The organism is Bifidobacterium catenulatum subsp. kashiwanohense JCM 15439 = DSM 21854 (assembly GCF_001042615.1).
Taxonomy (GTDB): domain Bacteria; phylum Actinomycetota; class Actinomycetes; order Actinomycetales; family Bifidobacteriaceae; genus Bifidobacterium; species Bifidobacterium catenulatum.
Genome location: NZ_AP012327.1, coordinates 1,441,784 through 1,557,126, shown reverse-complemented (window position 1 = coordinate 1,557,126; position 115,343 = coordinate 1,441,784). Strand labels below are relative to the sequence as shown.

Genomic DNA, 115,343 nt, shown 5'->3' with positions numbered 1-115,343 from the left:
GCTTGCCACCCAGCGTCCGTCGGTTGATGTGGTCACCGGTCTGATCAAGGCGAATATTCCTTCACGACTTGCTTTTGCGACCTCGTCCGCCACGGATTCTCGAGTCATCCTCGATTCCACCGGAGCGGAAACCCTGATCGGGCAGGGCGATGCGCTGTTCCTGCCGATGGGACAGGCCAAACCGTTGCGTGTGCAGGGTGCATGGGTCGACGAATCGGAAATCCGTCGTGCGGTGGAGTTCGTGCGCACCCAACGTAAGCCGCATTACCGCGAGGATATCGAGGAAATGGCTAAGGAAGCCGACAAGAAGGCCATCGAACCGGATGAAGATATCGGCGGCGATATGGACGTGCTGTTGCAGGCGGCGGAACTGGTGGTCACATCGCAGTTCGGCTCGACGTCCATGTTGCAGCGCAAGCTGCGCGTCGGGTTCGCCAAGGCGGGACGTCTCATGGATCTGCTGGAGTCGCGTGGCGTCGTGGGGCCGTCCGAAGGGTCCAAGGCGCGCGAGGTGTTGGTGCAGCCCCAGGACCTGCCGCAGGTGCTCGCCTTCATCAAGGGCGAGACTTCGTCGCTGAATTCGGGAGCTTCTTCGACAGCGGATTCCGAAGTGGCGATGTGACTGGGGAACGCTCCGTATGAAACGCAAATTTGTAAGCAAGTAGAAGTGTCAGGGTAACGTGAACGGTATGGAAAAGCAAGAAGAACGCAAATCATCGTTGCTTGACGGTTGGAACGCGCCGCCGAACCTTGTCACCTTCTCTCGTATCATCTTGGTCATCGTGTTTTTGGCGCTGTACGCCAAAGCCGGCGCGTGGGGCGTGGACAACGTCACCATGCGTTGGGTTGCCGCGGTCATTTTCATCGTCGCGGCCTGCACCGATAAGCTTGACGGTTGGATGGCCCGCAAATACAACCAGGTCACTGAACTTGGCAAGCTGATGGACCCGATTGCCGACAAACTGCTCACCTGCGGCACACTGATTGTTGCCGCCATCTTCAACGAATTCGTCAATCCAGTGCTGGGCTGGGTCGTGACCGCCCTGTTCCTGATTCGTGAGATCGGCATCACCGTCATGCGCTTCTTTGTGATCGACACGGGCGGCAAGGTCATCGCCGCGTCCCAGGCAGGCAAGTACAAGACGCTCTGCCAGTGCATCGGTCTGGCCATGTTGATGCTGCCTATGTGGAGCTTGGCTCCGAAAGGGTTAGGCGACACCCCGATGTGGATGACCGTCTACTACATCATCACGTATGCGCTGATTTATCTTGCGCTGATTCTCTGCCTGTATTCCGGCGGCGAGTATCTGGTTAATACTTTCGGCGGTCGTAAAAAGCCCGCAGGCAAGACCGGAAAAGAAACCAAGTAGGGTATTCATGATTGAATCCTTGAACCAGACGGCTGCCGCCAACCAATCGCAATGCGATGAATTGGCTGCGGCCGTTCTTGCATATTGCGAGACCAATCGTTTCAAAATCGCGGCAGCCGAGTCGTTGACGGGAGGCTTGCTGGCCGATGCTTTCGTGCGTGTGCCGGGGGCGTCGAAAGTGTTTCTTGGCTCCGCTGTGACATACGACATTCGTGCCAAGGCGTCGATTCTTGGTGTGGATGCCGAGTTGTTGCGCCGAGAGGGGGCCGTTCATCCCGAAGTGGCGCGCCAGATGGCTTTCGGAACGGCGAGGCTGTACCGGCAGCAGGAGGACGGCGATCGTGTCGTCGGATTGTCGACCACCGGTGTGGCGGGTCCTGGACCTGACGGAGACAAGTCTGCGGGACTTGCCTACGTCGGCTGTTCCCTGCCGGGCGGGTTTGGATCTGTTCGCTCTAGGCGAACGGAGGCTTTCGAACTTCGCCTGCAGGGAGATAGGGAAGGCGTACGGCGTGGCGTCGTGTATTGCATTCTGCAAAAACTGAGGGAGCTTTCAGTGGATTCACAGGAATAATCCACAAAGATGAGTGTTGACCATAGTGGACAGACGTACGCACGAAAAAGGGGCTGATGAATGGAAATGATGACACTCACCAAAGAACAGCGGGAACTCAAGGCTATGGCCCCTGCGACCGCGCAGGCTGCCGGGGCTCGTGTCAGGGAGCTCACGCCGGCTCAGAGGCGCGCGGTGATGTTCGCGCAGCAGCAGGTGCTCCGTGCGCGTGCGGCCAAGAAAGCCAAGGACGAGCGTCAGGCCGCGTTGACGCGAATGTGGCAGGAAGAGGACTCCGAGCGTGTGCGCGCGCATGCCGTGCAGCATGCTTCAGAGCAGTCTGATGAGGCTAAGGAGGTTTCGTTGCGCGAAGCCATCGGCCATGTGCTGCGTGACCTGCGAACGCGAGACCACAAGACGCTTCGCGAGGTCAGCGAAAAGGCCGGTGTGTCGCTGGGATACCTTTCCGAAGTGGAACGCGGGCAGAAGGAGGCCAGTTCCGAGCTGCTGTCGTCCATCGCGCAGTCTTTGGGGCTGTCCACAGCCCAGATGCTTCGCATGGTGGCTGACTATCTTGATTCCGTGACTGCCTGATTCGTGAAATATGGCATGATGACGCCCGGCGATTGTTCGCCGGGCGTTTCTCTTTTCTCATATAAATCAAGTCTGTGTACACTGGGGCGCGTGCAGGAACGTGAATTTTGGCAGTTGCTTGAGGAAGTGCTCGGACGCAGCTACGGTCGATCGTTGGCGCGTGATCAGGTGCTTGATCGCCTTGGCGGTATGACGGTGGTCGACGCGCTCAGTGCAGGTGAGGAGCCTCGAGTGGTGTGGAATGTGCTCTGCGACCAGATGGGTATCCCGGATTCCCAACGTTGGGGCAAAGATCATAACGCGCCTCCCATGCCGGTTCGTTGAGCCTTTTTCGAACACAACACACCTCTTCGAACAGATGTTCGCATATTGGGATATAGTTATCCACAGACAACAACCTAAACGGGCTGTTTCCAAATTCTTCAGGTCGCGTGAGAACGTTGATTTTTCAAGGAATGTTGGTTTATGACTCGTTGGATCGCATGTCTTCCGACCACAGCGGTCGTTGGATTTGCAAGAACGAATACTGTGGCCTTACGGTGAAGCCACCATTCGTCATAGTCGGCAAAAGGAGTAGTCATGGCACAGACGAGCACGGCAAAGGGAGCCGCACAGAACAAGTCCGCGAACGGCATCGACCCGCGTCGTCAGGCCGCGCTCGATACGGCGCTTGCGCAGGTCGAGAAGAGTTTCGGCAAAGGGTCGGCCATGCGATTAGGCGATCGTCCTGAGCAGGATGTTGAGGTGATTCCAACCGGATCGCTAGCGTTGGATATGGCATTGGGCATCGGAGGTTTGCCGAAGGGCCGTATTGTGGAGATCTATGGCCCGGAATCCTCCGGCAAGACCACGCTGGCGCTGCATGTGGTGGCCAATGCCCAGAAAAGCGGTGGGGTCGCCGCGTTCATCGATGCGGAGCATGCGCTTGATCCTGTCTATGCGCGCAAGCTTGGCGTCGACACGGATTCGCTGATCGTCTCCCAGCCCGATAACGGCGAACAGGCGCTGGAGATCGCGGATATGCTGATTCGTTCCGGTGCGCTTGACGTGATTGTCATCGATTCCGTGGCGGCATTGGTGCCGAAGGCCGAAATCGAAGGTGAAATGGGCGACAGTCACGTCGGTTTGCAGGCGCGACTGATGAGCCAGGCATTGCGTAAGATGACTGGCGCTTTGGCTCAGGCAGGTACCACGGCCATCTTCATCAATCAGCTCCGTGAGAAGATCGGCGTGTTCTTTGGCAATCCGGAAACGACCACCGGTGGCAAGGCGTTGAAGTTCTACTCGTCCGTCCGCATGGATATTCGTCGCATCCAGACCATCAAGAACGGCGACGAGGCTGTGGGCAACCGTACCAAGGTCAAGGTCGTCAAGAACAAGATGGCTCCACCGTTCAAGACTGCTGAGTTCGACGTGCTGTACGGCGAGGGGATTTCCAAAGAAGGATCTGTGCTTGACATGGCGTTGCAGGTCAATGTCGTGAAGAAGTCCGGATCGTGGTTCACGTATGATGGCGACCAACTGGGGCAGGGGCGTGAGAACGTGCGTCAGTTCCTCAAAGACAACCCGGAGCTTACTGCAGAGATTGAGAATAAGGTGAAAGCCGAATTCGGACTCATTGAGCCTACTGACCAATTCGCCGAGGATGGTGACGATGTGTCGGCGAAGGATGTGAAAGGCGAGGAAAAGGCGAAAGCTGATGCTGCCAAGCCGGAAACGGCTAAGGGCGCGGCAAAGTCTTCCAAGCCTGCCGACAAGGCATGACATATGATCAGTGCCGAGCGATTTCTTGAACAGCAGGACCTCCAGCCGGTATTGTCCGAGGCTGGGGGCTCTGCCCTTTCCCATGGCGGGCGACTGCAGGACGGCCGAATCAAATCCGGCTGCGGACAGGTTTTGTGCAATGATGAAGAAAACACGCCGAAGCGTTCGCGACACGCGCGACACGCAGGGCGTGTCGTGGCCGGCGTGTCGCGAACGCCTGACGATCCGAATGATCTGGATGCGTGCAGGGAGGCCGCCCTCCGGTTGCTTGATGCGGCACCGCGTCCGTCAGGTGCGATGAGAGAGCGACTTGTTGGCAAAGGGTACGTTCCTGAAGTAGTGGACGATGTGATTGCCAGACTGATTAGGGTTCGTCTCATCGACGACGAGGCGTACGCTCAGTCCGCGGTGCGGTACTGCGCATCACGACTGATGGGTCATAGGGGAGCGGTTATGGAGCTCAAACGAAAAGGTGTGGACCGTCAGCTTGCGCAACGTGTGTGCGATGAAGCCGAATCCCAAGGCGTGTTCGTCGAGGCTGCATGGGAGCTAGGACGTCGGACAGCAAGAAAAACTGCTGGGTTGGATGTCGAAGTGCGTAAAAGACGGTTCTGGAGTGCTGGTGGGCGGAAAGGCCATGATCCTGAAGTTTTGCGAGAAATCGCACAGGAATTGTTCGCCTGAAACGGCTGATTCGCGTAGTGGCTATGCGGTTTTCAGACACTGTTTCACCACAGGGGCCGGTCGGGGTGGTAAGAGAGTGAGACCTCTTATACCCCGGGTTCTGTCGTGCCTCAGGCACGGATGGCCATCCATCTCGACCTGACGTTGCCGCCAGGCTCTAGCAGCCTACCCGAAGGCTTCGGGCGAGCAGCCCTCAAACGCCTTCTGCTTGGCCTTGCTCCCGATGAGGCTTGCCATGCGGCCGACTGTTACCAGCGGCCCGGTGGTCTCTTACACCGCCGTTTCACCCTTACCTATCGGTCGAAACCGATAGGCGGTCTGTTCTCTGCTGCGCTATCTCTCAGGTCGCCCTGGGCGGACGTTATCCGCCATCGTGCTCTATGGAGCCCGGAAGTTCCTCAACCGACGAATCGGTCGCGGCCATCAAGAGGTCTCAAACTCACTATGATAGCAAGAAAACGGACGAAAGGAAAATCAAAAAACTTTATTTTTCTTGCATCAACTTTTCAGTGAAATCACAATGTTGCGGCTACAATGATGACTACCGAACAGCGAAGCAGCTGTTTGGTCCGTATATAGCGGGTAACACCGCTTGAGTCTAGGGAGGTCCACATGGAAATCGTCGTTACCGGACGTCATACGCAGATCAAGCAAAGGTTCCGTGACGTTGTCGAAAGCAAGATGAATCGTGTGACCGCTATCGCCCCGGATGCGCAGCGTGTTCAGATTGTGCTGTCGCATGAGGGCAATCCGCGTCAGGCCGATACTGCCAAGCGCGTTGAGATCACTGTCATCGCAGGTCGTACCGTGGTGCGTGCCGAGGCTTCAAGCGCCGACGAGTTCAGCGCTTTGGACATGGCTCTCGACAAGCTGACTCTCCGTCTGCGTCGCACCCGTGATCGTCGCAAGGATCATCGTCGTGGCTACAGCGATCCGGTTCCGGTCGATCTTGGCGTCGTCGAGCCGACTCCGGAAGTCGAGGAGCCGGTCGAAGAGCCGAATAACAGTCCGGCCGACGCTGTCGCCGCTGAGCTGGGTCCGGGTGAGTCCGTCGAGGTCCAGGTAGGCGACACTCCGATTGTCATCCGTCGCAAGCTGCATATCGCGGAGCCGATGACCATCGATGAGGCGCTGTATGAGATGGAGCTGATCGGACATGACTTCTTCCTGTTCGTGAACAAGGAGACCGGTCGTCCGTCCGTCGTCTACCATCGTCACGGTTGGAGCTATGGCGTCTTCGAGATCGACACCCCGGAGAATGTGGCGAAGTAAGACATGCAACGTGGTTGGATAGGGAGATAATCTGACCGAATGGGGCCCGCACAGTGTATGTGTGGGCCTCTTTTCATGACTGCAGACGGTATGTCGAATGGTAGAAAGCTGCAACACGCTGAAAGTTACGTAAAATGGACGGTGTTTTTCAGAAATCGTTAAACAGCGACTAATCTCGGACGAGGTAACTCGCATACACAAAGGGAGTGATTGTGGTAGATATCGTTGATAAAGCTCTGCGAATGGGCGAAGGCCGACAGATCAAGAAGCTTGAGCTTGTCGCTCAGGCAACCAATGCGCTGGAAGACGAGATTGCAGCGCTCAATGACGAGGAGCTCAAGGGCCAGACCGCCAAGTTCAAGCAGCGTCTCGACAATGGCGAGTCCCTCGACAAGCTGATGCCGGAAGCCTTCGCCACCGTGCGTGAGGCCTCCAAGCGCACGCTGGGCCTGCGTCACTTCGACGTGCAGCTCATGGGCGGTGCGGCGCTGCACTGGGGCAACATCGCCGAAATGAAGACCGGTGAAGGCAAGACCCTCGTGGCGACTCTGCCGGCATACCTGAACGCGCTCGATGGCCAAGGCGTGCACGTCGTCACCGTCAACGACTATCTGGCAAGCTATCAGGCCGAACTCATGGGTCGTGTTTACCGCTTCCTCGGCATGAGCACCGGCTGCATCATCACCAACCAGAAGCCGCCGGAGCGTCGTAAGCAGTATAACGCCGATATCACCTATGGCACCAATAACGAGTTCGGTTTCGACTACCTGCGCGACAATATGGCGTGGGAGAAGTCCGATCTGGTACAGCGTGGCCACCACTTCGCCATCGTCGATGAGGTCGACTCCATCCTCATCGACGAGGCCCGTACCCCGTTGATCATCTCCGGTCCGGCCGAAGGCGACGTGACCCGTTGGTACCGCCAGTTCGCTCGTTTGGTGCTCAAGCTCACCCGTGACGAGGACTATGAGGTCGATGAGAAGAAGAAGGTCGTCGGCATTCTCGATCCAGGCATCAACAAGATCGAGGATTATCTCGGCATCGACAACCTGTACGAGCCGAACAACACTGCACTGATCGGCTACCTGAACAACGCCATCAAGGCCAAGGAACTGTTCCTGCGCGACCGCGACTACGTGGTGACCGGCGGCGAGGTGCTCATCGTCGACGAACACACCGGTCGTATTCTGCCGGGTCGTCGTTACAACGAAGGTCTGCACCAAGCAATCGAAGCCAAGGAAAACGTGGAAGTCAAGGCTGAGAATCAGACCTTCGCCACCATCACCTTGCAGAACTACTTCCGCATGTATGACAAGCTGTCGGGCATGACCGGTACCGCAGAAACCGAGGCCGCGGAGTTCATGGGCACCTACAAGCTGGGCGTGCTCCCGATTCCGACCAACAAGCCGATGATTCGTGAAGACAAGGACGATCTGATTTTCCGTACCAAGAAGGAGAAGCTTGCCGCCATCGTGCGCGATGTTGCCAAGCGCCACAAGAAGGGCCAGCCGGTGCTGCTGGGTACCGCTTCGGTGGAATCCTCCGAAATCGTGTCGTCCCTGCTTGACGTTGCCAACATTCCCCACCAGGTGCTGAACGCGAAGCAGCATGATAAGGAGGCCGCTGTCGTGGCCGTCGCAGGCCGTAAGGGCGCCGTCACCGTGGCTACCAACATGGCAGGCCGTGGTACCGATATCATGCTCGGCGGCAACGTCGAATTCCTCGCCGATGCGAAGCTTAAGTCCGAAGGCTACTCTCCGGATGACACTCCGGACGAGTACGAAAAGCGTTGGCCGGGCACCTTGGCCGAAATCAAGGAGCAGGTCAAGGACGAGCATGAAGAGGTCGTCGAGCTTGGTGGTCTGTACGTGCTTGGTACCGAGCGTCACGAGTCCCGCCGTATCGATAATCAGCTGCGTGGACGTTCCGGACGTCAAGGCGATCCGGGCGAGTCCCGTTTCTACCTGTCGCTCGAAGACGATCTGATGCGTCTGTTCAACACCCAGCTCGTGGCCCGCGTTATGGCCAAGGGTATGCCGGAAGGCGAGCCGATCGAGGCGAAGAGCGTTTCCAAGGGCGTGCGCACCGCGCAGAAGGCTGTGGAGTCACGCAACTTCGAAATCCGTAAGAACGTGCTCAAATACGACGATGTGATGAACAAGCAGCGCACCGTCATTTATGCCGAGCGTCAGGCCGTACTGAAGGGCGAGGACATCCACAAGGATATCCTCAAGTTCATCGACGAGACGGTACTGAGCTACATCAAGGGCGCCAACAAGGGCTCTGACAAGTCGAAGGATTGGGATTGGAAGGGCCTGTTCAAGGCTCTGAACGCCGTGTACCCGATTGCCGTTGATTCGGAAGCAGCCAAGGATGCTGTCTCCAAGCTCAAGGGAGACAAGGCCGTCGTGGCTCTGCAGGAGCTTATCGTTTCCGACGCCAAGGACCAGTATGCCGACTTCGAAGGCAAGCTTGGTGAAGAGGGTCTGCGTCAGCTGGAACGTCGTGTCGTACTCGCGGTTCTTGACCGCAAGTGGCGCGAACACCTGTATGAGATGGACTATCTCAAGGACGGCATCGGGCTGCGTGGCATGGGTCAGCGTGATCCGTTGGTCGAATACCAGCGCGAAGGCTACCAGATGTACAACTCCATGATCGAAGCGATCAAGGAGGAGACCATCCAGTTGCTGTTCCATGTCGATATCGATCGTGTCGCCACCACCGAAGACACCGACACTGAATCTGACGAGGATGAGGCCGTGAATGCGGCTGAAGCGGTGATGGGACTGGGAGGCGAAACTGAGCCTACCGGCGAAACCGCTCCTGCCGAGCCGGAAACCGATGATGAGTCCGAAAAGACCGTCATCGACGAACTGGCTGACGAGCAGAAGAACGAATCTGGAATCGTTGGCATGCAGCCGATCAGCCACGCCGAAGGCAAAGTTCCGGCCAACAAGCGTCCGAAGAGCGAGGAATTGCACTCCTCGTGGGCGGATGGCCGTACCTTCCCGGGAACTGGCAAGAACGCCCAGTGCCCGTGTGGTTCCGGTCGCAAGTACAAGATGTGCCACGGACAGAACGAGCAGTGACGCGTGAGATAGTGCGTTGATGATTCGCGCATGGTGAAGGCGGTTTGCGGATTTTTCGCAGACCGCCTTTTTAATCCGTTCTTTTGCTATCTGATATACGTGAGATCGATATCGGAATCGTCTGTGCATTTTATAAGTGGGACGGTTCGTGTAATTATCTGTTCGTGATATGGACGTTGGAAAACCAAGAAACGTAGACCCGATACAATAATCGGCATCATACAACGATATGACGTGCCGAAGCGTCAAGGAGGGCATCATGGCCGGAATCACATGGAAGTCGATCCTCACCAAGTTGGTCGGAGGGGACCATCTGAGCGCCGAGGAATCCGAGTGGTTCGTCGATGACCTTATGAGCGGCAACGCCAATCCGGCGGCCGTTGGCGCGGTTCTGGCAACCCAGCAGCAGCTCGGTCTGACCTCGGGCGAGGTTCGCGGAGCGGCCAAAGCCATGATAGGCCACGCCATCAAGCTCGACGTTGAGGGGGAGACCACTGACATTGTCGGCACTGGCGGTGACGGCGCTGCGACGGTGAACCTGTCTTCTATGGGTGCGGTGGTGGCTGCCGCCTCCGGAGTGAAAGTCGTGAAGCATGGCAATCGCGCAGCTTCTTCCAAGTGCGGCACCGCCGATTGCTTCGAGGCATTGGGACTGCCTCTTGATCTAGAGCCGGAGCAGGTTGCCCAAGTCGGCAATGAGTGCGGCATCGCTTTCGCTTTCGCACGTACCTTCCATCCGGCGATGCGTTTCGTTGGTCCGATTCGTGCCGCGCTGGGAGTGCCCTGCGTGTTCAACGTGCTGGGCCCGCTGACCAATCCTGCCGCTCCGAAGCATATGGCGGTCGGTTGCGCCAATCGCAAGATGAGTCCGATTATGGCCGAAGTATATGCGGCGAACGGTCAGACCGGTATGGTCTACACCTCCAACGAAGGCTTGGATGAGATGGCCCCGACTGGCCCGGTATCCATCTGGGAGTTTAAGGACGGCAAGGTCACGGAAAACGAGTTTGATCCAACCGTTGAACTCGGTCTCGCCAAAGTGACCGTCGCCGACCTCAAGGGTGGTGAACCGGAGCTTAATGCCCAACTATTCCGTGACTTCCTCGCAGGCAAGGACGTGCCGTTCCGTACCACCGCTCTGCTCAATGCGGCATCCGCGATTGTCGCCGATGGACATTTGGTGCCGACGGAAGCCAGCCTCGCCGATCGTTTCAAAGCGGCCTACGCCATCGCCGAAGAGACCGTCGACTCCGGTAAAGCATCCGCGTTGCTTGATCAGTGGATCGCTACCGCTCAGTCGAAGAAAAATGCCTGATTCAAGACTTTCTGATCGATATTTGCCAATAACTGAATAATTATGCGTGTGCGGCATCGAAATATCTGGTGCTGCACACGCATTTTTTGATGCGAGGCTTTCGATATGGAAATCTCGCTGCCAGGATTCTTATGATGTTCTGAAAATATGCTCGATGAAGAAAAGGTCGAAATCAGACCCTCGCGCCATCATCAAACTCATCAAAGCGAGTCTGCGAGTGTCCCTTGTGCTGCACAATAAGCCCTGCGGCGCCAACCAATGCACACAAGCCGAAAATCGATCCCAGAATCGCCGCCAACGCAGGCATGAATACGGAAGCGATGATGCCGATAACTCCGGCGACCAGCAACGCCCAGAACACGAGTTTCGAAAGCTTGACATGTCCGATTTCGGGACTCGGAGGCACGAAATCATCTCCATAACGGTCCATCACGCTATCAGTGTCCAACCAGCTGGAACCCGTGAAATCGCGTGGTCCACGACCTTGCGGCATATCGTCGGTGAATGTACCCTGATCCAGATCCTGAATCGATAGCAGCGCCTCTTTTTCACGTCGCTGCGCATGCTTCTCGAAACGCCTCGCATTCCTTGAGTGTTCCACGGCCTTCAAATCGTCGGCATGGGAATTGGCGAACTCGGCCCAAGCGGCATCCAGATCGTTCGCATCAGAGGAGGGACCATTCCCTCCACCATGCGACTCGGCATTTGGGTGTTCTTCATTGGCATTGCTATTGTTGAGGTCAGTCATACTGATAACTTTAATCAAGCGGATGCCCATCCGCTGGGAGGACCGTGAAGAATGCTCTATTGGTTTTTCGTTAAAGGCCTAGGACCGATCGCCATCCACCGTTTGGGACCGACCGCAAAAGGGCTTGAAAACATTCCTCGCGAAGGCGGTGCCATTATTGCGGCCAACCATCTTGCCGTCATCGACGACGCGCTGTTGCCGCTGACCAGCCCACGCATGATTCACTTCATGGGCAAGGCCGAATATTTCGAAGGTAAAGGCATCAAAGGCAAGTTCAAGAAATGGTGGTTCACATCCGTTGGAGTGTTCCCCGTGGATCGTTCCGGTGGTTCCAAGTCGTTGGGCGCGCTGAACCATGCCCGCGAAATCATTGAGGACGGCCACCTGTTCGGCATCCACATCGAAGGCACCCGCAGTCCTGACGGACGTCTCTATAAAGGCCACACCGGTGCGGCGCGTCTGGCATTCGAAACCGGATGTCCGATTGTTCCGGCCGCCATCATCGGCTCCCGAGAATTGCAGAAGCCAGGGCAGGTCATTCCCGACAAAGGTAAGACCACGGTGATTTACGGCAAGCCGATCGAAGTCGGAAAAAAACCGTTGGACCAGATCACGCATGACGACCTGCGTTCGCTTACCGACCGTGTGACCATGGAGATTCAGAAGATGAGTGGTCAGGAATATGTGAATGAATACGCACAAAAAGTCAAGGAACAGCTTAAGGCGGCCAAGGAAGCAGAAAAGCAGCTGAAACAGGACTGAATTTCGTCGCTGTCACGCAGTCGCAAAGATGGTTTGAAAGCGGAGACGGAATGTCATCAGTGAGCCCATCCGGGAAATCGGACGGGCTCACTCTGTTGTAGGGAAGCACATTGTCGGGTCTGGCGACTCCCTCACGTTTTAGAACAGTGAAGAATACATTTTCAATGTAATAGTGGTCGGGGTTCCATTTTCGTCTCGGATACGTACTTCGGTGCCACCTACCGGATCCTGCGAAGCGACCTTCTTATCTTGGCTGGCGTCCAATGTGAGCTGCGAACTCACTTTGACCGTGAATCCAAGCTTCTCCAACGCAGCTTTGGCGTCGGAGGCTTTTTGACCCACATAATTCGGTAAGGTTATGGTTTCCGGTCCCTTGGAGACCACTACATCGACGCTATCTCCCCAATGCAGCGTATTGCCGTTGTTGACGGAAGTGGAAATCACCTGACCTTGCGGAATCTTATCGTCGAAGGATTCCGTCCAATTGGCGGTGAGCTTGAGATCGTCCATCGCCTGCTTCGCCTCATCCTTCGTCTTGCCGACGATATCAGGCATGGTTACTGGTTTTGGTCCCTGCGACACGGTGACGGTGATCGTCGTATTATGTGGCAATGTAGCACCGGGATCCACGCTTAACGACAGCAGTGCCCCCTGCGGCACCTCCATGGAATACGTGTCATCGGAGGCAGCGGTCTGTTCGATACTATCGAATCCGGCCTTCTTCAACGCATTGATCGGATCCTTACCGGATGCGCTGGTTGCGTCGAGAATGTCGGCGGGAACCGTCGCCTGCCTGACTCCCTTGGACACCACGACCCTGACTTTCTGGCCGCGACGCTTGCTGCCACGATCGCCGACATTCGCCGGATCGGTGGAGATGATATCGCCTTCCGCCACGGAATCGCTATACTCTTCCGACACTTCGTATTCGACATCGGAAACCTTCAGCAGACTTTCATAGTCGCTCCATTTCACGCCGGTGATGGGGCAGGCTACGGAATCGCTGCACGACATGCCATCAGGCTGAGGCATGGTCCAATAACTGCCAGGCCCCTGGTAATACCACCATGCCCAGCCGCCTGCGCCACACGCCAGAAGAAGCGTAGCCACGCCTGCGACGATAAGCGGCGTACGATGCTTTTTCGAAGATTTGTTCTTTCCAGCATTGCCGTAATCGCCGTTCTGCATGGCAGGGGATTGCGGCAATGTACCGCCGTCTGCGGTATTGACGGCTCCGTCCGGCGGCAGAGAGAAGCGCGTTGTCGCCTCGGGATCAACGTTCTGCTGTTGCACCGGCATGACGGTCGTCATGTTCGGTTTGACCCTGTCCAGTTTGCGTGTGCGATCGTCGAATTGTTGCGTCGATGGGGTCGGGGGAGCGGGTGGGGCCGGATTAACCTCATTCATCGGGACGGCGACATCTTCCGCTTGTGTGGTATTGGGCGATATATTGACGTTTGCCGCGGGAAGCTGATACTGCCAATCGCTGACCGCGAGCATGGATTGCAGTTGCTGCAACTCGGCCAATGCGGCGGAAGCGTCTGCGGGTCGTGCTTCGACTGCGCGCGCCGTGAGGTGAGCGATGAATGCAGCCACATTGGCATTGATGCCCTCACAGACGGTAACGATGCTTGGCACATCCTCGTGAACATGCTTGAATACCAACGTCACCGGATTGTCCGAAGTGAACGGCACTTTGCCTGCGAGCATTTCCCAAGCCATGATGCCTACGGAGTACAAGTCGCCTTGAGGCGTGGCTTGGTTCTCCTCAATCATTTCCGGCGCCAGATATGCGGCCGTTCCAAGCAGGATGCCAGTGGAGGAAAGCGTTGCTTGTGAAACCGTTTTGGCCAAACCGAAATCGGTGATCTGCACATGGCCGCGGTCGTTGAGCAGAATGTTCTCCGGCTTGATGTCGCGGTGTACCACGCCCGCACGGTGTGCGGAAGCAAGTCCATCCAACGTTTCGCCGATGATACGCAACGTTTCACGAACGCTGAACGTGCCTTGCTGATTCATTTCGTAGCGTAGATTCACGCCGTGAACATACTCCATGACGAGGTAGTCAAGACCGTCGAATTCCCCGGTGTCATACACTTGCACGATATGCGGGTTGGCGATGGCGGCCGCGGAGCGTGCCTCGCGGTGGAAGCGCTCCACGAATTGGTCACGGTGCGGCCCCTGAGCCAGCTGCGTATGCATGATTTTGATGGCGACCGTGCGCCCCAAGCGCTCGTCTACCGCCTGGTACACCGTGGCCATGCCGCCATCGGCGATTCTGCTGACGACCCGATACCGGCCTTCGATGACCTGACCTTCGGGGGCGTGTGGAGCTTCACTCATGGTTGATTGCTGCGGTTCCTTCTTCAAAACGCTTCACGCTGAACGTGTTCTCATTTGTAGTCTACAAGCAGAGGTTTGCGGATTGTGCAACGAACGCGCGTCCTGTCCGGATACCAGTCAGAAGACACGCGGATCTTGTCACGCATTTGCACGTACGTCAGGTACGAAACGTGCGCAGGCCTCGATGAGCGGCGATTTGCGACACTCAGAAAGATCAAGCGCATTGATAGCCGATTTCGACGCATGCCACAGATCTGCGATTCTGTTGCGGGATTGCGCGATGGCTCCCGTCTGTCCGAACAGTTCAATGGCGCGTTGCACTTGAGTCTCGGAACGCGAATCGGCTTCCCACATGTCGATAAGCTCACGTCGCTGCCCATCATCCGCAGCGTTGATGGCATCGGCGAGAAGCACGGTACGCTTGCCTTCGCGAATATCTCCGCCAACAGGTTTTCCGGTATTCCTGCTTGATCCGACAACGTCCAAAAGGTCATCCGCAAGCTGGAACGCCAAACCGAGCGGCAACCCGACCGCCAATGCGCGCCTTCGAGCATCATCCTTGCTTAAACCAGCGGCAAGCATGCCGAATTCCAGAGGGGCAATGGTGGTGTAGCTGGCGGTCTTCCAACGGAATACGTTCAACGAAGCTTCCACCAGCTCGTTCGGATCGTTCAACGGGTTGAGCTCCACCGCCAAATCAAGTATTTGGCCAACCTCGACTTCGCGATGCATATTGAGCAACGCCGCAACCACATCGGAACCATAAGTAAGCTTGGACGCGGCCTTATCCGCGATAGCCACGCTCGCCGTGGCCAACATGTCGCCAAGCATGATGCCCAAACCATGACCGATAGTCTCACTATGCGTATCGGTGGAAAACGCACGATGCGCGGATGGCTTGCCGCGACGCAGATCGGAATCATCGATGATGTCATCATGCACCAGGGCGCCGGTCTGAAAAACCTCTACGGCACACGCCAAATCAAGTAGTGCATCGAAATCGCGTTCCAGCACATCCTCCGAAGCGAACGCGCGGAACGAATCCAACGTCAGCAAGGCGCGAAGTCGCTTGCCGCCCTCACTTGAAGTGACCGCTTGCGTGGCGACCATGTCTGCGATGGGCTTGCAGGAAGAGGCAACCGAATCGTCCACATGAAGGAACGCAAAATCCTTCACTAACGAAACAATGCGCGATTCAATCTGTTCCAAATCGGAAGAGCTAGTCATACCAACAGTTATCCACAGGCGTTCGACAAGACCAAATCTCAATGATTGCAATAGTTGCGGTACCGAAACCATTTTGCGAAACGCCGAAAGACCCATCCTCCGACCACAAGCCCCGAAAAACAGCGCATCGCCTCAGCGCATCAGACATAGTGCCATACAAGCGGCGCGCAGAGAAGCCGATCAACCATGTCAAGGAGGGCAGAACAATGACAGTCAACAGGACCGTACGCATCACCGGAACGGAAATGAAAGAAACCATCAACCAATTCGAACAAGAGCTCCGATCGAATGGCACGCGCAAAGCGGTGCGCTCCCTCATATCAGAGGCGTTTCTCATATGGATGGACGCGCTCGAACAGGCGTCGACGGAAAATGACGAGCCATGCCGAGTAAGCGTGACACGTACCGAATGCAGCCTCGATAGGGACACGGTCATACGAATTACGGTGGGCATGGGCGAAATGCTGTCCATACGCGATGCGTTCCTCATCTCCGCCATAGTCGATGAGCAACGCGCCAGTCGGGAGTTTCTTATGGATTTTGCCGAACGGCCCAAGCATCCCGGCAATGCGCAACGTTTGGAACAGCTGCTCAGCGATGCATTCCGCGACCCATCAGCCAGACCCGATCTGAAACGTTGCGACCAAGCGGTCAACATGCTGTTTGACGTCATCGATATGATTCCCAAACCATATCGGGCGCAGCCGTTCGCCGTAATCAGCTACATCATGTGGTGGATGGGTCAGGAAGGCGCCATAGCGGCCGCCATCAGCGCGCTCGCGATAGATGATCAATGTTCACTGGCGGCGATCGTATGTTCGGCGGTCGAACGGCATATCGGGCCTGCCTGGACATCGGAAACCTAAGGCAACACGCCGTAAAGTGGCGTGACTTGCGCGTGCAGGCCTCATTATGCGGGAATAATCGTCCTTGCAAGATGGTTTACTCACATAGTTGACGATTTGCCCTTGCCAGAAGTGGGTCCTTGTGGTATACGCTTCTGGCAGGATCAATAGGAGGATAAGTTTGGCCACCAAGGAAACGACGGCAAGCATGGAACAGGCTGATCTGACCGAAAAGACCACCTCCACGAAGAAAGCCGCCACGCGTAAAGCCTCCACCAAGAAAAGCGCAGCGAAGAAAACTCCTGCCACGAAGACCCCTCGCAAGACCACCGCCAAGAAGAGCGCCCCTGCCAAGAAGGAAGAGGAGCAGATTGAGGATGACGCCCTTGACGATGAGGACGCTCAGGTGGATGACCCCGATCTCGATGATTTCGATGACGATCTCGATGACGTCGATTCGGATGATAACGACGATCTCGATGATGACGAGGAATCCGAGCCGGATGATGACGACGAGGAAGAGGAAGAACGCAAGAAGCCGGAAGAGCCCAAAGAAAAGGGTGCTTTCGTGGTGCGAGACGATGACGATGATGAGAATCTGACTCCGTCCGGCAACCCGAAGCGTCGTGTGATCGCAGCAGGAGCGACCGCCGATCCTGTCAAGGATTACCTGAAGCAGATCGGTCGAGTGAGCCTGCTGAACGCGGAGCAGGAAGTCGACCTGTCCGAGCGTATTGAGGCTGGTCTGTATGCCCAGCACCTGCTGGACACCGAATCCGACCAGATGGACTTCAAGCGCAAGCGCGAGCTTAAGTGGGCCGCAAACGATGGCAGGCGTGCCAAGGACCATCTGTTGGAGGCTAACCTGCGACTCGTGGTGTCGCTGGCCAAGCGCTACACCGGACGCGGCATGCTGTTCTTGGATTTGATTCAGGAAGGCAACCTTGGTTTGATTCGCGCTGTTGAGAAGTTCGATTGGAAGAAGGGCTTCAAGTTCTCCACCTATGCCACGTGGTGGATTCGTCAGGCCATTACCCGAGCCATGGCCGATCAGGCGCGTACCATTCGCGTGCCTGTGCACATGGTCGAAGTGATCAACAAGCTATCCCGTGTGCAGCGCCAGATGCTTCAGGATCTTGGCCGCGAACCTACACCGGATGAGCTTGCGCGCGAGCTTGACATGCCAGTCGAGAAGGTGCAGGAAGTGCAGAAGTACGGTCGTGAGCCTATCTCCCTGCATACCCCGCTGGGCGAGGACGGCGATTCCGAGTTTGGTGATCTGATCGAAGACACCGACGCCATCGCACCGTCCGATGCGGTTGCTTTCTCGCTGTTGCAGGAACAGTTCAGGCAGGTGCTTGAGACGCTGTCTCCGCGCGAGGCCGGTGTGATCAAGATGCGCTATGGCTTGGAAGATGGTCAGCCGAAAACGCTCGACGACATTGGCCGCGTGTATGGCGTAACCCGTGAACGTATTCGCCAGATTGAGTCGAAGACCATGTCGAAGCTGCGTCACCCGTCTCGTTCGCAGACGTTGCGTGACTTCCTTGATCAGTGATCAGACGATACGTGTGTGAATGAAGTCGAGAAATCCGGCGGGAATGTCGAATTTCTCGACTTCTTACATCTACAAGATGTTTTTATGTTTTTGAAAGACCGAAGCGAATAAGCAAGTCGGAATGAGGGAAATGGCGAAGGACAAGGACAACTACGGCGCAGGCAGTCTTACTGTGCTCGAAGGTCTTGACGCGGTGCGCAAGCGCCCAGGCATGTATATCGGCACCACCGATAGCCAAGGTTTGATGCACTGTTTATGGGAGATCATCGATAATTCCGTCGATGAGGCCCTTGCTGGTGTCTGCAACCATATCATCGTGACGCTGCATTCTGACGGTTCCGTGGAAGTCGCCGACAACGGACGAGGTATTCCTGTCGACATTGAGCCGAAGACCAAGCTTACCGGCGTGGAAGTGGTGCTGACCAAGCTGCACGCCGGTGCGAAGTTCGGCAACTCTTCGTACGGCGCCTCTGGCGGCCTGCATGGTGTAGGCTCGTCCGTGGTGAACGCGTTGAGCTCTAGGCTTGATGTGGAAGTGGATCGTGATGGCAAAACCCATCACATGTCATTCCATCAGGGTCATCCGGGTGTATATACCGACGTCGATCCGGAGCATCCGTCGCCGGACGCGCCGTTCAAGCGCACGCGCAAGAACCGTCCGACCGAACTCGAGATCATTGGCAAGGTCAGTCCGAAGACCACCGGTACCCGCATCCGTTACTGGGCTGATCCGGAGATTTTCAACGATACCGCAGAATTCAGCTACGAACAGCTAATCGACCGTGTCAGGCAAACCAGTTTCCTGGTGCCGGGATTGAAAATCACCGTCATCGACGAGAATATTCCGGAAACCGGCGATGAATCCATCGATGAAATGCTGGAAGTCGACAATATTACGAATACTGCGGACGACAAATCTCAGGATTTTGAAGGAACGCAGGAAGTTGCGCAATCTCAGGAACCGGTAGCGGATAACGATGCGCAAACGCAGAAAAGCGACGAAAGCGGCGATGCTGAAAATGCCGTCGCAGGTCAGACGGTGGAAACCGATGCCGTGGCACAACCTCAGGAATCGAAATACACGCATGCCCGTATCGAGGAATTCTGCCATACCGGTGGCGTGAGGGATTTCGTGGACTACCTGTCCAAGGGTGAAGCCGTTTCCGACATTTGGCGCGTTACTGGCGAAGACACGTACGTTGAAGAAACCCAGGCCGTTGGCGACGGCGGCGAGTTGCATGCGCAGAAGGTTACAAGAAAGTGCGCCGTTGACATCGCCATGCGGTGGACCAACGGTTACGACACCACCATGCGCAGTTTCGTCAATGTGGTGGAGACCCCCGGCGGCGGCACGCATGTGGACGGCTACTTGTTGGGAATGACCAAGCAGATTCGTAAGGCCATTGAAGACAATGCGCGCAAGCTCAAGGTGAATCTCAAAGATTCCAACATGAAGGTCGAACGTGATGATATCCTGTCCGGTCTTGTGGCCGTCATCACCGTGCGTATCGCCGAACCGCAGTTCCAAGGCCAGACCAAGGATGTGCTTGGCACCGCGCAGGTCAAGCCGATCGTCAGCAAAATGACCGACAAGCAGTTCGGCGAGATGATCACCGGATCCAAGCGCGGCTATAAGGAACAGTCCGGCCGCGTGCTTGAGAAGATCGTAGGCGAAATGCATGCCCGCATTCAGGCACGTAAGACCAAAGAGGTGACCCGTCGCAAGAACGCGCTCGAATCGGCGTCCATGCCTCCGAAGCTGTCTGACTGCCAGCCGGGTAATGACGATGTAGCCGAACTGTTCATCGTGGAGGGTGATTCCGCACTCGGTACTGCCAAGGCCGCACGTAACTCCGGCTTCCAAGCGTTGTTGCCGATTCGCGGCAAAATCCTTAACGTGCAGAAGGCGTCGCTGTCGCAGATGTTGTCGAACAAGGAATGCGCGGCGATTATTCAGGTGGTCGGTGCTGGCTCCGGTGCAAGCTTCGACATTGAGCAGGCAAGATATAACAAAGTCATTATGATGACCGATGCAGATGTTGACGGTGCGCATATCCGCATTCTGCTGCTCACCTTGTTCTACCGTTACATGCGGCCGCTCATCGAGCATGGCCATGTGTATGCGGCTGTGCCTCCGTTGCACCGCATCGCCTTGACCGGAGCTCACAAGGGGGAGTACATCTACACGTATTCCGACGATGAGCTTGCCGGAAAATTGGCGGAGCTTGACAAGAAGCGCATCGGCTATAACGAAGACATCCAGCGTTACAAGGGTCTTGGTGAGATGGATGCCGATCAGTTGGCTGACACCACCATGGATCCACGCACGCGCATGCTGCGCCGTATTCGTATGGAAGATGCCGAACAGGCCAGTCGGATCTTCAGCCTGCTGATGGGTGACGATGTGCCTCCTCGAAAGGCATTCATTGTTGAGAATGCCGATGACTTCGACCGTTCCAAGATCGATACCTGATCGGTGTTTTCGATGGTTCGCCTTCCGTTGCGTCAAAGACGTTGCGGAGGGCGTTTTCTTAGCGAAGACGGTATATGGTTTCGCGAGATAGGGATTGAAGATTCTGCGGTAAATGGTGCAATTGAGCAGTTACCGATCGGTAGATAGATATGTTTACAATGACGACTGATATTGTCTTCTGCAGCTATCAGTCAAGAGGGAGTGGGGCGTGGTCAATCTTTTGCTTGCCGTAATCTATGTGGCGTTCATCAGTCTTGGTTTGCCGGATGCTGTGTTGGGTGCCGCATGGCCGACGATGAGTGTCGATTTGGGTGCACCCATCTCTTGGGCTGGCGGCATTTCCATGACGATTTCTGCTGGAACCATTGTCTCTGCGCTGCTTTCCGACCGTATGACCTTGCATTTTGGAGCGGGCAAAGTCACCGTGGTTTCCGTGGCATTGACGGCGTTGGCGTTGTTTGGCTTTTCGGTGGCTCCGAACTATTGGGTGCTGATTCTGCTTGCCATCCCGTACGGCTTGGGAGCGGGCGGAGTTGACGCGGCCCTCAACAATTATGTGGCCATTTACTACGAGAGCCGTCATATGAGCTGGCTGCACGCCATGTGGGGCATCGGCGCATTGACCGGCCCATACGTCATGGGATTCGCCTTGGGGGCGGGTCAAGGCTGGCCGTGGGGCTACCGTTACATCTCCATACTGCAGGTTGCGCTCACCGCCGTTCTTATTTTCAGCCTGCCGCTGTGGAAGAAGCGCTCCGAGGCAAAGACGGGCGAAGTTTCCGGCGAATCCGATGGAACGGCCAATGATGAAACTCACAAACCGCTTGGTGTACGAGGCGTGCTTGCCATTCGCGGTGCCAAAGAAATCCTGGTGATGTTCTTCTGCTACTGTGCGTTGGAATCCACGGCCATGCTGTGGGGTAGTAGCTACATGGTGCTCGGCAAAGGCATTGACAAGACCACAGCCGCCATGTGGGCCAGTCTGTTCTGCATCGGCATCACCATAGGCCGCTTGGCGAGTGGCTTTCTGACCATGAAGTTCAACGATCCGACTATGATTCGCCTAGGCCAAGCGCTCGTGCTGACCGGTATCGTTAGCATGTTGTTGCCGCTGCCGTACAATATCGGCACTATTGTGGGGCTGATGATCATCGGTCTCGGCTGCGCTCCGATTTATCCGTGCGTCATTCATTCCACGCCGGCATATTTCGGCGAAGACAAATCGCAGGCGATCGTCGGCATGCAGATGGCATGCGCATACGTCGGCTCGATGTGCATGCCGCCGGTATTCGGCCTGATCGCACAGCATATCAGCGTGCTGTGGTTCCCTCTGTACATGTTGGTTTTTCTGGTGCTTATGGTGATCATGCACGAGAGCCTGCGTAAAAAGTGCGGTGGTCAGACCATCGGCTGGTAGGGCGTTGCCGCCACTGCGTCTGCGATGCCATGAGCAGCATTGTAGATTTCGCATATACGGTTAGGGTTACTAAAACCGAGTGCAACATACCATACGATAAGCAGTACGGCCACGGTCACGGCCAATGGCAGTCGTTGTGTTTTCAAACGAATAAGACATAGCAGGATCACAGTGGCAAGCAAGGCGATGAATGATGCCGAAAGGTAGCGTAGCCAAGTCAAACCGTATGCGTTGATGTACAGCCCCAGTCGAAGTGCCGCTGAAGCCAGAATAACGGCGGTTAACGCCAGCAATGCGGCCAATGTGATATTGATCGTGCGTGTGCGTGGCGCGAGAGCGATCGCCAAGCCGAACAGGGTCACATTAATGGCCGTGATTGCCAGCAGTTGAAAGAATCCGCTGCGTGCGTATTCGCTATAGGTCAATCCGTCTGGCAGTGCGATTGAACCGTCAGTGAGCAATCCCGCGAATAGGAACCGGACTTGCACGGTGCAGAACAGTGCGTACACCATCAGGGTCACGGCCAGTACCACGAACGCTGTTACTGAACTGAGGGAGAAGCGTTGCTCCGGCGGCGTGGAAGCGGGCTCGGTGTCGAGACTGATAAGCAAGGAGAACAGCAATGGCCATGGCAATACGATGAACATGATGTGAAGAGTGAGCGCCATCGGATTGAAATTACGAAAAACGTTCAACACCTCATATTGGACTATTTGATCGGCGCCAACAAGCAACGGTATGATCGTCAAAAGCAATGGAATGGAAATCAGCAGCGCGATGCCGATTTCGCGCACTTTTGAACGTTGTTTCGACGCGACTGCGAATCTTGCGAATATGACGGAAAATGGTTCCGCAAAATCGCGAATGTGAATAAACGGCTGCTGCAACCAGCCGGTAAACCAATTCCAAACAACTTGAAGTGGACGGCGAACATCGTAACGCCCGTTGACCAGCTGACAGTGCAGCATAAGCAACGCCGGTTGAACGAATTGCGTGGTGAGCGCGTATTCGTCGTTTCTCGAATAGCACGAGGTCGAGCGAGCGAGCATATTCCACACACCAATGGCGACGATGCTTCCCAAAACAAGCCAAACAAGAACTTGTTTTCGTGCGGTTTTCCAGTGCAGCGCGGTTACGGTAAGCGCACAGATGATCCAGAAAACCGGCAGCTCATATCCGATAAGCCATGTCGGAGGCATGCTGCAGATCAGCCGGTCGAATGCGAAAGTGATGAGAAATGCAGCGCTAATGGTGATGACCGCGCGTTTGTCGAGGGGATGTTTCGCTATTTCTTCCCGCGTGATTTTAGGTTTTGCCAAAGGCTGTTCCTCCTGATGTGCGGATGGTTCTTGTGTTGGTTGGTTTTCTTGTGCGCTTGGTGTTTCTTGGGTCTCTCGCATTTCTCGCAATGGCGATGATTGTTGAGCTTGTTGAGCGTGTGATGGGGAAGTGCTGGCTGATTCCGTCATAACAAATTCCTTCCTTGAGTGTGTTGGACGTCATCGTACATATCGAAAAACGATAGAAAGATATCGACTAACATACTTTCACAAGATTTGCATATCGAATATCGATAGAATATTATCGATATTCAGGTTTATTGGATTGAAGGAGACGAATATCATGTCGAATTCCGCTGCGAAACGTTCCATGGTGATTGGTGTATTGCGTGTGCTGATTGTGATAATTGCAATATGTTGCCTCGGACTGCAGGTCAGTGCGATTGCGGCATCCGCTGGCGTTGCTTCCAGGTATGCCGGCGCTGACTCGATGCATTGGCTGTATGCGGTTGCCGCAGTGCTGATTGTTGCCTGCTTCGAGTTCGCGTTGATACCGTTGTGGAGATTGCTGACCTTGGTTGAAAGACGTGATGTCTTTTCCGGCAAAGCCATGTGTTGGGTGAATCACATTCTCATATATGCGGGGATTGAAGGCATGCTGGTGCTCGCTGTGATGATTGGCCAAATCTGGTTGTCACCTTCGCGCTTTCTGATGGCCGCGATAGGGGTCGACGAGCAAATATTTCCATACATCGTGCTGGCGGTTGGTGTGGCAACGCTTCTGCTGATCGCGGCGTTCGAACTGTTGATGGTGGTGATGCGCTCGCTGTTGATGCAGGCCATCGAACAGCGTGACGAACTGGCGGTGGTGATTTGATATGGCAATTCGTGTGAATCTTGACGTGATGCTCGCCAAAAGAAAAATGAGCGTCAGTGAACTGGCGGAGGCTATAGGCATAACGCCGGTCAATGTTTCGGTGTTGAAGAACGGACGGGCCAAGGCGATACGGTTTTCCACGCTTGATGCCATATGCGAGACATTGCATTGTCAGCCGGGAGAAGTGCTCGAATGGGTTGACGGCGAAGACGAGTGACGTCTTACGGTAATGCGATAATCGAACGTATGTACGAATGTTTGAACTTGTTCTCGGAACCGACCAAAGCATGGTTCAAACATGCGTTCAACCGGCCCACCGAAGCCCAGCAGCAGGCGTGGCCGGCCATCCATTCCGGCGAGAACGTGCTCGTTGTGGCGCCCACTGGGTCGGGTAAAACCCTCTGTGCGTTCCTTTCGGCTCTTGACCGGCTTATGGCGGGCGGAGCGCGTTCCGCAGGAGTGGACCTTCATGGCGAAACCGCGGCAACCGAGAGCCATGCGGAACGAAGAACTGTGAAGAAAGGTTCCCACAAGAAAACGAAGCGTAACGTCAAAGTGCTGTATATTTCGCCATTGAAGGCGCTCGGCGTCGATGTGACGAAGAATCTTGAATTGCCATTGCGGGGAATTGCTCAACAGTGCGAGGCGATGGGACTGCCCGTCCCCGATGTTGAAGTGGCTATGCGCAGCGGTGATTCTACGCCTGAACAACGTCGAAAAATCGTCAGCCATCCGCCGGATATTCTCGTCACCACGCCGGAATCATTATTCCTGCTGCTTACTTCCAAAGCGAGCAGCATATTGACGGATGTGGAGACGGTGATCGTCGATGAGGTGCATGCGGTCGCGGGTTCGAAGCGAGGCGCGCATCTCGCATTAAGTCTTGAACGCCTTGACGATATGATCGGACATCCAGTGCAGCGCATAGGGTTATCGGCAACCGTTAATCCCGTTGAGGAAGTAGCGCGGTTCCTTGGAGGTTCGCAACTGGTAACGGTGGTGAACCCCGGCGCTGTTCCGGCTATGGACTTGAGAGCCGCGGAACCATTGCGCAATATGCTTGACACCAGCGCTACAGGTGGTTCGGTATGGCCGGCTCTTGAACGGTCCATTCTCGATGAGGTGTTGCGGCACCGAACCACATTGGTGTTCGTCAACTCGCGTGGATTGGCAGAGAAGCTTACTGCACGGCTCAACGACATGTATGCGGAGTCGAAACAGGGCGCGGAGGCGACCGATTTGAGTGAGCACCGTGATTTGGGCTCACCGGAAGGCCACGAGCAATTTGCCAGGCATTACGATTCGGTGGTGGGGTCCACCACCATGCTGGTTGAATCGCATGACGATGTTGATGTGATTGCCATGGCGCATCACGGGTCCGTGTCAAAAGATCGGCGCAAACGGATCGAAGAGCAGTTGAAACGCGGCCAGTTGCGTTGTGTGGTGGCCACCTCCAGCTTGGAACTCGGCATCGATATGGGCTCTGTGGATCTAGTGATTCAGGTGGCCGCCCCATTGTCGATCGCATCGGGATTGCAGCGAGTGGGCCGTGCCGACCACAATGTCGGGGGAGTCTCTCATGCGTTGTTCTTCCCCATAACCCGACAGCAGATCATTGGCATAACAGCCAGCATGGAATGTATGCGGGAAGGGGCTATAGAACCATTGCGAATGCCCCGCAATCCTCTGGATGTGCTCGCACAGCAGACTGTTGCGGCCTCGGCCATGGAAGATCTTTCTACGAATGATTGGTACGACCGCGTGCGTCGTTCCGCGCCTTTCCGAGATCTCGATCGGTCCATGTTCGATGCGGTTATCGGCATGATGACAGGCGCATACAACAGTGAGGACTTTTCCGCATTCCGCCCGCCGCTGCAATATAACGAAGAAGCGGGGCTGATTTCCGCACGTCCAGGAGCGCAACGTTTGGCAGTGACCAGCGGCGGTACCATACCTGACCGTGGCATGTACACGGTGGTGCTTCCGGAGGAAGGCTCCGGTCCGGGCCCTCGGCGGGTAGGTGAGCTGGATGAGGAAATGGTATACGAATCCCGTGTGGGAGACATCATCACCTTGGGGACTTCGACTTGGCAGATCCAAGAGATCACACGGGACAGGGTAGTGGTGGTTCCCGCGCCAGGCCGTACTGCACGCCTGCCATTCTGGCATGGGGACCAGGACGGACGCGATTATGGTTTCGGATTGGCACAAGGACGTTTGACACGCGAACTCAGCCAAAGATTGCACAGACATGAACCAGCAAAGAATGGTGATCAGAATACGGTCCAAACTGTATCGGAAGTGCGATTCGACCGTGAGGCCACACAACGTTTGAAGCGGGATGGTCTTGACCGCAATGCCATAAGCAATCTTGCCAAACTGCTTGACGAACAACGTGAGGCGACTGGTGTGATTCCTTCGGATCGTGATTTCGTGGTGGAACGTTGTCAGGATGAAGGTGGGGATTGGCGCATTATCATCCACTCGCCATACGGTAGGCGCGTGCATGAGCCTTGGGCGTTGGCTATTACCACTCGAATCAAACAGCGGTTTGGTTTCGATGGTCAAGTGTATGCGGCCGACGACGGCATTGTTCTGCGATTGCCGGACGGTTACGGCGGTTTGCCGATGCATGAGCTGCTGCTGTTCGACGTGGACGAATTGCAGCGCATCGTTGAGACACAGGTTGGCGAAAGCGTGCTCTACATGGCCCGATTCCGCGAATGCGCGTCCAGATCACTTTTTCTGCCGCGCACTCGTCCAGGTAAGCGTGTGCCGCTATGGCAGCAGAGGTTGAAGGCCGCACAACTGTTGAATGCGGCCCGTACCCGTAAGAATTTCCCCCTACTGCTGGAAACCGCACGCGAATGTCTGCAGGATGTGTACGATCTTCCCGCATTGCGCACGATTATGAACGGGTTGAATACTGGGACGATACTGTTGTCGGAAGTGGTTACCGAAACGCCGTCTCCGTTCGCGGAGAATATGCTGTTTGGTTTCGTTGGCTCGGTGATGTACCAGTATGACGTGCCGCAGGCCGAACGAAGCACACAATTGCTGTCCATGGATCCGGAAGTACTGGAACGGCTCTTAGGGAGCACGGATATGGCATCATTGTTGGATGCCGAAGCCGTTACACAGGTGGAAGACGAGCTTGCCGAACGAACATTCTGGAATGATCTTGCCGAAGAAGATATCAACGGGCGCGTAACAAGATACGCCAAGACGCATGGCCCATTCACCTCTGACAAGATGATTGCCGAACTTGATATTGACGCGGCTCAAGCGGTGCATGCGCTTGATGAGCTGGATGCTCGAGGCGAACTCATCAAAGGAAGGTTCACTGATTTAGGTGAGACTTCCGAAAAGAGCGCTATTCAGCAATGGCTTCACAAAGATGTTTTCCGGCGCATTCGATCGTTGTCTCTTGCCAGGGCCCGAAAGGCCATTAAACCGGTCGATCCGAGCGTCTATCAGGCTTTTCTGCTTGATCGTCAAGGAGTCGGTCCTGTTGGAGGTGAACGCTACGAAGGTGTCGATGGTCTGATGCGTGTCATCGAACAGTTGGAAGGCGTGTTCCTGAACGCTTCGGTATGGGAATCCATGGTATTCCCGGCGCGTGTGCGTGACTATCAGCCCAGCATGCTCGACGAGCTCATTTCATCATCGGATGTGGTGTGGGTCGGCTCGAAAGCGAGTGGATCCAGTGCCAAAGAAGCTGGTGATATCGCCTTCTATCCAGCGGGTTCTTTGCTGCTCAACCCATCTGAACCGATATTGGAAGAACTGAAAAATAATGAAACATTGACTATGCCGGAAGCCGTGCTAGCAGCATTGAGCGGTGGTGGAGCGTTCCCCATTCAACAGCTTTCAGCCGCAGCCAAAACCATCTGGCAGCAGCATGCCGAAGTGCAGGTGAACCCTGAAACAGGTGAAATCATATTCCCCGCATGGGGTGAGCAACAGTTCGAGGAAGCCCTATGGTCACTGGTATGGCAAGGAAAAGTGACGAACGGCTCGTTCACGCCAGTACGAACGCTCCTATACGGAGGCAAAACTGTTCGCACACCTCGTCGTGTCGCACGTAGGCGCGTCACCATGCGTCCTCCAACACCATTGAGCTTGAGTGGATTATGGTCCGCTGTATCTTGTGGTGATGGGCGAACCGTTCTATCAAATAAAACGCTAGACAGTGTCATCGAGCCTGCCATGTCTAAAAACAGAGATACCGGCATTGATGATGCGGCGCATGCAGCAAGTGTGGAGGAGCGTAAGTTGGCGCTCATCGACTCGCTGCTGGATCGATATGGGGTGATTGCCGCTCCTTTGGTTGATAAGGAACGGATTGCCGGAGGATTTTCATCACTCTATCCAGTACTCAAACGAATGGAAGAACATGGCACACTGGTCCGAGGCATGTTCGTGAAAGGTTTCGGCGCGGCACAATTCGCGGAGCGAGAAACTATCGACGCGCTTCGTAGCGATACGCAATGGCATAGTCAGTCCTGCGCGGCGCTCGATGTGACTGATCCCGCCAATCTTATTGGCTCCGCAATCGTCTGGCCAGAACAGGATTACCTCAAACCGGCACGTAGATCTGGCTCCATCATCGTACTCAGACAAGGCGAACCCGTGTTGTTTGCCGTGCCAAAGAGTCATAAAATCGTCAGCTTCGTAACTGACGAGACAATATTGAAACCAGCTTGCGCCGAATTTGCCTACGCATTGCAACGACAGCCCAGTGGCAGCATCAGTTTCAGCGAAATGAACGGCATGTCATTAAAGGAACGGAATGCGCATCGGCAGATCCTTCATGCGGCCGGCTTCGTCGACAGCCCGCAAGGCATGAAGCTCTACTGCTAGCTTGGCGTTACATCGCCTGAGCCAAAGCGAACGAAACGAACGCACTGGCAGAACCGTGCCGACAACAACAATGCCCGCATCTTGCAAGCACAGGCGAAACCAAAACGATCCCAGCCATCGCAAGATACGGGCATTGTCAATGAAAAACAAGTTAGCCGATGATGGCGATTGGTGCGGAAAGCTCCGTGCCAGAGCCATCTCGACGCATATCCGGCTTCGGCAATTCCACGCCGGTACCGCCCTGCGTGGAGGCGTGTACTGGGTACGTGCCCACAAATGCGAGAACCAACGTATCCTGTCCCTTGAGGAATCGCTGCGAACGAACACCACCGGTACCACGGCCCTTCGTCGGATACATTTCCAACGGGGTTACCTTCGCAGAACCATTCTCCGTACCCGGCAACGCTTCGGAATCGCCCGCAACCGTCAACACCACAGCTCCAGACGCGGAGAACAGGCCATTCTCGCCTTCTTCATAATTCCATGCCACCTTGCTGGCGGGAACCACCGCGAATGCAGCCGCTGAGCAGCCTTCAGCCAGGCGAATGCCTGCCATTCCTCCGGCGGTGCGTCCCTGCGGGCGTACGTTCTTCGCCTCGAACGTCAGCAGGGAGGAGTCGGTGGATACAAACACCAGCCGATCCTCGTCACGTGCTTCAGCGGCAGCCAGAACTTCATCATCATCCTTCAAATCGATGACACTCCATGAATCCATGGTGGTGGGCGATTCGCGATTCCAACGCTTGACTACACCATTGCGCGTACCCAACGCAAGAGGAGTGGGCTCTACGGCATTATCACCGGAATCGTCGGCGGATGGCATGGCGATCGCGGCGATCACACGTTCACCACGAATTGGATCGGTGTTTTCCGTCATGCCGATTAACTCTTCGGCGCGAACGCCGCCAGTCACGTGGAGCGGCCCATCCGTAGACACAACCGGCAATTCCACGACATGCGCCACAATCAGACGACCGGCAGATGTGATCAAACCATATGAGGAACGCGTGGTCGTGCGGAAGATCGAAATAATCTGATCATCCTTTACACGCTGGTCGGCAGAAGAGAGATTCTCCCAACGCTCCAACGCGTTTTCGGAGGTGCGTGCGATCAGACCAGTGGCCGACAACATCACCGCGCAGGGTTCATCGTCGATCTGCAAAGCTATGGCTGCGGCATTGTCTTCGCCGGCTTTTTTCGCGGCCTTCGCGGCGGCGGCGACATCGGCGGCGGCGGACGACACCGTGGCTGCAGCGCGTGCCGCAGCCACGGCGGAGGCGGATACGCCATCATCGCCATGCGCTGCAACAGGCACAAGCCTGCCGTCAGCGTCTTCATCCAACAGCACAGTGCGACGTGGCGTGCCATACGTGGCAACAGCCTCGTCCATTTCGGCGATCACCACGCCGTCAAGCGCCTCAGTGGAGGCGAGAATGCGATCCAGTTCCTCGATACGTTGCTTCAAATCGTCGCGTTCCGCTTCAAGCTCGATGCGGCTCATTTTCGTCAGACGACGCAAGCGCAGGTCAAGAATGTACTGTGCCTGAATCTCATCCAGATCAAACACCTTGATGAGCTTCGTCTTTGCGGCTTCGGCATCGTCAGACGAGCGAATCACCTGAATCACTTCGTCAATGTCGACCATCGCAAGCAGAAGGCCTTCCACCAAATGCAGACGTTCCAGCGCCTTCTTCTTGCGGAATTCGCTACGACGGCGAATCACCACACGGCGATGATTTACCCACACCTGAAGCATTTCCTTCAAGCCCATGGTGTGTGGGCGGCCGTTGACCAACGCCACGTTATTGATGGTGAAATTGTCTTGCAGCGGTGTGTGCTTGAACAGTTGCGCCAGTATGGCGTTCGGGTCGAAGCCGGTTTTGATTTCAATGACAAGGCGAGTGCCGTTATGGCGGTCCGTCAGGTCGATCGCGCCGGAAATACCCTCCAGCTTGCGATTTTTCACACCCTCGGAAATACGTTCCAACACACGTTCCGGGCCGACCATGAACGGCAGTTCCGTTACGACAATTGCCTTCTTACGAGCGGTTACGTTTTCAATATGCGTTACTGAACGCGTGGTCAACGCGCCACGACCGGTTTCGTAGGCCTCGCGAATGCCCTTGCGTCCCACAATCACGCCACCGCTCGGCCAATCAGGGCCGGGAACATAGCGCATAAGCTCTTCCAATGTGGCATCAGGATGATGCATCAAATGTTTGGCTGCGGCAACCACTTCGCCCAGATTGTGCGTCGCCATATTCGTGGCCATGCCGACGGCGATGCCGGAACCGCCATTGACGAGCAGATTCGGAATCGCGGCAGGCAAAACGGTTGGCTCCTGCAGCTTGTTGTCGTAGTTCGGTGTGAAATCCACTGTATCTTCGGCGATATTCGCGTTCATACCAAGCGCAGCCTGGGCCATGCGAGCCTCGGTGTAACGCGATGCTGCCGGACCATCATCAAGGGATCCGAAATTACCGTGGCCGTCTACCAGGGGCAGACGCATGGCAAACGGTTGCGCAAGACGGACCATCGCCTCATAAATCGCGGAATCGCCATGCGGGTGAAGCTTACCCATCACCTCGCCGACCACACGGGCCGACTTCATGTACGGACGATCCGGATTGAGGTTCATTTGACCCATCTGGTAGATGATGCGGCGCTGCACCGGCTTCAAACCGTCTCTGGCATCGGGCAACGCGCGGGCATAGATCACCGAATACGCGTATTCGAGGAAGGACTTGCTCATCTCCTCGTTCAACGGTGTTTCGATGATGTTCTCTTTGACCGTACGCGGGTCAAAGGCTGGTTTTGCCGATTTGCGGTGCGACACCATGCGGTGAATCTCCTCACGGAAAAGTAATGGTAATCAACCTAGCAATGTTACCAGCCGGTACCACCGCGGTGCTTGAATAGGAGTCATGAGTGTTGAAGTGCCAAGCGACGAAGAGCTGCTTACCATGACCGAACCGGCATGCTACGGAGATGGCATGCCATCTGAAGGGATCCGTGGGGGAGCGTTGCACCTGTCGTCGGTACTTCCTGCGGTTTCCAACGCCATTGGCTGCCCCATGCCAACGGACATTCATTCTGACCCGAAAGGTCTGCAGGAAGCGCTTGGGCTGCCGGACGCGGCGTCCGCGGTCGTAGTGCTCGTGGACGGTCTCGGCTACTGGAACCTCAACATGAGACTGGGGCATGCGCCCTACTTGCGGTTTCTCATGAACGAGTCAGCTAATCAACGTCCCATCGCCACATGCATGCCGAGCACTACCGTCGCAGCCATGTCTACATTCGGTACGGGAACATGCCCCGGTATGACGGGTATGACCGGCTATACGCAGCTCAATCCGAAAACCGGCGAAATATGTCAGCTGATTTCCTTCAGAAATGCGGTTCCTCCGCTTGAGTTGCAGCAGCAGCCGACCATGTTTGAACGGCTAAGCGCACAAGGCGTTCGTGTGACCAGTTCTGGATTGCCGAAATTCGCGTTTTCCGCGTTGACGCAGGCTGCCTTGCGTGGCAGTGAGTACATTTCCAACGATGATCTGCGCAAGCGTGTCGCAGTCGCGGCCCAAGCGGCGAAAAATCCCGGACTGACATACCTGTATTTGCGTGATACCGATAAGGTCGGGCATAACTACGGTTGGGATTCCGATAAATGGATTGGCACGTACGAGCGTGTTGACGGTCAGCTTGGCCTTCTTCGCCGCAGCGTGCCCAAAGGCACATTGATTGTGATTGTAGCGGATCACGGTATGATCACCGCTGATCCTGAATCCGTGATTGATGTTGCGCAGGATCAGCGGCTCATGCAGGGTGTCGTCCATGTCGGCGGTGAACCGCGTTGCGTCATGCTCTATGCGGAACAGGGCGAGGCCCCGGAAAACATCGCTGCGCGGTGGCGTGATGTGCTGGGAGATCGGGCACAAGTGCGTACGCGATCGCAGGCGATTGCGGAGGGTGTGTACGGACCTGTGGTCTCGCGCGTCGAACCGATGATTGGTGATGTGATCGTATCGGCCACGAAAGCCGTCACCATCGTGGATTCCCACACTCAGGCGGAAAAGGCGATGCATCTGCCGAGTGTGCATGGCTCGCTCACCATGCTCGAGTCCGATATCCCTTGTCTGATCGACGTGGCCTAACATGCAGGGTTTGGCTCAGTCGCCGAACAGAATCTCATCCCAACTTGGCACGGCGGAACGTCCGGCGCGCCGCTTCGATTTGGTGGTGTTTTGGCTGTGCGGATCAGGTGTTTGATTCGTGTTTGCGGTGTTCGATGCGGTATCCGATGCGGACGCGATGGTGTTCTGAGCATCGCCTGTTGCACTGACGTCGGTTTTCGTCACGGCGTCTTCCGATCGGTTTGGCAGAGAGATGTCGGCGGCCATACTCGATGTGTTCGGTGTGCCGAATTCGTTAGACACGCCGATTGGCGCGATTGGAACGGAAGGTGCCGTTGAGGGGCGCGCCACCGGCATGGACGGTTCAGGCGTGTTCCATGCCGATACGGTCTGTTCGATTCGCGCCGATCGGGCGGAATTTCCCGGAAGATTCAGTGAAGCGAGGAAATTCTCGTCGGCGTGTTTCTCGGCGTGTCCTTCCTTTGGTGTGTCTTGCTCCCCGATGAGCTTGCGTGCAGCGGAATTCAAACAGCTTGCGGCATTGTCATGCATGTTCCACGACCATTCCGCGCAGATGGTATGGCCGGAGGAAACGAACTGAGCGCTGATTTTCCAAGGTTCCAAGCCAAGCCTGGTGGCCTTCCAAGTCACGTCTTCCAAACGTACTCGTGCCGCCGCGAATGTACGTTCAATCAGTTCGGAAAGCGTACGTACACGGCTTTCTTTCGGTGCCGGAACGGCGAGGAACTGCTCAATCGCATATTGCTTCTCCGTTTCGACCGACGCCGAGAAACGCCGAACGAGCGCTTCGCTCAACGAATATCTTTCCGCAACACGCGCGGGATCGGCGCCGGCGCGAATCAATGACTGAATCTGCGAAATCGGCAGGGTGATCGGAGCGTGCGTCTGCTGTTTTTCCTGCACTTCGGAACGAATCTGCTTGGCCTCCAAAATGGCTCTTTCAAGCGCTTCATCGACCTTTACAGAGAACTTTCCGGCACCTGAAACAAAGACGAGTTCACCGGCATCACTGACATGATCGAACCGCGCTTCCTCGAGTGAATTCTCAGGCACAACACACCACTTTCCTTCAAGAATTACTGTTTATTCTATTGTGCCCCACGTGTCGGATTTTACGAGTATTTCGAATCGTGTATCCTATGCGGGGTAAAAGTCATGTATCCTATGGCGCATAAGCACCATAGATGACGAAAGGAATCTCGATGGCACAGGATTATGATTCCCCGCGCAACAAGGACGAGGACGAGGAGTCGCTCCAGGCTTTGGGCAAGAGCTCCCAGAACACTTCCAACGACATGGACGATGACGAGAATGCCATCGCCGAGGATTATGAGCTGCCGGGCGCGGATCTCAGCAACGAGGACGCTTCGGTGACTGTCATTCCTATGCAGGGGGACGAGTTCATCTGTTCTGAATGCTTCTTGGTGAAGCATCGCAGCCAGCTCGCTTACACTACTGACGATGGTCAGCCGGTGTGTCAGGAGTGCGCTGCCTGATGGCGTTCGACGAAACATACAACGAGCCGGAAAACGTCGAGATTCTAGTAAAGTCGCTGCATCCCGACCAGCCGGCGGAACTGTACTATGCCCATGCCGGGGATGCGGGCGCCGATTTGCGCACCACCGAGGAAGTCACGTTGAAGCCGTTCCAGAGGGCGCTGGTGCCTACGGGAGTAGCGATCGCGCTTCCAGCGGGTTATGTGGCCTTGGTACATCCACGGTCTGGTCTTGCCGTCAAACAGGGCGTTACCGTGTTGAACGCGCCTGGAACCATTGACGCGGGCTACCGTGGCGAAATCAAAGTGCCGCTGATCAATCTTGATTCGGAACACACCGTGACGTTCCACCCGGGAGACCGCATCGCGCAGCTGGTCATCCAGCGTTATGTCGAGGCGAAGTTCATCGAAGCGGAGACACTGCCCGGATCTGACCGTGCTGAGCGTGGCTTCGGATCCACCGGTGTGGCCTCCTGAACTGAGCGTGCGGAGACATAAGCGCCAAGAATCAGCAAACGTTGGCGGCACAATGTCTTTCGGGGGTATCTGGCCGTGCAACACGCGGTCGGATACCCCGAACATACCGTGATGCGCGGGTAGTATAGGGAGCATTGCGAGCGAGGAGGTGGACGATGGGAGACGTTGAGAACGGGGTTCATTCTGCCCGAATGTTGGGCTGTGAGATCAGCACGAATCCGCTTGATCCGCTTGAGCCGATTCTGAAGATGTGCGAATACCATCATCCTGATGAGGATATGAGCATTCTTGAACGTGCTTATGAGCGTGCGGTCAAGCAGCATTCTTCACAACGGCGCAAATCGGGTGAGCCGTACATCATCCATCCGCTGGCTGTGGCGCAGATTCTTGCGGACCTTGGCATGGGGCCGTTGGTCGTGGCCGCCGGCTTGCTGCACGATACAGTTGAAGACACCGACTACACGCTTGACGAGTGTCGTTCTGAATTCGGAGACACCGTGACCGGTCTGGTTGATGGTGTTACCAAGCTTTCCAAGATGGAATATGGTGATTCCGCACAAGCCGAAACCATTCGCAAGATGGTGGTCGCGATGAGTCGTGACGTGCGCGTGCTGGTCGTCAAACTTGCCGATCGCGTGCATAATGCGCGTACGTGGCGTTACGTCAAAACACCGAGCGCACAGAAGAAAGCGCATGAAACGCTCGACGTGTATGCGCCGCTTGCCAATCGTCTTGGCATGAACGCCATCAAAACCGAATTGGAAGAGCTCAGCTTCAAAGTGCTCTATCCGAAGATCTATAACGAAATCGTGGTGCTTGTCGCACGTCGTGCGGGCCAGCGAGACGTGTATTTGAAGCAGATTCTTGCTGAGATCAACGAAGATCTTGACGAGCAGAACATTTCGGCGTATGTGACGGGGCGTCCAAAGGATTATTTCTCGATTTATCAGAAGATGATCGTACGCGGACATGATTTTGCGAATATCTACGATTTGGTGGGTGTGCGCATTATCGTCGATACGATTCAGGATTGTTATGCTGCGTTGGGCGCGGTGCATGCGCGTTGGAACCCTGTTCCAGGTCGTTTCAAAGATTACATTGCCATGCCGAAGCTCAACATGTATCAGAGCCTGCACACCACGGTGGTTGGGCCTGGCGGCAAGCCTGTCGAGATTCAGATTCGTACGTGGGACATGCACCGTCGTGCTGAGTTTGGCATCGCCGCGCATTGGAAGTACAAGGAGAATGGTCAGGCCGGTCGCGCGTTGAGCTCGCCTGATAAGTCTGATCGCAAGCGTGGCGAGAATCAGGAGTTGAGCGAGGCCGATAATCTCAAGTGGATTCAGCAGCTTGCCGACTGGACGAGTGAAACTCCGGATTCCAACGAATTCCTGGGCTCTCTGAAGGAAGACTTGGGCGCCGCCGAAGTCTACGTGTTCACGCCGAAAGGCAAGATTGTGTCGCTTCCCGCCGAGGCGACGCCGATTGATTTCGCCTATGCGGTGCATACCGAGGTCGGTCATCGCACTATGGGCGCTCGTGTGAACGGCCGTCTGGTACCGCTCGACACCAAGCTTGTAAACGGCGATACCGTTGAAGTGCTTACATCGAAGTCCGAATCTGCTGGTCCGTCTCGTGACTGGCTGAGCTTTGCGAAAAGCCCGAAAGCCCGTAACAAGATTCGCCAATGGTTCAGCAAGGAACGCCGAACCGAAGCCATTGAAGAAGGTCGCGATGAGCTGACGCGAGCCATGCGCAAGCGCAACCTTCCGATCGCAACATTGTTGACTCCCGAAGCGTTGGTCGGCATTGCTGACGAGTTGAATCTCGCCAATGCCGAGGCTGTGTTCGTGGCAATCGGTGAGGGTCAGATTTCCACGCAGAACGTCATCTCGCATCTGGTTCGAGATGCGGGCAGTGACGAAGTGAACGAAGAAGTGGAACAGGAGGCGTTGCCGCTCAAGCAGGTGGAACGCACCAAGAAGACCACTAGTTCGCTGGGCATTTCCGTCAAAGGCGTGGGAGACATTTGGGTCAAGCTTGCCCGATGCTGCATGCCGGTGCCGGGAGACCAGATTATTGGCTTCATCACCCGCAATCAGGGCGTGTCCGTGCATCGTGTTGACTGCCAGAACATGCTGGACTTGCAGAAACGCCAGCCGGAACGTGTGGTCGACGTGCAGTGGACCAGCACCAAGGGCGTGTTCATGGTCAAGATTCAGGTGGAGGCGCTCGATCGCCCGCACTTGTTGAGTGATGTGACTCGCGTGCTTTCCGACCATGGTGTGAATATCATCTCCGGTTCCATTTCCACGGGAACCGATCGTGTGGCCACTAGCCAGTTCAGCTTCGAAATGGCCGACCCCCAGCATTTGAACACTTTGCTTGCCGCAGTGCGCAAGATTGAAGGCGTGTTCGATGTGTACCGTATCACCGGTGCCAAGGATTCCGCCGAACCTCGCTTACGTAAAATCTGACACGATCAGTGAGGCCGTGAGACTCATCTGAACTGCTGCAGATTCTCTCGGAGATGATGAAAAGCCCCTCGATTGAACTGCGCCCCGTTTGTTGGACGTTGTTAATTAGGATACAGCCCTAGACCGCGAGGGACATGCTCCGGAACTCCTCCGGGGTGTGTCCCTCGAGTCGTATCTGGCGCCGTCTGGTGTTCCAATGGATGATGTAGGCGTCCAGTTCGCGTTTGAACTGTTCGTACGAGTCGAACTCCCGGCCTCGGTAGAACTCGTCCTTCAAGTGGCCGAAGACCTGCTCGGTGGCGGCGTTGTCCAGGCAGTTGCCCTTGCGGCTCATGGACTGGCGGATGCCGAGGCGTTCGAGCTCGTCCCTCCACCATTGGTGCTGGTACTGCCATCCCATGTCCGAGTGCAGGATCGGCTCCGCGCCGGCGGGCAGGCGCTCCGCGAGCATGGCGAGCAGGCGCCTCTGCTGCCCGAGGTCCGGACTGCGGCTCACGTCCCAGGCCACGATCTCCTTGCTGGCCATGTCGTACACGGGCGCGAGGTACGCCTTGGAGCCGGCGACCTTGAACTCGGTGACGTCGGTTCCGAGCTTGGAGAACGGACGGGCCGCGTCGAAGTCGCGTTCGGGCAGGTTATGCACGTGATCGCCCGTCTCGCCCCTGTACGAGCTGTACCTCCTCCACGGGTTCCTGGAGCGGATGGCGCATCTCAGTCCCATGCGCCGCATGACCCCGAGCACGGTTTTGGCGGATATGCGCGTGCCGAACTCGTGGACCAGGCACATGCGCACCTGCCGGTGGCCGCACCCGTTCGGGGTGCGCTCCCATATCTCCCGTACCATCGGCTCCACGTCCGGCCTGGACACGTGCGCCGGGCGCGACAGGTGATGGTAGTACGTGGATCGCGGCAGCCCGGCTATCTCGAGGAGGTGGTCGAGCCGGTGTCCCCGCCCTGCGAGCAGTCGGACGACGGCGCTTCTCTCGCGTCTCGTGACTTCTGCGCCCGCAGGCCCGGAGTTTTTCCAGGTACGCGACCTTCGCCTTCAGATAGGCGACCTGTTCGGCGAGCTCCTGCTCGCGCGTGGGTTCGGGTTTCGGTTTGGATTTCGAGCCTCTGGGCCTGCCCTTGAGCTTCGGCCTGAGCGCCTCCGGGCCTCCCGCCCGGTACTCGCGGCACCAGCGTTCCAACGGCGCGATGCTCGCGATCGCGTACTTCGCCATGACCTCCGTCTTGGTCATGCCGTTCTCGACGTGGTCGCGCGCCGCGGCGACCTTCGTCTCCCAGTCGTAGCGTCTGCTGCCGTTGCCTCCCATGACCGCCTCCTCGCCGCCGGACCTGTACAACCTGATCCAGTTTCTCGCGGTATACACCGGTATGGCAAGCCGTCTGGCGAGCGTGTTCCCGCCGGCTCCGGCCTTGATGAGTTCCAGCGCCTCGCGCCGGAACCCGTCGTCGTAACGTCTCCTTCGATCCTCACGCATACGAAAGAACCGCACCTCCGATCATCGAATCTGAATTTCTTCAGTCCAACAATCGGGGTGCGGTTCAGATTGAGGGGCTTTTCATTGTTGTGCCATGAAGCTTGTTGATGCGGAACTTACTTCAGCACTTCGATGGAAGTGATACCGACCGGCTCGAGCGGAGCATCGGAACGGTCGGTTGCCACGGAGTCGAGCTTGTCGACGACGGCCTTGGACTCGTCATCCGCAACTTCGCCGAAGATGGTGTGATGGCCGTTGAGCCATTCGGTCGGCACGGTGGTGATGAAGAACTGGGAGCCGTTGGTGCCGTGGACCTTGCCGTCCATGCCGCGGCGCAGGCCGGCGTTTGCCATGGCCAGCAGGTACGGGCGATCGAAGGTCAGGCCTGGAACGATTTCATCATCGAAGTTGTAGCCCGGGCCGCCGGTGCCGGTGCCCAGCGGGCATCCGCCCTGGATCATGAAGTCCTTGATGATGCGGTGGAAGGTCAGACCATCGTAGAACGGTTCATGGGAAGGCTGGCCGGTGAACGGGTCAGCCCATTCCTTCTCGCCAGTGGCGAGGCCAAGAAAGTTGGCCACGGTCTCTGGGGTCTTGTCGTCGAACAGGTTGATCTTGATGTCGCCTTCAGTGGTGCGCATGATAACTGTAGTCATGGTTCCTAGTGTCTCATGGGCTTGAGACCGGCCGGGAACCCCAATCCCGTCATGCTTTGAGGGCATGGACGGGGATCCCGAACCGGACAGGACTCCGGATGGCACGAAACCAGCCAAGGCACCTTTAGCCGCACCCGAGATTCCGCCCTCGGCCGGAGCGTCGGGGTTGAAGGGACTGACAAGGAACCTGGGCGCACCGGCACCTACCAAAGCACCTGGCTTCTCGGCATCAGTCGTCGGTTTCAGCTTTTTCATAAACTCTTCATCTTGGCAATAATAAGTATCATCGATGAGATCTTCGACTGTCACGCCAAGAGCTTTGGCAATAAGGAACACTTGCCGCAAATTAAGTTTTGTTTCTCCTTTAAGCATCAGGGTGATAGTGGGCCTCGAAACTCCTAAGGCGTGGGCTAAGTCTTTCTGAATCTTGCCGGTCAATCGCATATAGCGGCGAATGTTGTAACGCGCTACGTCTTCAAAACGTTGCGCTTCTATCTTCACCTGTTCTGAAGTTTCCGTGACTTCCATCGGTTAATCCTTTCCAAATAAAGATAACTATATCAAACAATGTTTAATATTGCTAACCTATTGGGCATGTTTGCATTTACGGGGCGAAAAAATGTCTGCATGGGCGAACTCATGTTGTCGAATGTTTTTCTTCCTGCTGCTCAAAAAACGTTGCATCGCTTGGGGGAGGTCGTAGATATAGGGATATATGGCATTGATCGATCCTGTTGGAGATGTGGACGGACCTCTGTGGCAATTACTAATCTTTGTCCCCTTGACTGCGAAAGTGGTATTTCCTTGGTGGAAGCTTGGGAAAGCATAGATATGTGTTATGCTAAGGAGTTTTTGGAAATTGCTGGGCATCCCGCCGCGAAGCAAATTAAATATCGATCTTCGCGTAGGGCGGGGCGTTATATGTCAAATGGTTGCGCATATTGTGATGCGTTATTCGGAAACTTTTGTATAGATGAGGATATTCTGGATGGACAAAAGCCTCGTCTGATTGCTTCTGTGAAAAGACCTTTGCAGGAATGGGCCGTCATGGTGGCTCAATTTTATCTTTGATTTAAAAGTTTCCTTTCTCTAGTGCTGAAACCGCATTGTGGAGATGCGGTTTTTAAATTTCGACACGCTGTAAATTAACCTAACTTGAGGTTAAAAAAACCAACCCATATACTGAGGTTAGAAATTTTAACTTAGCTGAAATGGGGTTAACGATGTCGAATATGAAGAGGTGGATGGCGGAGGTGGGATTAACTCATCGCCAGCTTGCTGTTCAGCTCCATCAGTCGCCGGCCAGCGTGACTCAGAAAGTCAATCTGCATACACATTGGCAGCGCAGAGACTGTGCCGTTCTCCGCGAACAGTATGGTCTCTCAGCCGATTTCGTTCAGGATCTCATTCCATATGAGACAGCTTTCCCCAATGGTGTACAGGAGGTTATGTGATGGCTGGTGGAATTTTCGAGCAGTATAGCTGGCCGGAGGGCCGGAGCGATTATGTGGAGGTGTGCGACGGATGCCACACAGCAATCTGGTCGACCCGCTGGAACGAGGAGACGTCTGACGGCTTCGACGCGTTTCTCGCCGAAAACGGCTGGCGCGACTACATCGACCAGCTCGATTCCCGGATTCTGAACCTCTGCCCGGCCTGCGCCTTGCTCGCGCTGCGCCTTGGCGAGACCTGCGGGCTGGCCGACACCTGGCTCCGCCCCACGCATGCCTACACGCATGCCTTCCGGGAGGTCGATGCACAGCTCTCCACCCGCGAACGGGTGGTGGCGAACCTGCTGTTGACCGAGGGGAGGGCGGCATGAAGTTATTCAATGGCTATGTACTCGGCACGTCCGGCGGTGGCAAGTCCTTCGATGTGAAGGTGAGGAAGGCGGACGACTTCGCCTTTGACGAGCCGATTGTCATCGACCCGGAGAAGCTAGGCGTTGATGTCGCTGCCAAATGCATCAACGGCAAGGATCCATTGCACGCCGTTGTCTTGGGAGGTGTTTTTACTCCGTATGGCCCGTTGCTCACCGACGACTATGGTCGGTCCATACGTTTTGCCGAGTACGGAGACGGACCATGCCGCTTCGGGGATCGTCCCATCCAGGTCATGAAGCCATATGAGTGGCTTGCCGACCGTGTCTACGTATTTGATGACGAGGCCGTCGCATCGTCTAAACACGATGTGTTTCGTTTTGTTGTTGAGGCCTGCCGCTGCTTCGTTGGTGGTGACGGAGACCATGATCGCAGCGTGGTGCTGTGCCGCGAAGGAGTCGCAGAACAGCTTGATCTTTCGTCCGATGCCTTCGCGCCGATGGTCGGGGCTGACGGCAATGCCGTCCGTTTCAGCTACCAGCCGTGTGACCGCCTGCGCTGCGTCTGCTCGACCAATCCCCAAAAAGGCCTTGGTGTGTTCCATGTATGGACTGAGCGAGGCACCACCTACCAAGCGGTTCTGGGACCATGCGCCTATGAGTGTCGGCCTGAGAAAGCCTTGACCCTGCCAGACGAACTCTGGTCCAGGAATGAATCCTGGATGCGCGATTTCTTCGAGCAGGAGACTTCCGATTTCCTCTGCCTCGGCGTGGTTTCTCGCCGGACGAATATCAGGTTCGTTGAGGGAGGTGGTGCGATGGTCTGATCTCATTTGGAATTCTCTCTTTCTCTGCAATCGATAAAAGAAAAATGCCCGTTCCCGATGTTGGAGCGTCGGGGACGGGCGGTGCAACCAATATTCCGAGCGGCCGCGGATCCCGTATCTTGCCGGATCCCGGTCCGTGGCCGCTCAATGCATTGTCTTGGAGTAGTGATCACACATGAACGACTTTACTAAAGCATTCCGCATGTCTTGCTCTGTGTTTCCCGAGTGTAACCGGGATTTTCAGGCGCCGGTCTGGACTTTCCCGGTTGTGGCGGCATTCGCCCGCCATAATGGTCCGGTTTCCACCGATTCCCGTCGTCTGGCGTCGATGATGGCGCACCCGTCCATGGAAGGGAGACTCGCGTGAACTGGCTTGCAATCGTATTGATCGTGTTCGTCGCGTTCTCATGGCTGATGACGCTGTCCCTGTGCCGGGCGGCACGTCTCGGCGACGAGCAGGCCGCCAGACTGGACACCGAACGCCGTGCCGCCCAGCAGCGTGAGGAGGAGCGGCCGTGAGCAACATCGCACTGTCATGGGCCTTCAGATGCCATGTGGGCAATGCCAGCGCGAAGGCCGTGCTCGTCTACTTGGCGGACCGCGCGGACGACGACGGCACCGCAGCCTATCCGAAGATCGCGACCATCGTCAACGTCACCGAACTGAGCGAACGCACCGTGCGCGCCGCGTTGAAGACTCTCTAGGAGCGGGGGTTCATCCGCCGCGGCGACCAACGTTATGCGCGCCTCGGCAAGGGCGGCAGGAACCGTCTGCCACAGTACTGCCAGGTCGTGTGGGACCTCGCGGTCGAATCCGACCCGTCGACCCTCACGTGGATCAGGGAGACGCACACGGCGGAACAGGATCCCGCGACCATGGGCGGGACCGTGGACCCCATGGCGTCGACCATAGTGGAAAACGGCGAATCCAAGGACGTGCTGCCGGAAAACGTTGGAACGAAGCCGATTTCCAGCACTGCAAATCTCGCAGGGCTGGAAAACGATTCGGAAACGGCACTGCAAATCCCGCAGGGCCAGCACTGCGAGAGCTGCACCCCCAGCACTGCAAATCTCGCAGGGCTGGAAAACGATTCGGAAACGGCACTGCAAATCCCGCAGGGCCAGCACTGCGAGAGCTGCACCCCCAGCACTGCAAATCTCGCAGGGCTGGAAAACGATTCGGAAACGGCACTGCAAATCCCGCAGGGCCAGCACTGCGAGAGCTGCACCCCCAGCACTGCAAATGCCGCACCTCCAGCACTGCAAATCTCGCAGGGCTGTATATATAAGGATAAAACCCTCCAGGTAAACCCTCCAGGTAAACCCTCCGAGTAAACCCTCCTTCCCCTCTGCCCCTACGGGGCATCTCCCCGCAAGCGGGGCGACCGCCGCCGAAAAAAATAGAACCGAACAATCCGACGAGGACGACACCGAGATCGCCGAAGCGGCCGGACGGGTCCTCGCCTCGCTCGGCGAGCAGCGCTCGATGCTCGGCCTGGCCACGCCCTCACCGACCAAAGCCGACCGCAAGGCCATCATCGGCCTGTACCGCAGGCTCGTCGACCAGGGAGCGCAATGGCCCACCCTCGTGATGGTCGACGCGATCGGCTTCGCCATGAACGGCGATTGGTGGCCCAAACGCATCCGCACCGGCCGGGCCCTCGCCAGACACTGGGACGAACTCAACGACGACATGATCCTCGCAGCCGGCCGCACAGACGGCGACGCACACGCACAGACGGTTCCGGCGGCCGTGCCGGAACCGGAGGCTGCGCCATGGCTGCCCGACTGGGCCGTGGAGACGCTGGCCGAATTGGACGGCCAGGACGCGACGGCCGGAGGGGAGGCGACGGCATGACCACGCGCATCGACTGTTCCGAGGCGGGCTTCGGCGAATTCCTCCTCGCCAACCCGCAGCTCGACGGGCACGCGGACCTGATCTGGCAGCTGCACGCCGTCTACTGGCGCAACAAGCGCCTCGGCCATCCCAAGGCCGTCGGCCTGCTGATCCAATACGCCCGGGCATGGGCCGCCCGCAATCCCGGCGAAACCGCCATAGGACGCCTCCAGGCCCGCAAGACGCCGATGACGCAAGGACGGCGGCCATGAACGGGCGGGACATGATGCCGGCCTGCGCGAGAATCGCCGCGGTCGACCCGGCCATGGCGGATCGCATGTGGAACACGACGACCGACGACGATGGCCGGGACCTGGTCGACGAACGGATGCGCGGCAAGGGCCGCATGCTGTGTGCCGCGTGCCCCATGCGCCTCGACTGCATCAGCCGCGCTCTCGTCAACGGCTGGAAGGACAAGGCCGTGTACGGCGGGCTCGACTATGCGAGCCGCTGGATCCTCGCCCGACTGATCGCCCGCGACCTCCACATCGCCGACGGCGGCCTGCACCGGATCCCACAGAGTCGGGTCCGTGACTGGCTGGCCGACCACCCGGACTGGGCCGCACGCATGCGCCGTGATGGCCGCGACTACTGGCGACGGACCAAACGCCGCCAACGCTCGCGCCGCGAATGCACGCACGACGATCCGCTGTTCCTCCCGACCGAGCCCGTGCCGAAGGGCCTGGTCCAGGGCAGCCTCTTCTGACCGCTTCCCGTCGCGATCCGCGTGGGACGCGGCATAAACCGCAATGCCGAAAAACCAACTAACCGGAATGCCGAAAAACCGGATACCGACATACTGAAATAAGGAGAAACCGATGAACGACAAGAAGACCCGCGAGCCGATGGTGATCGCATTGGCGACCGGCAAGGGCGGCAGCATGAAGACCACGAGCGCCGTGTTTCTGGCCTGCGCCCTCGTGGACCAGTCCCGGGGCGAGCAGCGTGTGCTCGTCGCCGACGCGGACGTGCAGGGCGACGCGAAGGACTGGTGGTACCTGGCCGCCGAGATCGGAGACCCGCTGCCGTTCGACGTGATGTCCGCCGCGCCGGCCGACATCAAGCACCTGCACGGGATCAACGACCGGCTCGACGACCCCGTCGACTGGGTGCTGATCGATTCCGCCCCGTACGGGCGCGCGTTGGACGAATCGGTGAACAACGCGGACCTCGTGGTCATTCCCTCGAGCCCCAGCCGCATCGACCTCGACCAGGCCGCCGGCGTGAAGAGCCTGTGCGAGAATCGTGGCATCCCCGCCGCGATCCTCCTGTGCCGCACCGAGGCCAACACGACCGCTCTGCGTGATGCGCTGGCGTGGATCGACGACTCGGACATCGCGTGCTTCGAGACGCTGATCCCGAAGCGCCAGGACATCCTCAACGCGAAATCCACCCGCCCCCGCGGGTCCCGCCTGCACGAGTACCGCGACCTGGCCGCCGAACTCAAGCAGACCATGCGACAGCTCAAGGACAAGGAGGAGGACCTGTGAGGAACATGAACCTGACGCCCCGTCCGCGCGACCTGACCGCGCTGCTCAACAGCGACCGGACGGAACCGGCGGATACCGGAAGACCGGAATCGGTGGAAACCGGAATACCGAAAAACCGGAGGACCGTGAAACCGAACGACGCGGAGGGCTGGGTGAAGACCAGCGTGAGCCTGCGCGCCTCGACCCGACGCAGGCTCAAGACCTACGCCGCCGAACACGACATGCGCATCCAGGAGGTGGTCGATTCCGCCCTCGAGATGTACTTGGGCTTGAATGGAGGGGAATGATGGACCGCATCATGATTCTTGATGCGGATGGCCCCGCCGATCCGATAAGCTGTGAGCCTAAGAAACAAGGAGGACAAATGACAGAGAAAGAGGAGACCTTCGAACTTTCGTCCGAGCCTATGGAAGAGAAGACGAAGAAACCGCATCGCGGACGGGCCGTCGCCATTATCGCCGTTGCCGTCATTGCGCTGCTCGCGGCGGGTGGCATCGTGTGGAAGACCCACACGGATCGTCTCATGGCCGAAGCCAAGGCGGACTGCGCGGCAGCGAGCGAACGTCTCCACGTCGCGACGACCGCGTACAACGCGCTATTGAACGGCAAGGCCGCCAGTATGGCGAAGACCGACGTGAAAAGCGTGAAGGACGCGAAGACCCTTGACGTCCTATCCAAGGCCATGAAGGCATCCACGCCGAAGACCGTGTCCTGCAAAGCGGATTCAAGGGACGCCGTGGTCACGGCCACGAAGGCCATCACCGCGAACACGGCATGGTACTGGACGCACGGGAAGTCCCTGAACAGGCTGGTGAACGCGGTCGAAACGTCCAAACTCGACAAGACCGTGGACGACGCGAACGCGCTGTACAAGCAGACCGACGGCAAGGTGGCGGACGACAAGACCCGCGCAAGCCTGCTGGACGCCATCAAAAAACGCGACGCGGACGCCATCGCAAAAGCCGTGAAAGAGGTCAACGAATCGAAGACGGCGAGGGAGAAGGCGGACGCGGAGGCCGCCGCGAAGGCGAAAGCCGAACAGGAGGCCGCGGCTCAGGCCGCCGCCGCTGCGGCCGCACAGTCGCAACGGCAGGCCCAGTCGTACACGCCGTCCTATACGAACGCCGGCACGAGTTCGGGCCGCTCCTACACAAACGCCGGTTCGGCGGGCGCATCCTCGGATTCGACGGGCGGCTCGTCGTCCGGTGGGTCAGGCTGGTCGGGGCCGACCAGCGGCGGACACGGTGATCCAGGTGCCTGTAGTTTGGAGGATTGCTCCATCCCAATCCAACATTAAGCCGGTCGACTCCGTTTCTCTTTCAGGGCCGTTCCACGAACATCCGTGGGACGGCCCTTTCCTGTCTCCTGCGCGAATGTCCAAACCGGAGTCAGTGAAACCGGGTTGCAATGGTATCGGTCGGGGATCGCGATTCCCGACCCGACATAGTCAAGTGCAGAATCTCTGAAAGGAGAGGAACATTGGTTTCCACCAATAATAAACGGAAGGCGTTGGCGTTGCTGACGGCCGTGGTCACCCTGGCTGGCGGCCTGACCGCGGGCACCGCCTACGCCGGCGGCGAGGCCGGCAACAGGCCCGGCACCGGCGGCAGCGGCGCGGCAACGCAGTTCTGGCAGTACAAGGACGACGCGTCCGGCTCATGGGGTCCGGCGACCGACATCAACAGCGTGAGCAGCGCCATGGCCAACGCGGGCGTGAGGATGGACGACTCAGCCGGCAAGGCCGCAGCCGCGTTGAAGGATGCGAACGACCGTTGCGTGGACGGTTTCCACCAGCGCCATCCAGGCGAGGGCGACGGCGACTGCCGTGTCGTCGCGGTCGGCGCGGTCTCGGGCAACGGCACGACCACCAGCGTATGGAACGGGTCCGGCATCTACGACCAGAGCGTGTGGAAGGACAACTGGAACAAGTACATCGCACCAGGCGATTACAACTATGCTGGGACTCGTCACTATAAGACCTCTACCGCGTTTGATGATGATCCGTCCACGAGCGTGGACAAGCTCATGGAACGGTACGTGTCCAGCACGGCCAGCATCGTCATCATCGCGCTTGACAAGTACCAGCCCGTCCCGCCGAACTATACGCTGAGCGTCTCCACCACGCACGGGCAGAGGACCGATCTGAAGGTCGGCTCCACCGACCCGATCAGCGACATCCTGCACGCGAGCAACAACGGCAGCAGCATCAAGGAAAGCCTGAACGGCACCGCCATCATCCACTACGAGGGCCAGAAGAACGGCTACGTCGCCGCCAAGACGGTCAGCAAGCCGATCACCTTCGCCAACAACGGCGACACCCGGCTCGACAACCTCGCCACGCCCGCCGACTTCGGCATGAACCACTGGCAGGAAGGACAATACTGGATCGACATCCAGATCGCCAAGCAGGGCAGGATGAACGCGGCCGTCGACACGGCCGACAAGGATCCGGCCGAGACCTGGAGCGTGAGCGCCGAACCGCCATCCCCGCCGGTCAAGACCATCGACGAGGGCGTGAGCGCGGACGGCATGACCAACCGCACCGTCATCACCTACGGCACCGGCAAGGGCGGCTACGAGATGGCGTTCAAGGACGAGATCACCGCCGACGGCGTCGACTGCACCGTCGACAACTACCGTCTCGTCGACAAGAGCGACAACGACCGCGACGTGAGCGGCGAGTTCCAGATCGGATGGGACAAGGCCGCGAACACCGTGACCGCCGTGCGCACGGCCGACAAGGGCGAGATGCCATTGGACCACGAGATCGAGTTCAGCTTTGACATCACCGTCAGCAAGCCGAAGGACTTCAGGAAGGTCAAGGACCACGCGACCGGCAAGTGGAACCAGGAGCCCGAGGCCGACGCCGGCAGCAAGGAGTTCGACACCTGGCAGCCGAACCCGGACAAGTCCTGGATCTTCGAGCAGAACGGCAGATGGCAGGCCGTCATCGACCCGCAGGAGACCAACAAGACCGGCGGCGACTCGCACACCTACCTCGACGGTAGCCGTCTCGGCAGCGTCGTCAACGGCACCATCGGCAAGAATCTGATCCAAGCGCCCAAGAAGCTCGTCCTCACGGACGACTGGACTGCCGCCGACTACATCTTCGACGCCGACACGAAGAACATCCGCGTCTACGAGGCCGAAGCGGGCACCGACCGCGAAAGCAGCGTGAGCGACATCGTCAACACTGGCAAGGACGTGACCGACCAGTTCGACATCACAGTCCAAGGCACCAAGGCCACCGCCGCCGCCAAGACCTCCTACCTCAAAGGGCTCAAGGGACTGAAGAACCCGAAGCAGGTCACGCTCCTGATCCCCGGCAAGATCAACTTCGCCGACGGCAAGGGCGCGGAACAGGTCCGCAAGGACTACGGCAAGGCCGCGGGCGACGAGCTCACCTTCTGCGCCGCACCGACCGGCAAGAACCTGACCAACAGCGGCTCCGAGACCGTGAACAACCACACCGAACCGACCAACGAACCGCAGATCTGCGGCTACATCCCACCGGTCAAGAAGGACGTCGTGTCCGAGGCGAGCCAGGGCGGCGACCAGGAGAGCGTGGACGGCAAAGTCGTCCAGCCCGGCCAGAAGGTCGAATACCAGCTCAACACCCAGCCGCAACTGCCGGCCGACCTCGCCTACGAGGTCAAGTCCGTGAGCTTCACCGACTCCTACGACGCCTATCTGAAACCGGACAAGCAGACCCTGGAGATGATGGACCTGGACACCGGCAAGCCGGTGTCCAAGAAGAAGTACACGACCACGTGGGATGATTCCAAGCACATGTTCACCCTGACCGTCACCGACCAGGAGACGATCAGCCAGTGGCGCGCCGGCACCAGCCCCCGCCTCCAGGTCCGCTTCGAGGGAACCGTCGCCGACGACGCCCCCACCGACCACAAGGTCGGCAACAAGTGGGTGCTGACCCTCAACAACTCGATCACCCCGAGCAACGAGGTGTTCAACATCCCGCCGAAGCTCGACCCCGTCAAGAAGGACACGCAGAAGGACCCGACGATCAGCATCGACGGCAAGACCGCCCTGCTGGGAGACGAGATCTACTACCGCGTCGACATCGACGCCAGGCAGGACAACCAGGCCTACAAGGTCTGGAGGCTCGGCATGACCGACGACTACGACGACGAGTACCTGAAACTCGACGCCACCAACGTGGAGATCACCGACGAGACCGGCAAGGACGTCACTTCCAAGTTCAACATCCAGGACAAGGACGGCGTGCTCTACGCCTACGCCAAGCTGGTCGACACCGAGATCCCCGCGACGGGCGAGACCGTCAAGGGCGACCCGCAGCCGGAAGACCTCAAGGCCTACAGCGAGTCCGACGAGCATGACCCGCTCACTCAGCCCGCCATCGACCAGACGCTTCTCGGCCACACGTACACCGTGACCATGCCGATGACCGTCATCAAGGTCACCGACGGCTACACCGTGAAGAACAAGGCCACGCAGGTGCTCAACAAGATCCGCAAGGACACCAACGAGGTCACGAACCCCCTGAAGCCCATCAACCCGGCCAAGGACGTCACCGTGAAGGTCGGCGGCGCATCCGCCAACGGCAAGAGCATCTACAAGGGCCGCAGCTTCCTCTACCAGCTCGACAGCTCCATCCTGCCGGCCAACCGCGCCTACCCGCAGGTCGACAAGTGGGACATCGTCGACTCCCTCGACCCGGCCTTCGACGAATACACCGGCCAGTGGGCCGTGTACGCGACCCGCGACCTGCTTTCAGGCGGCGAGGTCCTCGCGTCCAAGGGCGACAGGATCGCCGGCTCCGGTTTCGACAGCTCGAAGCTCGGCGGCGACCTCTTCACCCTCTCCGCGGCCACCGTCGACGGCCGCAACGTCGTCACCATCGAAGCGACCGACCGCTACAGGGCCCTCGTGTCCGACGACTCCCATGAGGCCGGCTGGCGCGCCTACATCCAGTGCAAGCGCCTCGCCGTGACCGACCGCCACGAGAATCAGTTCACGGAGCACTACAACGACAAGACTCTCGAATCCAACGTCGTGTGGACCCGCACCCCGGACATGACCCCGAGCATCGACGTCCAGAAGTGGGACCGCAAGTCCGGCTGGCCGAACGGCGACCGCGACAATTCGAAGGACGCTTTGACCGTCTCCGGCGACACGGAGATCGTGTTCACCATCACGAACACGAGCAAGACCGACCCCGACACGAAGCAGGGCGCGGTGTTCCGCACCAAGGACATCAAGCTCGAGGACTCCACCATCGTCGGCGACGGCGAGGTCGTGGACCTCAAGTACCCGGCCGACTGGGACACCAAGGTGCTCAAGCCCGGCGAAAGCGTCGAGGTCACCGGCACGCTCAAGGGCGTCACCAAGACCCACACCGACCGAGCCAAGGTCACCGGCACCCCGTTGACCGAATGTCCGGTCGACACGTCGGCCCCGTTCGGTGACGGCACCTCGGACGACGAGTACGGCTCCAAGCCCGAGGCCGAGACCGAGAGCAAGTCCGATGACGTCGTGACCATCGACGGCAAGGACTACTGCGCGGACACCAAGGTGGAGTCCGCCACCGACGACTGGAACGGCTACCGCAAGAGCCTCGCCCAGACCGGCGCGGGCATCGCGCTGATCGCGCTGGCCGCGGTCGTCGTGCTCAGCGGAGGCGCGGCCCTGCTGATCGCGTCCCGCCGACGCGAGGCGAAGGCCCCGGCCGACACCGAGGGCTCGGAGGAGTGATCCGACGAACCTGACCCCGGGCCCGTGCGGCGGACCGTTCCCCATGATCCGCCGTACAGGCCCACGGGCGCGCCCGGATCCTTTCCCTTCCCGGACGCGCCCAAGGCCCCCACCGGTACCGTCTTTGTTTTCTCCTTTGTGACGGCGCCGGGTTCGACTCCCGGCGGGGGCACGCCGCGGGAACCCCTTCCCGCGCACCATGGAAACCAGAACGGGGTGGCAGACCGGATCCCAATGAGGTCGGATCCGGCCTGCCACCCCTTTCCCTTGCGCACCGAACCGTCGGACACCGGACACCGGCGAACCCCGACGAAACGCGCGTCACACGCCAAGGAGAGGATCAAGAGAAATCAGCTGGGGATATGCGTCCAGTATCAGCTGATGGAGATTCCCGATCTTTGGGGCGGAAATCGTAATCGCAAGCGCGTATTCCAACTTGTCCGTTACGCTGAGCGATGCGCCACCCTCTTCACGGGCGTTATAGTGGATGTCAAACACCGGCTTGGCGAGTCTCGCTGCCTTGAATTGCCTCTCGGAGTGCAGTACCGTCTCCCACTTCCCCTGATCCGATCTTCTCTCGGCCTCTACGGGATATAGACTGGACGTTCCCATGCGGTTGCGGCTGAAGAAGGAATCGGTCCTTGCCGTTTTCTTTCCCTCATCAATTCGGTTCGCGTCAGGCCTGAACGTGACCTCAAGCGTAGAACGCGTATATGAATCCGGGGATTGGGGATCCACCCGGCAGGTAAAAGAAAACGTCGCTCTAATCTTTACGTCACCATGATCAAGCCGTGGCGGCACGGGTATGGTCGCCCGCACTATCTTCCCCGGCCTGATGCTGCCCTTGTAGATGACAAGAGCACGCCCGTCCTCAGTCGTGACGATTTCGGTGGCGTCGGATGGAACCTTCCCCCATCCGATTTCGCTCATATTGTCTTCCCTTCTGCGTTCCGCTGCATGAATCAGCAGCGTTTTCGCCACCAGCGGAGTTATTTCCGGGCCGCAGATCTCGCGTATACGCACAGCCTGCCGTAGCGCGTTGGGCGCGGCAAAACTCGTTCCCATAACCGGTACCGCTGCAGGTGACGTTCCAGGGCCAAGCACCATGAATTCATTGCCCTCCGTTCCGCCGAACGCCACCAAATCGGGCTTGACGATCCCGGGACTTCGCCCCGGGCCGACAGCAGAATACGGGGCTCTCATCCAATACACATCCTCAGAATCACACGCCCCGACTCCGAGGGCGTTGACTGCGTCACCCGGTGATTCGATGCGGTTGTTCCCGCTTTCGGCATCCCCTTCACCGTTGTTACCGACCGCCACGCTGAGCAGCATGTCCTTGGAAGAAAGAATCTGGTCAAGAACCGACGTCCATGCGCTCACATCGTCATCCTCAATCGGCAAATCTGGACCGAGGCTGAGATTGACGTAGTGGAAGGGGTACGATTCCAACACATTCTCGATGTTATTGAGCACTTTATACATCGCGATCGGATCATCGGACCTCGTTTCTGAATCAAGCACCCTCACCGCCGTTATCCGCGTGCGCAGCGGCTGCTGGCCGGACTTAAGGCTGCCGAACAGTAGCGCCGAGCATACCCCCAACCCGTGTTCCAAAAACCGCTCGTCATCATCGGCATCGGGATTCGCCTTGATATAGTCCACCCATGACGATATCGGGTTATCCGGCGGCAGCCCTCCGTCAAGCACCGCAACCCCCAGCTGAGACGCCGTACTCGGAGGTTCGGGAAGCGTAACGGGTTCCCGAATGCTCCTCACGGAGCTGATTGGGCTCAGCCCCAACCTCGGCATTGGGCGCAGAGCGCGGACGCTGGAGTATTCAGCAAGCCGTTTGACGGCTTCTTCCGGTCCCCGAATCGGAAGATACAACAGATTATTGGCCTTGAAGTTCATTCGCTCTTCGACGTTTACTCCGAGCCTTTCCGCGAGCTCCAAGAACTTCTGGGTATTATCTGGCGCCAAATCCTCGTCCAGCTCATGGAGAACCAGTTCGTACCATGCGTCATTGGAAGGCGCGGGATGATACTTGTCATCGAATGCGTAGTTGTCGATACGCTCGATTCTGACGATGTCCTTGATACCTGCGTACTCTTCACATCGAACGTCGGGGTCCTGCAGCAGGGAATCGAAATGCTCCAGCGATTGCCTGTGTCCCGCCACCAGCAACGTCCTAGACAGACGTGCACCTTTGTCTGGATCGTCGGCCGTTGTGATTCGTACCGGCTTGCTGCCCACCAAGGACAGGCCGGCCGCCCTGAGCAGCCCGGATGGATGATAAGACTTTGCCAGATACTTCGGATGCAACACCATCTGCAAGACGTGCACATCATTCGGCGCGAGGGCCGGATCGTCCGGCAGATTTGCAATCGCACTGTGCAGTTCCGGCTGCAACCGCGCACGCGATTCCTCGTATGTGTAGATATCTTTCGGCGTCGCCCCGCCGCGGGGAAGAACAATCGGTTCAGACAGCCGTTCGCCGTGTCCTATCAGATAATGCCGTCCCATGAATCATCCTTTCGAATTCGTTTTCTCAGTTCTGCGTCGTATAGTCTGGCGCGACACCCCGGTCATCTCGGAGGCGAGCCGTTGCGTCACCGCGCCGGTCTCCACGAGCGCGACCGCAAGGCTAATCCTCTGCGCGTGGGTCAGCCCTTCCGTGTTCTCCCTTATGTATTCGGTTATGGCATCCTCCGCCGGACACCGCCTCAGCACACACCGTTTCCTTATGCGCATCGCGACGGATCTCACCTCGCTGAAAGGCGCCCCCTTCATCACGATGCCCAGGGCTTCAATCCACGGGGCCGAAACCCCTCCAAGACTGTCCGATGCGCTGAAATCGCTTTCAAGCGCATTCATGATCTGCTTCTCGTCCGGCATAGGGAAATCTATTCGTAACTCGAACCGACGCCATACGGCGGGATCGATGAGTGACATGTTGTTCGTTGCCGCGAGTATGAGGCTCGCCGGGTTCCTGTCATCAAGCTCCTGCAGGAGAACAGTCACTACGCGCTTCATCTCGCCAATGTCCGAGTCGTCCGACCTGGTCTTCGCGATGGCGTCGATCTCATCGAGGAAGAGAATTCCCGGAGTGACACGAACCTTCGAAAATGCTGCTTTGATGTTGTTGCCCGACTCCCCGAGATGCCTGCCGATCGTCTCGGCCAGATCAAGCCGGTACATAGGCATTCCGAGCTGGGAGGCTATCCACCGTGCGGTCATGGTTTTCCCCACTCCGGGAGGACCGGTAAAAATCGCCGTCGAGGTCGGGGAAAGACCGTTAAGGGCGAGGACCGACGCGTTCTCGCGCTCCTCGAGCAGTCCCTCTACCTGTTTGACAATCCGCTCAGGCAGGAATGGCTTCTCCACATCGGAGCGTTGGCCCACGGGAAGGATCGGCGCCTCCCCAGTCCGACGTGACGCATGGCCTAATTCCCTTATCGGTGTCATATCGGGCACATCGCTGGACTGAAGTAACGATTCCAACGCCTTTGAGAACGACGCATCACCGACCCTGTATTTGCGTATCAATCTAGACACGTACATACGAAAGTCATTCAACTGCCCACCAAGTCCAAATTTAACAAGCTGGACAATTTCATCTTTAATATCTGAATCCTGTTCCACGTTTGCCAAGTATAGTCTATTGACATTCTGCAACATGCTGAAGCTCGCGGGACATTCTGATTCAATTGAGATAAAAGTGTTCCAACTGCTCCATATCCAACGGAAGATGCGGCGTCCCCCCGCGAAGGTGTCCGACCCGGCCCCGTCGCGCGCGCCTTACCTTTGACCTGTCAAACAAGCCAAGCCAAGGAAAGAAGGCAGGGACGAATGAACGGACATGACAGCATCATCCTCGCGGCGGGATCCAACGTGGTGACCAGCGCGCTCGACCTCTTCAGCCAGTTCGCGATCATCGGAGGCGGCCTGTGGGCCGTGTACGCGGCGCGCGACCTGCACAAGGATGGCGCCGTGATCACGGCCAAGGGCGACAAGCTCGCCGGCAGCGGCTTCGATTCCGAGAAGTTCGGCGGTGACCTGTTCACCCTCGACTACAAGGACGGCACCGCCGTCATCACCGCCACGGACGCGTACCGCGCGCTCGTGTCCGCCGACGTGGAGCACGAGAACGACTGGACCGCGTATATCCAGTGCAAGCGCATCAAGACCGCCGGCCGCGTCGAGAACCGGTTCACCGAGCACTTCAACGACAAGGGCCTCGAATCCAACGTCGTGTGGACCCGCACGCCGGACATGACCCCGGGCCTGCACCTGGAGAAGTACGACGTGAAATCCGGCGAGAGGCTCGGCGACCGCGACGACGTCAAGCAGGCGCTCAAGATGGACGGCGACTCGCTGGAGATCGCGTTCAAGATCACCAACACCAGCAAGGTCGATTCCAGCACGGGTGAGGGCGCGTGGTTCCGGGCCAGGGACCTCAAGCTCACCGACGGCCCCACCGGCGAACGGTCGGCGGGGCCTTTTCCATACCATCGTCCGAGCCTCTTCGGGTTCGTCGGGAACGTCCAAACCGGAGCCTTCTCGACGGCCATACCGTGGTCATGTCATCCAAAACAAGTCGAAAGGAAAACATCATGTACGGAATCACCATCGCGGCAGACAGCGGCAGCGTCGTCACCAGTGCGTTGCAGCTTTTCAGCCAGTTCGCCATCATCGGCGGTGGCCTGTGGGCCGTGTGGGGCGTGATCACCCTGGCCGGAGGACTGAAGGACCAGAACGGCCCCGCCACCCAGTCGGGCGTCTGGCAGGTCGTCGGCGGCGGTCTGATCATCGCGGCCGCGGCCCTGTTCTCCAACATCGCCCTGTAGACGGGAGGCCGCGCATGGTCGATTTCATCGTCGGCATCCTCAACTCGATAGGGTCCGGCGTCGGCGACGACCTTGTGGCCGACCTGCTGAAGACCCCCGCCGAATACAACGCGGGCATGTACCAGCTGAGCCTGACCGTCGCCCGCTCGGCGGTCAAACCCATAGCCAGCACGATACTGGCGATCATGTGCGTCCTGGAACTCGCCAGGGTCAGCACCCGGGCGGACGGCGACCGAGAGCTGGGCGTCAAGCTCGTCGCCATGGCGATGTTCAAGCTCACGCTCGTGTTCACCGCGGCCCAGCACAGCGAGCTCATGCTCCAGGCCATCGACGAGGTCGGCGACGGCGTGCTCGGCGGCATCCATTCGGCGGCGCTCACCACCGGCGCGTCGTCGGGCCTCGGCCTTGGCGACAGCATGCGCGACGCCATAGACTCCGCCGGCTGGATGGGCCAGATACCGTGCCTGATCCTGCTGCTCATCCCGTTCCTCGTCTCCAAGGGCGCGACCATCGTCGTCACCGTCGTCATCCTCCTGCGTTTCGTGCAGATATACATGCTCACCGCGTTCAACCCGCTGCCGATCGCTTTCATCGCCCAGGAGGAGACCCGCCAGTGGGGCATCAACTACTTCAAGCAGTACGCGTCTCTGGTGTTCCAGTGCGCGACCCTGTATCTGGCGATCCTCATGTACCGCACGCTCGTGGGCGGCACGCTCAACCCGAGCAAGTTCAAGGATGGCGACAGCCTCTCCGGCTGGGTGATGGACAACTTCATCGGCCTGCTCTTGGCGAGCGTCATGCTCATCGGCATCGTCATGGCGGCCAACTCCGTCGCCAAGAAGCTCTTCGGCGGCGAATGAAACACAACGCAATCCACGAAAGGAAGCAATCATCATGGCGTTGCAGATGCCCGTCTACAGGGAACTGACCACCATCGAGTCGAAGGTGTTCATGGGGATGAGCTGGCGGCAGTGCCTCGCCGCCGTCATCCTCGCCGTCGTGTGCGGGGGAGGGTACATCGGCCTGTGGTTCGGCCTGGGCATGGACCCCAACCTCGCCATGTACCTGATCTTCCCGCCCGGCCTGCCCGTGGCCATATGGGGATGGGTGAGGCCAAAGGGCCTCATGCCCGAGAAATACCTGAAATACATCCTGCGCCACTACACGCAGCGCGAGGTCTACCTGCTCGACGGTCCGGGCAGACCATACCGCACCGGCGCGAAACCGACGATCAAGGAAAGGTGAGGAATGTTCGGAAAGAAGAAACCCCAGGCCGCGCCGGCTGAAGGCGGTGCCGAAGCCAGGGCGAAGGCGCGGAGAAAGAAGGCGACGCGTCTGCCGAAGGGCGTCAAGCAGCTCATCGGCTACGACGCGATGCTGCGCAACGGGATCGCCAGCCTGGGCGACGGACGGTGGAGCGCCACCATCCTCTTCCAGGACATCAACTACCAGCTGAGCCCGGAATCCCATCAGATGGAGATCATCGACCGGTGGGCCAAGCTCATCAACAGCTTCGAGGCCGGGCAAAGCGTGCAGATCGCCTCCTACACGCGCTCACGCGGCGTGCGAGAGATCCTCGCCGACGTGATGATGGACGAGACCGGTGACAGCCTCGACCACTACCGGCTCGACTACAACCGTCTCGCCCAAGGCAAACTCGAATCCGTCAGCCGCAACACCAGCACCGTCAAGACCCTGACCGTCACCGTCCGCGAAAGCGACGAGCAGGCCGCCGTCGCGACCCTGAACGCCCTGTGCAACAACCTCGTCAGCCAGATGCGCTCCATCGACGCATGCAAGGCCACCCGGCTCGACCGCGAGCACCGGCTGCGCCTCATGGCCGAGGTGCTCCGGCCCGGCGAGGAGTTCCGGTTCGACGAACGCCGGTTCGAGCATCAGCCCGGCAAGCCCGACACCAAGGACCTCGTGTGCCCGTGGAGCATCGACGCGCGCAACCCCATCCAGCTGGACATCGAATCCCTGGACTCGAAATACCTGCATCGCACCATGTGGGTGTCCAGCCTGCCGCCGGAACTGTCCGACCAGCTGGTCAACGACCTGACCGGACTGCGCGCCCGCGTCGACGTGAGCATCCACCTCGCCCCCATGGACCGCGGCGAAAGCATGACGCTCGTGCGCCGCAAGAACGCCGAGGTCAAGATGCAGGTCATGGACCAGCGGCGCAAGAACCGCAAACAGGGCCTCGACCCCGACGACCTTCCCGACGACCTCGCCGACCAGCAGGAACAGCTCGGCCAACTGCGCGACGAGCTGCGCTCCACCAACCAGAGGCTCGTGGACTCGATCATCGTGATCGGAGTGTCCGCGGCAAGCCAGGAGGAGCTGGAAGTCGCGTGCAGGAACGTGAAGGCCAAGGTCAACGCGCAGTCCTGCACGGCCGAGAGCCTCAAGTTCATGCAGATGGAAGGACTGACCGCCGAACTGCCGCTGGGCAACAACCCTCTACCCATGAAACGCACCCTGACCACGAACAGCGCGGCCATCCTCATCCCGTTCACCACGCAGGAGGTGTTCGAGCCGCACGGACTGTTCTACGGAAGCAACGCGAGGAGCGGCAACCCGATCCTCGCGGACCGGCGCAGCCACATGAACTCCAACGGATTCGTGCTCGGCACGTCCGGCGGCGGCAAATCCTTCACCGTCAAACAGGAGATCGCCGGCATGTTCCTCAACCGTGACGACGAGGTGATCGTCATCGACCCGGAACGCGAATACCTCGCCCTCGCGGCCGCGTTCGGCGGACAGATCATCCAGATCAGCGCCGGCACCGGCACGCGCGTCAACCCGATGGACATCGTCCTGGAGGACGATTCGGCCTCCGACCCCGTCAAGGACAAGACCAACAACGTGGTCTCCATGATCGGCGCGCTCATCGGCGGCATCGACGGCCTCGACCCGCTCCAGAAGGGACTCGTCGACCAGTGCGTCAGCAACCTGTACACGCGTTACCGCAACCAGGGCGGGGGAGTGGTCCAGCCCACATTGCAGGACCTGCACGACGAATTGCAGGCGGGCGGCGACCAGGTGAGCCGGTACCTCGCCGACGCGCTCAACCCGTACATCACCGGCTCCATGAGCGGCTTCAACGGCCAGACCAACGTGGACCTGTCCAACCGGTTCACCGTGTTCGACGTGTCCGGCCTGTCCGGCGAGCTGCGCACGTTCGGCATGATGGTCGTCATCGACCAGGTGTGGAACCGCGTCATCCGCAACAAGGCCAACGGGCGGCGCACCTGGCTGTACGTCGACGAGTTCCACCGCTTCTTCTCCAACCAGTACGCCGCCGCCCAGTTCAAGGACATCTACAAGCGCGCCCGCAAATACGGGCTCGGCGTGACCGGCATCACGCAGAACGTCGAGGAGATCCTCGACCTCCAGGACGCGCGAGAGATGCTGTCCAACAGCGATTTCCTCATGCTCCTGAGCCAGAACAGCACCGACGCGGACGCGTTGTGCGAGCTGCTGACCCTGAGCGAGGAGCAGCGCCAGTACTTCACCGGCGTGCTGCCCGGCCAGGGACTCATGAAGATCGGCAGCGCCTACGTGCCGTTCGACGGGCGCATCCCCGCGGGCGGCGACCTCTACCGGCTGTACTCCACGACCTTCCAGGAAGGAAAGTAAACGCATGAGCGGAACCCAAGCCCACCACGCCGGAGGCACACGCGCCCGCATCGGACGCGCGGCCACCGGCGTGGTGTCCAGCGCCGCGCAATTCGGCTCGGACCGGGCCGACATCGCCGATTCCATGGGCCACACCGCCGCCGAGATGGCGGGACGCGCCGGCATGTACGGCATGTCCTCCACCATGCACGGCGTGGGCTGGACGGCCGGCAAGGCGCGGCGCATCATGAACCGTGGCAAACGCGCCCTGCGGTCGGGCAAGGGAATGCGCAAGACGGCCGGCAAACCCAAGGCGCTGTCCGAGGCGAAGCCCAGCGAGAAGATCGGCAAGTTCGCCGCGAAAGGCAAAGCGAGCAAGCGGATCGGCAAGCACATAGGCGCGGGCCTTGGGAACGCCGGCCGTAGCGTCAAACGGATGGGATCCACCGGCATGGGCTGGATGGACGAAGCCGGCGCGAGGCTCACCGTGGCTGACGACGATTTCGCGTCCAAGCTGGGAAGCGCCACACGCGACCTGACCTTCAAAGCGGCACGCGCTGGCGTGAAAGGTGTCAACTCGTCGGCCAAATTCATCTGGCGGCACCGCCGCGCGCCCGTCAAGGCGGCGCGCGACGTTCAAGCCGCCGGACAGGCCGCCGTGCGTGCCGCCCGCGTCGCCGCGAACTTCGTGCGCATGGCCGCGTCCCGCGTCATCGCGGGAGCCGCCTCCATCAGCCTTCCCATCCTGCCCGTCATCGCGGCCATGCTCGCGGTGCTCGGCGTGCTCCTGGCCGTCATGGGCGCGTTCCTCGGATCCAACGCCAGCGAATCCACGGTCTCGGGCGTTCCCGCGGAATACGAGGCCGACGTGATCCGCGCCGGATCCATCTGCCAGGTCGTCACGCCGAGCATCATCGCCGCCCAGATCGACCAGGAGTCCAATTGGAATCCGAAGGCCGGCAGCTCCGCCGGAGCGCAGGGCATCGCACAGTTCATGCCGTCCACCTGGGCGTCCGCGGGCAAGGACGGCGACGGAGACGGCAAGGCCGACATCTGGAACCCGCACGACGCGATCTGGAGCCAGGGCAACTACATGTGCAATCTCGCCTCGCAGGTCGAGACGGCCAAGAAGTCCGGGAAACTGACCGGCGACACGCTCCAGCTGACCCTCGCCGCCTACAACGCCGGCCTCGGCAGCGTGCTCAGATACGGCATGGTGCCGCCCTTCGAGGAAACCATCAACTATGTGCGGCGGATCAAGGAACTCGCAGCGACCAAATACACCGCAACGGGGACCGCCGAGGGTGGCACGGTCGGCTCCCTCGAACCGAAACTGACGGTCTCCGGCGGCATCGTGTCCACGGCCGGCATCACGCCGGACACGAGATACCCATGGGGGCAGTGCACCTGGTGGGCCGCGACCAGAAGAGCCGACATAGGAAAACCGATACCAGGGTGGGGCAACGCCGCCACATGGGCAGGTTCCGCGGCGTCGGCCGGCTACACGGTGGACGGCTCCCCATCCGCCGGCAGCGTCATCGTGTTCCAACCGGGAGTATTGGGCGCGTCCGCCGACTACGGGCATGTCGCCATGGTCGAGGAGGTCCGCGGGGACGGGTCGATCCTGATCAGCGAGTCCAACGCGCTTGGCCTCGGCGTCGTATCCACACGCGAAATCAGCGCCTCCCAACTGGCCGCAGCCGGAAATGGCGTCCGCTACATCCACTGAAAGGAAAACCAAGCATGGAACCAAAGAGGAACAGGATCATCGCCGCGACGGGATTTGCGGTCGCGCTCCTCATCCTGGGAGGAAACGTCGCGGTGATATGCGCCGGCAACGGAACCGCGGAGGACACGCAAAGCACCGTCGCCCGGCCGCGAACGAAAACCGAACCCGGACAAAAAACGGCTGGAGACGAAGAGACCGAGCCGGCGACGCCGACGGAGGATGATCCGTGCGCCGACCTCGCGCCGAAAGCGCTCGGCGTCTACATGGGCGGCGAACGAGGCCAACTCGAAGGCGAATACTTCACGCCGGATGCCGCCGGCCTCGACATACCGGCATCATCCATAGCCCCGCAGCCATTGCCCGAGACCGAGTTCACCGGCTTCCCCGTGTCCACGGGGCGGCGGGTGGCGACATGCGCCGTATCCACCGGGCTGGAGGCATCCTGGGTGCTTGACTACACGCTCACTGACGACGGCTGGCGATGCGCGGCGGTCAAGGGCCCATTGGAAGGCGGATACCGGGTGCATGAAGGCAAACCAGAGGAACAAAAGTGATGAAGGCAAACGAACAGGATCAGCCAGTCCTCATCAAAGACGAGGGCGGAGAGGAATGACCAGGATCGACAGGAAGACGGGTGAGCCGATTCTCAGCCCCAAGCTTACGGTCGACCAGCTGTACGCCATGGCCAACGAGCCCGGTTGGCGTCCATGGATGCGCCTAATCGCCGAACATCCACACGCGTGGCCGGAGCTCGCCGAATGGTGGCATACCGCGCAGGAGCAAGGCTTTGACACGGCCGGTGCCGCGCCGCTGCCGCCCGCGTCCATGCGCGGCCGCCGTCGCGTCGCCATACCATCCGCGCCGCTGCCGCCGGAAGACGAGCCGGGGCAGGAACCCGTGTCTGCGCCGGCGGAGCAGTCTCCTCCCGACGATTCCGCGGAGAAGGCCCTGAAGGACGCCGACGACGATTTTGCCGCACTCGAACGAATCGCCGACTTGGAATCGGATACGGCGGACATCCCTCCAATACCGGAAGCAGAATCGTCGGGGTCGGCCGTCACCTACTCGGCCGACCCCGACGATCTGAAGGTGCGCCGCGTCTTCCCGGTCGGGAAAGCGCTCGTCGCGATCGTCATGACCGCGAGCCTCATCGCCGTGTCCTGGATGGGACTGCAAATCAAAAACCGCCACACCGCCGCCATGCGGCAAGAGGCGCATGAGACCGCAATCAGCGCATGCGACTCGGCCGAAGCGACACGCAGGACCATCCAGTCCGACCTGGACAGGACCACGGCCAAAGCCTCCAAACTATTGAAGGACACCAGTCGCGGCCAGGTCGCGGATCCCAAGACCCTTGATGCGTTGAATCGGCTCCTGGGTGCAAAGACGACCACCATCAGCGGCTCCTGCGCGTCCGACGCCGCCACATCCGACCTGGACAGGACCACGGCGTCGCTGCACAGAACGACCAAAGAGCTCAAGAACCGTCTCACCGACCTCAAGGCCGCAACCAAGGCCGTCACCGACAGCAAGCTCGACAAGACCGTGGACGACGCGAACGCGCTGTACAAGGAGACCGACGGCAGGGTGGCGGACGGCAAGACCCGGGAGACCCTGCTGAAGGCGGTCAAGACCCGTGACGTGGACGCGATCGCGAAAGCCGTGAAAGAGGTCAACGAATCGAAGACGGCGAAGGAAAAGGCCGACGCGGAGGCGAAGGCCAAGGCAGAACAGGAAGCAGCCGCGGCTGCCGCCGCCGCGCAGCAGCAGGCCCAGGCATCGCAATCCCAATCAGCTCCACAGCGGCAAACGCCCTCATATTCCCAAGGAAGTTCCGGTTCCGGTTCCGGATCCGGACGACGCCCGTCTTCGGGAGGCTCGTCGTCCTCCACCAATACGGGCGGAGCCTCGCCGGGATGGTCCGTGCCCACGCCATCAGACGGGGGCACCGGCTTGCCCGGCAGCGATCCGGGGCTCTGATTCGTGAACGGTGATGGGTGACGGGAGCTTCGCGGAAACCGATTCTGGAACGCGCTCTTTCATGAGCGTCAGCCAATGCGAGGCCGTCCGCAGGGAAAGCCAAAGACTTCATGCTCCCTCCGGCAGACGGACAACGCGAGGTTACACACCCAGTCGGTGACCTCCTCGCATGTTGGCTGCACTGACTCATGCATGGGTGCTCTCAACCGCCGGCACAGCTCCTCCAAGCGTGCGCGGTGTTCGGGATCATCAAGCTGAATCTAACGGGTGTGTTGTACTTTCAATTAGATAACGGGGAGAGGATAACACTGAGGTCTGGGGATATCATTGGACATAGGATAAGGTAATGAATTGAGTTTGTTTCGGTGGAGCGGAGGAACTATTTATGGAACGTATAAATGTCAATGTATCGGATTTATGTCTCTGGGAGACGAACCCGAGAGTTGAACCATCAATCGACCAGATGGATGAACTCAATAAAATCTATAACTTCAGTGCACAGTCTCAATCGACATCAAAGCGGCAATTGATGAATCTTGCATCGTCAATAGCGGAGAATGGCTATCAGAACGATGTTGAGCCGATCCTTGCGACAAGGGCCGGCGACAAGTATGTGATTCACGATGCGAATAGGAGATTGTCTGCAATCAAATTGCTGCAAAACCCAGATTGTTACCGTGAACTTCTTGATGACCGAGATTACAAGAGATTGAAGAACCTTGTTGCGGAATATCCGCAGAACATTCCGAGCAGTCTGGACATCGTTGTTTTCGGTGACAATGAACAGGATAAGCTGAGGGAAATCCTCAATCGAAAGCACAACGGCCCTCAGGACGGTGCCGGCACGATTCCATGGAGCACTGAGGCCAAAGCCCGCTTCTCAGGAAGGCAGACGTTTTCGGACAAGCTTGAAACGCCGTTCCAGAATCAGTTTGGAGATTCCTTGACAAGCTATCTCGGAGGGTCGAACGCTACGACCAGCACGAGAAGGGTTTTCAACTCGGCTCCGGTCAAGGAATATCTTGATATCAAGAATCCGGATATAATAACCCCCGAGCAACTGGACAAAGTCAAAGAACTGGCTGATGAGGTTAAGGGATATTGTCAAGAGAACGGCACCCTTATTTCACGCCTCAATAACGATGTCATCAAGCAGGACATAATCATTCCTCTTCAGGAAAAAGGACAAGGAACGGTCAGGTCGCCAAGACTTGCCGCGAAACGCCTCAATCATGATTTCGCCAGCAAGTTCGCCACAAATCGAGACCGGCACCTTGGTGCGATGTACAACAATCCGGAATGGATGACCGACGCGCCGGAATTCGAAGACACGAACTTTATGCTTTCCGCTTTGAACGCATATGGAGTACTGGAGGACGACAGCACCAAAAGATGGGCGAAAGCATTCTTGATTGCGCCGGCGATACGTGTGATCTTCGAACTGTCCCTTCTTGCATTGGACAAATCCTGCAATGAGATTCATCTTCCCAACATAGGGGTCAGCGCAAAGCATAAAGAGAACGTCTCATATGTCCATAGCCTGTTTAAAAACAACAAATTCCAAGACTATCTGCAGGCCGGGAGGATTGTATTCGACACCTACCAAGAGGCTCATAATGTAATCGAAAATACCGATTTCGGCGAGTCCGTTGAATACTCATCGCTTGGGTCGCACAAGTCTATGAAGGATTACGACATAGATACCATCATGAGGCTGTCGAATGATGCGGTATTGTTTGCTATGCTCTGTCAGCAATATGTGCAGTTCAAAAAACAGGGTGTATGACTCGAACGAACTGGCCAAAATGGGAATCTTCTAATATCATTCATGTTTATGGCGCAAAGTAAGCTGACAAACGGTTCCAATACCCCGTTGCGATACCCCGGCGGGAAAGGCAAAATCACACGTTTCGTGGCAAACGTGTTGGAGACTAACCATATAACCGGAACCTATATCGAGCCTTTTGCAGGCGGAGCAGGCGTTGCTATCAATCTTTTGTTGTCGGGTCGTGTAGATGCAGTTATTATCAACGACCTTGATGACGGCGTATATTCGTTTTGGTATTCTCTTGTCAACGAACCCGAATATCTGCTACGTGAAATCGACCGCGTCCCCTTTGACTATTCGGATGAAAAGCCCACGTCTCAATCTTCGAAGTACTCGGAATACTGGAAGGCTATCAGGAAAAGATACGATTTCAACCATTATTCGGATATTCGACGGAAAGGATTCGACTTCTTCATGCTTAATCGCATGAACGTAAGTGGCGTCATCAAAGGTGGGCCGATAGGAGGTGCCGCCCAAGACGGGAAATACAACATTTCTTCTCGATTTAACAAAAGCACACTCAAAAAGAGGATAGAGCGAATAGCAGCGGAAAAAGAGAGAATCACTGTTAGCAACCTAGAGGCCAGCCATTTCTTCAAATTGCTTTCTGATGGCAAATTCTGCGATATGAAGAACAGTCTCATATTTGCGGATCCTCCTTACTATGTGCAGGGACGGAATCTTTATAATTCATATGCAACCGAAACCATCCACTCTCTGGTTGCGAAGCGCCTCGTCGCTGAGCCGGATTGGAACTGGATACTCACTTATGACAAAGCGCCTCAAATATGCAGGTTGTATTCCGATAAGAACGTTAAACAATATGAATATCAGATAGCTTATTCAGCGAATAAAAGAGGCTACTATTCTGAATATATGTTTGCATCGAGAAAGATGACCATGCAATCATATGCCAACGTGACTCTTAGTCAAATAAGTGACGAGGGTAACAACACCTTGTCATAATTATGTGGATGCTTCGGATTTGTCCATTGTCGGCATCTAACTCGTATCCGTCGCATGATATGAGAGAAACATATAAATGATTAACTTGTTTTGAGCGCTATCGTGCCTGTGCCGTGTTCAGAGCGTCTTTTTTTGATTGCCTCGCTCATCGACCTTTCCCAAGTCCGCAGCTTCTTCCGTTGTGCATCGGCATATTCTTTGGTGATTTCTTCTTTTTCTGTTTCTTCTGTGAGCGACTTTTCGGCGACTTCCAGAGCTCCGAGATAAACGTTCCAGGCGTCTTCTACCTTGGTGGCGCATCGGCCGCAGCGTTGCATGGAATAGTCAGCTGGGGACGGCGGCTCACCAAAGATCAGCATGAGGTCTTTTTCGGGGTCATATCCAAGGCAGATGAGAAGATCAAATGCTTCTGATGCCAGTAGGCGGCGGGTGTTGTGCTCGATGTTGAACAATGTGGTTTTGCTCCAGCTGTGTCCGAGTTCCCTCATGCCGTTCACAGCCTCTTGCATTGATATGCGCCGTGCGATCCTTATGCCGTGGACGTTGTTCCCTATGGTTTCGTCGGTGTCGGGTTTCCTCATGCTGCTTTCCTCCATCCTTTGGAGTGCTTGAGTTTTGATTTGGGTTTGGGGATGCTGGTGTTGGGCCATGCTTTGCGGCTGAGGAACGGGTGGAGTCCTCGCAGGTTGTAGATGCATTTGTCGTTGTCCAGTTGCGCGAGCTCGTCGGGCGTGAGGAGTTCGCGTCCGGTGCGCTGGTAGTTGGTGGTGTGGCTGCTGGACACGCCCTTGGAGTCGCTGGTGGTGCGGATGTCGATGGTCTCCTTGCCGAGCAGCTTGCTGAGCCATTCGGTGGTGGACTGCTCGTTGCCGCCGAGGAACAGCACTGAGTCGCAGTTGCCTACGATGGTCTCCCACGAGTCCTTGTACATGGTCTTCAATTGGGCGATGGTCTGGAGGATGATGCTGACGCTGACCTTGCGCGAGCGGATCGTGGCGATGAGCTTGTCGAAGTTGGGGATGCGTCCCACGTTGGCGAACTCGTCGAGGAAGCAGTGCAATGGCGTGGCGAGGCATTCGCCGGGGTAGGTGCGGCAGCGGCGGATGATGCTGTCGAACAGGCATTGGTAGAAGATCGCGGCCAAAAAGTTGAATGTCGGGTCCTCGTCGGGCAGGGCGAGGAAGATGGCCGTCTTCCCGTTGGGATGCTTGTATCCGCCCTTGTGCTCGTCCGCGTATCCGCCGATCCGGTCGATGCCGAGGTTGTCGTCGGAGAGGATCTCGCGGACCGGGCCGACTGTCAATGGGGCGAGGCGCACGCCGAGGCTGATGATGATGCCCTTCTTGGTCTCTCCCGCGCCCTGGGCGAAGGGCCGGTACTGGCGGGCCGCGAACTTCAGGCCCTGGGCGAGACGCCATGCCTCGCGCAGGTCCGGGTCGTCGTGGTCCGCGTCCTCGCGTTCCCATTCTGCGCGGGTCTCCTCGTAGATCTCCGTGGCGGTCCGGGCGACGGCGTCGACCTGGCTTTCCTTGGTCTCGTCCTGTTCGCTGGCTTCGAGCAGGTCGCGCATGTCGGCGACCGCGTTGAGGGTCTGGCCGGCGTCGATGCGCAGGCAGTCCTTGAGGATGTCGTCGGGCAGGTAGTAGACGAACGCGGTGAGCGCGGTCAGCAGGCTGCGTTCGGATTTGGTCCAGAAGTCGTCGGTCTGGTGCTCCTTGGGTGCGGAGCCGTTGGTGTTGTCCATGATGTTGGTGACCAGGCGCATGATCGCCACGTCGGGCTTGTCGGGGTCGATGTAGCGCATGGGGTTGAATTTCGTCTCGCTGGTCAGGTCCACCAGGTCGAGCTGTTTGACCGTGTAGCCCATTTTCTCCAAGTCTCCGCCGGTCTTCGCGTAGAGCTCGCCCTTCGGGTCGGTGCAGGCGTAGTTCATGCTGCCCTTGAGTATGTTGGGGATGACGTGCGTGGCGGTCTTGCCTGAACCGGATCCGCCGATCACGGTGGTGTTGAGGTTGCGTCTCGTGGCCTGGGCGTCGAGGCTCAGGCCCTCGGTGGCCGTCATCTGGAGGTTCTGACGGGTGTCGTTGTCGGTGTATGGGGCCATCTCCCGGCTGGTGGACCAGCGTGCGGAGCCGTATTCCTCGCCGTCGCGCCAGTTGCGTTTCATGCTCCACCGGTAGAGGTGGAACAGGGCGACGGCGCACGCGCCGCCCAGTCCGCATAGGAGGCTGGTCCGGTCGAATCCCAGGGCGAGCGGATGCTGGAGCATGGTCGTCATGCCGTCCATGATCCGTTCGATGCTTTCGCCGGCGGCGAGGCCGGCCTGGACGCGGGCGGCCGCGAGGTCGGCGATCCAGAATCCCGCGAGGATGGTCAGTGTCTTGACGATGATTCCTCTTGCTTGTTCCATGATTGTTCCTTTCTATTGTTTTCTTTCGGCGAGGTTCTCCTTGAGCCTGGCGCGGAACCGGTCGTACAGCGTCTTCCTGCTGGTGATCCTCCCGTCGGCCGGCTCCGTTTCGGCCTGGGCGTCGCCGCCGGCCGCTTCCGCGTCCTTCGGGGGTGGGAGGGGCGTGACGGTGGTCATGCCGCCCGGCGTGACGTCGATGCTGAATGGCCGGCCGTCTGCCATGAGCGTGGACATGAGTCGGCCGACGTGGCCGTTGATGTCGATCCATTCGCCGTCGCCGGCCTTGTCCGGTCTGATGCCGCTGACGGTGGTGGTCCGTGTCATCGATTCCCGTCCGGTTCGTCATGGCTGGGATCGAACGCGAGGCTTGTGGCTTCGATGTCGATGCCTGATCCTTCGTCGCCCGCGGTGCCTTTGACCATGAGGCGGGATCCCTTGCGCGCGTGGTCGCGGATGTTCTCCGAATGCTCCCTGCCGCTGGCGTGGATGGTGATTTTCCTCGTGGCTGTTCCCATGGCCATGGTTTCAAGCAGCCAGTCTTCCGCGCTTCTGTTTTGCCGTGGGCTGCTGATGAGTGTGCCCTCGAACCAGATGATGGGTTCCGGCTGGTCGTTTGTTTCTGTTGTCATGCGTGTCTTCTGCTCCTTCGTATGGAATGAATGCGGGGTGGCGCGGAAAGCGCGCCACCCCGTGGCTGGAGAGGACTACAGTCTTGGCCCGTGACGCTTCGTCGTGGAATCGGCCTGTGCGGGCGCCTTGTGATCCGGTTCCGGCCGGTCACGGTCCAGGCTTTGGGCCGGCTGGGGCTCCTTCAACTGGTCAAGCTGGTGGAGCGTCCACGTGGACAGTTCACTGTCGTATGACGCGCGGGTGAGGATCTCATCGCGGTTGTCCCAGACGATCTGGTCGGCCTGTTGTTGGGTGATGCCCGTCCAGTCGCCCTGCGCGTTGATGCGCATGAGCGGGTCCTTTCGCGGGTCCCATCCGCCCATCTCGCGTTTCTCCGCGATGTCCGCGGAGGTGAGGCCGTCTCCGGCGATCTGGACCGCCTTGTCGGATGGGTAGGCGAGGTAGGTGGCGATGTCGTTCTCGGGGTCGTGCGCGTTGACCTCGCCCACGATGCCGTGGAGGATTCTGACTGCGTCCTGGTCGGGGGATTCGTATCGTTCCAGGATGTGGCTCGCGCGCATGCAGGACGCCTTGCGGTGCTGCTCGTAGAGCACGGCCGGATCCTCATCGACCTTCGTCACGACGTATCCGGCGTTCTCCCTCGCCTTCATCGCCTGGTCGCGGTCGAAGGCGGTGCTCAGGTATGCGATGTGCCTGTCGGGGTCCCCGGGCTTCCGCCACCGGTAGGCGTATTCCTCCGGCGGCTGGTTCGCGGCCAGATGGCTCGTCCCGGCTGCGCGGGCCGTGTGTAGGCCGCCCGCGCGTTCCCAGCCCTCCACCGCCTTGGCGAGTGTTTTCCCGGCGGCTGGGTCGGCCGGGTCGATGACGGTGTGTTCGCGGTCGGCCATGTCGTTGTCGTCGTATTGCCATTCCGCCTGTGGCCGGTTGGCATAGGACACCTCGATCCGGCCGGCCAGACGGTCCGTGTCTTTCCATGCGGGGTTGTCGTGGAAGTCGATCTGCACGGCGCGTCCGTCCGTGAGCCTCGCTTCGAGGTAGTGGCCCATGGCGTTGCCGCCCTGGGTGACTTCGGTGACGTCGTGGTCCTGTTCGAGCAGTCGTCTGGCGTTTTCCGTTGTCAATGGCATTCCTGCGCTCCTTTCCTTGGTTTCCTGGTCTCTACTTTCCGTCTCCCGGGGTTCGTCGGGTTTGGACGTCAGCCGTTCGAGTTCTGCCTGTTTTTGCCGGTACTCGTCCTCGTGGGCGAATGGTTCGGCCAGCGTCTCCTGCGCGGCGGCGAGTTCCCTTTCGGCGTCCGCCAGCCGTTCCGTGAGCTTGCCGGGGTCGGTGGCCATGTTCTTGACGATCCGGTCGAGCTGGCTGACGATGCTGGAAGGTCCGGTCAGGTAGGGTCCGGGCATCTCGGTACCGGATTCGTGCTCGTGGACGGCCTTGACGGCCAGGGTGATCCGTCCAGTGGTGGCCGCCCTGCGTGCGATGACGGGCAGTCCGTCGTATTCGGCGATCGTGTCCCCGTCGTGCGCCTGGTGGGCGGCCTGGTGGAGGAGCCTGCATGCGGTCTGCCGGTCGCCGACCGGCCGGCCGTTGATGGTCATGCCCTCCCACTTGCCGTTCATGCGTGCGGTCTGGTGGATGTTCAGGGCCTTGGACGCGAGCGGCTTGTCGTCGGTCTTCTCGCGGATCGCCTGGCGGATCCCCTCGATGCGTGGCTGGAGCTGCTGGTTGATGTCCCTGCGGGTGTCGGCCTTCTGCTGCGCCCATGAGGCGCGCAGGAGCTTCAGCTGGTTGATCTCGTTCTCCAATGTCATGCGGCGTTGGATGTCGGGGTCGCCGGTGGCCAGCGCCTTGATGTTGGCGAGGGCCACCACGTCGGCGTCGAGGTCCGCGGCCTCGCGGGCGGGGCTCTTCGAGCTCATGAGCTGGCTGATGAAGCGCTGCTTGCGTTCCACGGTCTGGTAGCTGTACGCGTCGAACGTGCCCTCGGTCACGTACCGGTAGTCGCGCACGTGGTCGTACGTGTTGCCCTGGCGTTGGATTCGGCCGAGGCGCTGTTCCAGGTCGGCGGGCCTCCATGGGCAGTCGAGGTCGTGGATCGCGGCGAGGCGTTCCTGCACGTTGGTGCCGGTGCCGAGCTTCTGGGTGCTTCCCATCAGCACGCGGATCTCGCCGGATCTGACTTTGGCGAACAGTTGCTCGCGTCTGGCGGGGTTGTCGCCGGCGTCGTGCACGAACGCTATCTGCTCGGCGGGCACGCCCAATTGAATGAGGCGGTCCTTGAGGTCCTGGTAGGCGTTCCATCCGCCCGACGCGGGCGTGCTCGAGTCGCAGAAGATGAGCTGCGTGCCCAGGCGTGGCGTCTCCTCCTGCCAGATCCGGGCGACGTTCTCGGCGCATGCCTGGATCTTGCCGTTCTCCAGGGGGCGGTCGTTCTCGTGGCCTTTGAGGAGCTTGGGGTCGAGGGCGATCTTTCGCCCGTCGCCAGTGATCCGCAGGAGGTTGTCGACCTCCGGCGGCACGTCGCCGTCGCGCACGAGGTCGGCCCTGTCGGACAGTTCCTCCATCTCCTTCTTCTGGCGGTCGGTGATGGGCACGGGGACGGGCACCTGCTCCAGTTCGGGCAGCGGCAGCTGGATGTCGTCGTTGGTGATCATGTCGGTGAACTGCTTCACCGCGTTCATCAGTTCGGGCAGGTTCTGGAAGCGCGCGAACCTTTGCTTGACCTGGAATCCGTTGCCTTCGGGCTTCAGTTCCACGGTGGGTACTACCTGGCCGTAGGCGCCAGCCCATGCGGCGAACGTGTCGAGGCCCTGGGCCTTGAGGGTTCCGGGCGCGAGGTAGCGCTGCATGTTGTACAGCTCGCTCATGGAGTTGGAGACCGGCGTGCCGGTCATGAACGCGATGTTGCCTCCGTGCCCGGCCTCGCGCAGCCATTCGCATTTGTCGAGCAGGTCCTCGCATTTCGCGGCGGACGACAGTTGCATGCCTAGGTCGGCGGAGGCGACGGGCACGCCGAGGTTCTTGAAGTGGTGGGCCTCGTCGACGATGAGCATGTCCACGCCAAGCGATTCGAACTTGATGCCCGCCAGTGCCTTGTCGTCGCGCGACTCCTTGCCGTCTCGCAGGCGCTGCATGGCGGTCTCGGCGCTTTTGCGCGCCGCCTCCAGCCGTTTGACGGTGGGGTCCTTGTCGCCCCTGGCCTTGGCGGCGGCCTCGACGGCCTGGGCGAACTCGTCGACGCGGGCGCGCATGTTCCTCAGCCGTCGTTCCTTGCTGACGTGCAGCTGGCTGAACCGGCTCTCCGGCACGATCACCGCATCCCAGTCGCCGTTGGCGACCCGGCCCCAGAAGCGTCTCACCGATTCGGGGTTGCGTTGCGCGTCCTTGTCCATGACGAGGATTCGGCTGGCCGGATAGAGCCTGAGCACGTCGCCGGCCCACTGGTCCACGAGGTGGTTGGGGACCACGAGCATCGGCTTGGACGCCTTGCCGAGACGTTTCGCCTCGTGGGAGAGTGTGACGCCCTCGAACGTCTTGCCGGCTCCGACGACGTGCGCGATGAGGGTGCCCTCGTCGCTGCGCAGGGCGCGGGCCACCGCGTCCTTCTGATGCGGACGCAGGGCGACGCCGTGGGTGATGCCGGGCGTGGTCAGGTAGGATCCGTCGACGTGGCGGGGCCGCATGCCGTTGAATCTGCGGTTGTACAGGGCGGTGAGCCTTTGCGCGCGGTCGGGGTCCTTGAACACCCATTGGTTCCACGCGTCGCGGATCGCGTTGGCCTTCTCGATGGCGGCCATCGTGGCCTTCTGGTCCTTGACCCGTTTGGGCTTGCCGGACGCCGTGGTCTCCGTGGGGGAGTCCTTGGTGACGGTGATCTGCGCGTTGTCCAGGCACGCCTCCAGCAGTTGGAACGGGTTGCGGTCCTCGGTGCCGTACGTCCTTGCTGCCTTGTAGTCGATGTCGCCGCCGCCCGAGTAGCCGACGCGCCATTGTCCGAGCTGGGGGATCCAGTCGACCGAGTACTGGGAGAGCTTGCCGGGCGTGAGCCCGTGGCCGCGCACGTTGAACGTCTCCATCATGAAGTCGTGGACGTCCCTGGCGGGGATCCACGGGGCCCCCAGCGGCGCCTTGATCTGCTCGGTCTCCAGCGGGGTGGGCTGTACGCGTTCCAGCAGATCGGCCACGTGTTCGAGCCGTTCCGCGTCCGTCTGGTCGGCGCGCGCGGCCTCGGCGTGCTCCGGCTGCTCCCGCCATTGTCCGAGCTGTTCCTCGCGGCGTGCGCGGAACGCCTGGTAGTCGTCGGGGCGCGCGTCGATGGCACGTGGCGGCGCGCCGTAGGCGTCGTGTGCCGCTCCCTGGCGCAGGTCGGGCAGGTCGCGGGCGATGCCCCAGATCCATTCGCTGACCGACATGTCGGTGGCGAGCCGTTCGGCGAGCCGCGTGGGGTCGTCGGTACCGGGCATGAGACGGCGTGCCATCGCGCCGATGGTCGTGTCCGTCCATATCGTGCTGCCATGCTTGTCGTGGGCCGAATAGCTCTCGAACAGGTTGGAGAGGATCGCGGTCTTGTCGGCGGTTTCGAGCCGGTCGGTGTGGGCGATCTTGTGGACGAACAGGGCGAGGTCCCTGACGGGCATGCGCCGGTCGGCGAGGATCGGCGCGTAGTGCTGTGGCGCGTCGCCGTCGCGCCATGTCCAGCACAATGCGTCCCACAGTGGGCTGGTGCCGTGCGATCGGTGCCATGCCGGCGCGTGCCACGGCTTCCGCTCTCCGGTGTCGGATCGTTCGAGGGTGACGCGTGAGTGGCGCTCGGGCAGTTCCTCCACCGCCCGCCAGACGAGGGCGAGGACGAGTTCCGGGTTGCGGTTCCAGCCCATGGTCCATCCGTGCCGTCCGTCGTTGATGCGTTCGATGACCGGCGTCGGATCCCTGTAGGATTCGGCGGCGTACGGGTCCGTGAGGCTGCGCCACACGTCCGTTCCCGCGGTGTCGATCCATTCGCGTGCCTGCTCTATGGCGGGCATGTCCTCCGATGTCGCGTAGGTGGATGCCGCGAACTCCGTCATGGCCTCGCGTGCCGCCCGGCGTCTGAGGTGTTCGGCCATGGCCGTGACGTGGTCGAGCTTCGTCCCCACGTCTCCGGCGAGGTAGTCCTCGGCGGGCATGACCTCGCCGGTGTCCGGGTCACGGATGATGCGGTCGCCCAGACCGGTCTCGGCCTCCTCGACGGTGGTGTCGGCCAGGCGCGCGATGAGTTCCAGGTCGACCCCGCCGGCGCGGTCGAGACTGATGTCCAGCGCGTCGTCCAGGCTGTCGGCATGGTCGGGCATGGGCGGCACCGGGCTGATGGTCCGTTGCGAGAGGCATTTCGCCTTGCCGGCGAACCTTCCCTTTTCGTCGGTCTCCTCCAACGCCATGACGAGATGGCAGCCGGATTCCTCGCCGCTGTAGGCGCGTTGGTTGGCGCGGTCGCACAGTCGTCCGAACTCGCTCGTGAACCGGTCGTATGCCCGGTCGAGTTCGGCGCGCTTGGCTTCCACGTCCGGGTCGTCTACGCGGGCGGGGTCGAGTTCGAGCCGTTGGAGCTCGCGCGCCAGGTCTCGCAGGCGGATCATGCCGCGCAGGCGTCGCGCCTCGTCGCCCTGGCCGTGGGCTATCTCGGTGACGGTGGTGCCGTCGCCGTACCAGACCACTCCGCGCTGGTCGACGGAGTATTCGAACGGTGCCACATGGTCCGGCCGGACCGTGATCTCCGCCCGTCCGGCCGGTTCCGCCTCGCCCAGCGACAGCGCCGGGCCGTGGGTGATCTGTGTGGAGAGCAGTTCTTGGAGTCGTTCGCCGACCTGTTCCGCGTCACCCTGGAAGACGACGTCGAAGTCGCCGCCGAACCGTCCGATCACCGGTCTGATGTCGCCTACCGCGTGCGCGGTCATGTCGTTGGCGACCGCCTGGTTGACGTTGACGGTCACGTCCTGGTATCCGGGCACGGCGACCGGATTGGAGTGGATCCACGCCTCGTCGGGCGTGCGGTCGAGCGTCCGTTCGCGTCTGCGCAGAACGAGCACGTCGGTGACGGCCTCGGTGCCGGCCTGGCGGGCGAACGTCGAGGACGGCAGGCGCACTGCGCCGACGAGCTCGGCCTTTCTCGCGAGGTCGGCGCGCATGGTCTCGGAGCGTTTGTCGAGCGTGTATCTGCTGGTCAGCAGCATGGCGACGCCGCCGGGCCGCAGCGCGTCCACCGAGCGTTCGATGAAGTAGTCGTGCAGGGGGAGGCGGGATGTGCCGCCGTCCGTGGTCCGGTAGTCGAGGCTGATGTCGCCCGAATAGGGCACGTTGCCGATGGTCAGGTCGAATCCCGGATGGATGGTGCAGTCCGCGAGGTCCGCGTTGAGGATCGTGGCGTCCGGGTTCAGTGCGGCCGCGATGCGCGCGCTGATCGGATCGAGTTCCACGCCCGACACGTTCGCTTTGATGTTTTCGGGGATGCCGGCCATGAAATTGCCGGTGCCGCACCCGGGTTCCAGCACCTGGATGGGCGCGGACCCGATGTCGAGCGCGTCCCACATGGCCTTGACCACTGGTCCGGGCGTGTAGTAGGCGGTCAGTGTGGAGGCGCGCGCCTGCGTGTACTCATCGTCGTCGAGCAGTTCGCGGATCTCGGCGTTCAGGTCGGCCCATTCGGGCTTGTCGGAGAATGCGTCCGCGCATCCGCCCCATCCCGAGTATCCGCGCAGCGTGTCCGTCTGCTCCGCGGAGAGAGGCTCGTCGCCGTTCCCATCGAGCGTCTTGAGTGTCCGAATGGCGGCGATGTTCGCTTCGGCGCGTTCGCGGGGCGAACGCGCGCGTTGCGAGTCGAGGGATGCTAGAAGCTTTCCACGATCTCGTGGATCGCCATGCTCATCGACTCCGCTTGCGCCTCGTTCATCCCGTTGAGCCGGTCCAGGTCGGTCATCTGGGGTGCCGCCTTCAGGCAGTCCGTCCGGTTGAGCAGGTGCCTGGACTCCATCAGCTGGTCCATGATCTGCGCCTGGCGTTCCCTCGTCCGCCTCTCGATGTCCCGCAGATGCTCCTCGAGCACGTTGGCCATCATCATCTCCCTGAACCGCTGCGGATGGTTGTCCATCAGCCAGTTGATGCGCATGTTCTGGATCCCGTGCAGGCTGCTGCGGGTGAACACCTTGTACGGCAGCGCCCACTTGTTGAACAGTTCCGGATGCGCCGCCCGGCGCTGTTCCATCGCCTTGAGGTTCCTCTCGTAGCGCGCCTTGAGCTGCTGGTCGGTCCATGTCATCTCGTCCATCATTGTTCCTTTCTTCAGTGTTGTTTTCCGTGCCGGAGGATTGTGTGAAACGTTTTACCACAGGTTGCGGCGTGGTTTCGCCGGGCGTGGCGGCACCGACGCCGAGCTTGTTCTCGGCGGCGATCCGCGCGTCCCGTCGGCCGAGTCCACGGAGCCGGTTCTCCCGGTATTCGGCCGCCACGGCGGCTATCGTCTCGTCGTCCGCGCCGCGTGCGCGGAGTCGTTGCACCGCGGCGTGGCCCACCGTTATCTCGTATCCGCGCACCTGTTCCGCCGTCCTGTCGACCTGTCGCTGCTCCTCCTCGAGAAGGCTGAACAGGTCGATCTGCTCGTATTCGACCGAGGCGGTCTGCTTCGCGTATAGGCGTTTTCTCACCATGGTTCTCTCCTTTCTTATAAGGTTTTCCGCTGCCCGCGGTTACGATCGGTGCCGGCGGTGGGCGGGTCTGCGTTGAGTCCGTCGAGGTTCTTCTTGAGCCTGGTGCGGAACCGGTCGAGCGTTGACTTCAGGTCCGTGTGCCGTCGTTCCGGACCGGCGGCCGGGGATTGCGAGGCGGGAACGATGGGGCCTTGCCGCTGTTTCGTCGCCATGTCCGTCTCTGTTTTCCGTGGCGGCGCGGGTGTCTCATCGCCTATGGCGTCGGGCGTTTTGCCGCCTTCCGGCACGTACTGTTCGACGGTCGGACGATCCGTTGTTTTGCTTCTGGCCTGCGTCGGATCCTGCGTGCCGGTGAGTTCCTGGATGAGCAGTCTGGCGGCCTGGCGGCGTTGGCGGTTGGTCCACCGTCCCTCGTCCTCTCCGGCGGTCCGGTCGACGAGTCTGCGCGCCCATTTCATTGCGACGGACGGCTTGTACGTACCGGCACGCTGGTATTCCGTGAACCGGCCCTGCATGCGTTCGATCTGCGGCCAGGATTCCTCCACGGTCTTCGAGACGAGCTCCACCGATGCCGTGTCGAGCGTCTTCTCGGCGTCGCGGTTGCGTTTCTGCGCGTCGATGACCGCCTGGACGAGCGTCTGCGGGTCGACCTGCATGGTGCGGCGTTCCGCTCCGCGGCCGGTGAACAGCTCGACCGGGGTACCGGGTCTGAACCTGATGTTGACGGCCCGTCCCTCGTTCTTCTGCCTCTGGTTCTTCGCGCTCATGAACATGTCGGTCGCCCAGCCGGTCAGGTCCTTGCCATCGATGGCGGTGCCGCGGGGGAGTCCGACGATCATCTTCGGCCAGTCGCGTCCGTCCTTCGCATGCAATATATAGGTGTGCGCGAGCCTGTTCGCCACCCACGCGTTCGGCCAGACCTGCTTCGTCGCCGCGGCCGTCCGGGCCGGCGTCTGTGTCACGGCTGTGGGGTCGGTGTCCCGCTCCGGCTGCTCCTGCTGGGGGAGCGCGGGCGTCGGCGAGATGGGTTGGCCCTGGAGGATGGATATGGCGGCCTGGTCGGTGAACTCGTCCCAGTCCGGGGCGCGTCGACCGTCGTTCAGATTCAGCAGCGGCTTCTGCTCCAGTCCCGGTTTGAGCAGTCCGCTGCGCATGACGCGGCCGGTCATGCCCTGGGCGACGGTTCCGCCGTCCTGTTCGCGCCAGTGCTGGTATTCATCCCGGTAGACGCGGCTTTGGGTGAGCAGTTCGCCGTCGCTCATGGTCTTGGCGGGGAAGGACTCGCTCATGTCCTCGCTGTGGCTGATGGTGGTGACCTGCATGCTCAGGTCGTCGTATTGCAGGTGCTTGAAGCTCATCGCGTCGAACAGTCCCTGCTGGTTCCGATGCCAGGAGAAGACCATGAGGTCGTACCCGTTATCCTCCAGGAAGAACACGCAGGGGCGCGGCTCGTGCTCGACCGCGTTCTGCATGAGGCTGGCCTGGAGCAGGTCGGGGTCGAGCCGTCCCGCCGCGGACGCGGCGGCGGCGAGGCTGGCGCTCCATCCCATAGGGAGCTGCCGGCCCGTCGTCGGATCCGTCATGCGGTACTGGCCCGGCGTGGCCACGGTGTCCCACCGGTCGGGATGGCGGTGGTTCCATTGTTCGATGCCCGCGAGCATCGCGTCCATCGGGCTCTGCCCGTCCGCCGGTCTGATGGCGAAGGATTCGGTGGCGCGGGTCACGTCGCCGGCGATTGTGTTCCGGTGCACGATGGTGTCGCCGGGATCGTAGATCATGCCCACCGAGTCCTCGCCGGCCGTCCTTGCAGTGCCGGCCGTCCATATCGTGTCGCCGGACGAGGCCCACATGGTCACCGGCCATGGGGTCGGGTCGTTGGTTCCGTTGATGGTGTCCTGGAAGATCGCGGCGTGTTTCGTCGCCTGTTCCTGCTGGTTCATTATGGTTTCCTTTCAGCGGCCCTTGCGGGGCGTGCGGTCCCTGTTCTGGGTGGGTGGCATGTGGTTCTTTTGTTCGGCGAGGTTCTCGTTGAGCCGGGTCTTGAACCGTTCGAGCAGTGCCTTCTTCGACCGGATCGGCTTCGGTTTCCGCTCCTTGCCGGCCGGCCTGGGATTGTCTGCCCTGGCCTGCGTCTGCTGTCGCGTGGCCGGTGTCCGGGCTTCGTCCGGCGCGGGTTCCGGTTCGCTTTCCGGCTCCGGTGCCGGCTTCTCCCGGTTCGGCTCGGTCGTCTGCCTGCGTGTCTGCTCCTGGGTTTGCGCGCCCTGCCCGTAGTCGTCGCGCAGGATGGCGTCGAGCTCGTCGCGCAGGCTCGGGTCGGCGGCGGCCTTGCCGATGATCCGGTCCGCGAAGTCGCGGCCGGCCTGCTCGTCGCATGTTGTGTCGCCCATGAGCTTGTCCCATGAGAGTTCGGGATGCCGGGCGGCGAGGCTGTTCGCGGCCATCTCCATGACCTCCGGGTCCACGAAGTCCCAGGCGATGCGCTGCGTCGGCATGGGCTTCATGGCTGGTTCGGCCGGGGTCTCCCGCGCCGGGGGTTCTGGCTCGTTTCGGGTCTGTTCCGTCTGCTCGACGGTGAAGTCGTCGTCGGTGACGTCCAGGCCCATGCCTTTGAACGCGCGTTGCACTGCGTGGCGGACATGGTCTTCGTCCTTGCCGGCGAAGTGCAGGATGAACTGGCCTTGGTCGGTGCGTTCGAGGTGGTAGTCGATGCCGGCGGTCTTGAGGCTGTGCTGTACCTCGCGCATGGTCGAGTCGTCGAGTTGCAGCTCGTGCAGGTCGCCGTCCTTCTTCCTTTGCAATCGTTTCTCGGACATCTCGCCGCTGTCGATCTTGTTCTTGACGGCCTCGCCCGCGGCGTGCACGCCGGTCTTGGTGAGCTTCATGCCGGAACGGAGCAGCGCCATGGCCACGCCCTTGGGGATTCTGAGCATGAGCTTCGCGCCTCCGGTGATGATGGTCTGGACGGCGTTCTGGATCTTCTCCTCAGCCTGTTCCTCGATTGGCATTGTGGTTTCCTTTCTGTTGTCGGTTGGTGTTTCCTGGGACGGTTCAGATGGACCGTCCACGCTTGTGCTGATGCTGTTCGCGCTGCTCGGTCTCCGTTTGCTCGCGGTCGCGGGTCGTGTGGATCTCCCGTTCGATGGCGGCCAGCTCGCCCTCGTACCGGTCGCACAGGGCCTCGCGACGTTCCATCTCGCCGCGCGTCTCGGCCACGAGGTCGGGGTCTCCCTGTTGGATCGCGTCATGCAACGCGATGACGGCGGCCTGGAGTTCGTCGTGCGATTCGCGGACCTTTCCGCGCAGCAGCTTGAGTCCCTTGGCGCTGTCGCCGCCCGCGAGCCTGGTCCAGCGGATCGCCGCGTTCAGCGCCTTCGCCTCGCCGGCGAGCCGGTCGAGGCGTCGCGCCTGTGCCTGGTAGTAGCGCTGCTGGGCGGGGCTTACCCCGTAGCGCAGGGGCAGCCGTTCGGGCGAGGCCAGTGGTTCGAGTCGGCTCGCGGGCTCGCCGAACCACTGGTAGAGGCCGTGGGTGGTGGTCTTGCCGGCGTACCGGTTGGACGGGTCGAGGATGATCTGGTCGCGGTGGAGGGGCAGGAACGCGCGCAGCGTGGATCCGCCGTCGTCCACGAGACGCTTCGCGTCGAACGTGATCTTTTTCTTCCGGTGGGTGCCGGGCAGCCACACGGTGACCGTCTTCCTGGTCTGTTTGGCGACGAGCCGACGGTTGAACGTGATGGGGATGACGGGCGTGCTTTGCAGTCCGGCCATGATGTTCGTCATGTCGTACGCCGAGCCGAGTTTCGTGTCTCGGACCTTGAAGCCGGTGTCCTTCATGGTGAGCGTGAAGTGCTGTCCTCGGACCGTCACGTCCACGCCCTGCACGTCGAGCATGTTCCTCCAGTCCTCGAAGTTCTCCGCGCCGGCCAGGGTCAGGTCGATCAGCATGCGGAGCTGGTCCTTGACGCCCAGGCCCTTCGCGGACGCGTAGATCTCCTCCATCGACATGCCGTAGCGACGCTCCATCGGCTCCTCGTTTTCGGCCCGTCGCGTCGTTCGCGCCGTCGCCGCCGTGCCCGGTTCGGAAGTCTCTTCGACATGTTTGGGGTCGCGTGCCTGTGTCGTCGGGTCTTCGTTCGGCGTGGTTTCGGCGCCGCGCATTTTGCGTGCGACCCGCTCGGTGGCGGGGTTGAAGATGACGCTTAGCCCCTCCCTCTCGCTGATCTCGTTGGCGATGACGCGCCACTGTTCGATGATGTCCTTGGGTAGTTCCGCCTTCAGATGCTTCCCGTATCGGGAGGCGGCGCACACCATGATGTGGTCGTGCAGGTGGTGGCGGTCGGTGTGTGTGGCGACCACGAACTTGTATTCATCACTGGTGATGCGGTGCGCAAACTCCACACCGAGTTCGTGCACCCGCTCGGGCGTCACGGGGTCATCGGGACTGAAGCTCAGCTTGATGTGGTACGCCAGACGGCTGTTCTTTTGGATGCCTTTGGGTGAGTTCTCGTTGTCTTCGAGCATTGGATCAGCCAGCGCGTCGTAGTCCGTTCCGGTCCGCTCGTAGTTGGAGCTGACCAGTCTTCCGCCGTCGGTCTTGGCGGGGTCGATGATGTACGCCATCGCCCCGTTGGGGCCGCCGAGATTCGATTTCACGGGCTTGCCGAGCTTGACCACGGCCATGCTCACACGTCCTTCCCGGCGGTGCGTTTGTTGGCGAACAGGTCGCCGAGCAGACGCTCGATGCGGCCGAACGACGCGCGGAGCTCGGCCACCTGCTCGGCGGTGATGTGCTCGTTCGCGTTGGCCCAGTGGGCGATCTGGTTGACGTTCACGCCGATGCGGCCGATCTCTCTGGCGAGCGGCTCGGGGTCTGTCAGCGGCCTGATCTCGGTGACGCGGATCTCGCCATCGGTCAGCATTTTGCGTGCGAACACGGTGAACGAACGGTATCTTGTCGTGTACTTGTTCACCTTTTTGTGCAGCGAATTGACGCGTTCCCACTCGTCGGGAGTGAACGTGACGAGCTTCTGCACGGTGCGTCGGCGCTTGTTCGCCCAGCTCATTTCGCACCTCCCGTGGAGGTGTGCGGACGGCACGTCCGTGATGCCGCGAAGCGGTCTGGAGAGCTTGCTCGACCATGGGGTCTGGGTCTCCCGAGCAAGCCGATTCGCGGTGCGAATCGAGTGAACGTATATACGTTCACGTCACTTGCTACTCCCATATCAATTTCATTGATTGGGAGCGATTTCGCACGGCATGATTGCGGAATGCCGTGAAGGATTATCGCGTTCACTCCTCGCTCCTTTCGCCCATGGCCTTGAGGGAATGGCCGGTGTCTTACGCCAATCGTCCGTCGTGGAAACGGCGGCGGGTTTGGACACTCGGAGCGCGGGAAATGAGAAGGCCCCGCGAAAAAATCGCGGGGCCGGTGGGTCGTTGGTGGCGCGTCATGTCCGTCATGCATATGGGCATGAAAAAGCCCCGGCCGTCTTGATGACGGTCGGGACAGGGACACGCGGGTTCCTAGATGACTTGCATGTCGGAGCGGACGCGTTCCGCGGCGATGTCGATGTCTCCGGGCCATGAGGGCACGCCGAACGCGAGTCGCACGCGGTCGAACGTCTGCGGGTCCTTGAGCGGTTTGAACATGCCACGGTCGACGTATCGGGACATGTCGAAGATTCCGGTCGCGCCGTCGGAACAGGTGACCTTGAGCCTGTAGCCCGGCATGGGCTCGCATTGGGTCACTTTGATTGAATAGTCGATGGTCATGTCCGTCGCCTCCTTGTCAGCGTAGCGGGTCGATTCTGAACGGGTGCTCGAGGTTGAAGGCCAGCTCCCAGTCGGCCTCCAGCTCTTCGGCATGCAGCAGCACCCATGCCTCGACCAGTTTGCGCTGCTTGCGCGGGAAGTCTCCCTTGAGCAGATTGCCATCGAAGGTGAAGGACGCTTCATGTCCTTGGTATCTGGCGTGGATGTGCGGCGGAACATGGTCGTCCGCGTTCATGGTGATGATGATTCCGAAGAACATGCTGATGACCGGCCTGCCCGCCTCCTTGCTTTCGTTGTCTTCCATTCTAGGATATTTTTCTTTTGACCGGATGGTCAAGCGAAAGCGCCAGCGGTGGTAGCGGGTTCCGTCATGAGAACGCGTCGAAACCACGGGTTTCGCTGCGCGGGCGTTGACGGGTTCCGCGGGCCGCTATGATCAAGGCGTCAGCCGGCCGGTCAAAAGAAAATCCTCGGGATGCGCGCGGCATTGGTGCCGCGCTCCGTTTCCCGTCGGCGAGCCGTGGCCTCCGTGCCACGGCGACGCCCTGTCAGGTCCGGGAACCGTTCCCGGCGCGTGGAGTACAGAGGACGGTAGCCGTCCTCTGGCCGCCGGAGGCGCCGCCCGCATGACGCGGGCGGCATCGGTCCCGGTCCGTCACTCGGCCGGGGAACGGCGATGACGTTTAGCCCTCGACACTTGTCCAGTAGAGGCCGTCGTCGGGGATGTCGTCGACCTCGTCCCACATGGTCCGGGCCCGTTCATCCCACCATGCCGCGTCGTCCCAATGCGCGTCGGCCTCGTCGTATCCGACGCTGCCGTTCGCCAGAGTAGCGTACCGGTCGAAGTCGATGCCCGTCGGGCATATGGCCTCCATCTGTTCGGCGGTCGCATAGTAGATGCTGTCCAGATGGTAGGCCTCCCGTCCGGTTTCCAAGTCGTGCGCGGCGAGGTTGGCCCGCGCCGTCCCGGCGAGCTCGTCGTGTTTGGCCCGGAACCATTCCAAGGCCACGTTCTGCTCCTTCATGGTCGGGTCTCCTTTCATTCCGCGTGCCCGAACGGTTCGTCGGTGAACCACCAGTCCCTGATGACGAGCATCCAGCCGCTCCTTTCGAGCAGCGGGTCGATGTCGTCGGGCGTTACGATGTCGCCCGCGTGGTTGACCCATACGCTCTTCTCGATGCTGCATGGCGGCCATCCGCCGTCACCGCCCCTGACGGCGTAGCAGTGCCATCCGTCGGGGATGTCGTGCTCGTGGAGACGCACGTCGCTCCACATCGCGTCGACGCGCCCCTCGTCGGTCTCGAAGACGACGTGCTGCAATTCCATCGGTTCCATCTGCATGGTCCCACTCCTTAGTGTCCCGCCGGCATTCCTGTTTTCCTTTCGCCGGACATGGGGCAGCCTCGCGGTCCCGCCGCGCGGTGGAGGACGCGTGGGCCGTGCCCGCTTCGGGATAATCGGGCGAAGCCCTCCCGGAGCGGAGCACGGAACACGCAGATCCGAAGACGCGGGCGCGGGGCTGCGATGATGAACCATGGCCGGCCGACTGTTCCCTTCCAGGCGTCGACGCCTGGAAATCCCGGAAGGGTCGGCAATGATCGCGCGCGGCCACCGGGGCCGCGCTCCGTTTCCGGCGAAGCCAGGATCACACGCGTGTGATCCTGGCGGAGTCCGACTGTCCAAACCGGCGCACGTCCGATCGCGTGAACATGGTTCCAGCCGGATTAAAACCGGGATGAAAAAGACTGGAAAGGAACACGGACATGGCATCCGATTACGTGGACGACTTCCTGCGCGACGAACGCGAGTCGTTCAAGCGCAAGGAGGCGGCGGCGAAGAAGTTCGACAGCCGCCTCGACAATTTCCGCAAGAGCGCGCAGGCGCTGCGCGACGCGGCGAGGCAATTCGAGGAGGCGTTCCCCGGCATGAGTCGGACGATGATCGCGGACAAGCTGGCGATGACCGGAACGGAGAAGAACATCGCGTTCGACGCGAAGGGCGAGCTCGTCGCCGCGCCGGGCGGAAGAAAGACCCCACCCTCCGAACCGGAGACCGTCGCCGAATCGGATCCGGAGACGACCGGATCCGACATCCAGGCGACGGACGACGAGCCCGCCCCGCAGGACGCCGCCGGGCCGGACACGTCGGATGCCGGACGACCCGCGTGGGCGTCCGGCAGCTACTGATGATCGGATGTGATGCGGGATGCGATTGATCATCGCCGAGAAGCATTCGGTCGGCCAGGCCATCGCCCAAGCATTCGGCGGGCATGCGGAAAAGCATGACGGCTACATCGAGGTCGGCGACGACCTGGTCACCTGGGCGCAGGGCCACCTCGTCGACCTGGCCGCGCCCGACGAATACCAGGGCCACGACTGGGGCAGGTGGAGCCTGGACACGCTGCCCATCGACCCGACGCCCGACTGGCAATGGAAGGTCAGCCGGGAGAAGGGCGCGGACCGGCAGTACAAGATCGTCGCGGGACTGATGCGCCGAGGCGACACCGACTCATTGGTCAACGCGTGCGACCCCGACCGCGAGGGCGAGGCCATCTTCCGCAGAATCGTGACGCATGCCGGCGTCTCCAAGCCGATGCGACGCCTGTGGGTCGCGAGCCTGGAGGAGGACGCCATCCGCGACGCCCTCGCGTCCATGAAGGACGAGACGGAATACCAGGGGCTCGCCGATTCGGCGATGATCCGCGCGAAGGCCGACTGGCTCATCGGCATGAACGCGTCGCGCGCCTACAGCCTCGTCTACAACGCGAGGTTCACCGTCGGCCGCGTGCAGACACCCACACTCGCGATGATCGTGGACCGCGACCGGCAGATAGCCGGCCATGTCGCCCGACCGTACTGGAAGGTCGTCGCCCCGATGGGCGGATGGAAACTGGCCGGCGAACGCCTGGACAAGCGGGAGGACGCCGAGACGCTGCTGCGGATCGTCAACTCGGACGACTTCGCCTTCTCGATCTTCAAGGCCGAACGCAAGCAGCAGCACGACGCACCGCCCCGCCTGTACGATCTGACCGGATTGCAGAAGGACATGAGCCGGCTGCACGGCCTGACCGCCGCCCGCACCTTGGCCGCCTTGCAATCCCTGTATGAGAAAAAACTGGCGACGTATCCGCGCACCGACTCGCAGTACATCACGCACGACGACCTGGACACGCTGCGCGGCCTCACCGAAGGCGACCGGCTCACCGCCGGCTTCATCGAACCGGCCGCGAAACCGGAACGGCCACATCTCGAACTGACCGTGAACGACGCGAAGGTGGCCGCCCACACCGCCATCCTTCCCACCATGCAGACCGACAAGGCGGCGCTCGATGAGCTCGGCGACGACGAACGTCTCGTGTTGACGCGCGTGGTGCGACGCATGTGGGAGGCCGTGGGCGACGACTACGTGCACGACGTGACGAACGTCGTCGCGAACATCGACCCGCATTGGTGCGAAAAGCATCCGGACGAAGGCCGCCTCCTGTCCGAAGGCGAATGCCGTTTCACCAGCCGTTCCGACCAGCCCGTCTCCCTCGGCTGGCACGCCATCGAACATGACGGGCCACAGGAAGATCAGGACGACAATGACGAGACTGCGGGCAACATCATCCCCGCGAACCTCGTCACCGGGGTCTCCATCGCGCCCGTCCCGCAATGCGGCGCGACATTGTCCGAGGGAAAGACGAAACCGCCGAAGCCGTTCAGCGAGGCGACGCTGCTCGCCGCGATGGAACACGCCAGCCGCTGGGTGGAGGACAAGGACCTCAAGGCCGCATTGGACGACGACGAATCCCACTCGGGAGGCATCGGCACCCCGGCCACGCGCGCCGACGTGATCGAGAAGCTGATCCGCACCGGATACGTGGACCGCAAGGGCAAGCAGCTGCGCTCCACGGACCAGGGCCGTTCCCTGATCGACGTGGTCGCCCCGAAGCTCAAGGACGTGGCATTGACCGCCGACATGGAACGACGCCTCTCGGAGGTCGAACACGGCCAGGCCGCGGCCTCGCAGGTCGAAACGGAGTTCCGCGACCTCGCCGCGCGCATACCGGCCGACGCGCAGACCGCCATCCGTCAGGACCATGTGCAGGCGAAGACGCGGAACACGGAATCGTTCGGCGGCTGCCCGCGCTGCGGCAAGCCCGTCGTCAAAACGGGCAAGGTGTTCCAATGCTCCACCAACCGGCGAGAGAAACAATCCGACGGTACATGGAGGACCACGGAGGGATGCGGCTGGCGCGCCTGGACGACCATCGCCGGCAAGACCATCACCGACACGACCATGCGCAGGCTGCTCGACGGCCGGAAGGTCAGCCTCAAGGGCTTCGCCTCGAGGAAGGGCGGCACGTTTGACGCCGCGCTCGTCATCGACAAGGACAAGGGCGTCGCCTTCGACTTCGGCAATAACAACAAGGAAAGGAAAAAGAAATGACGAGTTCAACCTCGGTAGCTTCGTCTGGGGCGCCGTCTTCCTCGTCGCCGGACTCTCGTTCCTTTCGAGCAGCGCGCTTGTGGGGATCCTGTTCCTCCTGCTCGCGGCCGCGAACCTGGCGAACGCGATGAGCGCGCAGCTCGACTTCGTCAACCAGGCCGGCGGCAGGAACAGCGTCAAGGTGTCCATCCTCGAAAAGGACAAGCTCATGCAGCTCGCGCAGAACATCCAGCGGCTTGTCTTCGCCGACGTCGAGGGACAACGCCACCAGGAAAGCATGGACATGGCCCAGAAGCAGTACACGGCCCAGACCAACAGCGTCCTGATCCAGCAGCAGATGCTCGACCAGCAGCGCAAGGCCACGGCCGACGATAATCCATCGATACCGACCGAGTGACGAAACCGGGGCGCGGCCACGGCCGTGTCCCGGGAAACGCCGGGTCCGCCCTGTAGAAAACCGTGATTATACTAAAAGTATAATCACGGTTCGCGCAGGCGGATCCGGCTTTCTTATATCCAGGAGGGGCCATGGCAAAAGAGGATTGGAGCGAGGCCAAGGCGTGGATGCGCGCGACGCGCGAACGCATCGGCATGACCCAGCACGACGCGGCCGTGCTTGCGAACCTCACCGTGGACATGGTCAAGAAATACGAGTCGGAGAAATACCGGATCCAACCATCGGGGAGAATGCGGGAGATGCTCGAACACTATCTCGCCGAGCACAGGCGCGCCGTCGTGGCCATCGTGGAACGGCACAGGGGAGATGAGCGGGCCGTGCTCTCGTTCTCCCGCGTCTCCGACCTGCCCGAGGGGCTGCCCGACTGGGTCCGGGCCGAGGAATCCGTGAAGCGCCGCGCCGCCGCCGTGCGCGAGGCAGCCGTGCTGCTTGAGGCGGAGGGCGTCGCCGTCGACTACACCTATCTGCCCGAAGAAACGGAATAGGAGAGGGAAGGAAGGCCGATCATGTTCGGACTCTACATGCTCGCGATATACCTGGGCGTCGCCGTCATCGCCGCCGGCTTCGTCGCACTGCTCGTCGTCGTCGCGCTGGCGGTGGGACTGGTCACGCATCCCATCCGCACGCTCGCCCTCGTGTTCCACAAGCTCGCCGCCCTGTCCGCCGGCCTGGCGTTGATCCTCGCGTTGATTGTCTGGTTCTGGTACGACCACTCCAAGCCGGACTTCGTCCCGTGCTTCTGGGGATCCATCGGCGTGATCGTCGCGTCCATCCTTATCCGCGCGTTCGCCGAGTGGATTCTCGAACGGCCCACCAGAGCCGAACGCCGAGCCATGAAACGTGCCGCCGCGCAGGAAACCGGCAGGGTGACGATGCGCATGCCGGTATCGGAAGAAGTGGCCGCGGCGTTCGAATCGACCCGGGACGGCCGGCGCGCCTCCCTATGACATGCAGACCGCAGGACGGAACGAACCGCGGCTGGAATAATGGACTTTGCAACCGGAACACGAAAAGAGGGACATGATGGCCAATCCCGAGCTATCGCAGCGCATACAGGAACTGCCCGAGGAACTGCTCGGCCTTGAACGCGAGCCGGGAATCGTCGAACGCCTGCGACGAATCGACGCGCTGAAGGACCGTGCCCGCGCACTGGACCCCCTGGACGGCGTCGAGGACATGGCGCTGGCGGATTACGACCGCGACTGGCTGGTGCGCTACACCTACAATTCAAACGCCATAGAGGGATCCACGCTGACCCTGGAGGACACGTCCCTGGTTTTGGAGGGCGAGTTCGTCCCGTCGGATTCGCCGGCACGGTACGTGTTCGCCGCGCGCGGCGTCGCGGACGGCATGGCCTACGTACGCGAATACGCCCGGGAGGGGAGGAGACTGGATGAGGAACTGGTCCGGCGCGTCCATGAGGTGACGGCGCTGGACCTCCAGCCGTTCGCCCGCGGCACGTTCCGCCCCTACGGTTATCTGGCGAGGATCACCGCGACCCGCGTCAAGACCGCCGACCCGCTGGAGATCCGCGACGACCTGCGGGCCCTGATCGACGGGCTGGACGCGAGCGGCGCTCATCCGCTGCTCAGGGCCGCCGGCTTCCATGCGATGTTCGAGAACATCCACCCGTTCATGGACGGCAACGGGCGGACCGGCCGCCAGCTGCTTAATTTCATGCTGCTGAAGCACGGCTATCGTCCCGTGGCGATCAAGTATGACGCCAAGCGCGACTATGCCCGCAGTCTGGAGACCTGGCAGGTGGACGGCGATCCCGTGGCGTTCTGTTCTGTGTTCCTCGACTGCGTGGAACAGGAGGAACACGCGTTCATCGATCTGGTCGAGGGATTGCGTCGGAAGCCGGACGCCATTCGCAGCAAAACGGATCTGCTGGACAGATTCGGCGACACGCTGCGGAAGAATCTTGCTCGGCAAGACGGGGATGGCAAGAGTGCCGGGATTGATCGCGAAGGTCCTGGGCGCCATATGAGCCATTAGACCAAAAGCCTATACTTTGGATATATCGATTTGATGTAGCGAGGAGAACGGGTCATGCCGACTTTGGAGTGGATGGGAAAGAACAAGGTGGTCGCATACCACCGTCAAGTGCCGTACCGTGTACTCGAACACGTTCCCGAAAAAAGCGTCATGGATTCTCATGGCTCCGACTGCGGCAACATGGTCATCCATGGGGACAATCTTGAAGCGCTCAAGGCCCTGCTGCCCGAATACGAAGGCAAGGTGGATTGCATCTATATCGAAACTTTCATGCCACAACGGATACAAACGCGCGCCAACTACGATTTAGCCGCCTGATTGGTTCACCCTGAGAAACCGCAGGTCAACGCAAATAACGAAGCCCAGATAGCAATCTCAGACTTCTCGATAAGTAAGAATTGAACCGGAACTAGGTGTAAGCAACCCGCGACCTACTGAAAGTCAAATTCTTTTTCTTGTTCTTCCCCGTCTTCAGACCAACGGATCTTTAGCGTAAGACCTGCCGTACCCATTGCAATTGCGAACGGAATCTTCCATGTAGAGCCAGGGTCAAGCCTTATCGGTCGAGTCTCATCAGTAATGAGCCGAAGCAACCCTTCCTCGGCGCGCCCTTCAAACGTCACCGATTCAGCAGCTTCATCACCAACATTTGTAACCTCAATCCAATGCTTCACATCATGTTTAATGCGGCCTTTTGCATCAACGGATTTTTGAATGCGTTCTTGCTTCGAATCAACCTTGAAACGAATTCCCTTTTGCATGTTTGGGGTTAGCTGCCCTGAAATTTCGAGTTTTTCAATGTCATGCTCTACTGCCGCCCAAATCTGGTTTTCGAGCTGACGAACATCATCAAATTCGCCGAGAAGTCCCTTCTTTTGCAGTTCCTCCTTGAATTGGCGCAACCCTTGAAGCTGTTCAATGTCTACGTCATGCGGCAAAGACGCAGTTGAAAAGTATGGGTGAACAGGTTTTCCATTTGCCAGGGATCGCTCTATTTCCTCAACTGTCCCAGAGACAGCATCGGGTGTTGGTGAGCCTAAATGACTTCCGAAAATCGCGATGATGATATCGGCGTCGTCAACGCCTTGCTCATTGATTAACGCTTGCGGATGCTTTCCAAGCAAAGGAACTGAGCTGCTTTCCCAACGCCAAGGAAGCACGACAATCTGTCGCTTTGCCGCATACCGAAGATTCCACGAGTTTAGAGCGCTTTCTACTGCGTCACGAGCTTCAGGGACATCGGATGGAGATGCTACAAGCACCCTCACAACGGTTGCAGAAAAAGTCATGCATCCAGATTAGATCACGTCAAGGGATCCGGTTCTGATCAGCACCTACTATTTGCGCCCAGCGAAACAAGTCAGGGTGGCCGCTATCACTTGATGGCAACCGCCTGAGTGCTGCCGTCCCTGAATTTGAAAGTCACGATCCCGTCCGCGCTCACGGATGCCGAGTCCAGAACCGTCACGCAAAGGTAAGGGCTGAACTTCAACCCCCCGACCTGAAGGCTGCCCATCTGCCCTTGGTAATAACGGAAAGCCGCCAACTGGTTGTTCATATCCTGGATCTGGGCAAGCACCTCACCATGCTGCACCAGCAGATCCTGATGCAACTTGTGGGCCTTATTGAACTGCCGCTCATACTCGTCCTGATCCTGCGCAACCCGAGCATTGCGTGCAATCAGCTCGTTGAGCTTAGCTGCCGCCTGGTCAATCTGCGCCACCAACCCTGCCGCCTCAAGTTCCAGCTCACTGGTATCCACCGCCCGCAGCAACACCTGCTCAGACTCGAGCTTCTTACGGGACTGCAAGTTCTGGCGAACCGCTTCCACCAGCATCTGCTCCAACCGGTCATTGTCCACGTGCCCGGTAGCGCACCTGGTTTGAGCCTCGTACTTCTGACTGCAACGCCAGATCACTTTCTCGTACTTGCTGCCCGCGTGCCAGGTTTTCGACCCGAAGAAATGACCGCACTCCTCGCACACCAGGGTTGATGAGAAGGGCCGGGTGCGGTGCTGGGTTCGCCTAAACTTAGCCGTCTTGGCAAGCTCTGATTGAACGAAGTCCCACACGGCCGGGCTGATAATCGCCTCGTGGTTACCGGTGACGTAATACTGTGGCACCTCACCCTGGTTGGCTACCTGCCGCTTGGATAGAAAGTCGGCCGTGTAGCTTTTCTGCAAGAGTGCATCGCCCTTGTACTTCTCATTGCTGAGGATGCTGCGCAGCGTGGTGATGCTCCACCGCTTGGTGCCTGCGGCCGTAAAGGTGTCAGGCTCGTTTGTCAGGGTTCGTGCGATTGATCCGATGGACATGCCGTCAAGGAACATGTCGTAGATGCGGCGCACTAAAGCAGCCTGCTCAGGGTTGACGACCAGGTTGCCGTCCTCGCCCTTGTCGTATCCGAGGAACCGTGAGAAAGGCACGGTGACTTTGCCGTCTGCGAAGCGTTTGCGGTGCCCCCAGGTTACGTTTTCACTGATCGAGCGGGCTTCTTCTTGAGCGAGGGAGCTCATGATGGTGATGAGCAGCTCGCCCTTGGCATCAAAAGTCCAGATGTTTTCTTTCTCGAAATAGACCTCCACCCCCTTCTCCTTCAGCGCGCGCACGGTAGTTAGCGAGTCGACGGTGTTACGAGCAAAGCGGCTCACGCTCTTGGTGATGATCAGGTCGATCTTGCCTGCCAGCGCATCAGAGACCATTTGTTGGAAGCCAGCTCGCTTGGTGGTGGACGTGCCGGTGATTCCTTCATCGGTGTAGACCTTCACCAGCTGCCATCCTGCGTGGTTGGTGATGTATTGGGTGTAGTAGTCCACCTGCGCATGGTAGGAGGTGACCTGGTCATCGTGATCGGTGGAAACACGGGCGTATCCTGCGACCCGGCGGGCCTTGGTCTCCGTCAGTGAGGTGCCGGTGTGTAGGGCTCGGGTTGCTGGGATCTGGGTGACCTTGCGGGCCATTAGATCTCACCTGCTTTCATTGCTTCTTCACGCTTGCGCTTTTCACGAGCTCTGGTTTGCCGTGCGATTTCAGCGGTCCTGGCACGGCGCTCTGGAGTCCAGGCGGCCTTGAGCTTTTCACTTTTGCGCTGCTTGGCTTCTTCGGTGATGCCTTCTTGGCATTTGCGAATATGCTCGGCTCTTTCTTCCTCGGTGCGCGCTGCCCACATGGCCTTGCTTCGCTCCGCTTGAGCTTGGCGACGCTCAGGAGTCCAGGCATCACGCATCGACTTCCTTGCTCCATCGCTCAATGGCTTACGTGGTTTGGCTTTCTTCTTGCGTGAGGCGATGGTGCGTTCCCGGTACTCGGGGTCTTGCCACTTTTGCCTTTGAAACTCACCCCATGCTGCCCGGCGTTCAGGTGACCAGGAGCGTTCGCGTCGGTTCGACTTCCATGCCAGTTCAACCTGGCGACCGTCCTTGAAGTTGATGCGGATCTTTTGGTCAGGCAGCATCACCACGGTTTCTACCAGACTCTCGTAAACCTCTGGGTCAAAGACTTCGAGCCCTAGGTGCGGTGCCAGGTGCTCTTCGAGGATTGCTTGAGGGATGTTTTTCGCCGTGCATCGCCTGCCACCAGAGCGTTTGTACCCGTCGCGTTTAGTGCGGCACGACCAGACGTAGTGAATTTCGTGAGCGGTGTTGTATTTGCCTGACCGTGAGAAGCTGCGGCCGCAGATTCCGCACTTCACTGTTGAGGTAAAGCAGGTGGTTGGGATTGACCAGTTGGCTCGCGCGCCGAGTTCACGCCTGCGGGCACGCTCCTGCTGGACCGCTTCGAACAGTTCCTTGCTGATGATGGCCGGGATAGCATCCTCAACCCGATACATGGGTTTCTCGCCCTTGTTCAGTACCGAGTGCTCACCGAAGTGGGGGCTGTGGTGCCTGCCCAAGATCAGGGTGCCGGTGAAGGTTTCTGCTTTGAGCCATGACCGCAGTACCTCAGAGGTAATCGGTTCTCCGCTGCGGCCAAGGATCCCTTCGGCTGCAAAGATTTCTTCCATCCGCTCACAAGAGACCTGTTCAAGGTAGAGCCGGTAAATGCGGCGTACCAGGGCGGCCTCATGTTCGATGATTTCAACATCGGTGCCATCAGGTGAGTTGGTGTATCCGTAGTGACGAAAGCCGTTAGCTAAGCCCTTTTCGAATTGCTTCTCCACCCGCCATTTCACGTTGGCTGATAGCTGCTCTGACTCCGCTTGAGCAAAGGAAGCCAGCAGGGTCAGCATCAGTTCGCCATCACCGGTCATAGAGGAGATGCCTTCCTTTTCGAACCGCACCTCCACTCCCAGGTCTTTGAGTTCACGAACGATTTGCAGCAGGTCTACGGTGTTGCGTGAAAAGCGGGAGATGGACTTGGTGAGGATAATGTCGATCTTGCCTGCCCGCGCCAGGGTCAGTAGTTCTTGGAATTGCGGCCGCTTGGTGGTGGTGCCTGAAATGCCGGAGTCGGCGAATACTCCTGCGAAATTCCAGCCTGGGGTTGAGGTGATGAGTTTTTGGTAGTAACTGATCTGTGTGGAGAGGCTGATGGGTGTGCGTTCGGTTTCCATGCTGATACGGGCGTAGGCAGCGACGTTCAGCACGGTCTTCTTTGCTGTTGGTGGTGGGGCGATTTGCTCCATTCGTTTCATGCTTTTCTCCTAATCAGAGGCGGTTTTTTCTTGTATCCATACATCACTCAAAGCCTCCAGATAGTCAACGAAGCAAGCCCTCTTATGTGCTGCCAGCGGAGCACTCTCAACGTCAATGAGTTGTACTGCCCTCAAAGCCACCACGGGGCTGATGATCTTCAATTCGAGCAGTGTGGTGATTTCTTCGATCTGGCGGTAGACCCTGATTTCTGCTTTCAGATCTGGAATCATCGTTTGCCGCCTTTGGTGCCGAAGTGATGCTGGATGAAGCAGGGGTGACTGCAGTACTTGCGCGGGGCCTTGTTGCTACTGGCGACGGTGACGTGTTGCCCGCAGTTGGCGCAGGTGATGGTTTGGCTGATGAGGGTGCGATGGTGTTTCCACCAGGTGCGGCGGCATTCTTGACTGCAGAACTTGCTGCCTTTGCGCAGGCTGATTTCTCGCCAGCAATGCAGGCACCAGATTCCTTCTGGGTCATCAACCTGCTCTAGTTCTGGGTTGATGGTGATGTTGTTGCGTAGGCAATAGGTTTTAACGCTGTTGGCGTTCAGTTCTAGGTGGCGAGCTATCCGCGCATAGGCCACGCCATGGCTGCGCATCAGGCTGATGGTGGCGCGTTGTTTCTCGGTCAGGGCCATTGCTCTCTCCTCCTTGGGTTGGCGATTAGGTGGTCGCCTATCCGTCCGCGAGAGAAGCCGAAACCGGACAAGGTGGTCGGAGAAAAGCAAAAATGGCCCCGCACCAACCCCCAGTTACGGGGATCGACGCGGGGCCAGAGAGAAAGGATGCTGTTTAGCGGATGCCGAGCTTACGGTTCACCAGATCCTGTACCGGCTGATACAGGTGCCCAAGGCGCCGGCGACGCTCCTCGCCATTGCCGTATTCACCGCGAAGCACCGCGTTGGCTAGTGCATCAAGGTCCGGAGCTGCTGGCGCTGGTGCTTTACCTGCGATGAGTTCGTTCACGCGGCGCTGTACTTCTGCGTAGCGGCTACCTAGGCGGCGTTTGCGTTCCTCACCGTTGCCGTAGCGGCCTGCCAGTACTGCTCGGGCGAGCTCATCAACACTGCCACCAGGAGCAGACGCAGCAGGTGGCTTCGGCGCGGCAGGCACACCACTATTGCCACCCAGGTAAGGTGCGAGCACGGTTGCTGGCGGGTAATAGCGTCCGGGACAAGCGGTAGAGCTCGCGTCCTTATGGCCGATGATACGGAGCTTGCCGTGACGAGACTGAATATCACGAATCAGCGCAGCAATAGTCTGCTTGTCAGCTTCAGAAGCTCGAGGGTTACATTCGATGCCAATAGAGGTCTGGTTGACCGGCCAGTTACCTGCATGCCATGCGGTATCACTCTCAGCAACGAGGCGGGTGACGCGTCCTGCTTCGACAACATAGTGGGCGCTGTTGCGACCGCGGCCAGAGACAAACCAGCCCACGGTTCCGTCAAAGGTCGGGTTCTTAGCTGGGTCATCCCAGTGGTGGATGACGATGGTGGTGATGCGGTTGCCGCCTCGTCCTGGGGTGAAGCAGGCTGCTTGGCGGTGATTCAGGGTGTAGGTGTGGCTCATTGGTTTTCTCCTTCAAGGGTGGGGTTGGTGGGATGGTGTTTGTGGCCGATCAGATCCAGGGCTTCACGAATCCGCGCAGGCACCGGCAAGCCGAGGCGGGTGGCGTTCTCCAGCAGGCTGATGCCTTCGTTGGAGATGTAGAAAAAGATCGTCGCCGTCCGCAGCACCCCGGTATCCCCGAGAACGTGCACGTCGAGGACATTGGCTAGGCCGACGAGGGTGAAGATGATGATCTTGCGGAAGATCCCTTTGAACCCGATAGCGCTTGAGAGGCGCTTCTCGCTGATGGCGGCCATGACGCCTGTGAGGTAGTCGGCGGTGACGAAAGCAACCAGGGCGATGATCAGCCCGTCGATGCCTCCAAACAAATAGCCGGCGATGCCGCCTGCGGTGGTGACGATTGCTTGGGTAGTAACCCAGAGAGGTTTTAAGAACATGGGTGGCTCCTAGAAATGCAGAAAGCCACCCAAGAATCGGATGGCTAAAGAGTTGATGAGGTCAGGTGGGTTATGGCTGGGTTCCGGGAGTGGTCGGACCTGACCCCCGTTAGGTAGACACCTCTGATTCCAGCCAGTGTGGTTGGGAAGGAAGGTAATCTACCACCATGCCCCGCAAGGTTTACACGGAACAGTTCAAGCGCGACGCCGTCGCGATGTTCGAGTCGAACCCGGATACCTCAATGCGCAAGGTCGCAGAAGAACTCGGAATCAATCGCTCGACTTTGGGATGCTGGTACAAGCAATTCGGCACTAACGTCGCCAAGGATGAAGATGCAGCGTCACCCGTAGAAAAGCTTGCTGATGCGGAAAGAATCCGCCAGCTAGAACGCGAAAACAAAAGGCTTCGTGAAGAGCGCGATATTCTGCGTAAGGCCGCGAAGTATTTTGCGGAAGAGACGACCTGGTGATCCGCTTCCAGTTCGTTGACGACAATCTCGCCGACTACTCGGTCAAGCGGATGTGCACAGTCCTGGGGCTAAATCGGTCTTCGTATTACAAGTGGAAGAACTCGGCTCCACGGCGCCGTGCGCGCCTTGTAGATGACGCTGTGGTGGCCGCGGAGATCCAGGCAATTTTCGACGCTGAAAACGGCGTCTGGGGCGCTCGTCGCATCACTGCTGAACTCAACGACCGCAAGCGCGACAACGGCACTACACCTCCGGCTAAGCGCATCAATCGCAAGAGAGTGGCTCGTTTGATGCGGGCCCAGAACCTGTTCGGATTTCAAAAGAAGCGCAGGGTCAAGACCACTGCGCGTGACAAAGGCCGGCGCGTGTTCGCAGACTTGGTGAACCGTGATTTCACAGCCTGTGCTGCCAATCGTGTGTTGGTTGGCGATATTACGTATCTGCCGATCGCAGACGGGGCGAACATGTACTTAGCAACAGTGATTGATTGCTTTTCTCGCAAGCTTGTCGGCTTTGCTATCGCAAATCACATGCGTACCGAACTGGTAGAAGAGGCCCTCGAAAACGCTTCCCACCTGCGAGGAGGTCTTGATGGTGCGATTTTCCACTCGGATCATGGAAGCGTGTATACCTCGTCGCAGTTCCAGGCAACATGCAAGCGCTTGGGCGTTGCCCAGTCGATGGGCGCGGTGGGAACCAGCGCGGATAATTCGCTCGCCGAGTCGTTCAACGCAGCTTTAAAGCGGGAGGTCCTCAAAGATGCGAAGACCTTCGCCAATCAACTGATCTGCCGCAGAGACGTCTTCCGGTGGTGCGTGCGCTACAACACGTGCCGTCGGCACACTTGGTGCGGGTACCAAACTCCCGATGAGTTCGAGTCCCAAGCCGCTTAAGGTCTGATAGGCTTACACCTACTTTTGTTCACCCCACGGTGTCTACTTTCCGGGGGTCGGGCCCCCCGGGGGTCGGGCCCCATTAATGCAGCAACAAGGTCCTGAATTGCTCTTTTTTGAAAGGTGTTTGGATTGGTTAGCTGAAGGAGGGCGGCTAGGCATCATTCTCCCAAAGTCGTTCTTAGACACAACTCAATCGCTTGTTGCTCGACAAATGCTGTTTGAGAAAGCGAAACTTGATGGTGTCGTGACGCTCCATAAGAACTCTTTTCAGCCGGACACAGGCGTCAGAACCTGCATCATTTTCTTAACCAAGAAGACCCAGATCGAATTGGAATCTGAAGAAGCTGATTATCCAATCTTCTTAGCAACTTCGCAAAAAGTAGGACAGGACTCTGAAGGTAAACCGATATTCAAGGTTGCAGATGACGGTACCCTTACCGACAAATTGGACCATGATTTAGACGAAATTGTCAGAGATTTCCAAGCATTTAAGATGGGAGAACTTGTTCCTTCGCAGTACCGCTATTCGGTCCTAAGAAGTGAAATTAATGAGAGGCTAAATATCAACCCTCAATACTATTCACCACACCTGAACGAATCTATTGAGCGAATCCAGGAGTTTGGAGACTCTGACGGGTGGTCAGTGGTTACTCTCGGACAAATTGAGTCCGGCGTAAGCATCTTTAAGGGGCCACGATTGAAGACCGAGAATGTCATTGTTGAAGATCCGACTGATGGCAAAAACGTCGTAGGTTATTTTGTGCCGGGAGCGATGCTTCAGGACAAGAGGGATTCCGCCAAGCTTATTGATCTTTCTCTGGCGTCAAAGAAGCAGTTAAAAGATTTTGACGTCGTAACAGTGCATGAGGGAGATTTGCTTCTAACCCGCTCTGGCACCATTGGGCGCTTAGCATACGTCACAAAACTAATGGATGGCCAAATCGTTTCTGACGACATGATTCGAGTGCGAATTCCTTCAGCCCGAATTCGGTATTATGTCGCCGCATTTCTGTTATCAACGAACGCTAAGCATCAAATGCTAATGAACGAGTATGGGTCTATCCAGCAGCATCTGGAGCCAAGTCATGTGCGTGATATGTTGATTCCTGTTCCACAAGACTGGTCAGATGTATCTGATCTCATTGAGAAAGGAAAGCAATTTATTCTTGCAAAGGAAGCATCTGACTCTGCTGTTTCATCGTTGATGGAAAAAGGGTTTGATTATTTTATTGAACCTTCCTCGGCAAATCAATAAGAACCTATGCGCGTGAAATAGTAATTGGTTCATCAGACAAACAAACCCCTTTCGTTCATTGCCTTGATCGCAATTGTTCGATCATGGTTCTAGTATTCAATGAATACGTAGCCAATGAAACCCCTGGTCGCAGTTCATTTCTGCCCAGGGGTTTCGCGTTATTTCTCCTTTGTCCTTGTATCCATTGTGCCAACTTGTGCGATCCGCCGTATAACACCGGCAACGAAGGCTGGATTTACAACGACAACGTGAACGATCCGCGGATTAGAAAATGGTTCGGTGAGGTCGTCGGCAAGGAGGGAGAGGACTTCTCGCGTCATGACAAGTGGCTGTGCATGATGTATCCGCGGTTGCGGCTGATGCGCATGATGCTCAGGAGAACCGGCGCCATATTTATAAGCATCGATGACAACGAGTGCGCGGCGCTGAAATTCATGTGCGACGAAATCTTCGGAGCCAACTGCTTCCAGGGCGACATCTCCTGGCAGCGCACCTATTCGCCACGCAACGACAAACACGGCATGCCTGCCGAGATTGAACATTTGATGGTCTACAGCGTGAGCCCCGATTGGATGCCGGGACGCTTGGAACGATCACAGGACATGGACTCGAAGTACGCCAATCCCGACGGGGACCGCGCGCCATGGACAAGCAGCGACGGATTCGCACCGAACGCAGCCACGCATCAGGGAATGGTATATGCCATCCAACATCCGTTCACGGGTGATTTGATATACCCGTACAGCGGCGCATGCTGGCGATACGATCAGGAAACAATGCTTGGCACCATGAACGGGTGGTGCGAGTACGAGCTCAAGGACCTGCATGATGCTGCAAAGCGAGCCGAAGTCTGTGGAATTTCGGAAAAAGAAGTTCGCCCAGGCGTTAAAGGTATAGTGTTTTCCTACGATAAGACCAGATCGAAGTCGCGGGCAATGAAGGTGCTCGAACAGGGCCCCTGGCCCAGATACTTCTTCACAAAGAACGGTATGGGCGGCATACGTCGAAAGACTTACCTGACCGACGTCGAGGGCAAATTGCCCACGAATCTGTGGCTTTATGATGATGTCGGTCATACCGACGAGGGCGCGAAGGAACTTAAAGCTATGTTCGGTGGTAGGGCCGTGTTCCAAAATCCAAAGCCCTCACGTTTGATACGTCGGATTCTGCAAATCGTCTGTCCCGAGGACGGATTGGTATTGGATGCGTTCGGAGGTTCTGGCACGACCGCGCAAGCTGTGCTTCAGGACAATGCGGTAAATCAACTAATCGTCGATTCATTCTTATTGAGATGGGTGATTACGCGTCGGATATCACCGCCGAACGCGCTCGGCGCACAATCAGCGGTTACGTAGTCGACAAGAGCCATTCGGAGCGCCTTTATGAAAAGAAACTGACTGCGGCCAATCTCAAGAAATGTGGAGACTTCTACAAGGAGGCCATCGAAGTCGCCAAAAGCGTGCCCAAAGGAAAATACGGCAAGATCGAGGGGCCGAAAATGGATGGATCCGCAATCGTCGTGAATGGTATCACTAACAAGGGAGAACACGTCCCTGGCATTGATTCCGGTTTCTCCTACTACGAACTCGGCTCCGTGATGTTTGACGCCGATGGCGGTCTCAACGCTGACGTGTCCGAGGCTGAGATCCGCAGGTATATCTGGTATTCGGAGACCAAGGCCCCGTATGTCGACATGACCGCCGAACATCCCTACCTGCTCGGCGTACTGGGGGAGACGGTCTACTATCTCGCGTATGAGCCCGACGGAGAGACCACGTTGGGACCGGGACTGCTGAGACAGCTGCCCAGACGCGGCACGCCTACGGTCATATACGCGGACCGGTGCGTGATTGACGACGACAAGTTGAACGAATTGAACGTGGTGTTCAAGCAGATTCCACGACAGATTGCGAGGGTTTGATCATGGAGCTTAAGAAATACCAGAGGCGTGTCCTGGATTGCGTGCGCGACTACGCCAGACTCGTCGATTCCGCCAACGGTAATGGTCGAGAAGCCTATGAAGAATATCTAAACCGGCGCGATCTCCATATCGGTGAGGGACAGGTCCGTAGTTATTCCGCGGACCTCGGGACAGTGCCGAAGGTGTGCGTCAAAGTGCCCACGGGCGGCGGAAAGACGTTCATCGCCGCGAACACGCTCAAGGTGCTGGATGACAATCTTCCTCCGGTGCAGGCAAGGGCCGTGGTGTGGCTTGTGCCGCGCAAGGAGATCCTGCGCCAGACCATCAGGCAATTGCGTGATCCCGCCAACTACCTCCGCATCGCCATAGACCGCGACTTCTCCCACAGGGTCGAAGTGCTCGACAAGGAACAGGGACTTGCCGGCCGCGGTCTCGACGTCTCTTCCGTGAACGACCAGCTGACCATCTTCGTGCTGTCCTACGACTCGTTCAAGAACAAGGAGGGCCGCAAGGCATATCAGGAGAACTCCGCCCTCATGCAGCTGACCAACTATCAGAAGGCGTCCGGCATGGCGGTCGATGTGGAAGGCGCCGACGATACCGCCTTGATCAGTGCGTTGTCCGGTCTGAACCCGATTGTCGTGGTGGACGAGTCCCACCATGCGAAGTCTGATCTGTCCTTGGGAATGCTGCGCAATCTCAATCCTCGGTTCGTTCTCGAATTGACTGCCACGCCATCGTCCAAATCGAATGTGATCGCCAGGGTCTCGGCCCTCGAACTCAAGAAGGAGCAGATGGTCAAACTTCCCGTCATCGTCTACCGTCGCGACGGCAAACGCGAAGTGGTGGAGGACGCCATACTGCTCCAACGGCGCCTGGAACTCATCGCCGGCAGGGAACGGGAGAAGACGGGACGCTACATCCGCCCCATCGTCCTGTTCCAGGCGGAACGCCGGGGAGCCGACGACGCCGAGACCTTCCGCAAGCTCAAGGAGAAGATCGTCAACGCCGGCATCCCCGACGAGCAGATAGCGATACGCACCGGCAACGTGGACGAGCTCAAGGACGTGGATCTCATGTCCGAGGAATGTCCGATACGGTTCATCATCACGGTGGAGGCGCTGAGCGAGGGCTGGGACTGCCCGTTCGCCTATGTCCTGGCAACCGTCGCGAACAAGCAGTCGAAGACCAACGTCGAGCAGATAGTCGGCCGTGTACTCCGCCAACCATACGCGGTCAGGGCGAAGACGCGCGCGTTGAACGTCTCCTACGTGCTCACGTCATCGGCCGACTTCAACGAGACCATAGACCAGGTCGTCGCCGGTCTGAACGGCGCGGGATTCTCCAAGAACGACGTCGTGGCAAGCCAAACGGCAGAGGAATCCAACGATGTCCGGCACATCCAGGACGAACTGGCCGACACTCATGATGGTGATTCCGAAGCGGATGCCGGCCATGAGCATGACGACCTGAACGGAATGGTATTCACCGACGTGGCCTCATCCCTGCCGGAAACAGACACCGAAATCAACGAGCCGGCAGGCCGTGTCGACCAGATCATCGCCGAATCCACAAAGGCCGAAGAGGATTTCGAGCAGCAGGTCGAGGAAACCGGTGACCATGCGTTCGACGAGGAGGACTCGGGACTGGGGGAGGAAGACGCCATGCGTTATTCGATAAGGAACGCCGTCGAAGAAAGCGTCAAGGGGTTGAGACTGCCGCGTTTCATGATCAGACAGCAATCCTCCGGCAGCAACCTCTTCGCGGAACTCGATGACGGAGATGCCGCGGAGCTCGACTCGGCGTCGCTGCTTGAGAACTTCCATGCGGGCAAGTGCCCCACCCAGGGAATCCATTTCAGTCCGCAGGCCATCCGCGATGCGAAACAAATCGACGTCGACGGTGATTCCCATGTGCGCGTCAAATGGATGAGCACGGACCAGATGGCGATGACACGGGCATTGTTCGCGAAGGACGCGACGGACAACAAACGCAAGACAATACGAGACGGTCTGCTCAACGAGACGAGAATCCAGGAGCGGAAACTGTACGGCGACGGCGAACTAAGAAGACTTCTGCGGAACGTCGTCGAAGACATGGACAACGAGCAGCTGAACGACGCATACGACAATCTGGGGGCATACGCCCGCATCGTCAGCGACGAGGTGGACCGCCAGGCGGCAAAGTTCAAACGAGACGAATTCAACAGGCTCAGGGACACCGGCACTGTCTATCTTGATCCATGCTATGAGCTGCCGGCATCATTCACTCTTAGGAAACCGTTCGATTCCCTTCCCAACTCCCTGTACGAGGCGGAGGAAGACGGCATGAACAACCTGGAACGCGACATGGCCGACATGCTCGCCAACACCGACGGCATCCTCTGGTGGCATCGCGTCACGGAAAAACGACACGGGGAGTTCTCCATCAACGGGTTCATCAACCATTATCCCGACTTCTTGGCGATGACCAGGCAGGGAAAGATCCTCGCCATCGAAACCAAGGGCGAGATGCTGAAGAACGACGACAGCCGCGACAAGCTGGAACTCGGCAACATCTGGGCCAACGCGGCCGGCGGCGCATACCGCTACTTCATGGTGTTCGCACACGATCCGCTAGAAGGAACCGGAGCCTATGCCATCGACGAGTTCAGGCAGATTCTCGGACAGATCGGCTAGGAGAGGAACCATGGATGATGAACAGACCGGTTACATGGGCGTGACCAGATGGGTGAGTTTCAGCCATCACGGCGAACCCGAGTCGGGCGAGGCCCGGACCATGGACGACAGAAGCGTGTGGGCGCGCATCGCTGGCCCGGACCCGAAAGGTGACGACGACCGGTGGGTGATGCTCCTGGATCCTGCCGGCGTCGAAGCTGCCGGCGTGGATGACGTGCGGTTCAGCGACGTGACCATGAGCGTGACCGCCGGGGACGCGCTGCCGCTTCCCGATGATGTGAGGGCGAGGTTCGCCAGGACCGACTTCATCCTGGACATGTACGAGAGCGGCGTATACGACCGGGAGGAGGCCGGGGAGAAGCTGTTCGACCATCTCTTCGGCAAGGGTCGTACGGTAATGGATTCCGAGGGCTGAAAACCGGTTTCGTTATCTCGGTTTTTCGGTATTTACCGGTTCCGGTATCGCGGTATCCAGTCGGTTGAAGGCATTGCCTCGCGCTTCGACCGTGGCTGCCTCACGTGTTTAAGCGTTGCCGCTGTACTTGTTGCAACACTTAGACGTGTGAGGCTGTTCCGTTTGATGCCGGTCTTTACCGGTTTTGGTTTTTCGGTAAAACGGTGTCCGGGTCCGTCGGTATTCCGGTATCCCGTTCCAGCAGGATCTTCCTGAGTCTTTCCACTTCGTCCCGGAGCTTGTCGATCTGGCGTTCCTTCTGATCGATGACCGTGCGGATTACGGTCGGATCGTTCGATGGCATGTACCGGTAGGCGAGGAGTTCCACGGTGTCGCGGTGGTGTTCTCTGACGACCCGTTGGTAGCTGTCCACCGCGACGGTGAGGCTGGTGTGTCCGAGGTCGTCCATCGTCTCGCGCATGGTCCCGCCCTCGAGGACGAGCATGGTGGCGTGCGTGGCGCGCAACGAGTGGAAGGTGATGTCGGGTCGTCCGATCTTTTCACGGGCCATGCGGAATGTTCGTTCGATGGTCGTGGGCGGGAGCAGCCAGTCGTCCAGCATGGTCGAGTGGAACAGCATGGTGTCGGGTTTGCGGTCCTTGCAGAACCGGCTGATATGGTCCTCGATGAGTGGGGCGAGCGGTTTCGGGATGGGTACGACCCTTTTGCTGCTTTTGGTCTTGGGCTCGCACAACCGGTATTTGCCCCTGTCGTCGGGGCCGCGGTTGACGGAGCGTCGGACGTGGAGTTGCAGGTTCTCCAGGTCGATGTCCCTGAGTTGCAGTGCGCATACCTCGCCGATGCGCAGTCCGCCTACCAGGAGGGAGAGCCAGAGCGCGAGCCGTTGGTAGTCGGGGAAGAGCGTGGCCAGCCTGTTGATCTCGTCGGCGGTGACCGGCGGCTGGTCACGTCGTTTGGATTGCGGTTTGATGACGCGGTACCGGCACGGGCTCGCGGGGATGAGCGGCGGGGTGCCGTCCGCCTGCTCGGTCGCGGCGGCGAGCATGACCCGTTTGAGCGTTCGCGCCGCCTGCTCGAACGTCCATGCCGTCAGCTCGTCCCTGGCGTTCACGTACCATTCGTCGACCATCTGGCGGGTGATGCGGTCGAGCGGTGTGTCGCCGAACGCCTCGTTGAGCCGGCGTAGCACGATCTCGTTGCACCGGTTGGACCGGCCGGATAGCTTGCTGCCGTCCGGTTTGCGGTATCCGTCGAAATAGTCTTTGGAGTATTCCCTGAATGTGGGCATTGTGCCCGCGCCTCGCTGCGATGGGTGAACCCATTGGCGGATGCCTTTGTTGTGGAGCGTGACGAGGTAGTGCTCCTCGTCGAGCCACTTATAGGCCTCCGTCTCGTATTCCAGACCGAAGTTCCGGCCGACCTTCTTGGGCGGATCGAGCGGGTTGACGTATCGCGCCTGGAAACTGGTCGGGTTGCCGTCCGTGTCCCTGCGGACGATCACCGATCCCCATTTCCTGCGTTTTCTCGATGGTGGCCTGTTCTCCGTGTCCTTCATTGACTTTCCCCTTTTAGGAAATTGTTTGGGTTGACTGCGACTCGGCGGTTGATGCCTAGCTTCGCGGCCTCTTCATATAGCTCTTTGCTCTCAATCATGCCAAGTGCAACGTAGCTGATGTCATTATCGCCAGCCCCATAGTATTCGGGCGAATGAATATGATAAGTTGTATGAACAAATTACGTGATATAGGTAAATACAGGCTTATTACCAACGGGGATTTTGATCTCTGTGAGGCTGATGTGTTTCTATTAGACTCATTGGTTTTGATTGATATTAGGAATTTTTATTTTGATGGGCTGAATCCGAATTCGGCGTCGGGGCTCCATCAGCTTCTTGTAACTATGTCGCCCAATAAGCAAGTGCGTCCAGACGTTGTATTTGGTTTTGCTTTAGCAGAGACTTGTTTTCGGCAAGAGGGGTTCGACCGTTTACGTTGTCGGCGTATCTACCGTGCGGTACAAACAGTTGTGAATTGGAATCAGGAGAAGATTGATAAGGCTTTCGATAGCAGACATCCCCCTGTTAAGCGGGATAAACAGTGGGAGAAAGGAAAAGTCTCAATTCCTTCGCCATCAATGTTGGGGATGGACGATGGAGATCCTCGTTCGTTCATTATGCCTGCATATGGCGCTTTACTTCATTTGCTTAATCTGGTGCAAGGAGCCAATAGACATAATGGTGTCGAAAAGTTTCAGGAGCATTGCGAATGGGTCCGTGAGGAGCTTGGATGTGTTTCTGCATACGCAAGAGTGATAGCGGCTGCTCTTCTCCTAGGAGATGAAGCAAGCAAGGGGAAAGCACGCTCACTTCTTAAAGTCGATCATAAGAGGAAAAGTCTAGGACAAAAAGCATGGAATGCCGCATGGGATGCATGGTTTATTCAGGCTCTTGATGGATATCGACTTGGTATGTTAGTCCCTCCAGCTAGACTCGAGCATCAGAGCAATTATGTTGGAGCGAACGCAGTTTTAGTGACGGCAAAAGACCAAGTATGGCTGGATTCCATTACAGATTTCTCTGTTGCTTTCAGTCCCTCCGCCCAGAAGGAAATCAGTTACCCCCTAATTTGTTCAACAGTTACAATGCGTAATCAGGAAGCGGAAAAATGTCTCGAGGAGGAACTTCGGCGTGATAAGCTCAGTTTTCCTGAGCATATTCGTAATGGTGATTTGATAGGCAAAATGAGCAGGGCGATTAACAATCTAGAGAATGAGCTGAACTTGCCTGTTCGCTCTTTTGATGTCGATTAGTCTGTGTGTCCTTGGCCTTCGTATAGGTGACTGTTTTGGTTTTGACGGTATGTCCAGTTATGGCTGACCGTCGGGGTGGGAATCAGTCGAGATTATGCTTGGGTGCCTGTAGGTGCCTCGTGGAAGACGAGGGTAATCGGCAGGTTTCCCAAAAATTGAAAGCCTTGGAACAAAGCCAAAAACAGCTGACCACGATTATCATCGGAGGTGCGCATGATGATGGTAGTCATGGTCTTAAGTGTCTCATGGGCTTGAGACCGGGTGGGAATGCTGTGGCTCTTGCTTATCGTGCGTATGAGCCGCAAGCGCTATGCCAACACTTGCGGTTCACATTATAGATAAAACTAGTCCGGCTTTACCAGACAGATTTGGTTATCTAATTATTGTTATTACTCTTTATGGGAGGATAGTCGTAATATACGGAATCGTAATGCGGTGAAGAAGTATTGTACTTTAACAATGTATATGATTCTGCCTCACCAACTTTTGTAATACTCTTTGCTAGACTGGCTGGTGTATTGATGGATCCAGCGTCAACTTTACTGCTGCCACTAGCAATTGAATTCCAAATTTTTGAAGCGAAAGTAGAACAGTTGGTAAGATAACCCCATTTATCGTTATTCTTAATATTAGTATTCACTGTATCTAAATCAATTTGTCTTAGGGGTAATTGAATGGAAACATTCTGAAGATTAATACCGTTGGAATTAAGCTTCGAATCAAGATTGAGCCATAGACCCTTATGTTCTCTACTGACATCTACGGATTCATCCCAAGTGCTTGCTGTTATAGATTTACCATCAGCAACGTTAATCCCAGCAATGTTTACCGTAGAACCAGACAGGTTTGTGATCATAAGCCAAGAATGGCCGAGATTCGTGAAACTAGATGATGAGCCGGATCCTGTAGTGGAATAAATCCGCCATAAAGCTACAGCCTCTGCAGCACGCGTTTTGTAATTAGCGCCCCGAGAAGGAGATGAGATAATTCTCAGATCTTCGTTATCTGAGGTTTTCTCAAAATCTTCCAGAGAAGCATTAGACGGAAAACTAGATAGGGTAGGACTCCTATAGGGAGTTTCCATAGATTCTGCTGCCGACGCATTTACTGTTACAGTTCCAGCCAATATTACAGATACTAGAGCAGTGACAATTTGTTTGAGTTTCTTCATTTATTTCTCCTTTTTATCAGGAATAAAATAGTTTCGACAGCACCAGCAGCGATAAGGAAGGGGACTGCTCGTAAAAAATAAAGGTATGAAGGAAAGCTAGACACGTCTTCCGGATGCAGGTAGTCAAAAATAAAGCCGCTTACTGTGCGTAAGAGTCCGGTATCCACTAGGATACCTGCAAGAATGTGGCAAATTCGGCGCATATTGACTCGATTCTCGAACTGCGGAGGAATGAGTCCTATTGTAGTAGGGCTTGCCGGAGAGGCCAGGCCCAGTTCAAGGAGCGGAAGGCTTGCGTCGCTCCTGCGGCATCGACGAGAAAGTGTTCCAGCCTCCTGGTGAAGAGCCACGAGCACCCTGCTTGGGGACCCGACATCATCGATGTACGACATACGGCATCTACGACTTCGCCCGGTTCGTGCAGACGATTGAAAGAGCGAGGGGCATACAGGCCTCGTGGAGGCGCGCGTCTTCTCCTTTGTGGGCGTTTGGGTTTTTCTGGTGGTGGTCTTGATGGACCGGCGTGTGCCTCTGGAATGATGATATGGAGGTTTCATTATATCGTCCGCCGTCTGGCTGGGTTGCATTCGCGGGGGATTGGCGCTATTCTGTAACAGCGAAATAAGCTGGACTTCGTTCGGTTCGCTGAGGCCATTCCGTGGACGCGGGGTGGCCTCAGTGCTTTCATCGCTGGATTGGGGGAGGTCGGATCCATGTCGTTGCGCAAGCCCTACAGGAGTGTGAACGAACAGCTGCGCATTCTGCGCTCCCGTGGCGTGGCCGTCGATGCCGGTGCGGGTCATGTGCTCAGGCGCGAGGGCTATTATCCGATCGTCAATGGCTATAAGGATTTGTTCCTCGACCGAAAGGCATGCCTGACCGCTGGTGATGACCGGTACGGAACGGGCGCGCGTTTCGATGATCTGTACGCCCTGTTCCTGTTCGACCGTGAGTTGCGTGAACTGTTGTTTTCCTCCATCACACGGGCGGAGGCCGCGCTCAAGGCAGTGTGCGCGCATGAGTTCACCGGGCTGCACCCCGACGAGGTCAACCCGTATCTCAATCCCGACTATTATGATTCCAGGTGCCGTCCGAGCGCTATGGCATTGATCGACAAGGTCTTCAAGCGGATACTTGAGTTGGACGGCAACCCGCGCAACAGGGGCGACTATGGCGGCAAGGCGTATATCCGCCATTGCATGGAAGACCACAACGGCCAGGTCCCGTTGTGGGTGCTGGCCAACGATCTTTCCTTCGGTCAGACGGTATGGTTCTTCCAAGTCCAGTCCCCGGCCGTCCGATTGGCGGTCGCCGAAAGTTTCACCGGTTTGTATGCGGACACGCACGACAGGCCACGGCGCATCACCATCAAGCGGCTGGACAGCATCTTCAACAGACTGGTGTTCTACCGCAACCTGTGCGCGCATGACGAGCGCTGCTATTGTGCCCGGTACGATGGGCGCGCTAACGAGAACGTGTATCAGGCCATCGGTGATCTTGGTTATTTGCTTGACAAGGACGATTACTTGGAATTGTTCGGTCGCTTCTCCGCATTGGTCGCACGGGTGACCTCCACCATGCCATCGCGGAGCCAAGCGATCCTGTCTGCCATGGGTGTGCGCGAACGGGAACTGGCCGACAGGGCGGAAATCATACTGCGCAGCTGACCGTTCCTGCTATTGGGACGGTGGCGTCGCAGGCGGCTTTGGACCATGAGCCAGCTGATCTGGGCTGTCTGCAATGGGCCTGTGGGATTCGGGATGGATTTGGATGCCATTGGCGGCTGGGACGGTTGCACGGGCTGCGTATCGTTCTGTCTATTGTCCGCCATGGAGACATGCTGCCGGGTGAATGCTTCTGGGCACCACCCATGCGGAACATCATGAAACCACAGGGGGTATTGCGCTTTTCCGTGCCGGTCGGCGAAGACGCTGAGCGCCGGCAGGGTGGTGGAACGTTCCCGGATTATTCTTGGGTGCCTGTAGGTGCCTCGTGGAAAACGAGCGTAACCGGCAGGTTTCCCAAAAATCGGAAACCTTGGAATAAAGCCAAAAACGACCATGGGGAGTTATCGTCAGAGGTGCGCATGATGATGGTAGTCATGGTCTTAAGTGTCTCATGGGTTTGAAACCGACCGGTGGTGCGATTGCGGGAATGGCGCAGAGAGCCATGGATTGGCCGCGGCCGATAGCTGGGAAGCCGAGCCGCAGCGTGAAGCGTCATACGAATTGGCTCGCGACGATTAACGCGCCGGCAACGACCATGAGCGTCGAGAAGACACGCAAAAGAGTCCTTTTGCGTGTCTTCTCGCAGTTTTTTGGACCGAATCACGACGAACATCAAGGCCAGTCTGATGGCCAGCGGCACCAAGGCCAGCAGAAGCAGCGGTTTTTCCACGGCATCTCCTCTCGAACGCTGTGATTCAGATGTTTCGATGCTCGGTTTTTCTGCGCTTGTTGACAAGAGCCATGGAGCAGCATGTCGATACGCACAGATTCACTATGCAGGTCGCTGCCGGCAGTAGCCGTATGAACGGCTGACTGTAGAAATCGATAACATCCGGATCCATGGATCCCAGGTACATTTCAAAAACCGGATACGATGCGAGAGCCAGCGCCGAACTCACGAGGAACGGTATCCAAATGACGGACAGTCGCAGGATGGATACTGTTCGGCCTTCCCGATGAACTTTTTTCGAGAACATAAAAAGAGCCCAAGAGGCCACTGCGATTAACGCGCCCGCGCAATACAACAGACCAGGGAACTCATCGCTCATGATTCCGTCCTCACTTCAGTTGCAGGTAATTTAGCTTATCGATGTTCTGGATGGTTCGGGGTTATATGTTGTTTTGAGATTACCATACCTGACATGGCAGTCGAATTGGGTGAAATCAATCTGTACTTCAACATAATCGAATCCGTCATCTCCATAGAGACAGATTCGACTATTTCTTTCATGCAGACAATAAGCGAAAACCTTCGACGACATTCTCAATAGCGCAAAACAGGCATAGTCAAAATCTGAGCAATCAACGGCGATGGTGAAACACGTGACCTTACACTGCACATGTAGTTCTCAACACGCCAGACGCTTACGATTATGACCACATCAACTTCGCAGAATACTCACGAAACAGATACCGCAAACAACGCATCATGCACCACCATCAGCACCATTCTCACACTGGCCATACCAACGTTCGGGCAACTTATCGCCGAACCAGCATTCGTGCTCATCGACACCGCCATTGTCGGACATATTGGCGGGCAGGCGCTCGCCGGTCTGTCGGTCGGGTCAACCATTGTGCTCACTGTTGTGGGGCTATGTGTGTTTCTTGCGTATAGCACCACAACGCAGGTGGGACGTCTTTTGGGCGCCGGCAAACGGAGTGAAGGTTTGGAAGCAGGCATTGATGGCCTGTGGTTGGCTGGAATCATTGGCGTGGTGGTGTCTGTGGCGCTGTTCGTTATTGCACGCCCGTTGTGCACGGCCATGGGAGCCCAGGGGAGTGTACTGCATAACGCGGTTGACTATGTTCGCGCAGTGGTGTTCGGCATTCCCGGCATGTTGCTGGTGTATGCGGCCAACGGTATTTTCCGCGGACTGCAGAAGGTTCGTATCACGTTGATAGCTGCTATGGTGGGTGCGATACTCAATACGTTGCTGGACCTGCTGTTTATTCTCGGATTCGGTTGGGGTGTGTTTGGTTCTGGAGTGGCCACGCTGATTTCGCAATGGCTTATGGCAGTGGTGCTTATTGTTCCTGCGGTGTTGTGGACTCGTGCGGAAGGTGCCCGTTTGCGGCCTCGTTTGTCAGGAGTGTTGAACAGTGCTGGCGATGGTGCGGTGTTGTTTTTGCGTACGCTTGCGTTGCGTGCATGCCTGGTGGCGAATGTGGTGCTGGCCACGCATATGGGTGTGGAAGTGTTGGCTGCATATCAGGTGGTGAATTCCAGTTGGAATTTTGTGTTGAACATGCTTGATGCCATTGGTATTGCCGGTCAGACGTTGGTTGCCGCGCAGATTGGTGCCCGCAAAGAGGACGAGGCCATGCGTTTGACGAGAATCGCTGGCAAGGCAGGATTATGCGGAGGAACGGTAATCGGCATTGGTTTGATGATTGCCGGATGGTGTGCGTCCCCGCTGTTTTCGCAGTCTACTGAGATTCAGCATTTGCTCACCGTTGGCATGATGGTTGTTGGCATGACATTGCCGTTGGCTGGTTGGATGTGGGCTGTTGATGGCATTCTGATTGGGGCAGGGGATTACCGGTATCTTGCATTGACGTGTGCGGCGACGGCTGCAATATATGTGCCCTGTCTTGCTGCGATTGGTCGGATATGCGATGCGATACAGGCTTCTTCCGCGCTGCGTATGGCATTGCTGTGGCTTGCCGTGAATCTGTTATTTGTAGGATTGCGTGCCATTTTCAATGGTTTCCGTATCGGAACTTCCACATGGTTGCATATCCGTATGCATCTACTTTCTGCAGTGAAATGAAATACGGCCAACAGTAGAGAGTCAGATGATATCGAAATGCTTAAGTGCATTCCAAATACCATCGTGATCGACATCGTCGGTAATGTAATCGGCGACTGCTCTCGGTTCCTCGGTCGCATTGCCCATGGCTACACCGATGCCAGTGAAACGCAGCATATCCACGTCATTGCCGCCATCGCCGAACGAAATCGTCTGCTTCTTCGACCATCCATAATGATCGAGGAAACGCTGAATGCCGCGATTTTTGCCGCCGTCAGCGGGAATCAAATCAACGAAATCCGGATGCCAGCGCACACCGCGCGTATTCGGCAACAGCGACAGCAATTCAGTCTCCTGATCACGACTGATATATGGGCTCATCTGGAATGTTTCATGTTCCGCCGTGCGCACACGTGGATCGTCGAAGAACACGTCCGGTGCGGTTTTACCCAAGCTTGCCCACGTGCGGCGCATCTGATCGTTGCTGTGGTTGAAATACACGTAATCCTCTTCGCCGATGCAGGCGACGATGTCCTCATGCTCATCCAGCCAACGCACGATCGTGGTCACATCGGTTGAGTCAAGCGTCTGCTTTTCCAAAAATCCGCTGCCGTCAATGCAGTACTGGCCATTGAACCCGACAATGCCATCGAAATCGACGGGAATGGTGTCCAACACGACATTCATCTGCGCGGGAGGGCGACCGGTGCAGATGAAAATCTTGACGCCATTGGATTGCAGCGCGTGCAGCGCGTCAATGGTGGATTGCGGCACGACATGCGTGGTGAAGCTCGTCAACGTTCCGTCGATATCGAAAAACGCCGCTTTGATGTCGATTGCGGTCATGGAAAACACCTTCCGAATATGTGATTTCGTAATTGCTCGCTTGCTTCAGTGTAGGGAGCGGACATGATTGCCGACACACCAGTGCCTGTCACTATCGCGCATGATTTCATGCATTTCGGAGGATTGATGAAAATGCTGGAATCATTACGATTGAACACCCGCTATAACGAACTCCGATAAGGTGATTCTTAGGTTTCGGCGTCTCGTAACGGAAGTGTCGCGTATGGTTGGACACGACGCGATGGCATGCAGCTCATCGAAGACACGTTGGAAACCATGCAAAGCAATGAGGAAGAAGAGAGGATTCATCATGGCAGAAGCAAATCAGCAGCCGGCAGGATTGCCGGAAGAACCGGTCCGCGTCAATCACACGGTACGTAACATCATCATCGCCGTCGTGGTGGTCGCATTGGTCGCGGTCGGAGCGTTCTTTGGAGTTCGTGCGTTTAACGGATCCGACAAGACCGCGGAGAAGGGAACCGAAGCCAACCCGGTGAAGATCGGCGTGGTGGGCGCCACCGATCCGCAGTGGGTGGAATTCAAGAAGCAGGCCGAAAAGCAGAACCTGTACGTTGATATCGTTGATTTCCAGGATTACACTTCCGAGAATCCGGCCGTCGACTCCGGTGAGCTTGACCTCAACGAGTTCCAGCACCTGCTGTACTTGGCCAACTACAATGTGCAGAACAACAAGGATCTGCAGCCGATCGGCGGCGTGGCAATCTACCCGCTCGGTGTGTATTCCACCAAGTACAAGAGCATCGACGAGATTCCTGAAGGCAGCACCATTCCGATTCCGAACGACGAGACCAATCAGGCCCGCGCCATCGGCGTGCTCAAGGCTGCAGGTCTGGTAACGATGAAGGGCAATTGGACGCCGTTCTCCACTCCGCAGGACATCGACGAATCCAAATCTAAGGTCAAGGTCACCCCGCTGAAGGCGGAGCAGGTCGCCAACTCCCTGAAGGACCCGCAGGTCGCGGCAGGCGTCATCAACAACGATTATGTCACCGACGCCGGTTTGAAGGCCACTGACGCCATCTACCAGGATGATGCCGAATCCGAAGAAGCCCGCCCGTACATCAACATCTTCGCCACCCGCAAGGCCGACGTGAACAACGAAGTCTACAAGAAGGTCGTTGAGGTCTTCCAAACTACGAGCGTGCTTGACAAACTGCAGGAGAATTCCGGCGGCACCGCGGTTCTGGCTGACAAGTTCAGCGCATCCGAACTTCAGGGTTACCTGAAGACGATCGAACAGGAAGCCAAGGACGCCGAGTAAGTCCTTTTCGGAAAGCTCCCTCCAAGGAGGGGGCTTTCCTATATGTGCAACCAACGTCAGGCGTGGTTGTATGGTCAAGGGTTGAAAAACCATCAATGAAAGCGGCAGTATGACAGAACACACACCGATCATCACATTCGACCATGTGGTCAAGGAGTTCCGGCAGCGCGGCAGCAGCACTGACGGCGGCAAATGCGGCACGACCGTTGCTCGCGCCGTTGACGATGTGAGCCTCACCATCAACGAAGGTGACATTTTCGGCATCATCGGCTATTCCGGAGCCGGCAAATCCACATTGGTGCGCCTGATCAATGCTTTGGAAAAGCCGACATCGGGCACGGTCACGGTACTTGGCACCGAAGTGTCGTCACTCAGCGAATCCAAGCTTCGCCCAATCCGACAGAAAATCGGCATGATCTTCCAGCAGTTCAACCTATTCTCCACCAAAACAGTGGCGCAGAACATCGCCTATCCGTTGCAGCTCGACCATTGGCGCAAGGATTATCAAGACAAGCGCGTAGCACAATTGCTTGACTTCGTAGGCTTAAGTGACCATGCGAACAAATATCCGTCGCAGCTTTCCGGCGGCCAGAAGCAG

101 protein-coding genes, 1 other RNA gene and 2 pseudogenes (2 of these 104 running past the window's edge) are annotated in these 115,343 nt (G+C 58.5%); 63 read left to right on the top strand and 41 right to left on the bottom strand.

Features of this window, described 5'->3' with window-relative positions; genetic code table 11:
* The 7 genes from BBKW_RS06785 to BBKW_RS06755 form a co-directional block, all read left to right on the top strand.
* Nucleotides 1–622, top strand: partial view of an FtsK/SpoIIIE family DNA translocase gene (locus tag BBKW_RS06785; protein WP_414835664.1) — the 3' portion only. Its footprint begins 2,210 nt before the window's first position; the window shows 622 of its 2,832 coding nt (coding positions 2,211–2,832); its start codon lies off the left edge, out of view; its stop codon occupies nt 620–622.
* Between the two features lie 67 nt (nt 623–689).
* Entirely contained in the window at nt 690–1,370 is a 681-nt protein-coding gene (gene pgsA, locus BBKW_RS06780) for a CDP-diacylglycerol--glycerol-3-phosphate 3-phosphatidyltransferase (protein WP_033500540.1), read from the top strand.
* Nucleotides 1,371–1,377: 7 nt separating this feature from the next.
* Complete coding sequence (locus tag BBKW_RS06775; protein ID WP_033500541.1) at nt 1,378–1,944, top strand: CinA family protein; 567 nt, start codon at nt 1,378–1,380, stop codon at nt 1,942–1,944.
* A 60-nt stretch (nt 1,945–2,004) separates the two neighbouring features.
* On the top strand, nt 2,005–2,517 hold the full coding sequence (locus BBKW_RS06770) for a helix-turn-helix domain-containing protein (RefSeq protein WP_033500542.1): 513 nt from the start codon (nt 2,005–2,007) through the stop codon (nt 2,515–2,517).
* A 90-nt stretch (nt 2,518–2,607) separates the two neighbouring features.
* Entirely contained in the window at nt 2,608–2,841 is a 234-nt protein-coding gene (locus BBKW_RS06765) for a DUF3046 domain-containing protein (protein WP_034248537.1), read from the top strand.
* A gap of 255 nt (nt 2,842–3,096) precedes the next feature.
* Entirely contained in the window at nt 3,097–4,281 is a 1,185-nt protein-coding gene (gene recA, locus BBKW_RS06760) for a recombinase RecA (protein ID WP_033500543.1), read from the top strand.
* A gap of 3 nt (nt 4,282–4,284) precedes the next feature.
* Nucleotides 4,285–4,965: a regulatory protein RecX gene (locus BBKW_RS06755; RefSeq protein WP_033500544.1), complete on the top strand. Its 681-nt coding sequence runs from the start codon at nt 4,285–4,287 to the stop codon at nt 4,963–4,965.
* A gap of 73 nt (nt 4,966–5,038) precedes the next feature.
* On the opposite strand, the gene rnpB is transcribed toward BBKW_RS06755, so the two are convergent.
* Nucleotides 5,039–5,401: RNase P RNA component class A (gene rnpB / locus BBKW_RS09935), an RNA gene on the bottom strand.
* Between the two features lie 176 nt (nt 5,402–5,577).
* Between rnpB and hpf the strand changes: the two genes are divergently transcribed.
* The 3 genes from hpf to trpD all read left to right on the top strand — a co-directional run bounded on the left by hpf (nt 5,578) and on the right by trpD (nt 10,641).
* Nucleotides 5,578–6,237, top strand: coding sequence for a ribosome hibernation-promoting factor, HPF/YfiA family (hpf, locus tag BBKW_RS06750; protein ID WP_003834414.1), 660 nt, complete (start codon nt 5,578–5,580; stop codon nt 6,235–6,237).
* 212 nt (nt 6,238–6,449) lie between these two features.
* Nucleotides 6,450–9,326 carry a preprotein translocase subunit SecA gene (gene secA / locus BBKW_RS06745; protein ID WP_033500545.1) on the top strand — a complete coding sequence of 959 codons (2,877 nt, stop codon included), beginning with the start codon at nt 6,450–6,452 and terminating at the stop codon, nt 9,324–9,326.
* A 259-nt stretch (nt 9,327–9,585) separates the two neighbouring features.
* Entirely contained in the window at nt 9,586–10,641 is a 1,056-nt protein-coding gene (trpD, locus tag BBKW_RS06740; protein WP_033500546.1) for an anthranilate phosphoribosyltransferase, read from the top strand.
* 172 nt (nt 10,642–10,813) lie between these two features.
* Here the strand turns inward: trpD and BBKW_RS06735 are convergent, their stop codons facing one another.
* Nucleotides 10,814–11,389 carry a hypothetical protein gene (locus BBKW_RS06735; protein WP_033500610.1) on the bottom strand — a complete coding sequence of 192 codons (576 nt, stop codon included), beginning with the start codon at nt 11,387–11,389 and terminating at the stop codon, nt 10,814–10,816.
* A 51-nt stretch (nt 11,390–11,440) separates the two neighbouring features.
* On the opposite strand from BBKW_RS06735, the gene BBKW_RS06730 reads away from it, so the two are divergent.
* Nucleotides 11,441–12,151 carry a lysophospholipid acyltransferase family protein gene (locus tag BBKW_RS06730; RefSeq protein ID WP_033500547.1) on the top strand — a complete coding sequence of 237 codons (711 nt, stop codon included), beginning with the start codon at nt 11,441–11,443 and terminating at the stop codon, nt 12,149–12,151.
* Nucleotides 12,152–12,289: 138 nt separating this feature from the next.
* Here the strand turns inward: BBKW_RS06730 and BBKW_RS06725 are convergent, their stop codons facing one another.
* Nucleotides 12,290–14,494 (bottom strand): protein kinase domain-containing protein, encoded by a 2,205-nt coding sequence (locus BBKW_RS06725; RefSeq protein WP_033500548.1) that lies wholly within the window; start codon nt 14,492–14,494, stop codon nt 12,290–12,292.
* A gap of 138 nt (nt 14,495–14,632) precedes the next feature.
* Entirely contained in the window at nt 14,633–15,721 is a 1,089-nt protein-coding gene (locus tag BBKW_RS06720; protein WP_033500549.1) for a polyprenyl synthetase family protein, read from the bottom strand.
* Nucleotides 15,722–15,927: 206 nt separating this feature from the next.
* Here BBKW_RS06720 and BBKW_RS06715 point away from each other — a divergent pair, with 206 nt between their 5' ends.
* From BBKW_RS06715 to BBKW_RS06700, 4 genes are all read left to right on the top strand, one after another.
* Nucleotides 15,928–16,587 carry a DUF4192 family protein gene (locus tag BBKW_RS06715; protein ID WP_033500550.1) on the top strand — a complete coding sequence of 220 codons (660 nt, stop codon included), beginning with the start codon at nt 15,928–15,930 and terminating at the stop codon, nt 16,585–16,587.
* 160 nt (nt 16,588–16,747) lie between these two features.
* Nucleotides 16,748–18,124, top strand: coding sequence for an RNA polymerase sigma factor (locus BBKW_RS06710; protein WP_033500551.1), 1,377 nt, complete (start codon nt 16,748–16,750; stop codon nt 18,122–18,124).
* A 121-nt stretch (nt 18,125–18,245) separates the two neighbouring features.
* Complete coding sequence (locus tag BBKW_RS06705) at nt 18,246–20,597, top strand: DNA gyrase/topoisomerase IV subunit B (RefSeq protein ID WP_033500552.1); 2,352 nt, start codon at nt 18,246–18,248, stop codon at nt 20,595–20,597.
* A 208-nt stretch (nt 20,598–20,805) separates the two neighbouring features.
* A complete protein-coding gene (locus tag BBKW_RS06700; RefSeq protein WP_033500553.1) occupies nt 20,806–22,014 on the top strand; it encodes an MFS transporter in 1,209 nt (402 codons plus the stop codon).
* On the opposite strand, the gene BBKW_RS06695 is transcribed toward BBKW_RS06700, so the two are convergent.
* A complete protein-coding gene (locus BBKW_RS06695) occupies nt 21,996–23,483 on the bottom strand; it encodes a DUF4153 domain-containing protein (RefSeq protein WP_231858466.1) in 1,488 nt (495 codons plus the stop codon). The genes BBKW_RS06700 and BBKW_RS06695 overlap by 19 nt on opposite strands.
* Before the next feature lie 154 nt (nt 23,484–23,637).
* Here BBKW_RS06695 and BBKW_RS06690 point away from each other — a divergent pair, with 154 nt between their 5' ends.
* From BBKW_RS06690 to BBKW_RS06680, 3 genes are read left to right on the top strand one after another with little or no spacing between them, the layout of a single operon-like run.
* Nucleotides 23,638–24,171 carry a DUF2975 domain-containing protein gene (locus BBKW_RS06690; protein ID WP_033500555.1) on the top strand — a complete coding sequence of 178 codons (534 nt, stop codon included), beginning with the start codon at nt 23,638–23,640 and terminating at the stop codon, nt 24,169–24,171.
* Between the two features lies 1 nt (nt 24,172).
* On the top strand, nt 24,173–24,388 hold the full coding sequence (locus tag BBKW_RS06685; protein ID WP_033500556.1) for a helix-turn-helix domain-containing protein: 216 nt from the start codon (nt 24,173–24,175) through the stop codon (nt 24,386–24,388).
* 29 nt (nt 24,389–24,417) lie between these two features.
* Nucleotides 24,418–29,034: a DEAD/DEAH box helicase gene (locus tag BBKW_RS06680; protein WP_033500557.1), complete on the top strand. Its 4,617-nt coding sequence runs from the start codon at nt 24,418–24,420 to the stop codon at nt 29,032–29,034.
* Nucleotides 29,035–29,185: 151 nt separating this feature from the next.
* Here the strand turns inward: BBKW_RS06680 and BBKW_RS06675 are convergent, their stop codons facing one another.
* On the bottom strand, nt 29,186–31,873 hold the full coding sequence (locus BBKW_RS06675) for a DNA gyrase/topoisomerase IV subunit A (protein WP_033500558.1): 2,688 nt from the start codon (nt 31,871–31,873) through the stop codon (nt 29,186–29,188).
* A gap of 85 nt (nt 31,874–31,958) precedes the next feature.
* On the opposite strand from BBKW_RS06675, the gene BBKW_RS06670 reads away from it, so the two are divergent.
* Complete coding sequence (locus BBKW_RS06670; protein ID WP_033500559.1) at nt 31,959–33,185, top strand: alkaline phosphatase family protein; 1,227 nt, start codon at nt 31,959–31,961, stop codon at nt 33,183–33,185.
* A 15-nt stretch (nt 33,186–33,200) separates the two neighbouring features.
* On the opposite strand, the gene sepH is transcribed toward BBKW_RS06670, so the two are convergent.
* Nucleotides 33,201–34,238, bottom strand: coding sequence for a septation protein SepH (gene sepH / locus BBKW_RS06665; protein ID WP_033500560.1), 1,038 nt, complete (start codon nt 34,236–34,238; stop codon nt 33,201–33,203).
* Nucleotides 34,239–34,387: 149 nt separating this feature from the next.
* On the opposite strand from sepH, the gene BBKW_RS06660 reads away from it, so the two are divergent.
* The 3 genes from BBKW_RS06660 to BBKW_RS06650 all read left to right on the top strand — a co-directional run bounded on the left by BBKW_RS06660 (nt 34,388) and on the right by BBKW_RS06650 (nt 37,634).
* Nucleotides 34,388–34,681: a DUF4193 domain-containing protein gene (locus BBKW_RS06660; RefSeq protein WP_022245122.1), complete on the top strand. Its 294-nt coding sequence runs from the start codon at nt 34,388–34,390 to the stop codon at nt 34,679–34,681.
* On the top strand, nt 34,681–35,157 hold the full coding sequence (gene dut, locus BBKW_RS06655) for a dUTP diphosphatase (protein WP_033500561.1): 477 nt from the start codon (nt 34,681–34,683) through the stop codon (nt 35,155–35,157). The genes BBKW_RS06660 and dut overlap by 1 nt, the downstream gene beginning before the upstream one ends.
* Nucleotides 35,158–35,312: 155 nt before the next feature.
* Entirely contained in the window at nt 35,313–37,634 is a 2,322-nt protein-coding gene (locus BBKW_RS06650) for a RelA/SpoT family protein (protein WP_033500562.1), read from the top strand.
* Nucleotides 37,635–37,752: 118 nt separating this feature from the next.
* Here BBKW_RS06650 and BBKW_RS06645 read toward each other — a convergent pair whose 3' ends face one another.
* The 4 genes and pseudogenes from BBKW_RS06645 to BBKW_RS11135 form a co-directional block, all read right to left on the bottom strand.
* Nucleotides 37,753–38,598, bottom strand: coding sequence for an IS3 family transposase (locus tag BBKW_RS06645; RefSeq protein ID WP_081962238.1), 846 nt, complete (start codon nt 38,596–38,598; stop codon nt 37,753–37,755).
* Between the two features lie 46 nt (nt 38,599–38,644).
* Nucleotides 38,645–39,118: pseudogene (locus tag BBKW_RS06640) on the bottom strand (transposase); the annotation flags it as partial.
* A 116-nt stretch (nt 39,119–39,234) separates the two neighbouring features.
* Complete coding sequence (locus BBKW_RS11015) at nt 39,235–39,774, bottom strand: peptidylprolyl isomerase (RefSeq protein ID WP_033500611.1); 540 nt, start codon at nt 39,772–39,774, stop codon at nt 39,235–39,237.
* A gap of 297 nt (nt 39,775–40,071) precedes the next feature.
* Nucleotides 40,072–40,302 (bottom strand): annotated as a pseudogene (locus tag BBKW_RS11135) (helix-turn-helix transcriptional regulator); the annotation flags it as partial.
* 99 nt (nt 40,303–40,401) lie between these two features.
* Here BBKW_RS11135 and BBKW_RS10240 point away from each other — a divergent pair.
* Nucleotides 40,402–40,845 carry a hypothetical protein gene (locus tag BBKW_RS10240; RefSeq protein WP_228428975.1) on the top strand — a complete coding sequence of 148 codons (444 nt, stop codon included), beginning with the start codon at nt 40,402–40,404 and terminating at the stop codon, nt 40,843–40,845.
* A 382-nt stretch (nt 40,846–41,227) separates the two neighbouring features.
* Nucleotides 41,228–41,596, top strand: coding sequence for a hypothetical protein (locus BBKW_RS06625; RefSeq protein ID WP_033500564.1), 369 nt, complete (start codon nt 41,228–41,230; stop codon nt 41,594–41,596).
* Nucleotides 41,597–41,712: 116 nt separating this feature from the next.
* Here the strand turns inward: BBKW_RS06625 and BBKW_RS10235 are convergent, their stop codons facing one another.
* Nucleotides 41,713–42,426 (bottom strand): GNAT family N-acetyltransferase, encoded by a 714-nt coding sequence (locus tag BBKW_RS10235; RefSeq protein ID WP_080550607.1) that lies wholly within the window; start codon nt 42,424–42,426, stop codon nt 41,713–41,715.
* Nucleotides 42,427–42,783: 357 nt separating this feature from the next.
* On the opposite strand from BBKW_RS10235, the gene BBKW_RS10805 reads away from it, so the two are divergent.
* From BBKW_RS10805 to BBKW_RS06575, 10 genes are all read left to right on the top strand, one after another.
* A complete protein-coding gene (locus BBKW_RS10805; RefSeq protein WP_004220366.1) occupies nt 42,784–42,939 on the top strand; it encodes a hypothetical protein in 156 nt (51 codons plus the stop codon).
* A complete protein-coding gene (locus tag BBKW_RS11005; RefSeq protein ID WP_231858465.1) occupies nt 42,936–43,124 on the top strand; it encodes a helix-turn-helix domain-containing protein in 189 nt (62 codons plus the stop codon). The genes BBKW_RS10805 and BBKW_RS11005 overlap by 4 nt, the downstream gene beginning before the upstream one ends.
* Before the next feature lie 192 nt (nt 43,125–43,316).
* Nucleotides 43,317–43,754 carry a hypothetical protein gene (locus BBKW_RS11000; RefSeq protein ID WP_231858464.1) on the top strand — a complete coding sequence of 146 codons (438 nt, stop codon included), beginning with the start codon at nt 43,317–43,319 and terminating at the stop codon, nt 43,752–43,754.
* Nucleotides 43,755–43,905: 151 nt separating this feature from the next.
* Nucleotides 43,906–44,277 (top strand): hypothetical protein, encoded by a 372-nt coding sequence (locus BBKW_RS10995; RefSeq protein WP_231858463.1) that lies wholly within the window; start codon nt 43,906–43,908, stop codon nt 44,275–44,277.
* On the top strand, nt 44,274–44,528 hold the full coding sequence (locus BBKW_RS06600; protein ID WP_004220364.1) for a hypothetical protein: 255 nt from the start codon (nt 44,274–44,276) through the stop codon (nt 44,526–44,528). Before BBKW_RS10995 ends, BBKW_RS06600 begins: the two co-directional genes overlap by 4 nt.
* Complete coding sequence (locus tag BBKW_RS06595; RefSeq protein ID WP_004220363.1) at nt 44,525–45,022, top strand: WhiB family transcriptional regulator; 498 nt, start codon at nt 44,525–44,527, stop codon at nt 45,020–45,022. Before BBKW_RS06600 ends, BBKW_RS06595 begins: the two co-directional genes overlap by 4 nt.
* Nucleotides 45,023–45,134: 112 nt before the next feature.
* A complete protein-coding gene (locus BBKW_RS06590) occupies nt 45,135–45,806 on the top strand; it encodes a ParA family protein (RefSeq protein WP_004220362.1) in 672 nt (223 codons plus the stop codon).
* Between the two features lie 5 nt (nt 45,807–45,811).
* Nucleotides 45,812–46,093, top strand: coding sequence for a hypothetical protein (locus tag BBKW_RS06585; RefSeq protein ID WP_004220361.1), 282 nt, complete (start codon nt 45,812–45,814; stop codon nt 46,091–46,093).
* A 77-nt stretch (nt 46,094–46,170) separates the two neighbouring features.
* Nucleotides 46,171–47,103, top strand: coding sequence for a hypothetical protein (locus BBKW_RS06580; protein ID WP_033500614.1), 933 nt, complete (start codon nt 46,171–46,173; stop codon nt 47,101–47,103).
* A gap of 182 nt (nt 47,104–47,285) precedes the next feature.
* A complete protein-coding gene (locus BBKW_RS06575) occupies nt 47,286–51,539 on the top strand; it encodes an LPXTG cell wall anchor domain-containing protein (protein ID WP_052118768.1) in 4,254 nt (1,417 codons plus the stop codon).
* A gap of 321 nt (nt 51,540–51,860) precedes the next feature.
* Here the strand turns inward: BBKW_RS06575 and BBKW_RS06570 are convergent, their stop codons facing one another.
* Nucleotides 51,861–53,951 carry a S8 family peptidase gene (locus BBKW_RS06570; RefSeq protein ID WP_157872370.1) on the bottom strand — a complete coding sequence of 697 codons (2,091 nt, stop codon included), beginning with the start codon at nt 53,949–53,951 and terminating at the stop codon, nt 51,861–51,863.
* Between the two features lie 117 nt (nt 53,952–54,068).
* Nucleotides 54,069–55,184: an AAA family ATPase gene (locus BBKW_RS06565; protein WP_033500616.1), complete on the bottom strand. Its 1,116-nt coding sequence runs from the start codon at nt 55,182–55,184 to the stop codon at nt 54,069–54,071.
* A gap of 207 nt (nt 55,185–55,391) precedes the next feature.
* On the opposite strand from BBKW_RS06565, the gene BBKW_RS10855 reads away from it, so the two are divergent.
* From BBKW_RS10855 to BBKW_RS06515, 10 genes are all read left to right on the top strand, one after another.
* Complete coding sequence (locus BBKW_RS10855; RefSeq protein WP_004222632.1) at nt 55,392–56,267, top strand: LPXTG cell wall anchor domain-containing protein; 876 nt, start codon at nt 55,392–55,394, stop codon at nt 56,265–56,267.
* Nucleotides 56,156–56,389 (top strand): hypothetical protein, encoded by a 234-nt coding sequence (locus BBKW_RS06555; protein WP_008783366.1) that lies wholly within the window; start codon nt 56,156–56,158, stop codon nt 56,387–56,389. The genes BBKW_RS10855 and BBKW_RS06555 overlap by 112 nt, the downstream gene beginning before the upstream one ends.
* 14 nt (nt 56,390–56,403) lie before the next feature.
* The gene (locus tag BBKW_RS06550) at nt 56,404–57,249 is read left to right on the top strand and encodes a type IV secretion system protein (protein WP_004222625.1); all 846 of its coding nucleotides are present in this window, start codon (nt 56,404–56,406) and stop codon (nt 57,247–57,249) included.
* A 34-nt stretch (nt 57,250–57,283) separates the two neighbouring features.
* Nucleotides 57,284–57,634: a PrgI family protein gene (locus tag BBKW_RS06545; RefSeq protein WP_004222615.1), complete on the top strand. Its 351-nt coding sequence runs from the start codon at nt 57,284–57,286 to the stop codon at nt 57,632–57,634.
* A 3-nt stretch (nt 57,635–57,637) separates the two neighbouring features.
* Complete coding sequence (locus tag BBKW_RS06540; RefSeq protein WP_033500565.1) at nt 57,638–60,031, top strand: VirB4-like conjugal transfer ATPase, CD1110 family; 2,394 nt, start codon at nt 57,638–57,640, stop codon at nt 60,029–60,031.
* Nucleotides 60,032–60,035: 4 nt separating this feature from the next.
* A complete protein-coding gene (locus BBKW_RS06535; RefSeq protein WP_033500566.1) occupies nt 60,036–61,739 on the top strand; it encodes a lytic transglycosylase domain-containing protein in 1,704 nt (567 codons plus the stop codon).
* Between the two features lie 14 nt (nt 61,740–61,753).
* Nucleotides 61,754–62,293: a hypothetical protein gene (locus tag BBKW_RS06530; RefSeq protein ID WP_033500567.1), complete on the top strand. Its 540-nt coding sequence runs from the start codon at nt 61,754–61,756 to the stop codon at nt 62,291–62,293.
* A gap of 55 nt (nt 62,294–62,348) precedes the next feature.
* Nucleotides 62,349–63,719: a hypothetical protein gene (locus BBKW_RS06525; RefSeq protein ID WP_033500568.1), complete on the top strand. Its 1,371-nt coding sequence runs from the start codon at nt 62,349–62,351 to the stop codon at nt 63,717–63,719.
* A gap of 385 nt (nt 63,720–64,104) precedes the next feature.
* The gene (locus tag BBKW_RS06520; protein ID WP_014760424.1) at nt 64,105–65,505 is read left to right on the top strand and encodes a ParB/Srx family N-terminal domain-containing protein; all 1,401 of its coding nucleotides are present in this window, start codon (nt 64,105–64,107) and stop codon (nt 65,503–65,505) included.
* A 48-nt stretch (nt 65,506–65,553) separates the two neighbouring features.
* Nucleotides 65,554–66,513, top strand: coding sequence for a DNA adenine methylase (locus tag BBKW_RS06515; RefSeq protein ID WP_231858462.1), 960 nt, complete (start codon nt 65,554–65,556; stop codon nt 66,511–66,513).
* A gap of 80 nt (nt 66,514–66,593) precedes the next feature.
* Here BBKW_RS06515 and BBKW_RS06510 read toward each other — a convergent pair whose 3' ends face one another.
* From BBKW_RS06510 to BBKW_RS10990, 6 genes are all read right to left on the bottom strand, one after another.
* On the bottom strand, nt 66,594–67,094 hold the full coding sequence (locus BBKW_RS06510; RefSeq protein ID WP_231858461.1) for a hypothetical protein: 501 nt from the start codon (nt 67,092–67,094) through the stop codon (nt 66,594–66,596).
* On the bottom strand, nt 67,091–68,923 hold the full coding sequence (locus BBKW_RS06505) for a VirD4-like conjugal transfer protein, CD1115 family (RefSeq protein WP_033500570.1): 1,833 nt from the start codon (nt 68,921–68,923) through the stop codon (nt 67,091–67,093). Before BBKW_RS06505 ends, BBKW_RS06510 begins: the two co-directional genes overlap by 4 nt.
* Before the next feature lie 12 nt (nt 68,924–68,935).
* Entirely contained in the window at nt 68,936–69,247 is a 312-nt protein-coding gene (locus tag BBKW_RS06500; protein ID WP_008783359.1) for a hypothetical protein, read from the bottom strand.
* Complete coding sequence (locus BBKW_RS06495) at nt 69,244–69,552, bottom strand: aminopeptidase (RefSeq protein WP_008783358.1); 309 nt, start codon at nt 69,550–69,552, stop codon at nt 69,244–69,246. Before BBKW_RS06495 ends, BBKW_RS06500 begins: the two co-directional genes overlap by 4 nt.
* Nucleotides 69,553–69,627: 75 nt before the next feature.
* Nucleotides 69,628–76,128 carry a DEAD/DEAH box helicase family protein gene (locus BBKW_RS06490; protein ID WP_231858460.1) on the bottom strand — a complete coding sequence of 2,167 codons (6,501 nt, stop codon included), beginning with the start codon at nt 76,126–76,128 and terminating at the stop codon, nt 69,628–69,630.
* A 284-nt stretch (nt 76,129–76,412) separates the two neighbouring features.
* Nucleotides 76,413–76,853: a TnpV protein gene (locus BBKW_RS10990; RefSeq protein WP_231858459.1), complete on the bottom strand. Its 441-nt coding sequence runs from the start codon at nt 76,851–76,853 to the stop codon at nt 76,413–76,415.
* On the opposite strand from BBKW_RS10990, the gene BBKW_RS10985 reads away from it, so the two are divergent.
* Complete coding sequence (locus tag BBKW_RS10985) at nt 76,816–77,214, top strand: hypothetical protein (protein ID WP_226596886.1); 399 nt, start codon at nt 76,816–76,818, stop codon at nt 77,212–77,214. The two genes, BBKW_RS10990 and BBKW_RS10985, sit on opposite strands and share 38 nt — an antisense overlap.
* A gap of 29 nt (nt 77,215–77,243) precedes the next feature.
* Here the strand turns inward: BBKW_RS10985 and BBKW_RS06485 are convergent, their stop codons facing one another.
* From BBKW_RS06485 to BBKW_RS06450, 8 genes are all read right to left on the bottom strand, one after another.
* Complete coding sequence (locus BBKW_RS06485) at nt 77,244–79,169, bottom strand: hypothetical protein (protein WP_033500572.1); 1,926 nt, start codon at nt 79,167–79,169, stop codon at nt 77,244–77,246.
* A 12-nt stretch (nt 79,170–79,181) separates the two neighbouring features.
* The gene (locus tag BBKW_RS06480) at nt 79,182–80,234 is read right to left on the bottom strand and encodes a PcfB family protein (protein ID WP_033500573.1); all 1,053 of its coding nucleotides are present in this window, start codon (nt 80,232–80,234) and stop codon (nt 79,182–79,184) included.
* 43 nt (nt 80,235–80,277) lie between these two features.
* Nucleotides 80,278–81,906 carry a relaxase/mobilization nuclease domain-containing protein gene (locus tag BBKW_RS06475; protein ID WP_033500574.1) on the bottom strand — a complete coding sequence of 543 codons (1,629 nt, stop codon included), beginning with the start codon at nt 81,904–81,906 and terminating at the stop codon, nt 80,278–80,280.
* A 2-nt stretch (nt 81,907–81,908) separates the two neighbouring features.
* Entirely contained in the window at nt 81,909–82,289 is a 381-nt protein-coding gene (locus BBKW_RS06470; RefSeq protein WP_033500575.1) for a MobC family plasmid mobilization relaxosome protein, read from the bottom strand.
* A 460-nt stretch (nt 82,290–82,749) separates the two neighbouring features.
* Nucleotides 82,750–82,998 carry a DUF2442 domain-containing protein gene (locus BBKW_RS06465; protein WP_033500576.1) on the bottom strand — a complete coding sequence of 83 codons (249 nt, stop codon included), beginning with the start codon at nt 82,996–82,998 and terminating at the stop codon, nt 82,750–82,752.
* Between the two features lie 16 nt (nt 82,999–83,014).
* Nucleotides 83,015–83,302, bottom strand: a complete 288-nt coding sequence (locus BBKW_RS06460) for a DUF4160 domain-containing protein (protein ID WP_033500577.1) — start codon at nt 83,300–83,302, stop codon at nt 83,015–83,017.
* Between the two features lie 379 nt (nt 83,303–83,681).
* Nucleotides 83,682–84,023 carry a hypothetical protein gene (locus BBKW_RS06455; RefSeq protein WP_226596884.1) on the bottom strand — a complete coding sequence of 114 codons (342 nt, stop codon included), beginning with the start codon at nt 84,021–84,023 and terminating at the stop codon, nt 83,682–83,684.
* Between the two features lie 14 nt (nt 84,024–84,037).
* Nucleotides 84,038–84,340, bottom strand: coding sequence for an LPD28 domain-containing protein (locus BBKW_RS06450; protein ID WP_033500579.1), 303 nt, complete (start codon nt 84,338–84,340; stop codon nt 84,038–84,040).
* 422 nt (nt 84,341–84,762) lie between these two features.
* On the opposite strand from BBKW_RS06450, the gene BBKW_RS06445 reads away from it, so the two are divergent.
* From BBKW_RS06445 to BBKW_RS06415, 7 genes are all read left to right on the top strand, one after another.
* Nucleotides 84,763–85,185: a hypothetical protein gene (locus tag BBKW_RS06445; RefSeq protein ID WP_033500580.1), complete on the top strand. Its 423-nt coding sequence runs from the start codon at nt 84,763–84,765 to the stop codon at nt 85,183–85,185.
* A 19-nt stretch (nt 85,186–85,204) separates the two neighbouring features.
* A complete protein-coding gene (locus BBKW_RS06440; protein WP_034255094.1) occupies nt 85,205–87,430 on the top strand; it encodes a type IA DNA topoisomerase in 2,226 nt (741 codons plus the stop codon).
* A gap of 79 nt (nt 87,431–87,509) precedes the next feature.
* A complete protein-coding gene (locus BBKW_RS06435; RefSeq protein WP_225089992.1) occupies nt 87,510–87,827 on the top strand; it encodes a hypothetical protein in 318 nt (105 codons plus the stop codon).
* Between the two features lie 131 nt (nt 87,828–87,958).
* Nucleotides 87,959–88,372: a helix-turn-helix domain-containing protein gene (locus tag BBKW_RS06430; RefSeq protein ID WP_033500974.1), complete on the top strand. Its 414-nt coding sequence runs from the start codon at nt 87,959–87,961 to the stop codon at nt 88,370–88,372.
* Nucleotides 88,373–88,393: 21 nt separating this feature from the next.
* Nucleotides 88,394–88,834, top strand: coding sequence for a hypothetical protein (locus BBKW_RS06425; protein ID WP_033500975.1), 441 nt, complete (start codon nt 88,394–88,396; stop codon nt 88,832–88,834).
* 76 nt (nt 88,835–88,910) lie between these two features.
* Nucleotides 88,911–89,885, top strand: coding sequence for a Fic family protein (locus BBKW_RS06420; protein WP_016462832.1), 975 nt, complete (start codon nt 88,911–88,913; stop codon nt 89,883–89,885).
* 54 nt (nt 89,886–89,939) lie between these two features.
* Nucleotides 89,940–90,203 carry a hypothetical protein gene (locus tag BBKW_RS06415; protein ID WP_197540645.1) on the top strand — a complete coding sequence of 88 codons (264 nt, stop codon included), beginning with the start codon at nt 89,940–89,942 and terminating at the stop codon, nt 90,201–90,203.
* Between the two features lie 113 nt (nt 90,204–90,316).
* On the opposite strand, the gene BBKW_RS06410 is transcribed toward BBKW_RS06415, so the two are convergent.
* From BBKW_RS06410 to BBKW_RS06380, 7 genes are all read right to left on the bottom strand, one after another.
* A complete protein-coding gene (locus BBKW_RS06410; RefSeq protein WP_033500976.1) occupies nt 90,317–91,174 on the bottom strand; it encodes a hypothetical protein in 858 nt (285 codons plus the stop codon).
* 86 nt (nt 91,175–91,260) lie between these two features.
* On the bottom strand, nt 91,261–92,844 hold the full coding sequence (locus tag BBKW_RS06405; RefSeq protein WP_033500977.1) for a recombinase family protein: 1,584 nt from the start codon (nt 92,842–92,844) through the stop codon (nt 91,261–91,263).
* On the bottom strand, nt 92,844–94,517 hold the full coding sequence (locus BBKW_RS06400) for a recombinase family protein (protein ID WP_048349525.1): 1,674 nt from the start codon (nt 94,515–94,517) through the stop codon (nt 92,844–92,846). The genes BBKW_RS06405 and BBKW_RS06400 overlap by 1 nt, the downstream gene beginning before the upstream one ends.
* A 9-nt stretch (nt 94,518–94,526) precedes the next feature.
* A complete protein-coding gene (locus tag BBKW_RS06395) occupies nt 94,527–94,748 on the bottom strand; it encodes a hypothetical protein (RefSeq protein WP_033500978.1) in 222 nt (73 codons plus the stop codon).
* On the bottom strand, nt 94,745–95,155 hold the full coding sequence (locus BBKW_RS09895) for an RNA polymerase sigma factor (protein ID WP_051920317.1): 411 nt from the start codon (nt 95,153–95,155) through the stop codon (nt 94,745–94,747). The genes BBKW_RS06395 and BBKW_RS09895 overlap by 4 nt, the downstream gene beginning before the upstream one ends.
* A 154-nt stretch (nt 95,156–95,309) precedes the next feature.
* Nucleotides 95,310–96,086: an N-acetylmuramoyl-L-alanine amidase gene (locus BBKW_RS06385; protein WP_048349524.1), complete on the bottom strand. Its 777-nt coding sequence runs from the start codon at nt 96,084–96,086 to the stop codon at nt 95,310–95,312.
* Nucleotides 96,083–96,523 carry a phage holin family protein gene (locus tag BBKW_RS06380; RefSeq protein ID WP_033500979.1) on the bottom strand — a complete coding sequence of 147 codons (441 nt, stop codon included), beginning with the start codon at nt 96,521–96,523 and terminating at the stop codon, nt 96,083–96,085. Before BBKW_RS06380 ends, BBKW_RS06385 begins: the two co-directional genes overlap by 4 nt.
* Nucleotides 96,524–96,690: 167 nt before the next feature.
* On the opposite strand from BBKW_RS06380, the gene BBKW_RS06370 reads away from it, so the two are divergent.
* From BBKW_RS06370 to BBKW_RS06350, 6 genes are all read left to right on the top strand, one after another.
* Nucleotides 96,691–97,886, top strand: a protein-coding gene (locus BBKW_RS06370; RefSeq protein WP_226557223.1) for an IS3 family transposase whose coding sequence is annotated in 2 segments (ribosomal slippage) — nt 96,691–96,973 and nt 96,973–97,886 — 1,197 coding nt in all. Because the reading frame shifts where the segments join, the coding sequence is not laid out codon by codon here.
* 85 nt (nt 97,887–97,971) lie between these two features.
* The gene (locus tag BBKW_RS06365; protein WP_034255091.1) at nt 97,972–99,144 is read left to right on the top strand and encodes an N-6 DNA methylase; all 1,173 of its coding nucleotides are present in this window, start codon (nt 97,972–97,974) and stop codon (nt 99,142–99,144) included.
* An 83-nt stretch (nt 99,145–99,227) separates the two neighbouring features.
* Nucleotides 99,228–100,499: a site-specific DNA-methyltransferase gene (locus BBKW_RS06360; protein WP_080988827.1), complete on the top strand. Its 1,272-nt coding sequence runs from the start codon at nt 99,228–99,230 to the stop codon at nt 100,497–100,499.
* Entirely contained in the window at nt 100,436–101,065 is a 630-nt protein-coding gene (locus BBKW_RS09890; protein WP_052118769.1) for a hypothetical protein, read from the top strand. Before BBKW_RS06360 ends, BBKW_RS09890 begins: the two co-directional genes overlap by 64 nt.
* 2 nt (nt 101,066–101,067) lie before the next feature.
* Nucleotides 101,068–103,743 (top strand): DEAD/DEAH box helicase, encoded by a 2,676-nt coding sequence (locus BBKW_RS06355; RefSeq protein ID WP_033500981.1) that lies wholly within the window; start codon nt 101,068–101,070, stop codon nt 103,741–103,743.
* A 10-nt stretch (nt 103,744–103,753) separates the two neighbouring features.
* A complete protein-coding gene (locus BBKW_RS06350) occupies nt 103,754–104,158 on the top strand; it encodes a hypothetical protein (RefSeq protein WP_226596877.1) in 405 nt (134 codons plus the stop codon).
* A gap of 175 nt (nt 104,159–104,333) precedes the next feature.
* Here BBKW_RS06350 and BBKW_RS06345 read toward each other — a convergent pair whose 3' ends face one another.
* Nucleotides 104,334–105,713, bottom strand: a complete 1,380-nt coding sequence (locus BBKW_RS06345; RefSeq protein ID WP_033500982.1) for a tyrosine-type recombinase/integrase — start codon at nt 105,711–105,713, stop codon at nt 104,334–104,336.
* A gap of 170 nt (nt 105,714–105,883) precedes the next feature.
* On the opposite strand from BBKW_RS06345, the gene BBKW_RS06340 reads away from it, so the two are divergent.
* A complete protein-coding gene (locus BBKW_RS06340) occupies nt 105,884–106,966 on the top strand; it encodes a hypothetical protein (RefSeq protein WP_033500983.1) in 1,083 nt (360 codons plus the stop codon).
* Nucleotides 106,967–107,058: 92 nt separating this feature from the next.
* Here the strand turns inward: BBKW_RS06340 and BBKW_RS10800 are convergent, their stop codons facing one another.
* Complete coding sequence (locus BBKW_RS10800) at nt 107,059–107,196, bottom strand: hypothetical protein (protein ID WP_007055276.1); 138 nt, start codon at nt 107,194–107,196, stop codon at nt 107,059–107,061.
* Nucleotides 107,197–107,342: 146 nt separating this feature from the next.
* The gene (locus BBKW_RS10545) at nt 107,343–108,137 is read right to left on the bottom strand and encodes a hypothetical protein (protein WP_128832392.1); all 795 of its coding nucleotides are present in this window, start codon (nt 108,135–108,137) and stop codon (nt 107,343–107,345) included.
* Between the two features lie 713 nt (nt 108,138–108,850).
* Here BBKW_RS10545 and BBKW_RS06335 point away from each other — a divergent pair.
* Entirely contained in the window at nt 108,851–109,804 is a 954-nt protein-coding gene (locus tag BBKW_RS06335) for an Abi family protein (protein ID WP_033500984.1), read from the top strand.
* A 298-nt stretch (nt 109,805–110,102) separates the two neighbouring features.
* On the opposite strand, the gene BBKW_RS10215 is transcribed toward BBKW_RS06335, so the two are convergent.
* Complete coding sequence (locus BBKW_RS10215) at nt 110,103–110,534, bottom strand: hypothetical protein (protein WP_081962258.1); 432 nt, start codon at nt 110,532–110,534, stop codon at nt 110,103–110,105.
* 25 nt (nt 110,535–110,559) lie between these two features.
* Nucleotides 110,560–110,913 (bottom strand): hypothetical protein, encoded by a 354-nt coding sequence (locus BBKW_RS06320; RefSeq protein ID WP_033500987.1) that lies wholly within the window; start codon nt 110,911–110,913, stop codon nt 110,560–110,562.
* 324 nt (nt 110,914–111,237) lie between these two features.
* Between BBKW_RS06320 and BBKW_RS06315 the strand changes: the two genes are divergently transcribed.
* Complete coding sequence (locus BBKW_RS06315; protein ID WP_033500988.1) at nt 111,238–112,638, top strand: MATE family efflux transporter; 1,401 nt, start codon at nt 111,238–111,240, stop codon at nt 112,636–112,638.
* Nucleotides 112,639–112,659: 21 nt separating this feature from the next.
* On the opposite strand, the gene BBKW_RS06310 is transcribed toward BBKW_RS06315, so the two are convergent.
* Entirely contained in the window at nt 112,660–113,463 is an 804-nt protein-coding gene (locus BBKW_RS06310) for a Cof-type HAD-IIB family hydrolase (protein WP_033500989.1), read from the bottom strand.
* 310 nt (nt 113,464–113,773) lie between these two features.
* Between BBKW_RS06310 and BBKW_RS06305 the strand changes: the two genes are divergently transcribed.
* Both BBKW_RS06305 and BBKW_RS06300 read left to right on the top strand, forming a co-directional pair.
* Nucleotides 113,774–114,745, top strand: coding sequence for a MetQ/NlpA family ABC transporter substrate-binding protein (locus tag BBKW_RS06305; RefSeq protein WP_033501096.1), 972 nt, complete (start codon nt 113,774–113,776; stop codon nt 114,743–114,745).
* Between the two features lie 109 nt (nt 114,746–114,854).
* Nucleotides 114,855–115,343, top strand: partial view of a methionine ABC transporter ATP-binding protein gene (locus BBKW_RS06300; protein ID WP_033500990.1) — the start only. The gene runs 660 nt beyond the window's last position; 489 of the gene's 1,149 nt are visible here — the first part of the coding sequence; the start codon lies at nt 114,855–114,857; the stop codon falls past the right edge of the window.

Bases quoted from the DNA above. Each gene is read 5' to 3' on its own strand.
- pgsA (WP_033500540.1), top strand. From the start codon at position 690: ATGGAAAAGCAAGAAGAACGCAAATCATCGTTGCTTGACGGTTGGAAC.
- BBKW_RS06775 (WP_033500541.1), top strand. From the start codon at position 1,378: ATGATTGAATCCTTGAACCAGACGGCTGCCGCCAACCAATCGCAATGC.
- BBKW_RS06770 (WP_033500542.1), top strand. From the start codon at position 2,005: ATGGAAATGATGACACTCACCAAAGAACAGCGGGAACTCAAGGCTATG.
- recA (WP_033500543.1), top strand. From the start codon at position 3,097: ATGGCACAGACGAGCACGGCAAAGGGAGCCGCACAGAACAAGTCCGCG.
- BBKW_RS06755 (WP_033500544.1), top strand. From the start codon at position 4,285: ATGATCAGTGCCGAGCGATTTCTTGAACAGCAGGACCTCCAGCCGGTA.
- hpf (WP_003834414.1), top strand. From the start codon at position 5,578: ATGGAAATCGTCGTTACCGGACGTCATACGCAGATCAAGCAAAGGTTC.
- trpD (WP_033500546.1), top strand. From the start codon at position 9,586: ATGGCCGGAATCACATGGAAGTCGATCCTCACCAAGTTGGTCGGAGGG.
- BBKW_RS06735 (WP_033500610.1), bottom strand. From the start codon at position 11,389: ATGACTGACCTCAACAATAGCAATGCCAATGAAGAACACCCAAATGCC.
- BBKW_RS06730 (WP_033500547.1), top strand. From the start codon at position 11,441: ATGCTCTATTGGTTTTTCGTTAAAGGCCTAGGACCGATCGCCATCCAC.
- BBKW_RS06725 (WP_033500548.1), bottom strand. From the start codon at position 14,494: ATGAGTGAAGCTCCACACGCCCCCGAAGGTCAGGTCATCGAAGGCCGG.
- BBKW_RS06720 (WP_033500549.1), bottom strand. From the start codon at position 15,721: ATGACTAGCTCTTCCGATTTGGAACAGATTGAATCGCGCATTGTTTCG.
- BBKW_RS06715 (WP_033500550.1), top strand. From the start codon at position 15,928: ATGACAGTCAACAGGACCGTACGCATCACCGGAACGGAAATGAAAGAA.
- BBKW_RS06705 (WP_033500552.1), top strand. From the start codon at position 18,246: ATGAGGGAAATGGCGAAGGACAAGGACAACTACGGCGCAGGCAGTCTT.
- BBKW_RS06695 (WP_231858466.1), bottom strand. From the start codon at position 23,483: ATGACGGAATCAGCCAGCACTTCCCCATCACACGCTCAACAAGCTCAA.
- BBKW_RS06690 (WP_033500555.1), top strand. From the start codon at position 23,638: ATGTCGAATTCCGCTGCGAAACGTTCCATGGTGATTGGTGTATTGCGT.
- BBKW_RS06685 (WP_033500556.1), top strand. From the start codon at position 24,173: ATGGCAATTCGTGTGAATCTTGACGTGATGCTCGCCAAAAGAAAAATG.
- BBKW_RS06680 (WP_033500557.1), top strand. From the start codon at position 24,418: ATGTACGAATGTTTGAACTTGTTCTCGGAACCGACCAAAGCATGGTTC.
- BBKW_RS06675 (WP_033500558.1), bottom strand. From the start codon at position 31,873: ATGGTGTCGCACCGCAAATCGGCAAAACCAGCCTTTGACCCGCGTACG.
- BBKW_RS06670 (WP_033500559.1), top strand. From the start codon at position 31,959: ATGAGTGTTGAAGTGCCAAGCGACGAAGAGCTGCTTACCATGACCGAA.
- BBKW_RS06660 (WP_022245122.1), top strand. From the start codon at position 34,388: ATGGCACAGGATTATGATTCCCCGCGCAACAAGGACGAGGACGAGGAG.
- dut (WP_033500561.1), top strand. From the start codon at position 34,681: ATGGCGTTCGACGAAACATACAACGAGCCGGAAAACGTCGAGATTCTA.
- BBKW_RS06650 (WP_033500562.1), top strand. From the start codon at position 35,313: ATGGGAGACGTTGAGAACGGGGTTCATTCTGCCCGAATGTTGGGCTGT.
- BBKW_RS11015 (WP_033500611.1), bottom strand. From the start codon at position 39,774: ATGACTACAGTTATCATGCGCACCACTGAAGGCGACATCAAGATCAAC.
- BBKW_RS10240 (WP_228428975.1), top strand. From the start codon at position 40,402: ATGGGCGAACTCATGTTGTCGAATGTTTTTCTTCCTGCTGCTCAAAAA.
- BBKW_RS06625 (WP_033500564.1), top strand. From the start codon at position 41,228: ATGGCTGGTGGAATTTTCGAGCAGTATAGCTGGCCGGAGGGCCGGAGC.
- BBKW_RS10235 (WP_080550607.1), bottom strand. From the start codon at position 42,426: ATGAGATCAGACCATCGCACCACCTCCCTCAACGAACCTGATATTCGT.
- BBKW_RS11000 (WP_231858464.1), top strand. From the start codon at position 43,317: ATGGCGTCGACCATAGTGGAAAACGGCGAATCCAAGGACGTGCTGCCG.
- BBKW_RS10995 (WP_231858463.1), top strand. From the start codon at position 43,906: ATGCTCGGCCTGGCCACGCCCTCACCGACCAAAGCCGACCGCAAGGCC.
- BBKW_RS06600 (WP_004220364.1), top strand. From the start codon at position 44,274: ATGACCACGCGCATCGACTGTTCCGAGGCGGGCTTCGGCGAATTCCTC.
- BBKW_RS06595 (WP_004220363.1), top strand. From the start codon at position 44,525: ATGAACGGGCGGGACATGATGCCGGCCTGCGCGAGAATCGCCGCGGTC.
- BBKW_RS06590 (WP_004220362.1), top strand. From the start codon at position 45,135: ATGAACGACAAGAAGACCCGCGAGCCGATGGTGATCGCATTGGCGACC.
- BBKW_RS06585 (WP_004220361.1), top strand. From the start codon at position 45,812: ATGAACCTGACGCCCCGTCCGCGCGACCTGACCGCGCTGCTCAACAGC.
- BBKW_RS06580 (WP_033500614.1), top strand. From the start codon at position 46,171: ATGACAGAGAAAGAGGAGACCTTCGAACTTTCGTCCGAGCCTATGGAA.
- BBKW_RS10855 (WP_004222632.1), top strand. From the start codon at position 55,392: ATGAACGGACATGACAGCATCATCCTCGCGGCGGGATCCAACGTGGTG.
- BBKW_RS06555 (WP_008783366.1), top strand. From the start codon at position 56,156: ATGTACGGAATCACCATCGCGGCAGACAGCGGCAGCGTCGTCACCAGT.
- BBKW_RS06550 (WP_004222625.1), top strand. From the start codon at position 56,404: ATGGTCGATTTCATCGTCGGCATCCTCAACTCGATAGGGTCCGGCGTC.
- BBKW_RS06545 (WP_004222615.1), top strand. From the start codon at position 57,284: ATGGCGTTGCAGATGCCCGTCTACAGGGAACTGACCACCATCGAGTCG.
- BBKW_RS06540 (WP_033500565.1), top strand. From the start codon at position 57,638: ATGTTCGGAAAGAAGAAACCCCAGGCCGCGCCGGCTGAAGGCGGTGCC.
- BBKW_RS06535 (WP_033500566.1), top strand. From the start codon at position 60,036: ATGAGCGGAACCCAAGCCCACCACGCCGGAGGCACACGCGCCCGCATC.
- BBKW_RS06530 (WP_033500567.1), top strand. From the start codon at position 61,754: ATGGAACCAAAGAGGAACAGGATCATCGCCGCGACGGGATTTGCGGTC.
- BBKW_RS06525 (WP_033500568.1), top strand. From the start codon at position 62,349: ATGACCAGGATCGACAGGAAGACGGGTGAGCCGATTCTCAGCCCCAAG.
- BBKW_RS06520 (WP_014760424.1), top strand. From the start codon at position 64,105: ATGGAACGTATAAATGTCAATGTATCGGATTTATGTCTCTGGGAGACG.
- BBKW_RS06515 (WP_231858462.1), top strand. From the start codon at position 65,554: ATGGCGCAAAGTAAGCTGACAAACGGTTCCAATACCCCGTTGCGATAC.
- BBKW_RS06510 (WP_231858461.1), bottom strand. From the start codon at position 67,094: ATGAGGAAACCCGACACCGACGAAACCATAGGGAACAACGTCCACGGC.
- BBKW_RS06505 (WP_033500570.1), bottom strand. From the start codon at position 68,923: ATGGAACAAGCAAGAGGAATCATCGTCAAGACACTGACCATCCTCGCG.
- BBKW_RS06500 (WP_008783359.1), bottom strand. From the start codon at position 69,247: ATGACACGGACCACCACCGTCAGCGGCATCAGACCGGACAAGGCCGGC.
- BBKW_RS06495 (WP_008783358.1), bottom strand. From the start codon at position 69,552: ATGACAACAGAAACAAACGACCAGCCGGAACCCATCATCTGGTTCGAG.
- BBKW_RS10990 (WP_231858459.1), bottom strand. From the start codon at position 76,853: ATGATGGACGAGATGACATGGACCGACCAGCAGCTCAAGGCGCGCTAC.
- BBKW_RS06485 (WP_033500572.1), bottom strand. From the start codon at position 79,169: ATGAACCAGCAGGAACAGGCGACGAAACACGCCGCGATCTTCCAGGAC.
- BBKW_RS06480 (WP_033500573.1), bottom strand. From the start codon at position 80,234: ATGCCAATCGAGGAACAGGCTGAGGAGAAGATCCAGAACGCCGTCCAG.
- BBKW_RS06475 (WP_033500574.1), bottom strand. From the start codon at position 81,906: ATGGCCGTGGTCAAGCTCGGCAAGCCCGTGAAATCGAATCTCGGCGGC.
- BBKW_RS06470 (WP_033500575.1), bottom strand. From the start codon at position 82,289: ATGAGCTGGGCGAACAAGCGCCGACGCACCGTGCAGAAGCTCGTCACG.
- BBKW_RS06465 (WP_033500576.1), bottom strand. From the start codon at position 82,998: ATGACCATCGACTATTCAATCAAAGTGACCCAATGCGAGCCCATGCCG.
- BBKW_RS06460 (WP_033500577.1), bottom strand. From the start codon at position 83,302: ATGGAAGACAACGAAAGCAAGGAGGCGGGCAGGCCGGTCATCAGCATG.
- BBKW_RS06455 (WP_226596884.1), bottom strand. From the start codon at position 84,023: ATGAAGGAGCAGAACGTGGCCTTGGAATGGTTCCGGGCCAAACACGAC.
- BBKW_RS06450 (WP_033500579.1), bottom strand. From the start codon at position 84,340: ATGCAGATGGAACCGATGGAATTGCAGCACGTCGTCTTCGAGACCGAC.
- BBKW_RS06445 (WP_033500580.1), top strand. From the start codon at position 84,763: ATGGCATCCGATTACGTGGACGACTTCCTGCGCGACGAACGCGAGTCG.
- BBKW_RS06440 (WP_034255094.1), top strand. From the start codon at position 85,205: ATGCGATTGATCATCGCCGAGAAGCATTCGGTCGGCCAGGCCATCGCC.
- BBKW_RS06430 (WP_033500974.1), top strand. From the start codon at position 87,959: ATGGCAAAAGAGGATTGGAGCGAGGCCAAGGCGTGGATGCGCGCGACG.
- BBKW_RS06425 (WP_033500975.1), top strand. From the start codon at position 88,394: ATGTTCGGACTCTACATGCTCGCGATATACCTGGGCGTCGCCGTCATC.
- BBKW_RS06420 (WP_016462832.1), top strand. From the start codon at position 88,911: ATGGCCAATCCCGAGCTATCGCAGCGCATACAGGAACTGCCCGAGGAA.
- BBKW_RS06415 (WP_197540645.1), top strand. From the start codon at position 89,940: ATGCCGACTTTGGAGTGGATGGGAAAGAACAAGGTGGTCGCATACCAC.
- BBKW_RS06410 (WP_033500976.1), bottom strand. From the start codon at position 91,174: ATGACTTTTTCTGCAACCGTTGTGAGGGTGCTTGTAGCATCTCCATCC.
- BBKW_RS06405 (WP_033500977.1), bottom strand. From the start codon at position 92,844: ATGGCCCGCAAGGTCACCCAGATCCCAGCAACCCGAGCCCTACACACC.
- BBKW_RS06400 (WP_048349525.1), bottom strand. From the start codon at position 94,517: ATGAAACGAATGGAGCAAATCGCCCCACCACCAACAGCAAAGAAGACC.
- BBKW_RS06395 (WP_033500978.1), bottom strand. From the start codon at position 94,748: ATGATTCCAGATCTGAAAGCAGAAATCAGGGTCTACCGCCAGATCGAA.
- BBKW_RS09895 (WP_051920317.1), bottom strand. From the start codon at position 95,155: ATGGCCCTGACCGAGAAACAACGCGCCACCATCAGCCTGATGCGCAGC.
- BBKW_RS06385 (WP_048349524.1), bottom strand. From the start codon at position 96,086: ATGAGCCACACCTACACCCTGAATCACCGCCAAGCAGCCTGCTTCACC.
- BBKW_RS06380 (WP_033500979.1), bottom strand. From the start codon at position 96,523: ATGTTCTTAAAACCTCTCTGGGTTACTACCCAAGCAATCGTCACCACC.
- BBKW_RS06365 (WP_034255091.1), top strand. From the start codon at position 97,972: ATGCAGCAACAAGGTCCTGAATTGCTCTTTTTTGAAAGGTGTTTGGAT.
- BBKW_RS06360 (WP_080988827.1), top strand. From the start codon at position 99,228: ATGGTTCTAGTATTCAATGAATACGTAGCCAATGAAACCCCTGGTCGC.
- BBKW_RS09890 (WP_052118769.1), top strand. From the start codon at position 100,436: ATGGGTGATTACGCGTCGGATATCACCGCCGAACGCGCTCGGCGCACA.
- BBKW_RS06355 (WP_033500981.1), top strand. From the start codon at position 101,068: ATGGAGCTTAAGAAATACCAGAGGCGTGTCCTGGATTGCGTGCGCGAC.
- BBKW_RS06350 (WP_226596877.1), top strand. From the start codon at position 103,754: ATGGATGATGAACAGACCGGTTACATGGGCGTGACCAGATGGGTGAGT.
- BBKW_RS06345 (WP_033500982.1), bottom strand. From the start codon at position 105,713: ATGAAGGACACGGAGAACAGGCCACCATCGAGAAAACGCAGGAAATGG.
- BBKW_RS06340 (WP_033500983.1), top strand. From the start codon at position 105,884: ATGAACAAATTACGTGATATAGGTAAATACAGGCTTATTACCAACGGG.
- BBKW_RS10800 (WP_007055276.1), bottom strand. From the start codon at position 107,196: ATGACTACCATCATCATGCGCACCTCCGATGATAATCGTGGTCAGCTG.
- BBKW_RS10545 (WP_128832392.1), bottom strand. From the start codon at position 108,137: ATGAAGAAACTCAAACAAATTGTCACTGCTCTAGTATCTGTAATATTG.
- BBKW_RS06335 (WP_033500984.1), top strand. From the start codon at position 108,851: ATGTCGTTGCGCAAGCCCTACAGGAGTGTGAACGAACAGCTGCGCATT.
- BBKW_RS06320 (WP_033500987.1), bottom strand. From the start codon at position 110,913: ATGAGCGATGAGTTCCCTGGTCTGTTGTATTGCGCGGGCGCGTTAATC.
- BBKW_RS06315 (WP_033500988.1), top strand. From the start codon at position 111,238: ATGACCACATCAACTTCGCAGAATACTCACGAAACAGATACCGCAAAC.
- BBKW_RS06310 (WP_033500989.1), bottom strand. From the start codon at position 113,463: ATGACCGCAATCGACATCAAAGCGGCGTTTTTCGATATCGACGGAACG.
- BBKW_RS06305 (WP_033501096.1), top strand. From the start codon at position 113,774: ATGGCAGAAGCAAATCAGCAGCCGGCAGGATTGCCGGAAGAACCGGTC.